Origin of the sequence: Plantibacter lichenum (genome assembly GCF_050587525.1) — a bacterium.
Classification (GTDB): Bacteria; Actinomycetota; Actinomycetes; order Actinomycetales; family Microbacteriaceae; genus Plantibacter.
The window spans coordinates 286,657-400,169 of the sequence record NZ_JBOBFT010000002.1 but is presented as its reverse complement, the minus strand read 5'-3'; the positions used below and the strand labels follow the sequence as shown (position 1 = coordinate 400,169).

Below are 113,513 nucleotides of genomic sequence, written 5' to 3'. Positions count from 1 at the left end.
CTCCGCGCCATCGTCACCGGTCTACCGCCTGCGCGGTGGATTCACGAAGGCGACGCTGACCAACGTCGACACCGCGCAGCGCATCGGTTTCGTTCGCCCCGTACCGGCGGGTTCGTTCGTCGAGATCGACACCAGAACCCGCCAGGCGCGGATCGACGGCCAGTCGGACGTCTCCCGCTACCTCACGATCCGTGAGTGGTGGGATGTCGCCCCGTACTCGACGACGCGCGTCCAACTCGATCTGGATGACTCGGACGAGACGGCCGGACTCGACGCCATGGTGCGGTCTGCGTGGTTCGCATGACCAGCTACTACGTCTTCGAAACCCTCACCGGGAAGATCCTCACCGAATTCGAGCCGGAGCAGGCGTCCTGGTCGATGCGCGCGAACGAGGCCGAGACGGTCAGCGTCACCCTCGACCTCAGCGACCCCGCGAACCGGGCGCTCGACTGGCGCAACCTCGCGACGCCGTGGAAGCACTGCATCGCGATCGAGGAGCACGGTCGATTCCTGGGCGGCCCGATCCTGCCGCACGACTGGGATGAGGACGACCATCGTCTGAAGCTCAGCGTGCGGGGGATCCGGGTGCTGCTCGGACGGCGGACGGTCCTCCCCGCTCGCGCGCTCACCGCATCGCTCGTCACTCCGGCGGGCATCCCGGACACCTCGCTCGACACGACGATCAGCGGCGTCGACCTCGGCACCGTCGGAAAACGGCTCATCCAGCAGGCGATGTCGTGGCCGGGCTTCGAACTCCCGATCGTCTTCCATGAGGACCGTCCCGGTTCGATCACTCGCAGCTACGCGGCCGTCGACCTCTCGAAGGTGGATGCCGCGCTTGCTGACCTCTCCGATGAGGAGAACGGCCCGGACATCCGGTTGCAGCTGCGGCGGGGCGACAAACGCGACCTCGAGTGGGTCTACGAGTCGGGCACTGCCGCGGAACCCCGCCTGCAGAGCCCATCCGTCCACACCTGGGAGCTGCAGGCCGATGAAGCCGCCGGGTCCGGGGTGAGCGTCACGACCGACCCGACCGAGATGGCCTCCATCTCCTGGGCGACTGCGGGACGGTCATCGGACCGGGTGCTCGTCTCCCGGTACTTCGACCGCCGACTCGTGGACGCCGGGTTCCCGCTCATGGAAGCGGTCGACTCGTCGAACTCCTCGGTCTCCGAACAGACGGTCCTCGACGGGCTCGCCGCGGAACGAGCACGGACGAGCCTCAAACCGTCCGAGTTCTGGTCCTTCCGGGTCCGTCTCGACGCGTCCCCGTTCCTCATCGAATACAACGTCGGCGACCTCGTCCGTGTGGTCGTCCGCAACAGCGACTACGTGCCGGTGGGCGAGTTCACCCGGCGGATCGCCGGACTGTCCGGCGATGAGCAGGGCGACTGGATCAAGGTCACCTGCGGAGAGGTTTACGATGGCTGACCCGAAAGCACCAGGCGAAGGATACGACGTCCTCATCCACCGGCTGAGCGAGGTCTCCCGGCGCCTCGACCTGCTCGAAGTGGCCTCCGGGTCGCAACGCGCCAGGCAGGCGGACTTCATCGACGGGCTGCGTGTGACGAAGTACGCGGAGAACACCTCCGTGTTCGGGTTCTCCGGCACAGGTTGGACGAACGCCGCCAGGCCGTCGGTCACCTTGAGCAGCGTGTCCGGGCGGCTGAAGGTGTCGGTTGGAGGCGCTGCCTCGGGTGGGACGGCCGACATCACGTTCTCGATCGATGGCGTGGTGACACGGGACTCCCGGCGACAGGATTCGATGCTCGCCCTCGCCACCTGCATCCGCGTGAGCGGTGGAGCGAGCATGTACGGCAGCGGGGCGAAGTCCTGGGTCGTCGCAGTCCCCGCCAATACACCGCTCACCGTGACGGTCGAAGCGTTCGGTTTCGATCAGTACGTGAACGTCGCCGGGCTCAGCATCCTCGCGGAGGTCATTCCCTGATCCGGCGCCGCCGACTCGGCCGACGCTGACCCGCGCGGCCCGAACGGCGCCGCACGCACGCACAACCACCCCATCATTCCGATGCCCGTCTCGACTCCCGAGGCGGGCATCACCCTTTTCCGAGGAGCACCTCATGGCATTGACCAATTCCTTCCCCACCGGCCTCCCGACCGGCTTGTCCGTCGCCGACACCCGTCGGATCGTTGCGGGTCTCATCGTTCGCGATACGACCGGGGCGCCGCGGCTCGGGATCATCCCTCGCCATCTCATCCCGCTCGTGACGGCGACGTCGTCGATGTCATACGCTGTCGGCGCGTTCGAGGCGGTGACCAGCCGGACCGGCGTCGGCGTCGAGCTCGTCGTGAACGACGGCACGACCAACGTGCCGACGACCGCAGCACCCGCGGCGAACTCCCGCATCGACGTGGTCTGGGTGCGATCGCGATTCAACACCTCTGGTGATGCCGCAGATCTTCCGGAGTTTGGTGTCACGAAGGGAACGGCGGGCAGCTCACCGGTCAAGCCGGTGCTTCCCCTCGGCGCGCTCGAACTGGCGACGGCGACGGTTCCGTCTGCTGCGACCGCAACGAACTCACCCGGCGTGGTCATCACGCAGTCCTACCTCTACACGGCTGCGGCCGGCGCGGCGATCAGCTTCAGAACGGCCGCGGAGATGACTGCGTTCTCGGCCATCGCTGGACAACAGGCGTTCGTGGTCGCGAATTCGACGAGCTACGAGTACACCGGTTCAGGTTGGATGGTCGTCGCCGATCTCGTGACCACAGAAGCGCTGCACAAGTACTACGTGGAAGCCAGGGCCGACATCACGCCGAATGCCACCGCGCAACTGGCCAAGTCCACCACGTATGTCAGTCCGTTCAAACGACGTGTGCTGATCGTGGTCAATTACCAGTGGTACGCGAGCCAGAACTCTGCCGGTTTCGACGACATCCGGCTTGGACCGACCACCAACGGGATCGTGGTCGGTGATCGCGTGCGTCTGCACAACGAAGGCACCCCCGGCGGGCACCCGAACACCATGACCGCGACGGCCGTGCTCGAAGCCGGGACGAACGTCATCTCCGTGTGGAGCAGCGCCGAGTCGACCATGCGATCGCTCATGTACGTGCGCATCAACGTCTACGCGCTCTGACGCGGAGCCGACCCATCCGGCGTCACCAACATCTATTTCGAAGGAGTACTCCATGGCACTGACCAACACTTTTCCCACCGGTCTTCCGACCGGCCTGTCCATCGCAGACACCCGTCGGATCATCGCGGGTCTCATCGTTCGCGACACGACCGGGGCACCGCGGCTCGGCGTCATCCCCCGTCATTTCATCCCCATCGTGACGTCGACGTCGTCGATGGCCTACGCGGTCGGGGCGTTCGAGGCGGTGGTCAGTCGCACCGGTGTCGGTGTTGAACTGGTCGTAAACGACGGCACGACCAACGTGCCGACGACGGCGGCGCCCGCAGCGAATTCGCGCATCGACGTGGTGTGGGTGCGTGCCCGGTTCTCCGCTTCGGGTGACACCGCGGACGCACCGGAGTTCGGCGTCACCCAGGGGACCGCGAGCAGTTCGCCGGTCAAGCCGACGCTTCCGCTCGGCGCCCTGGAGTTGGCCACGGCGACGGTGCCATCCGCCGCGACGTCGACGAATTCGCCCGGTGTCGTCATCAACCAGACGCACCTGTACACGGCCGCGGCAGGCGGAACGGTCGCAGTCCGCACGCCGGCCGAGCTCCTCGCCTTCGCCGCCCAGGACGGTCAGAGCGCGTACGTGGTCTCCGGTGGATACGGTGCGGCGCGGACCGGAGGGCAGTGGCTGCCGGACGGGCCGATCGCTACCACGTTCACGTCGGCAATCACGCTCGCGTCCGGGGCTGTGGTCACGCACAGTCTCACCCCGGCGCTGTCCGCGAGCGCGTCATCGTCGTGGGCGAGCAGCATCGTCACTCCAACCGCGAGCGGCTTCGCGTTTCCCAAGGGCGGTCTGATCCAGTACGGGCTCACAATCCGCTCTGAAATCAGCGGCGTCCCGACCGCCCTCGGATCGCGAGTGTGCGTCGACGTCAAGTCCACGATGCTCGACGGGACTGCTTCGATGCACCGTCTTTCCTGGAACGCCGGCGGGCAGGAGGACATCCTGACCGGCACCACTCCAGCCTTGGCGGCAGCGCCGGGAGCGAGCATCCAGCTGGTTCTCTTCCATAACACGGGGCGCACCCTCACGTTCGTGATGCGGCACTTCATCACTCGATTCGGGCCGGCCAACTGACCTCCAACGCAGCGTCGAACGAAGGAGACGCACCATGACCGCGTATCTGTCCGCACCATCGCCGGGGAACATCACGGCCCCGTGGGGCGCCCCGCCCGCAACGCCGACCTCGCCGGCGCGCCACCTGGGCACGGACCGAGGCTGGGGCAACGGGGAAACGATCGTCGCGATGCGGGACGGGACCGTCTCCCGGACCGCAGCCGACGGCTCGTACGGCAACCGCACGGTCATCGATCACGGTGTCGTCGCGGGTCGCCGATGGGAGACCTGGTACTGCCACCAGTCCAGGTTCCTTGTCACGCCAGGACAAGTCGTCCGGCGAGGACAGCCCATCGGCATCCAGGGAGCCACCGGCAACGTCACAGCGAAACACCTCCACTCGGAGCTGCGCATCGACGGCGTCTCCCACGACGAAGTCCCCTGGCAGCACACCACCGAACCCGGCACCACACGAAGGAGAACCATGTTCCTCATCTGGGACACCAACGGCACGGGGTACCTCGTGACCCCGAACGGGCGGCTCGCCCTGCCCACCATGCAGGTCTACAACCTGTTCAAGCGGCTCATCGAGAGCGAACAGTCCGCGCCGAAACCCGAGACGTTCAACCCGCAGGAGGTCCAGATCATCGACGACCACCTGAAGACGCTCGCGCGGCAGGCACGCTGATGCACGACCGGCTGGACGCCTGGATCCTCGAAGGCGCGCGCCCGGTTCACCGGCGACGGTCGCGGGGAATTCAGGCGTCCGGCCGGTCGGGCGCGATCCTGCGATCGTTGCGTGCGAACATCGGTTCCGCGGTCGCGACCGTGCATGCATCGCTCATGGCCATCCGCGAGCCCCGACGGCTCAAAGCGATCTATTGGGCCTACTACGTCGCGGCGGCCGGGCTCGGCGCGGTCACCCTCTCGGCGCCGCCGCCGACCGTCGAGGGCGCCCTCGGCCCCGTCTTCACCACGGCGATGTCCGTCCTCCTGATCCTCGGCGGCGTCGTGGGGGCGAGCACCGTCCTCGGCGGCTGGTGGAGGGTGGAGCGGCTCGGCATCTGGTGCGCGCTCGGAGCGACCGGGATCTACGCGGGCGTCGTCACAGCGCTCGATCCCGGGGTGCTCGGAACCGCTCCGGATCTGTCGCGCACCGCGCATCTCGGCTTCGTCCTGATCGCCTCCGGGCTGTTCGTCGTCCGCCTCTCGCTCATCCGGGGTCACGACTTCGAACCGCACGAGGCCCGCGACGCGCGCGAGGCCCACGAATCCCGCGCTGCTCACCACCGCGACCAGAAGGGACCGGAATGACATGGATCGACGTCCTCCTGCACCCGGTCGTCATCGCTGCGCTCATCACCGCCGTCCTGAGCGGTGGCGTCCTCCCGAGACTCCTCACCGCACTGTGGCGCGGGCTCACCGGGAGAGCCGCCGACCAGCGGAGTGAGGTGGAACGGCTGCGGCGGAGGAACACGGAACTCGAGGACGACCTCGACCGCGAAGCCGCCCTGCGCCGCCGCACACAGGAAGTCCTCTCCCGAACCAGACGTGCCGCGTTCGAACGCGGCATCCACTCCGGGGACCTGCCGAAGGTCCCCGCCAGACTCCGAGAACAGGAGCACCATGACCACCGATGACCGCGTCCTCGCCTACGTGAGGACCTACGTCCCCTACGCGATCGGGTCGATCGTCGCGTGGCTCGCCGCCCACACGCTCCTCGACTTCACCGGGCCTGCGCAGCTCGCCGCTACCGCCTTCGCGATCGCGATCGGCCAGAACCTCTACTACCTCGTGATCCGCTGGGCGGAGGAACGGATGCCGTTCCTCGGCGCACTCCTCGGCTGGCCGCGTGCACCCCGATACGCGGGGGTGAGTGATCTCTGGACCTCGGTCGTGCGAACGGGGATCCCGCCGCTCGTCGCAGCCGCCGTGGTCTCGCTGACGGCGGTGGTCGCGGACCGGCTCGGGGCGGTCGTGGACCCGTCGCAGCAGACCGCGATCGTCGTGGGCGGCGTCGCGGTCGTCGAGACCGTGTACTTCGCGGCTGCTCGATGGGCGGTGCTGCGGTGGCCGGCGCTGGGCGTGCTGCTCGGCGGTGCGGTCTCGACGCCGCGCTACCCGAGGCATGCGGCATCGGTTCCTGACGCGCCGTCGGCTGCCTCTGCTCCTGCTCCCGCATCGGATCCGGTCCCTGAGCCTGTCGAAGGACTGCGCTGACCGACTCCTTACCCGTTCACAACTCAGGAGCGTCCCGGCGTGTCGCCGCCGATACCCGTCGCAGAGGCATCGACACGCCGCAGCGCTCCTGAGTTGTGAACACGCACGACGAACATCGCCCCGTCGGACTCGTCTCGAGTCCGACGGGGCGATGTTCGTCGTGCCAGTACACTTGCACCGTGCTGCTCTCGGATCGTGACATCAAAGCTGAACTCGACGCCGGCCGCATCGGCCTCGCCCCGTACTCGCCGGAGATGATCCAGCCCTCCTCGATCGACGTGCGCCTCGATCGCTTCTTCCGACTGTTCGACAACCACAAGTACCCCTACATCGACCCGGCGGAAGACCAGCCGGAGCTCACGCGCCTCATCGAGACGGCGCCGGACGAGTCGTTCATCCTGCACCCGGGCGAGTTCGTCCTCGGCTCGACGTACGAGCAGGTGTCCCTGCCGGACGACGTCGCCGCCCGCCTCGAAGGCAAGAGCTCGCTCGGCCGCCTCGGCCTCCTGACGCACTCGACCGCCGGGTTCATCGACCCCGGATTCACCGGACACGTCACGCTGGAACTCAGCAACGTCGCCACACTCCCCATCAAACTGTGGCCCGGGATGAAGATCGGTCAGATGTGCTTCTTCCGTCTCTCCTCGCCCGCGGAGAAACCGTACGGATCGAGCGAGTACAGTTCCAGATATCAGGGCCAGCGTGGACCCACCGCCTCCCGTTCGTTCCAGAACTTCCACCGGACCGATGTCGGCGAGCTCGACGCAGGACAGTTCGGCAACTAGGTCCCGCGGGCGCTCTCCGGCGGAGCCCACCTGAAAGGACCCGTCATGACTGAGCAGACCGGACCCGAAGCGACCGGACCCGACACGACCGTCGGCGTCGACTCCGCAACCGCAGCCCTCGGCGCCTCCGCCGCGCAGGCCGGGCCCGACTTCGCCCGCGCGATCGTCACGGACGCGCCGACCGCCGACTACCCGCAGCGGATGATGCGCTTCGGCCGGCTCGTCGGATCGTGGGACGTGCGCTCCAAACGCCTCGACGAGACGACGGGCGAGTGGAGCGAGTCCGAGTTCCGCTGGATCGTCTCGTACATCCTCGAGGGCATGGCGGTCCAGGACGTCGCGGTGGTGCCGAACGATGCGCATCCGTCTGGCTTCGAGACCATCAGCACGACACTCCGCGTCTACGACCGTTTGATGGGCGCGTGGCGGGTGAGTTACGTCGAGCCGAAGCGCGGGGAGTTCTGCCAGCTCGTCGCGACGCCGCACAAGAGCGATGGGATCCGCCAGGACGGCACCCGCAACGACGACAAGCTCATCCGATGGAACTTCAGCAAGATCACGGCCGACAGTTACGTCTGGGAGAGCTGGGTGTCCGATGACGAGGGCGCCACGTGGTGGCTCCAGGAGCACAACGAGGGTCGCCGAGTAGCCTGACCTCTTCTGCCGAGGGGTCGCAAAGTGTGGGTGCAACGGCCTGAGACCCGCAGTTTGCGACCCTTCGGCAGAAGAGGCAGAAGAGGCGGGAAGGGGCGGGGAGGCATACTGGGGGGATGAGCGCAGCGACCGTCCGGTTCACGACCGTCATCGAACTCCAGGGCAACAACACCGGCATCCCCGTCCCCGACGAGGTCGTCGAAGGACTCGGAGCGGGCAAGCGGGTGCCGCTCATCGTCACCGTCGGCGGCACGACCTACCGCAGCAGCGTCGCGCCCTACCGCGGGAAGTACATGATCTCGCTCAGCGCGGCCAATCGTGCGGCGGCAGGCGTCGAGGGCGGCGATGAGGTCGAGGTCCAGATCACGGTGGACGATGCGCCCCGCGAATTCGCACTGCCCGACGACCTCGCGACGATCCTCGCGGGCGACACGAAGGCGGCCGCCGCGTATCAGGGGCTCTCGTTCAGCAGACAGCGAGCACTCGTGGAGCCGATCGATCAGGCCAAGACGCCGGAGACGCGACAGCGGCGCATCGAGAAGGCCCTCGAAGCGCTTCGAGGCGCGTAGGGTCTGGGGTCGAGGTCGACGGTTGACGCCCTTCGACAGGCTCAGGGACCGGGGTGAGGGCTCCGGGGAGCGGGTCGGGGCTCAGCGACCGGGGCCCTTCGACAGGCTCAGGGACCGGGGCGGGAGGACGCAGGGACCTGGAGTTAGAGGAGGCGGTCGCGGAGGAGCGGCAGCTGCAGCGTGAGCCACGGGCTGAACGCGAACGGCGTTCGCTCGATCGCCTCGAGCAGTGCGCCCGGATCGACCCACGCCCACTCCGCGACCTCGTCCGGATTCGCCATGGGGTCGTCATCGGTGCGCGCGATGGACACGGGGCAGATCTCGTACTCGACGATGCCCGATGCGTCGACCGCGCGGTATCGGAAGTCGGGCAGCGCGGTCTCGACCTCGGTCACGGTGATCCCGAGTTCGGCGGCGGCGCGTCGGTGGATCGCATCCTTGGACGGCTCACCGGGGCCGGGGTGTCCGCAGAACGAGTTGGTCCACACGCCGGGCCACGCGCGCTTTCCGAGCGAACGGCGGGTGACGAGCAGTCGCCCGTCCGGCCCGAGCACGTGGCAGGAGAACGCGAGGTGCAGGGGAGTCGATGTCGTGTGCACGGTGGCCTTCGCGGCCGTGCCGATCGGTGCTCCGTCCTCGGCGAGGAGGACCACGAGTTCTTCCATGACCGGCATAGCCCCATTCTGACCGACACCTGATCGAAAACGAAATAGCAAGCCAGCTGACTCATCAGCATGTGTGGGCTAGCCTCGTTTTATGGACACCCATCAACTCGTCGATGTGCCCTATCGTCAGCAGCGCCAGGTCGAAGAGGCGCTGCAGCGTTTCCTCGAGCTGGCCAAGTCTCAGGCCTCCGGTTTCGGGACGGGCTACCTGCGGTTGTGGGAGACGATCGAGCGCAACATGGCCGGCGGCAAGCAGTTCCGGCCGCGGATGGTCATGACGGCGTACGAGGGGCTCGGCGGCGAGGACGTCGTCGCCGCCGCCCACGTCGCGGCCGCCTACGAAATGCTCCACACGGCGCTGATCGTCCACGACGACGTCATCGACCGCGACTTCGTCCGCCGCGGCGGTCCGAATGTGTCCGGGAGTTACCGCGATCTCGCCCGCACCGCCGGCATCCCGCTCCCGCTCGCGGAGCACCGGGGCATGTCGGTCGCGGTCATCGCCGGCGACCTCGCGCTCTCCGCCGCGTATCGCCTGATCGATCGCGCGGGCAGTGGCGATGCGGTCCGCACGCGACTCCGCGAGATCCTCGACGACGCCGTGTCCGCATCTGCGGCGGGGGAGCTCGCCGATGTCGACTTCACGGTCAGCGGGAAGCAGCCGAGCGTCGAGGAGATCATCGACATGGAGCGGCTGAAGACGGCTTTCTACTCCTTCGAAGCGCCGTTGCAGTCCGGCGCCGTGCTGGCCGGTGCGCCCGACGCAACGGTCGACGCGCTCGCGGAGTTCGGCAAGCACATCGGCATCGCGTACCAGATCGTCGACGACGTCCTCGGGGTGTTCGGCGATGAGGGAGCGACCGGCAAGAGCACGATCGGCGACCTCCGCGAGGGCAAGCTGACCGTGATGATCGCCTACGCGTCGGACCGTCCGGAGTGGCAGGAGATCGAGAACCTGTTCGGCGATCCCGCGTTGGACGAGTCGGGGGCGGTGCGGCTGCGCGACGCGCTCGTGGCGTGCGGCGCCAAGCAGTACGCCCAGCTCCTCGCTGACGAGCACGCGAACCGTGCGTGGGAGCAGCTGGCGAGCGATGCGGTGCCCGCGGCCCTGCGCGACGAGTTGCGACCCATCGTCGCCGCCGTGCTCGAGCGTGCTCGATGAGCGCTGAATCGACAGGGCGCGCGCTTTACGACCGCGTCGCCCAGGAGACGGCGAGCATCGTGATCCGCCGTTACTCGACGTCCTTCGGCATGGCCGCGCGTCTCCTCGGCAGCGGTGTCCGCCAGGACGTCGAGAACGTGTACGCGCTCGTTCGCGTGGCCGACGAGGTCGTGGACGGTGTGGCCGCTGATGCCGGGCTCGATCCCGAACGGGTCCTGGAAACGCTCGACGCGCTGGAGGTCGAGACGGAAGCCGCGATGGCGTCGGGCTACAGCAGCAACCTCGTGGTCCACGCATTCGCGCTGTCCGCCCGGTCCGCCGGTATCGACGTCGATCTCACCCGCCCGTTCTTCGCCTCGATGCGCGCCGATCTGACGCGGACGGAGCACACGCCGGAGAGTTTCCGCGAGTACGTCTACGGTTCTGCGGAGGTCGTCGGGCTCATGTGCCTGCGCATATTCCTGCGCGGGCATGCATTCACCGCCGCGGAGCGCGAAGCGTTCCTCGTCGGTGCGCGAAGCCTCGGCGCCGCCTTCCAGAAGGTCAACTTCCTCCGCGACCTGTCCGCTGATCACGACGTCCTCGGCCGCAGCTACTTCCCGGGCGTCTCGGTCGACGAGTTGACCGATGCTGAGAAGGACGGCCTGCTCGACGACATCGATGCCGACCTCGCACGGTCCGCCGCGGTCCTGCCGAAGCTCCCAGCATCGAGCCGCCGCGCGGTCGCCCTCGCTCAGGGACTCTTCACCGAGCTCGCCGCCCGCGTCCGCGCGACTCCGGCCAGCGAACTCGTCTCCACCCGCGTCCGTGTTCCGGACCCGGTCAAACTGCGGATCGGTGCGGCCGCTCTGGCCGGTCGACTGCCCAAAGTGTCAGGGGATGCACGATGAGCGCTCCACGAACGGTCGTGATCGGCGGCGGGATCAGCGGTCTCGCGACGGCGGCCCTGCTCGCGCGCGACGGACAACAGGTCACGCTGCTCGAACGACGGGACGTCCTCGGTGGGCGCGCCGGCGTCTGGGAGTCGGACGGGTTCACGTTCGATACCGGGCCCAGCTGGTACCTCATGCCGGAGGTGTTCGACCACTTCTACAAATTGCTCGGCACCTCGGCCGCGGAACAGCTCGATCTGGGGCGGCTCGATCCCGCGTACCGCGTGTATTCGGAGGGCACTGCGGAGCCGCTAGACCTCGCGGCGAACCGGGCGGACAACCTCGCGCTCTTCGAGTCGGTCGAGCCGGGTGCCGGCGAGCGGATGGATGCGTATCTCACGTCCGCGCGCGAGACCTACGACATCGCGATCCGCACCTTCCTCTACACGACGTTCGAGTCGTATCGCACGCTCGTCACGCCGGAGGTGCTCGCCAGGACGCCGAAACTCGTCAATCTCCTGCGCGAGGACCTCGACAGCTTCGCGGCCCGGACCGTCACCGACCTCCGCTTGCGACAGATCCTCGGCTACCCCGCCGTCTTCCTCGGGTCCTCGCCGTATGACGCGCCGAGCATGTACCACCTCATGAGCTACCTCGATCTCGAGGACGGCGTGCTGTACCCGCAGGGCGGCTTCGCCCGCATCATCGCGACGATCGCCGAACTGGCCGTCGCGGAGGGCGTTGAGATCATCACGAGCGCCGAGGTCACGGGGATCACGACCGTTCCGAGTGGCCGTCGCGCCCGCGTCGCCGGTGTGAACTACATCGGGCCAGACGGCAAGCGCCGGCTGCTGCAGGCCGATCGCGTCGTCTCGGCCGCCGACCTCCACCACACGGAGACGAAGCTCCTCCCGCCCGAGCTGCAGACGTACCCGGAGGCGTACTGGGAGCAGCGCACGGCCGGCCCAGGCGCCGTACTCGTGATGCTCGGAGTGCGCGGCGAACTGCCAGAACTGCTCCACCACAGCCTCTTCTTCACCGCTGACTGGCACGACAACTTCGGCCGCATCTTCGGTGAGCACCCCACCGTCCCCGATCCGGCGTCGATCTACGTCTGCAAGCCCAGCGCGAGTGACGCGGGTGTCGCGCCGGACGGACACGAGAACCTGTTCATCCTCGTTCCCGTTCCGGCGGATCCGTCGATCGGCAGCGGGGGAGACGAGCGGGTGGCGGCGATCGGCGATGCGGCTATCGCGCAGATCGCCGAGTGGGCCGGTGTGCCGGACCTCGCGGATCGCATCGTCGTGCGCCGCGATGTCGGTCCCGGCGACTTCGCGACCGACCTCAACGTCTGGAAGGGCACGGCGCTCGGTCCCGCACACATCCTCTCGCAGAGCGCGATGTTCCGTGCCCGCAACGTGAGCAAGAAGGTCGATGGCCTGTACTACACGGGCGGCTCCACGACGCCGGGGATCGGCTTGCCCATGTGCCTCATCAGCGCGGAGCTCGTCGTCAAGCGCATGCGCGGCGACATCAGCACCGGACCGATGTCGGAACCGCTCGAACCGGCCGATGTCGCGGAGCAGACGGCACGAGCAGCGAAGGCGTCGGGTGCCGTGCGGTCTGGGCGCTCCGGTTTCCTCGGTCGTTCCGTGACCCCGTCACGGTCATCCCGGTCCGCCGGAGGGGCCGACCGCTGATGGGCGTGCTCTACCTGCTCGCACTGCTCGTCTCGCTCACCGGGATGGTCGTGCTCGATCGCCGGTTCCGCCTGTTCTTCTGGGCGGACGCGCGGCGGGCGGCGATCATCCTGCCCGTCGGCATCGTCTTCTTCCTCGTCTGGGACCTGTTCGGCATCGGCCTCGGCATCTTCTTCCGCGGGGAGACCGCGTTCATGACGGGGCTCCAGGTGGCGCACGAGCTGCCGGTCGAGGAGGTGTTCTTCCTGGCGCTGCTCAGCTATGTCACGATGAACGTGTTCGGGGCGGCACGGAGGATCCTGGGCGCACGCGATGCTGCGGGATCAGCGACGGGATCAACGACCGGATCAGGGGAGGGCGCGGCATGACGTACTGGGCGCTCAATGCGTGGTTCCTCGCCGGCGTGGCGATCGTCGGTGTGCTCGCGCTCGTCCGGCTGCGTCGGTCGTCGCGGGTCGGGCGCTCACGTCGTCGCGATGGAAGCAGTGAGGTCCGGGGAGTCAGCGGGTGGCTGTTGGCCGTCGGCGTGACGGCCGTCGTTCTGCTCATCATGACCGCAGTGTTCGACAACGTGATGATCGCGGTCGGGCTCGTCGGCTACGACCCCGCGCTCATCTCCGGCGCGAAGATCGGCGTGGCTCCCCTCGAAGACTTCGCCTACGCCATCGCCGCCGTCGTCCTCCTGCCGTCCCTCTGGGTCCTGCTCCCGCCGTCTCGGCCGGTCGTCGACGATGGCCGGCGTGCTGCGAAGACGGGCGGTGCAGCATCGTGAGTCGCCTCGGCCAGCTCGTCCTCTCCTCCCGTCCGCTGTCGTGGGTGAACACGGCGTTCCCGTTCGCCGCGGCCTACCTGCTGACCACCCGCGAACTCGATGTCACCTTCTGGATCGGGACGCTCTACTTCCTCATCCCGTACAACCTCGCGATGTACGGCATCAACGATGTCTTCGACTACGAATCCGACCTCCGCAACCCGCGGAAGGGCGGCGTCGAGGGTGCTGTGCTCGATCGAGGGATGCATCGGCTCACCTTGTGGGCGGCCGTCGCGACGAACATTCCATTCCTGGCATATCTCGTCATCGTGGGGTCGCCGCTGTCCTGGCTCGTCCTCGCCATCAGTGTCTTCGCGGTGATCGCCTACAGTGCTCCGGGGCTGCGCTTCAAGGAGCGTCCGTTCATCGACTCGCTCACGTCGAGCACGCACTTCGTCAGTCCCGCGGTCTACGGGCTCGTGCTCGCCGGAGCCGTGTTCACGCCGGCGCTCTGGGCGCTGCTCGTCGGCTACTTCCTGTGGGGTGTCGCGAGCCACGCGTTCGGAGCGGTGCAGGACATCATCGCGGACCGCGAGGGCGGCATCGGCTCCGTCGCGACCGTGATCGGCGCCCGTGCGACCGTTCGGTTCGCGTTCGTCGCGTACCTCGCGGGCGGGGCGCTCATGCTGGTGACCCCGTGGCCGGGTCCGCTCGCCGCGATCCTCGCGCTGCCCTACGCCGCGAGCGTCCTCCCGTTCTGGAACCTGGCCGATGAGGACGCCGAGCGCGCCAACGCCGGTTGGAAGCGGTTCCTGTGGCTCAACTTCCTGACGGGCTTCCTCGTCACGATGCTCCTCATCCTCACCTGGGCCATCACGCCCTGACCCCGGGCCTGACCCGACCCGCGCTCGCGGCACAGCAGCGCGCTCGAACACCCCGGGCAGCGGGACGCGACGCCCGGCGCGGGCGTTCGTGAGCCCAGAACCGGACGCTCGTGGTCGAAGGCGTTCAGGGGCGTCCTCGTATCATGGGCTGTCAGGGATGAGGAGGGGACCATGGCGAAACCGCCGACCGTGTACGACGTCGCGACGAGCGCCGGGGTCTCCATCGCCACGGTCTCTCGCGTGTTCACCACCCCTGAAACCGTGAAGGAAGCGACGCGATCGCGTGTGCTCGCGGCCGTCCACGAGCTCGGCTACGTGCCGAGCGGGAGTGCGCGCGGGCTCGCCGCTCGACGCACAGGCGTGCTCGGCCTGTTCTTCCCGGGCCTCGACGCGCTCGGCGAACTGCGCGGACACACGGACTTCCTCGCGCACGACGTCGCCGCGCTCTCACGGTCGGGCGAGCGGACGGATGAGCGAGCACACCAACCCGAGAGCGCGACCGGATCAGACACGTCCCCGCCCCGAACCACGATCATCCGCGACATCCCGGCCCGCGCGGACACCCGCGCGCTCAACCTGTACCTCGACGAGGTGCTGCGGGGGAGCGAGCTCGAGGCGTGGCGCAGCGGGCGGGTCCTCCTGGTGGGCGTCGGCCGCGGAGAGACCTCCGGCCAGACGGTCCTCGACATGGCCGGCCGGGTCGACGGCTTGATCGTCCTCGCCGGGAGCGCGACCGATGAGGAGCTCACCCAGCTCGCGCGGCGCATCCCCATCGTCGTGATGGCGGGGCCTCGACGGGGCGACGATTTCGATCACGTGTCGGTCAGTAACTCGGAGGGCATGGAGGCGATCACCGCGCACCTCGTCGACGACCTCGGCGTGACCGACATCGTGTACCTGGCGGGCAGCGCGACGTCACCGGACGATCACGAACGCTGGACGGGCTTCCTTCAGGCGCTGAAGAGCCGCGGCCTGACTCCGCCGGACAAGCCATGGCTGCGCGGCGACTTCACACGCGAGGGCGGCCGGGCGGCTGGCCGCGTGCTCTTCTCGAGCGATGAATTGCCGCGCGCGATCATCTGCGCGAACGATCAGATGGCGCTTGGCGTCATCGATTCCGCGCGCATCGCGGGTGTGGACGTGCCGGGCGATCTCATCGTCACCGGCTTCGACGGCATCGATGCGGGTGATCTGTCAACGCCGCGCCTCACGACGGTGAGCCAGCCCATGGAATCGCTCGGGCGCGCCGCGGTGCAGGTACTCGTGCACCGGCTTGAAGACCCGGAGCGCCCGTCGATGTCGGTGCGACTGCCGGTCGAGGTCCTGCTCCGGGAGAGCTCAGAGCTCGTCTGACGGAGTGCTCCGGAACTGCGCGTCGAGCGCCGACGAGCCTGCGCGTCGAGCGCGGTGCTGTGCGGCGAGGGCGGTGCGGCTCAGACCCGCGCTCGCGGCGCAGACCCGCGCGTACGCGAGCGCATCGCGCTGACCAAGGGAAGGCGGGGCGCGGAAGGTCTCGAACGGGTACAGGCGTTGCGCACCGGGTTGCGTGAACGAAATGTATGCGCTTACACTCGGTGAGACAAGCAAGGACGGTGGCGATGACGCACACGAAGCATTCCCGACGGAGACGACTCGCGGCTCTCGCGACGATCGTGGCCTCCGCACTTCTCGTTTCGGGATGCAGCATTCAGATCAAGAGCGAGCAGGATCCCACGATCCCCGCCGACACGATGCTGCTGGCAGCCGACAAGGGCACCCCGATGCTCGAGCGGAACTTCAACCCATACCTCGTGAACAAGCGCGCGGCATCGAGCTACATGTACGAGCCGCTCACGGTCATCAACGTGCTCGACGGCACGCAGACGATGTGGCTCGCGGAAGACGTCACGCTCCCCGACCCGCAGACGATCGACTACACGATCCGCGACGGCGTGAAGTGGTCGGACGGCAAGGCGTTCACACCCGCCGACGTCATGTTCACCTTCGACCTCATCAAGCAGTTCCCGACGCTCGACGTCAAGGGCGCCTGGTCGCACATCGACTCGATCGAGACCCAGGGCCAGCACGTCATCTTCCACCTGAAGACGGCTGACGCGCCGGCGGCCGACATCATCTCCCAGACGCTCATGGTTCCCGAGCACATCTGGAAGGACGTCAAGAGCCCAGACACCTGGCGCGACCCGAACCCCGTCGGCACGGGCCCGTACACCCTCGGCAACTTCTCCTCGCAGCAGTACACGATGGACAAGAACGAGGACTACTGGCAGGCGGACAAGGTCGAGGTCAAGCACCTCGTCCTCCCGGCGGCCACGAGCGAACTCGACATCGTGACCAAGGGCTTCGACTGGGCGTACGCGTTCATGAGCAACGTCGACGGCACCTGGGTCGCCGCCAACGACTACAACAAGTACTGGTTCCCGCCGGGCGGCGTCATCAGCCTCGTCCCCAACTTCGACGTCGCACCGTTCGACAACGTCGACGTGCGCCGCGGCATCGCCCTCGCGCTCGACCGCGACAAGATCGCCGACGCAGCGACCGAGGGCTACCTCGGCGCGGCGGGCCAGACCGGTCTGATGCTCCCCAACCAGGAAGCGCAGCTCGACCCGTCGATCCCGAACCAGGGCCTCATCGCCAAGGACGCGGAGGGCGCGCTCGAAGCGTTCGCCAAGGCCGGGTACACGCAGCAGGGCGGCAAGCTCGTGGACGCGGAAGGCAAGCAGTTCACCTTCTCCATCACGACCGCGAACGGGTACGCTGACTGGCTCCGAGCCGTGCAGGAAGTCCGCAAGGAACTCGGGGCCATCGGCATCGACGTCACCATCAAGCAGCCGCAGCCCCCGGGATACCAGCAGGCCATCCAGAACGGCGACTTCCAGGTCGCGATGGGCGGCATGGGCGGTGGCATCATCTTCCAGGCCTACGACAACGGGTTCAACAGCTCGTACGCGAAGCCCGTCGGTGAGCAGACGTCCAGCAACTTCGGCCGCTTCAAGAGCGCCGACATGGACGCCCTCCTCCAGGAGTACAAGGCGACCACCGATGACGCGTCACGGCAGCAGATCAGCTACCAGATGCAGAACATCGTCTACGACGACCTGCCCGTGATCGGTCTGTACTACGGCGGTCTCTGGGGCCTGTACAACGACAAGAAGTTCACGGGATGGCCGGATGCCGACCACCCGTACGCTCCGCCGCAGACGTACGACCAGACCCCGCTCCTCGTGTTCACGCACCTGAAGCTCCGCGACCAGAAGGACGGTGAGTAGACCAGTGGCCTACGCACTCCGCAAACTCGGGCTGTTCGTCCTCACCCTGTGGGCGGCCGTCACGCTGAACTTCCTCCTGCCACGGCTCATGCCGGGGTCCCCGACCGATGCCGCGATCGCGAAGCTCGCGCAGAACGGCCCGGTCACGGAGGCGACCCGCGCAGCGATCGAAGCCCAGCTCGGCGTCCCGGACGGCAACATCTGGGAGCAGTACGTCACGTACCTGCACCAGGTGGTCACGTTCAACTTCGGCGTCTCGTACACCTTCTATCCGCAGTCGGTGTCGGAACTCATCTGGCAGGCGTTCCCGTACACGATCATCCTGCTCGGCATCGTGACGATCGTCGCCTTCATCCTCGGCACCCTGATCGGCGTGCTCGCGGCTTGGAAGCGGAACACCTGGCTCGATGCGCTCCCCACCCTCACGGGAACGTTCGCGAGCACCTTCCCGTACTTCTGGACGGCGCTCCTCCTGCTCTTCTTCGCAGGCTACGTGGCCCACTGGTTCCCGACCTCCGGTGCCTTCGGACCGACGGCGAGCCCCGCGTTCACGTGGGACTTCATCACCGATGTCGCGTACCACGCGGTGCTGCCGGCCCTCACGATCCTCGTCACCTCGCTCGGCGGCTGGATCCTCGGCATGCGCAACGCGATGATCAACACGCTCGGTGACGACTACGTGACCTTCGCTGAGGCGAACGGCCTGCGCGGCCGCACGGTCGCCATGAAGTACGCGGCCCGCAACGCGATCCTCCCGAACCTCACCGGGTTCGGTCTGGCCCTCGGCGGCGTGGTCGGCGGCTCGATCCTGGTGGAGCAGGTGTTCGGGTATCCGGGCATCGGGTTCCTCCTGTTCAACGCCGTCATCGGCCAGGACTACCCGCTCATGCAGGCGCTCTTCCTCCTCATCACCGTGAGCGTGCTGATCGCCAACTTCCTCGTCGACATTCTGTACGGCGTACTCGACCCAAGGACACGACGATGACCACGACCCAGCATGTGAAAGCAGTCCGGTCGGACGCGGCCAAGCCGCCCCGCAAGCTCGCCTTCGTCGGCAGGGCGGCGGCGACGCTGTGGGCCAACTGGAAGTCCAGACTCGGCATCATCATCCTCGCGTTCTTCGTGCTCGTCGCGATCTTCGCGCCCCTCCTGGCTCCGTACGGCGCCTCGCAGGACGGCTTCCCCCGCAACTCGGATTCGACCCCTGAACACTGGTTCGGGACGACCGCGGCGGGCGAGGACGTGTTGAGTCAGCTCATCTACGGTGCGCGGATCAGTGTGGGCGTCGGCTTCGTCGCCGGCATCCTGTCCACGATCGTCGCCGTCGTGATCGGCCTCAGCTGGGGCTACATCCGCGGCTTCGGCTCCGAAGTGATCAACTTCATCGTGAACCTGTTCCTCGTGGTTCCGGGTCTGCCGCTCATGATCGTCATCGCTGCGTACCTGCAGAACGGCGGTCTGCTCATGATCATCGCGGTGATCGTGATCACCGGTTGGGCCTGGGGCGCTCGTGTGCTCCGCAGCCAGACGCAGTCGCTGCGGTCCCGCGACTTCGTGACGGCTGCGCGGTTCTCGGGTGACCGCCCGTGGCGCATCGTCTTCAACGAGATCCTGCCGAACATGACCTCGCTCATCGCGGGTGGCTTCTTCGGCGCCGCGACGAGCGCGATCCTGGCTGAGGCCGGCCTCGAGTTCCTCGGTCTCGGCGACTCCTCGATCGTCAGCTGGGGCACCATCCTCTACTGGGCGCAGAACTCCAACGCCCTGCTCACCGGTCAGTGGATCCTCCTGTTCGCCCCCGGTCTCTGCATCGCCCTGCTCGCGATGAGCCTCACGCTCATCAACTTCGGTGTCGACGCCATCAGCAATCCGCGCCTCCGCGAAGGGAAGTCACGATGAACGCGAATGTCCAGGCGGACGCCGCAGCTCCGACGAAGTCCGGCGGCGAAGCGCTGCTCCAGGTCCGCGACCTCTCCGTCGTCTACGAGTCGGTCGGCGCGGAGCCGGTCCAGGCCGTCGACCACGTCTCCTTCGAGGTGAAGGCGGGTGAATTCATCGGTCTCGTGGGCGAGTCGGGTTCCGGCAAGTCGACGCTCGGCTTCGCGCTGACCCGGCTGCAGAAGCCGCCGGCGCGCACGAACGGCGGCCAGATCTTCTTCAACGGCGCCGACATCCGCGACCTCGACGTCGAAGAGCTCCGCCGTCAGCGGCAGGGCGGCTTCGCGATGGTGCTGCAGTCCGGCATGAACGCGCTCAACCCGGTGCGGACCATCCGCAATCACTTCGTCGACATCTTCCGTGCTCACAAGCACGTGGAGAAGGCGCGGTGGGATGCGCGGATGACGGACCTCGTGGAGAAGGTCGGCCTCGACGCTTCCGTCCTGGCACGCTTCCCCGGCGAATTGTCGGGCGGCATGCGCCAGCGCGTGTCGATCGCGCTCGCGCTCTCGCTCGAACCGCAGCTCATGGTGTTCGACGAGCCGACGACCGCGCTCGACGTGCTCGTGCAGCACGCGATCATGGACACGATCACGTCTCTGCAGGCGGCCGAGGGCTTCACGGCCATCCTGATCAGCCACGACCTCGGAGTCGTCCTCGAAGCGACCGACCGCGTCCTCGTGATGCACGAGGGCCGCATCGTCGAGGACGCGCCGAGCCGGAACATCCTCGACAAGCCGCAGGATCCGTACACGAAGATGCTGCTCAGCCACTACGCGGACCCGCGTGCGGAGGTCGTGCAGCTGCCCGGGTTCCCGGTGCGGGGGAACCGCGCTTCGACGGGTTCAGCGGTCGGTAGCGGCTCAGCGACCGGTGGCGACGCCGTCACGGGTTCCGAGTCCGGCAGCGCCGTCGCAGCGCACAAGGGAGCGTCTGCACGCGAGGGCCGCTCGGCCCTGTCCTCGATCGTCGTCGACGGCGTCTCGAAGATATACCCGCCGCCGCGCCGCGGTGAGCAGCCCGTCCGCGCCGTGAACGACGTCTCGTTCACGCTCGAACCGGGCCAGTCCCTCGCGCTCGTGGGCGCATCGGGCAGTGGCAAATCGACGATCGCGAAGCTCATCACGGGCATCGAGAAGCCCACGAGCGGCAGCATCCGCTTCGGCGACCTCGACGTCCCCTCGCTCGGCAGTCGCGGCATCCGGGAGCTCCACAAGAACGTGCAGATGGTGTTCCAGGACCCGTATGCGGCCCTCAACCCGCTGCACACGGTCGAGTACACGCTCACGCGGCCCATCGTGAACTTCACGGGACTCCGCGGCGACGCGGCGAGGGCTCGCATGCTCGAACTCCTCGACACCGTCGGACTGACTCCGGTGGAGCAGTTCGCGGCCAAACTGCCGCACCAGCTCTCCGGTGGACAGCGCCAGCGCGTGGTCATCGCCCGGGCGCTCGCGAGCGACCCGCAGGTGCTCATCGCGGACGAACCCGTGTCGATGCTCGACGTCTCGCTGCGGGCCGGCGTGCTCGCGCTGCTCGAGGACCTGCGCGAACTGTGGGGCGTCTCAATGCTCTACATCACGCACGACCTCCTGTCCGCCCGCCTCGTGACCGACAACATCATGGTCCTGAACGCCGGAAGCGTCGTCGAACGCGGCGAGACCGCCCAGGTGCTCCAGCACCCGCAGGACCCGTACACGATCCAGCTCCTGGACGCCGTGCCGAACCCCGCACGCCTGAAGGGAAGCGCGGCATGACGTCGCCGGTGACCTCGAACCCCGAGCCGGCTCCGGTCCCTGAGCCTGTCGAAGGGCGGTTCCCGAGCATCGAGCGATTCGGGGCCGTCGAGGTCCCGGCCGGCATCGACGTCGTGGGGATCCCCGCGACGATCGGCACGCTGTCTGCGTTCCACGCGGCCCCGGCCGTGGGCGTCCCCGTGCGAGGCATCGTCCTCATCGTTCCTGGTTTCACCGGCTCGAAAGAGGACTTCACGACGTTCCTCCCGCTGCTCAGCGCGGCGGGCTGGGACGTGTGGGCGTACAGTCAGCGCGGACAGGGCGACTCGGCGGGCCCGGACGGCATCGAGCACTACCGTCTCGAGGACTTCGCAGCCGATGCGATCGAGGTCGCCGGACTCGTCGGCGAGGGCTCGGCCGTACACCTCCTCGGCCACAGCTTCGGGGGCGTCGTCGCGCGGGCCGCGGCCATCGCGTCGCCCGGTTCGTTCCGGTCCCTGACGATGTTCTGCTCCGGGCCGAGCGGCTGGGAAGGCCGACTCCAGGACACGAGCGACACCCTCGCCGAGAGCGGTTCGCTCGGCCTCTGGTACCGCGACAACCCGCACACCATGGGCGTCCCGGACAGCGAGCTGACCCCGGACGAGGCGTTCGTCCGGCTGCGACACGCGCGCACGTCGAGCGACAACCTCCGCTCGGCGGTCGCGATCCTCCGCGACGACCAGGACACGACGGAACAGTTGCACGCGACCGGACTGCCCGTCCACGTCGCACACGGTGAACACGATGACGCGTGGCCGATCCCGTGGCAGCACTACATGGCGTTGCGGCTCGAGGCCAGGTACTCGGTCATCCCGGGCGCCGCGCACTCCCCGCAGCTCGAGGCCCCGGAGGCCGCGGCCCACGCGCTCGACGCGTTCTGGGCGTCGGCGCCGAGCTCCTCAGTTCGACCAGCTCAGTGACCGGCGCCCGGTCCCTGAGCTCGATCCCTGGTCCCTGAGCCCTCCCGTCCCTGAACCCTCCCGTCCCTGAACCCTCCCGGTCCCTGAACCCTCCCGGTCCCTGAACCCTCCCGGTCCCTGAACCCTCCCGGTCCCTGAACCCTCCCGGTCCCTGAACCCTCCCGGTCCCTGAGCCTGTCGAAGGGCCATCAACCTCCACCACCTCCGGTCCCTGAGCCTGTCGAAGGGTCCAGACCGCACAACGAACAGGAGCAACATCGTGCTGACCTTCCCGAACGGATTCCTCTGGGGTGCGGCCACCGCCGCCCACCAGATCGAGGGCAACAACATCAACAGCAACTGGTGGGTGCACGAACACGAGGCGGGCACGACGATCGTCGAACCGTCCGGTGACGGCATGGACAGCTACCACCGCTACCGCGAGGACATGCAGCTCCTCGCCGACGCCGGTCTGAACACGTACCGGTTCAGCATCGAGTGGTCCCGCATCGAGCCGGAGCGCGGCTTCGTCTCGCGTGCCGAGATCGACCACTACCGTCGCATGGTCGACACCGCTCACGAGCTGGGGCTCAACCCGGTCGTGACGCTCATGCACTTCACCGTGCCGCGCTGGTTCGAGCGCGACGGCTTCTGGCGTGCGAAGGACGCGGCCGACCTGTTCGCTCGCTACACCGAGCTCGCGCTGCCCGTCGTGTCCGAGAGCGTCGACTACGTCTGCACGATCAACGAGCCCAACATCGCGGCGATGCTCGCGGGCGGCGAGGACGCATCGAACCTCGTCGCGTTCGGCCTCCCGAACCCCGACCTCGAGGTCGCAGACGCGCTGCTCGAATCGCACAAGCGCTCGCGCGAGGTCCTGTCCCAGGTGTCCGGCCTGAAGACCGGTTGGACGATCGCCACCCAGGCGTTCCACTCCACGGGCGAGCCTGGCGCGGACGAGAAGCTCCACGAGTACGGCTACCCGCGCGACGACTGGTACCTCGAACAGTCCGCCGGCGACGACTTCGTGGGCGTCCAGGCATACACGCGGACGTACATCGGCCCGAACGGTCCGTTGCCCGTCGCCGATGACGTCGAGACGACGCTCACCGGTTGGGAGTTCTTCCCCGAGGCGCTGGAGATGGGCGTCCGCAGTGCGTGGGAGCTCTCCGGCGGCGTGCCCGTCATGGTGACCGAGAACGGCATCGCGACCGCTGACGACGACCGCCGCATCGCCTACACGGACGGCGCGCTGCGCGGCCTGCACGCGGCGATCCAGGACGGCGTCCAGGTGGACGGCTACCTGCACTGGAGCGCGCTCGACAACTACGAGTGGGCGAGCGGTTACCGACCCACCTTCGGCCTCATCGCCGTCGACCGTGAGACGTTCGTGCGCACGCCGAAACCGAGCCTTGCGTGGCTCGGTCGCGTCGCGCAGGCCAACGGCCTCTAGGCCCGCCGGCTCCGCCAGCTTCACCCCTGCACCACCCCAGCATCACCACTCCTGTTCACAACTCAGGAGACGCCCGGCGTGTCGGGCCGAATCCTCATCGATCCGGCCCGACACGCCGCAGCGCTCCTGAGTTGTGAACAGCACACCGCTGTATCCCCAGGCCACCAGATCCCCAGATCCCCAGAATTTCTGCGTCGCGGGACGACGGTAGGCTGACGTCGAATGCTCACGCAGTGTTGTGCCTAACCACGACCATCCGCAGCCGTAACCCGTTACGCCGTCCGGGGATGGCGATTCTGTGCGCCCTCCGGCGGAACCCCCGATCGAGATCCTCATCCTCGATCCGAGTTCCGGCCGTCGACCCGCACACGATCCCTTCTTTGGAGTACACGAATGACCCGTTTCCTGCTCACCGGCGCCACAGGCAACCTCGGCGCCGCCGCACTGCACGACCTCCTCGAACGCGTTCCGGCGTCCGACATCGCCGTCCTCATCCGGCGGCCTGACGATGCACCTCGATTCGATGCGCTCTCCGTGGAACCTCGTCTCGGCGACTATGACGATCCCGCGTCCCTCGCCGAGGCGTTCGCGGGTGTGGAGCGCCTGCTGTTCGTCTCGAGTCCGATCCTCGATCCCGTCCGGCGGGCGGCACAGCACCGCTCGGTCGTCGCCGCCGCGGTCGACGCAGACGTCCGGCACGTCGTCTACACGAGCGCAATGGGCGCCGCCCACGATCCGGGGCACAGCGCCGCCGAATCCGCGTTGAGGGCGTGGGGCGGGAGCTGCACGATCCTGCGCAACGGCCTCTACTCGGACGCATTCGTCAGACAGGCGCTGCTCGATGCGGAGGCCTTCGGCGCCGTCAGATCCGCGAGCGACGGCGCGCGTCTCGTCACCACCGCAGTCGCCGATCTCGCGGAGGCTGCGGTTCTCGCGCTCCTCGCTCCTCCGTCGCAGTCGCTGTTGGAACTGCGCGGGCCGGCGTGGACGTACGACGACCTCGCGACATCGCTCTCCGATGCGCTCGGCAGGCCGATTCCGCACGAACTCGTCGACGAGGCGATGACGGGGCCGTTCTCGGTCCTGTTCCCGCTCGTCAGGCGCGGGGTGTTCGCGGCGGAGACGGATGATCTGGCGCGCCTGCTCGGACGTCACCCGCTGTCGATCGCCGATGTGGTCGCGCAACAGCTCGCTGGAGGTGAGCGATGAGAGGCGTCGACAGGGCGTGTGCAGGAGCACGGGAATCGATGTGTACAGTTGTACACATGAACGACTACTTCGCAGGCGACGACCGCACCAACCGCGAGCGCATGCTCGCCGGCGACCTCTACATCGCCGACGACCCCGACAGCGCGGCGCAAGCGCTCCGGGGCATGCGCCTCACGAACGCCTACGCGACCGCGTACCTGCAGGACCCCGCATCGGCTCGCCCGATCCTCGCCGACCTCGTTGGGTCGCTCGGCGAGAACGTCGATGTGCGCCCGCCGCTCGCCGTCGATTACGGCACCTACATCACCATCGGCGACGGCACCTTCATCAACTCCAACCTGACCGCCCTCGACGTCGCACCGATCACGATCGGCCGCGACTGCCAGATCGGTCCCAACGTCCAGCTCCTCACGCCGACGCACCCCGTCGACCCGCAGCCGCGACGCGACAAGCTCGAAGCGGCCGAGCCGATCGTGATCGAGGACAACGTGTGGCTCGGCGGCGGAGCGATCATCCTGCCGGGTGTGACGATCGGCGAGAACTCGGTCATCGGCGCCGGGGCCGTCGTGACGAAGGATGTTCCCCGCAACTCGGTGGCCGTGGGCAACCCCGCCCGCGTCATCCGCTCGATCTAGGCGAGGTGACGATGGCGGCGAGGCGCTTCGACCCGGATCGACGGGACCGGATCATCGATGCGGCGATCGCGCTGATCGCGGAACAGGGCGTCGCGGGCACCACGCATCGGAAGGTCGCGGCGAAGGCCGACGTGCCGCTCGGCTCGATGACGTACCACTTCGATGACCTCGGCGAGCTGCTCCACGAGGCGTTCATGCGCTTCTCGACGACGGTGAGCGACCGATTCGAAGCGCGTCTCCGGCAGGCCGGCGATGTCGCTTCGGCGCGCATCGCCGTCGTCGAGATCATCGAATCGGATGTCCTCGCCGCACCGGACGATCTCGTGCTCACGATGGAGCTCTACACGCTCGCTGCACGCGATCCGGAATATCGAGCGCTCACCGACGCTTGGATGCAACGGAGCCGTCGCGCCCTCGAGCTGCACTTCGATCCCGTGACGGCCCGTGAGCTGGACGCGTTGATCGAGGGAATCTCGATCCACGTCGCGCTCGATCGCACACCCATGACCCGTGAGCTCATCGTCGACGCCGTCGACCGAGTGACCGCTCCGCGTTCCGAAAGGCACCATCCGTGACCCACTCCGCATCGTCCACCCCGGTCCCTGAGCCTGTCGAAGGGCATGCGGTTCCGGTCCCTGAGCCTGTCGAAGGGCACGCGGTTCCGGTCCCTGAGCCTGTCGAAGGGCACGCCCTCTTCTCTCCGATCACGGTCGGCGCGGTCGAGCTTCCGAACCGCCTCGTGATGGCGCCGCTCACGCGTCTGCGCTCCGGTCGGGACGGCGTTCCCACGGCACTCGTCGCGGAGCACTACGCGCAGCGCGCGAGTGTCGGCCTCATCGTCTCCGAGGGCACGTATCCGACTCACGAGTCGCGCACCTACACGGGCCAGCCGGGCATCGTGACGGACGCGCAGATCGAGGGCTGGCGCGGTGTCGCCGATGCGGTGCACGCCGCCGGCGGTCGTATCGTGCTGCAGATCATGCACGGGGGTCGGGTGGGGCACCCGGCGATCACGGGCACCGATCGACTCGTCGCGCCGAGCGCCATCGCAATCGACGGGCAGACCCACACGCCTGAGGGCAAGCTGCCGTATCCGGTCCCGCACGAGCTGACGACCGATGAGCTCGCCATCGTGCGCGAGGAGATCGTGACCGCTGCGCGCAACGCCATCGCGGCCGGCCTCGACGGGGTCGAATTGCACGGGGCCAACGGCTACCTGCTCCACGAGTTCCTGGCGCCCTCGTCCAATCAGCGGACGGACGCGTACGGCGGCTCTGCCGTCAACCGTGCTCGCTTCCCGATCGAGGTCGCGACCGCGGTCGTCGAGGCGATCGGCGCGGGCCGCGTGGGTCTGCGCTTGTCTCCGACGCACGGCATCCTGGACGTCATCGAGGACGACCCGGCCGAGACGGAGGCGACCTATGACGCGCTCCTCGACGGCATCGCTCCCCTCGGCATCGCGTACGTCAGCGTCCTGCACGCGCAGCCGGACGGCGAACTCGTCCAGCGGATCCGCGCCCGCTTCGACGGCACGTTCATCGTGAACACCGGTTTCAGCCGTGCGTCCACGCGTGCGGAGGCGCTCGGGTACGTCGCCGACGGGCATGCCGATGCGGTCGCCGTCGGGCGTCCGATCATCGCGAACCCGGATCTCCTCGAACGGTGGCTCGCCGACCAGCAGGAGAACGAGCCGGACCCGTCGACCTTCTACGCGGACAGCGCCGCCGGGTACACGGACTACCCGCGCTGGGACGAGCTCACGCGCGCCTGAGCCTGGTTCCAGCCGGGCTGAGTGCGACCTCGTCGTGCTCCAGGCGACCCCAGGCGCCTTGCGTCCTCTCTCCGCTGCCACATCCGAAGGTCTCGCCAGATCCGAAGGCAAACTGTGAAGGTTGCCTTCGGATCTGGCGTACAGTGGAGGGATGGATGCAGGACGGGCGGATGCGCTGAGCGGAACCGAAGCGGAGGGCGAAGCCGATGCCGAACTCGGGATGGCTGCTGAGGAGGCGCGGGTCGCGGCGATCGCTGGCGAGCTGCGCGCGCTCATCGGAAGACTCCGGCGACGGATGCGGGAGGACGTCCCTGCGGGCGGGCTGACGGCATCGCAACTCGCCGCGATGTCGCGACTCGAGACGGGCGGCCCGGCGACCGTCTCCGCACTCGCCCGTGCGGAGGGCGTGCGGTCGCAGAGCATGGGCGCCAACATCGCGGCGCTCGAAGCGGCCGGGTACGTCAGTGGATCGCCGCACCCGAGTGACGGCCGGCAGACGCTCCTCTCGCTCACGCCGGCCGCGCACGAATCCATCCGATCCATGCGCGCAGCACGCGAGGACTGGCTGTCCCGCAGCATCCACGCCCACCTCACGACGGCCGAGCACGTGCAGCTCGAAGCCGCCGTCGACCTCCTGAAACGGCTCGTCGACGAGCCGGGCGACTCCGCCGCACGCACCGCCGACCAGCGACCGTGACGCGCGGTCCGGTCGATCGCGGGGCCGACGACGGGGCCGGCGACGGGGCCGGTGACGGTGACGGAACCGCCGACGTGATCGCCCAGGCGATGGTTCCGGCGGCCTCAACCAACCCGTTCGGCTGGCGGTTCGTCTCGCCGCTCCTCCTCGGGTCGGCTCTGAACCCGATCAACTCGTCGATGATCGCCACCGCGCTCGTCGGCATCGGCACGGACCTCGGCGTGGACGCGGGCAAGACCGCCGCGCTCATCTCGGTCCTGTACCTGTCGAGCGCGGTCGCGCAGCCGACCCTCGGCAAGGTCTCGACGCTCCTCGGTCCGCGACGCACCTTCCTCGGTGGCCTGGTCGTCCTCCTCGTCGCAGGTCTGATCGGCGCGTTCGCCCCCACGTTCGGCGTCCTGCTCGTCTCGCGGGCGCTCATCGGCATCGGCACCTCCGCGTGCTATCCGACGGCGATGGCCCTCATCCGGCAGCGCGCCGATGCGAACGGTGGCGGTGTGCCGACGTCGGTGCTCGGCAACCTCACCATCGCGGCGCAGATCACGGCGACGTTCGGATTCCCGCTCGGCGGTGTCCTCGTCGGTGCGTTCGGCTGGCGGTCGATCTTCGTCGTGAACATTCCGCTCGCCGTCCTCACGTTCGTCCTCACGCTCACGGGTGTACCGAAGGACGCGGACCGGCCGAGGGAAGGGCGCGGACAGCTCATCACCGCCCTCGATCTGCCGGGCATCGCGCTGTTCGCGGGGATGATCACGGCGCTGCTCCTCTTCCTCTCGGAGATCCGCACGCCGATCTGGTGGCTCCTGGGCGTCTGCGTCGTCCTCGCCGCGGCGCTGCTCGTGTGGGAACGTCGTGCGGCGAGCCCGCTCATCGACGTCCGGATGCTCGCGAAGAACCTGCCGCTCCAGCGCACCTACCTGCGCGCGGGGCTCGTCAGTCTCGGCAACTACTCGGCGCTCCTCGGGATGAGCCAGTGGCTCGAACAAGGGCGCGGCCTGAGCGCGTGGACGGTGGGGCTCATCCTGATCCCGTTGTCCGGAGCCGCCGCGATCATCAGCCGGATCGTCTCCCGGCGGGGATGGGTGCGATGGGCTCTGCTCGTCGGCGGGATCATGCAGGGTGTCGCTGGTCTCGTGATGCTCACGATCGGCAGCACCACGAGCATCGTGCTGTTGATCGGGATGACGCTGCTGCTCGGGTGTTACGCGTTCGGTTCGGTCGGGAACCAGGCGACGCTCTATCTGCAGAGTCCGCCGGAGACGATCGCCGTCGCGTCCGGCCTGTTCCGCACGTCCACGTATGTGGGTGCGATCTTCTCGTCGAGCATCCTCGCCGTCGCATTCGGGACGCACGCGAGCGATGGCGGCATCCACAACCTCGGGTGGGCGCTCGTTGGCATCGGTGTGCTCATCGCGGCCCTCGTCGTCTTCGACCGCAAGATCCCGCGCACCGCCAACCCCTGACCCTCCCCTCCTCGATCGCGGAACCGCCGAGGTGAGGCTTCCGGTCGTCCTGTGGCGTCCACAGTGACCGGAAGCCTCACCTCGGCAGGTGGTCAACGGGCGTCACGGGGAGTGCGGTGTCCGCGGGGGCCGTGCTCGCGACGGCCGCGGGGGCCACGCTCGGACGCGGTGCTCTCGTCCCAGCCGAAGCCGCGGGCGATGGATTCGAGACTCGCCATCGTGGTGGCGAAGTCCTCGGGGGAGACGGCATCCGTTACGGTGGAGCGGATCGCGGTCACCTTCGTGAGGAGCGCGGCGTGTGCCTCGCGACCCGCATCGGTGAGGGCGATGCCGTCCTCGGTCGTGACCCAGCCGCGATCGACGAACTCGTCGACGATGTCCTGGGTCGAGCGGCGACGACGGCTTTCGGGGCCGCAGTGGCCAGGGCGGTCGCGGTCGGGGTGTTCGCTGCCCTCGGGGCGTCCGGCGCGGTCGGGGTGTCCGGGGCGCCCGCCGAGGTCGGGGTGTCCGGCTCGCTCGGCGAACGGGTGCTGACCGCGTGCTCCGAACGGGTGCTCCGGGCGCTGGCCTCGCGGTCCGAAGGATCGCTCGGGGCGTTCTGTGCGGTCTTCGGGCGACGCGAACGGGTGCTCGCCTCGCTCGGGGCGCTCGCCGAAGCCCTGTTCGGGGCGCTCGCCGAAGCGGTGCTCGGGACGACCGCCGAAGCCTCGACCGCCGAAACGGCCGCGTCCTTCGTGTCCCTTGCGTCCGTGGGGTCCGCGGCGGGGCGGCATCGCAGCATCGATCTCGTCGATGGTGCTCGCGCCGTCGGCGATGACGGACAGCGTGCGCCAGGAACGGCGGCCGATGCCCTGTTCTGCGAAGGCGTCGCGCATCGCTGAGCGCATGGAGACGTCGATCGTGCGCAGCCAGTAGCCGAGCGGACGCTGAGCGGACGGGCTGGTGGGGGACTGGTTCTGAGTGTCTGTTGGGGAGTTCATGGTGTCTTCTTTCATTTGCATGTCTTGTTACATGTAAATGTATAATGACATGTATGTCCGACGATCGTCAAGACCCGCCCAGCGAACACTCAGCAGACGCGACCGCAGACGCCTCGGCACCAGCGGCTGAGAGCGCCGATGGGACCGCCGATGCCGTCGGCCTGATCGAGCAGGCGCTCGTGCGGATCCGACGCGACCAGTCGAGACGACGACTGCATCGGCGAGGCGGCCCAGGTTTCGCGGGAGGTCCGGGCTTCCCGGGCGGGCCCGACTTCCGCGGGGGATTCCCCGGCGGATTCGATGGGCGGCGCGGCGGCCCGTGGGGAGACCCGCATCACGGCCGCGACCACCAACCGGAGCACGGCCGAGCCGAAGGCGACGCGGACGGGCATGACCGTGACCACGACCGCACTCGCGACCGCACGCGCGGCAACGGCCGCGACGACGAGCGCGGCACCGGCCGTCGCACCCCGCACGATCGCTCGCTCGGCCAGGCCGCTCGATTCCGCATGCTCGAAGCCATCGACGGTGCTGGCGAGGGTGCCGGCGGCGGTGCGAGCGCGGGCATGGGCATCAGTGCGCTCGCGGCGGCGATCGGCGTGGACCAGCCGCGTGCCAGCAGACTCGTCGCGGAGGCGACGGAACGCGGGCACGTTCGTCGTGCGGTCGACCCGCAGGATGGCAGGCGCAGCGTCGTCCAGCTGACCGATGCCGGCAGGGCGATCCTGCACGAGGCGCACCGGGGCCGTCGCGATGCCGTGACCACCGCTCTCAGCGGATTCACGGCGGCGGAGACGGAGCAGTTCGCGACACTCCTCAGCCGTTTCGTGGACGCCTGGCCGCGCGACGACGAGTGAGCTGCGGAGGGATCTTCCGTGCATTCCCGGGCGCCTGACATCGGCAGGCATCGCTCAGACGATCCTCTCCGCGTCGTCTCCGAAGTGCCATCGCTTCGCCGCCACCGCGAGCACGACATCGGGACCGGGAATTCTGGTCCGTTCCCCACCCGTGCGCTGCTAGCGTCGTCTCGGGGCGCGCATTCGTCCGACGCCCGATTCCTGCTGGAGGGTGTTCCGATGACTCGTCTCGTCACGTCGTTCGCGACCGTCGCCGTGCTTGCCGTCGCGTTGAGCGGTTGCTCGTTCGGTGCGAACAGCCAGGATCAGGCGTGCAAGGACTTCGAGACGGCGTGGAGCGCGATGAAGTCGTCGATCGATACGAACCTGCCGAAGGTGACCGAGGACTCCGCCGCCTGGGGCAAGCTCAGCGATGCGCGTGACGCGTTCGTCTCCGCGGCACACGAGGTCGGCAACGGCCAGATCGATCCGCTCTCCTCGACGACGGCCGAGCGCGTCGGGACCCTCGTCGACGCCGCCCGCCTCTACAAGCAGAAGCCGAGCGATGGCACGCAGGCCGCCCTCGACACCGCGCAGGAGAACCTCTCGGACACCGTCGCGAAGATCGACGCCATCTGCAAGTAGGCGCGGCTGGCCCTCCGGTCGACCGTCATAACTCCTTCAATTCCGACATCGGCAGGCAAGCCTTCCCCGGAATTCCGGGCTTGGCGCCGGCCGCCAACGTCGAATCGAAGGAGTTGTGCTCGGCGAGCTGACGTTTCGCCGCACCCATCGAGCAGCGTACTCAGGACGCCAGCGCCTCCGCGGAGACCTCGGGCGTGGCGTTGTGGTTGAAGCCACCGCCCTCGGACTCGTCGAGTGGACGCGACGGCGGCCGGTCGGTGAGCTTCCCGATGGCGCGGCGCAGGTCCGCGAGCAGCAGGTCCGCCATGTCGAGGCTGAAACCGTGCCGCACGATGATGCGCTGCACCGCGACCTCCTCCTGGGCCGGAGGCAGCGTGTACGCGGGCACGAGCCAGCCGAGCGTCCGCAACGCCTCGGCCAGGTCGAAGAGGTTGAACGGGCCGTCCGGGTCCTTCAACCGCCAGGTGACCGCTGGGATCCCGAGCTGCGGATCGCCCTCGAAGACCATCGTGAACAGATCGATCGATGCGATGTCGCGAGCCAGGTATCCCGCGACCGCGTACAGCGTCGACTGCACCTTCCGGTAGCCCTCCCGCCCGAGCCGCAGGAAGTTGTAATAGGAACTGACGACCTGCCCTCCCGGCCTCGAGAAGTTGAGGTTGAAGGTCGGCATCTGCCCACCCAGGTAGTTGACGTCGAAGATGAGCTCCGTCGGCAGATCGGCCGCATCCCGCCAGATCACCCATCCGCTGCCCAGGGGAGCGAGGCCCGTCTTGTGCCCGGAGCTGTTGATCGACTTCACCCGTGGCAGACGGAAGTCCCACACGAGGTCCGGTGCGCAGAACGGGGCGACGAACCCGCCGCTCGCCGCATCGACGTGGATCGGGATGTCGAGGCCCGTCCGCTCCTGGAGGTCGTCGAGGGCCGCACTGATCGCGACGACGTCCTCGAACTTGCCTGTGAACGTCTGCCCGAACGTGACGACGACCGCGATCGTGTGCTCATCGCATCGGGCGATCACCTCCTCCGGCGTGAGGAGGTTGCCCGTGTTCATGGGCGCCTGGCGCATCTCCACGTCGAAGTAGCGTGCGAACTTCTCCCAGCACACCTGCACGGGACCCGTCACGATGTTGGGGGTCGCGGTGGACGCGCCCGCCGCGGTCCGGCGTGCCTTCCAGCGCCACTTCGCGGCCAGCCCGCCGAGCATCGCCGCCTCGCTCGATCCGGTCGTGGACGTCCCGAGCGTCGTCGTCGGCTCCGGGGCGTGGAAGAGGTCGGCGAGCATGCGCACGCATCGGGCTTCCAGCTCGGCCGTCTGCGGGTACTCGTCCTTGTCGACGATGTTCTTGTCGATCGACTCGTCCATCAGCTTCCGCACCTCCGGTTCCACCCAGGTGGTGCAGAAGGTGGCGAGATTCATGCGGGAGACGCCGTCGAGCAGCAACTCGTCGTGGACCAGCTGGTAGACCTCGCGCGGCGCCCGCTCCAGCTCTGGGAACACCGATGTGGGTGCGCGCGATGCGAGGAGCGGCGTGACGAAGAGATCGTCGCGCGGGTCGTCGGTCGGCGGGTCGTCCGCCGGACGGTCGAGTGGATCGTGGCTTCGTCGGCTCGCATCGGTCGTCATGGACCCTCCTCCATCGGCGGTACGGCGTCCGCGATCCGAGGCACTCGAGCATGCGCGGGCCGTTGCCCGAATGCTAGCGCGACTCGTCGAACGCGCGCGACTGGTGCGGTCGGCCTCCTGGCCGACTGCTCCGGCACCCCCAACCTCCGTTTTCGTGCAAGAAGTGCCATCCACAACGTCCGTATTGCACGAAAACGGAGGTCTTGGCGGGGCGGGAGCGTTACTCGGGTCGCAGACGCAGCTCGTGCATGCCGCCGTCGACAGCGATCGACGTGCCCGTCGTGGAACCGGACCGCGGGCTCGCGAGGTACGCGACCGCATCGGCGACCTCCGAGGCTGCGACGAGGCGGCCGTGCGGCTGACGGGCGTTGAGCGCGGCGCGTTCCGACGCTGGATCGTCGGCCGAGGACAACAGCCGACCGACCCACGGCGTGTCCGCGGTGCCCGGGTTCACGGCGTTGACGCGGATGCCCTCGCGGAGGTGGTCGGCGGCCATCGCGCGGGTGAGGGAGAGCACGGCGCCCTTCGTCGCGCTGTACAGGGCGCGCTGGGGCAGGCCAGCCGTCGCGGCGATCGACGAGGTGTTGACGATGGCGGCCGACGGCGACTTCCGCAGGTGGGGGAGCGCCGCACGGGACACGCGCGCCATTCCCACGACGTTGATGTCGAACACGCGCAGCCACTCGTCGTCGGGATTGTCCTCGACGGTGCCTTGCGCGCCGATGCCCGCGTTGTTCACCACGATGTCGATGCGGCCGAACCGTTCGACGACGGCGTCGATCGCGGCACGCACGGAGGCGGCGTCGGCGACGTTCCCGGCCACGGCGAAGAGGCCCTCGGCCGCATCAGCCGGGTTGAGGTCGATGACGGCGACCTGCGCGCCGCCTTCCGTGAGGCGGGTGGCGATCGCGGCGCCGATGCCGGATGCGCCGCCCGTGACGACGGCCACGAGACCGTCGAATTCAGGGTTGGAGGTCATGGTTGCGGTTCCTTTCGGGGGTGTCCGGTGAATGCTGTGACGTGCATAACTCCTTCGAATTCGACGGGCGCCGAGTCCGCATCCCCGGAATTCCGGGGGTGAGCCGGCGCCGAGCCGTCGGATCGAAGGAGTTGTGCGCGCGCGGCCCGGGCTCAGACGGGCGGCAGGAAGGACTGGCGCTGGTGGCCGAGGCCTTCGATCTCGATCTCGCAGACGTCACCGGCGGCGAGGTAGGGGAAACGGCCCGACAGTGCGACGCCCTCTGGGGTGCCCGTCAGGACGAGGTCGCCGGGTTCGAGGGTCAGGTACTGGCTGAGCTGCCAGATGATCGTGTCGACGCTGAAGATGAGGTCGGCGGTCGACGAGTCCTGGCGCGGTTCGCCGTTGACCCAGCTGCGGAGGCGGAGGTTCGTCGCATCGACCTCGTCGGGGGTCACGAGCCACGGCCCCGTCGGGTTGAAGCCGGGGGCGCTCTTGCCCTTCGACCACTGGCCTCCGGACACCTCCAGCTGGAACGCGCGCTCCGAGAGGTCGTTCGCCGTCACGAACCCTGCGATGTGCCTGGCGCTGTCCGCTGGGCCGTCCAAGTAGGAGGCGCGCTGGCCGATGACCACGCCGAGCTCGACCTCCCAGTCGGTCTTCGTGCTGGTGCGGGGGATGTGGACGTCGTCGTTCGGGCCCACGACCGTGTTGGGCGTCTTCAGGAACATGATGGGCACCTCGGGCGGCGCGGATCCGGACTCCGCGGCGTGGGCCGCGTAGTTCATGCCGATGCAGATGACCGCGCTCGGGCGGGCGATGGGCGCGCCGATGCGGAGGTCGTCCGCTCCTGCGATGGCTGACAGACGACCGGCGGCGATGGCATCGGTCACGATCTGGACGGGTGAGGCTTCCAGGAAGGCGCCGTCGATGTCGCGGGTGACCGGCGTGAGGTCCAGCCAGGAGCCGTCGACGAGCGCTGCGGGGGTCTCGTCGCCGACGGGGCCGAGGCGGGCGAACTTCATGCGGGTCTCCTTCTGTGGAACATGGTTGATCGGACATCTGAAGTCTCCGGGCGTTACGCGCGGCTCTGAGTGGACTCATCGCGCATCGCCGTCGGTTGACAGTCTATACATCGGATGTTTACGCTCGGAAGAGCCCGAACAAGGAGAACCGTCAGTGAGCACGATCCTCGCGCTGGAGACCAGCGACATCCGATTCCCCACCTCGACGTCGCTCGACGGCTCCGACGCCATGAACCTCGACCCCGATTACTCCGCCGCGTACGTGCGCATCCTCACCGACGCCGCCGACGGCCTCGAAGGCCACGGCTTCGTGTTCACGATCGGGCGCGGCAATGACGTCCAGGTCGCCGCCATCCAGGCGCTCGCCCACCACCTCGTCGGCCGCGAGACGGAAGCGGTCCTCGAACACATGGGCGCGACCTCGCGCGCGTTCCTCTGGGACTCGCAGCTCCGCTGGCTCGGCCCGGAGAAGGGCGTGATGCACATGGCGATCGGCGCCGTCGTCAACGCGCTCTGGGACCTGAAGGCGAAGCGCGCGGGACTCCCCGTCTGGCAGTTGCTCTCCCGGATGACGCCGGCCGAGATCGTCGAGCTCGTCGATTTCCGCTACCTCGAGGACGCATTGACCCCCGCGCAGGCGCTCGAGATCCTCGAAGCGGCCGTCCCCGGACGCGCGGCACGTGAGGCCGAACTCCTCGCCGACGGCTACCCCGGCTACACCACCACGCCCGGCTGGCTCGGATACAGCGACGAGAAGCTCGTCCGACTCTCCCGCGAGGCGGTGGCGGACGGGTTCGGGATGATCAAGCTGAAAGTCGGTGGTGACCTACAGGACGACATCCGTCGGCTCGCGCTCGCCCGCGAGACCGTCGGCCCGGACATCCGCATCGGCACGGACGCGAATCAGCGGTGGGGGGTCGATGAAGCGATCGAGTGGATGTCGCATCTCGCGCGATTCGACGTCGCCTGGATCGAGGAGCCGACGAGTCCCGACGACGTCCTGGCGCACGCCGCGATCGCTCGTGGAGTAGCGCCGATCCCGGTCGCGACCGGTGAGCACATGGCCAACCGGGTCATGTTCAAGCAGTTCCTGCAGGCCGATGCGCTGCAGGTGTTGCAGATCGATGCATCGCGGGTCGCAGGCATCAACGAAAATGTCGCGATCCTGCTGCTCGCCGCCAAATTCGGGGTGCCCGTCTGCCCGCACGCGGGCGGCGTCGGTCTGTGCGAGGCCGTCCAGCACCTGTCGATGTTCGATGTCGTCGCGGTCTCCGGGTCGCACGAGGGACGCGTGATCGAGTACGTCGACCACCTGCACGAGCACTTCGCGACGCCCGTCGTCATCCGGAACGGCAACTACGTCGCACCGACCGCGCCCGGCAACGGCATGGAGATGCTCGCCGCCAGCCGTGCGGCCTTCGCGTACGCCATCCCCGCCTAGTGGTTTTCGCAATTCAGGAACATCGGCACAATTCAGGATGATCGAGCTCGGCGCGCCGGTCGATCATCCTGAATTCTGCAAATCATCCTGAATTGTGCAACACCCCGGGGGCGCGGTACCGGGTGGCGCGGTGCTGTGGCGGCGGGCGCCGAGCGATGATGCTCAGCGCGTGACTGCAGCCTCACGCAGCCATTGCTCGATACCGGCGATGTGCACGGTCGCGAGCGCCTCCGCGAGTGCAGCATCGCCGCGTTCGAGCGCATCGAGGATCGCCCGGTGCTCGTCGAGCGTCCGCTGCACCGAGTGCTCCTGCGTCAGCCCGCGCCAGATGCGTGCACGGACCGTGTGGCTCGACAGGCTTTCGAGCAGGCTCGACAGGTAGCCGTTTCCGGCTGACGCGGCGATGGCGCGGTGGAACTCCAGGTCGTGCTCGACGAGTGCGTCGACGCTCGTCTCCACATCGACCGACTCGGCGATCCTCCGGAGCACGGCCAGTTGGACCGGAGTCGCCTCACGTGCGGCCAGACCGGCTGCGGCCGGCTCGAGGATGCGGCGGACCGCGAAGAGTTCCAGGATCGAATCGTCGCCGTGCAGGTCGATGACGAACGACATCGCCTCCAGTAGCAATCGCGGTTCCAGGCTCGTGACGTACGTGCCGTCGCCGCGCCGCACATCGAGCACCCTGATCACTTCGAGGGCCTTGACGGCTTCGCGCATGGAGCTGCGCGAGAGGCCGAGCCGCTCGCTCAGTTCCTTCTCGGGCGGGAGTCGGTCTCCGGGACCGAGCTCACCGCTCACGATCATGTCCTTGATCTTGAGGATCGCTTCGTCCGTGACTGCCATTTCTCGATCGTAGCGGCGTCCGGTCCTCCGTTTTCAGGAATGGCCGGGTGTCGGCTGCAGAGCGCGCTCGGCGGTGAGCTCGTCCTGCAAACGGAAGACGGCGGGGTTCGTCAGACCTTCACGCCGATGTTGCCCTGCTTCGCCTGCACGGGCAGGAGCAACGCGAGACCGATCGCGATCACGAGGACGATCCCGAGGATGCCCCAGTACTGACCGCCGCCGAGTGTCACGAAGAGCGCGAACGCGGTCGGTGCGAGGAAGGAGACGGCGCGACCCGTGGTCGCGTACAGGCCGAAGACCTCGCCCTCGCGACCAGGCGGGATGATGCGGGCGAGGAACGATCGACTCGCCGACTGGGCGGGTCCGACGAAGATGCACAGCGCGAGGCCGAACGTCCAGAACACGATCTGTCCGCCGTCGTGGAAGGCGAACACGGCGATGCCGCAGATCACGAGGCCGATGAGCGATCCGAGGATGACGGGTTTCGCGCCCAGCTTGTCGTCGAGGAGGCCGACGGTGATCGTGGCGATGCCGGCGACGACGTTCGCGGCGATCGCGAAGATGATGACCTCGCCGGGCGAGAAGCCGAACGTTCCGGCCGCGAGCACGCCGCCGAACGTGAAGACGCCGGCGAGGCCGTCGCGGAACACGGCGCTCGCGATGAGGAAGTAGAGCGTCTGCCGGCTGTCGCGCCACAGCTCCGCGATGCTCTTCCCGAGCACCACGTACGACTGGAAGAAGCCGACGCGCGGCTGGGCGACGGCCGCGGGCGCGTGGTACTCGGGCACCGCGAACAGCACGGGGAGCGCGAAGATCCCGAACCAGACGGCGGCGATGAGCATCGACACGCGGACGCTCATTCCGTCGTCGCCCGTCACGCCGAAGAGGCCGACATCGGGGCGGATGAAGCCGAAGTAGACGATGAGCAGCAGTGCGATGCCGCCGATGTACCCCATGCCCCAGCCGAGGCCGGAGACCTTGCCGATGGAGGACGGTGTCGAGACCTGCGCGAGCATCGCGTTGTAGTTGACGCCCGCGAACTCGAAGACGATGTTGCCCACTGCGAGGAGCACGAGGCCGAGCCACAGGTAGCTGGGGTCCGGGCTGACGAAGAAGAGGAGGGCTGTGATGGCGACGACGACGTACGTGTTGAAGCCGAGCCAGAACTTGCGGCGGCCGGAGGCATCAGACCGCTGTCCCGTGATCGGGGCGAGGATCGCGATGAGGAGACCCGCCGCGGCGAGGGCCCAGCCGAGGGAGGCGGAGACGGCCGCTTCGCCGCCGAATGCGTCACCTGTCAGATAGACGGTGAAGACGAAGGTCGTGACGACGGCGTTGAACGATGCGGAGCCCCAGTCCCATAGGCCCCAGGCGAAGATCCGTCCCTTGCGGCCGCTCTGCGCCTTCACGGCGGCGACCTGCGCGGTGTCGAGGTCGACGGTCGCGGCGGCGGCATCGGCGTTCGTGAGCGGGGCCGGCGGGAAGTTTCGGGGACGCGATCCCAGTCGGGGCTGTTCGTCGTCCGTGCCGGGGGTGTCGTTCATACCCCGAAGGCTACTGCCCGCAGGTAACGCGCCGGTAGCCGCAGCGTATCCCGTTCTCCCGTCCCCTCCTTGCTGCCGAGGGGTCGCAACATGCGGGTGTCGGTGGCGTGTACCCGCACGTTGGGGCCCCTCGGCAGAACGGGGTGGGGGAGGGGCCGGAGGGGCCGTCGGGATGGGACCTGGGTGCCACGTGGGCGGATGGGAGATGGTCCCTGGGGGAGACGACGGGAGGGACGTGCGTTCCTAGGCTCGGGAGCGTGAAGAAAATCAACACTTGTCCCGTAACTCTCGACGTCCGAACCGAACACGGGAACGCCGCATGAACGGTCGATCACGCGGCGCCCTGAGCTTCGCCGCAGCCGTCGGGATCACCACCGTCCTCTGTGCCGTGCCCGCCGCATCGGCGTTCGGGGCGACGATGCACGCAGAGCCCGGGACGACTGCTGCGTCCGCCGCATCTCCCGCATCGACCGCCTCCGACTCGACCCACCCGAACGTCGTCGGCCTCGGCATCACGGAGGCCGCACAGCTCCTCACCGCACGGAAGACCACGTCCGAGGCCCTCGTGACCGCCTACCTGCAGCGCATCGCCGCCTACGATCGCCCGGCGAACGGCGAGGGCGGACTCGACTCCATCATCACGGTCGACGACGAAGCGCTCGCCGAGGCGAAACGGCTCGACGCGGAACGGGCGGCCGGCGCGATCCGCGGCCCGCTGCACGGCGTCCCGATCGTCGTGAAGGACAACATCGCCACGGCGGGCATGCCGACGACCGCCGGGAACGGTGCGATGCGCGACTACCGTCCAGAGGCCGATGCGACGTCGATCCAACGCCTCCGAGACGCGGGTGCGATCATCATCGCGAAGACCAATCTTGCGGAGTTCGCGCTCACGGGCGACAGCAGCATCAGCGTGTTCGGCGAGGTCAAGAACCCGTTCGGGGCGACGCTCGGATCGAGTGGATCGAGCGGCGGAAGCGCCGCCGCGACGGCGGTCGACTTCGCGGCGGGAGGGATCGGTACGGACACGGCCGGCTCCATCATCGGCCCGTCGGCCAACGGCGCACTGGTGGGCGTGCGTCCCACCTTCGGCCTCACAAGCCTCGACGGCGTCGTCCCGGGCAACACCGCGCTCGACACGCTCGGCCCCATGACGAAGTCCGTCCGCGATGCGGCCGTGCTGCTCGACGTCCTCGCCGGCTCCGACGAGGACGATCCGCGCACCGCGCCGACGAAGGACGTCGACACCGGGACGTACGTGAGCGGGCTCAGCGCGACGTCGCTCCAGGGCGCCCGCATCGGCGTCCCCGCGGACTGGGATGCGTACCTCGCGGGGCCCGGCGCGATCTTCGCCTACCTCGACGTGGAGGGGAAAGCGACGTACGACCGCGCGATCACCGAACTGCAGGCGCGCGGTGCGGTCATCGTGCCAGTGGCGTACGACGCGACGACGCTGACCACGCCCGGCGTTCCAAGCGACTTCGGCTACCAGGTGCAGCAGTTCCTGAAGACGACGAAGGCCTCGGTGCCCCCTGCTGCCGCGGCCATCGCCGAGCCGAAGGACGTCTTCGACCTGCACGACGTCCTCGCGAGCCCGGACACGACCCTCGCCGAGGTCTTCGCCGAGATCCAACCGTCCGACACCCCGGATCCGGAGGTCGTCGCCGCGCTCGAGACCGTTCCACAGGCGCGGCAGGAGTTCGCCGACTTCTTCACCGCGAATGGCATCGATGCGTTCGTACTGCCGTCGACCGCGAGTGCTGCGCCGCTCAGCCTCGACGGATCGACCGAACTGACGTCCCGCGCGGGCGCCCCGGGGGTGACGGTCCCGTCTGGGATCGACGCCGCGGGTCGGCCGCTCGGCATCAAGTTCATCGGGCAGCGATACGACGACGGCCGGATGCTCTCCTTCGCGTACGACTACGAGCAGGCGACGCACCATCGCGTGGCGCCGTCCGGGTTCCCCGAGCTGACGGCAACGGGCGAAGTGCCGACCGGTCCCGTCAGCCCCGCGAAGCCGACGCTCCCGGAGACGGGTGTCGACATCGTGCCGATCGCCGTGCTCGCGGCCGCCGGTCTCGTCACGGCCGGTGCTGCTGCGGTCGTCGTGATGCGCTTCCGTCGGGCCCGTCGCCCCTGACCTGACCCGCTCACAGCTCGCGAGGTGTCGCAGATGGCTCGTCCGACCCCCTCGGGACGAGCCGTTTGTGACACCTCGCGGGCTGCGGAGGCTGGCGTGGGACGGGCCTCGTCAGGAGGCGAAGGCCGGGAAATCGGTGATGAAGTTCGACGAGCTCGTGAAGTAGAGGTTGCCGTCGCGCCAAGCGAATCCACCGTTGACGTAGCTGTCGTCGTTCCCGAGGTCCGGCTGTTTCGTGAAGCCGTCCACGGGATCGTTCGTGATCGTGAAGCCTTCGGTGACGAGTGCCGCCTGCTTCTCGGCCCACGCCGCCTCCGTCATCGGCATCTGCGCCGAGATCGCCATGATGTCGCCCTGATTGCCCCACTTGCAGACGAGGCCGCCACCGTCCTGCATGAAGCCGAGGTCGACGTTCCAGGTCGTGAACGGCTTGGCGACGAGGTGATCCTCGGCGAGTTTGGCGTAGGCGGCACCGGTCAGGATCGTGTCGCAGGTGGCGTCGAAGGCGGCGTCGGTCGCGGTCGGTGACGGCGTCGGGGCTGTGGTCGCCGTTGGCGTCGTCGTCGGTGTGACGGTGGCGCTGCTCGACGGGGCCGGCGTTCCGGTGCCGCATCCCGTGAGAGAGATGGCGCCCAGCAGGCATGCGGACATGATCAAGATTCGTGTGCGATTCCCCATGCACACACGGTACAGCCCGCGTGGGGTCGCAAACGGCTCGTCCGACCCCTCTGGACCGGCCATTCGTGACACCTCGCGGGCTGAGGGGCTGAGAAGAGGGTGAGAGTTGAGTCGAGGTGGCTCAACTTTCTTGACATCGGAAACGGCTTCTGTAAAATTGAGTGTGCGAGGCTCAAGTCTTGCAAGAACACTCGACACACGCAGTTCGTGCCGAGTTCGTCGAACGGGCCGGAAGGCCATCCCTCCCATCGGGTGAGTGCACCACGAACAACCCCTCACCGGGAGAACGGTCCACCGGGCCGATCGACGAACTCAGGACCCACACGAACACCGAACCAAGGAGATCCAACACATGGCACGTGCAGTAGGCATCGACCTCGGAACCACCAACTCGGTGGTCGCCGTTCTCGAAGGTGGAGAGCCCACCGTCATCGCGAACGCCGAAGGCTTCCGCACCACCCCCTCCGTCGTCGCATTCACGAAGGATGGCGAGGTGCTCGTCGGCGAGACCGCGAAGCGCCAGGCCGTCACCAACGTCGACCGCACCATCGCGAGCGTCAAGCGCCACATGGGCACCGACTGGACGTTCGACGTCGAAGGCAAGAAGTACACGCCGCAGGAGCTGTCCGCTCGCATCCTCGGCAAGCTCAAGCGCGACGCAGAACAGTACCTGGGCGACACCGTGACCGACGCCGTCATCACGGTCCCCGCGTACTTCAACGACGCCGAGCGTCAGGCCACGAAGGAAGCCGGCGAGATCGCCGGACTCAACGTCCTGCGCATCATCAACGAGCCCACCGCTGCAGCCCTCGCTTATGGCCTGGACCGCGGCAAGGAGGACGAGCTCATCCTCGTCTTCGACCTCGGTGGCGGAACGTTCGACGTCTCGCTCCTCGAAGTGGGCAAGGACGACGACTTCTCCACCATCCAGGTGCGCTCCACCTCCGGTGACAACCGCCTCGGTGGAGACGACTGGGACCAGCGCGTCGTCGACTACCTGATCAAGCGCTTCAAGGATGCCACCGGTGTGGACGTCTCGGGCGACAAGATCGCGAAGCAGCGCCTCAAGGAAGCCGCAGAGCAGGCCAAGAAGGAGCTCAGCTCCTCGATGTCCACGTCGATCCAGCTGCCGTACCTCTCCCTCACTGAGAACGGCCCGGCGAACCTCGACGAGACGCTCACGCGTGCGAAGTTCGAAGAGCTCACCAACGACCTCCTCGAGCGCACTCGCAAGCCGTTCAACGACGTCATCGCCGAAGCAGGCGTGAAGGTCTCCGACATTGCACACGTCGTGCTCGTCGGTGGATCGACCCGTATGCCGGCCGTCGCCGAACTCGTCAAGAAGCTCACCGGCGGACAGGAGCCCAACAAGGGCGTCAACCCTGACGAGGTCGTCGCCGTCGGCGCCGCACTCCAGGCCGGTGTGCTGAAGGGCGAGCGCAAGGACGTCCTCCTCATCGACGTCACCCCGCTGTCGCTCGGCATCGAGACGAAGGGCGGCATCATGACGAAGCTCATCGAGCGCAACACCGCCATCCCGACGAAGCGCAGCGAGACCTTCACCACCGCGGACGACAACCAGCCGTCCGTCGCGATCCAGGTCTTCCAGGGTGAGCGCGACTTCACGCGCGACAACAAGAACCTCGGCACCTTCGAGCTGACCGGCATCGCTCCGGCTCCGCGCGGCGTGCCGCAGGTCGAGGTCACCTTCGACATCGACGCCAACGGCATCGTGCACGTGTCCGCCAAGGACAAGGGCACCGGCAAGGAGCAGTCGATGACGATCACCGGCGGTTCCTCGCTCGGCAAGGAAGACATCGAGCGCATGGTCCGCGAAGCCGAAGAGCACGCGGCCGACGACAAGCTGCGTCGTGAGCAGGCAGAGGTCCGGAACAACGCCGAACAGCTCGCCTACTCCATCGACAAGCTCATCAAGGAGAACGACGACAAGCTCCCCGAGGACGTCAAGACCGAGGTCCAGGGCGATGTCGACGCACTCAAGAGCGCACTCGCCGGAGACGACGAGGACGCGGTGAAGACCACGTTCGACAAGCTCAACGAGTCGCAGGCGAAGCTCGGTGAAGCCATCTACGCGCAGGCGCAGGCGGCGGAGTCGGCAGCAGCCGGAGCCGAGACCCCCGAAGCCGACACGACCTCTGACGAGGACGTCGTCGACGCCGAGGTCGTCGAGGACGAGGAAGACAAGGACAAGAAGTAGCCATGACCGACGAGAACCAGAACCACGAGGGCATCGACCCGGAGAACGGTGAGGTTCGTCAGCCAGGCGCCGACGGGACGGATGCTGCGGCATCCGCCCCGTCGGGTTCCGCGGACAGTGCTCCCGGAGCCGACCAGGACGACGAGCTCACCGTCGAAGACATCCTGAACGCTGCTCCGGAGCACCCGGTGGAAGGCGAACTGACGGAGGCCGAACTGCTGGCCGCCGAACGACTCGCCGACCTCCAGCGGGTGACCGCCGAGTACGCGAACTACCGCAAGCGCACCGAAGCGGGCCGCGAGGTGGAGCGCGAGCGCACCACCGGCGAGGTCGCGAAGGTCCTGCTGCCGGTGCTCGACGACCTGGACCGTGCCGAGAAGCACGGCGACCTCGACGGCGACGCACCGTTCAGCCAGATCGCGCAGAAGCTGCGGACGTCCGTGGAACGCCTCGGACTGAAGCCATTCGGCACGATCGGTGAGACGTTCGACCCGAACATCCACGAGGCCATCTTCCAGCAGCCGACGCCGGACGCCGAAGGCGAAACGGTCCTCGACGTCGTCGAGACCGGTTACACCCTCGGCTCCACGCTCCTGCGTGCCGCCAAGGTGGTCGTTGCGGTCCCGGCGAGCTAGCCATGGCGAGTCAGGACTGGTTCGACAAGGACTTCTACAAGGTCCTCGGCGTCAAGAAGGATGTGACGCAGGCCGAGTTGAAGAAGGCGTACCGCAAGCTCGCGAGACAGTACCACCCGGACTCCAACGCGGGTGATGCCGCCTCCGAGGCGCGGTTCAAGGAGATCAGCGAGGCCAACTCGGTGCTCTCCGACCCGGAACAGCGCAAGGAGTACGACGCTGTCCGCGCCATGGGTGGTGGAGCTCGCTTCACCGCCCCCGGCCAGGCCGGCGGCAACGGCGGGTTCGAGGACGTCTTCGGCAACATGTTCGGCGGCGGCGGTGGCCGCGGTCAGAGCTACACCTACCAGCAGTCCTCCGGCGGACAACCCAATTTCGAGGATCTCCTCGGCGGCGGGCTGTTCGGTCAGGGAGGCTTCGGGCAGACGAGTGGCGGGTACCGCGGCTACGGCGGACCGACCCCCGGTCGGGACATCGCAGCGCACACGACGGTCGACTTCCTGACCGCCACGAAGGGCGAGACCATCTCCCTCCAGACCTCAGAGGGTCGCACCATCAAGGTGAAGATCCCCGCGGGCGTCTCGGACGGGCAGAAGATCCGCCTCCGCGGCAAAGGGCAGCCGAGTCAGGACGGCGGTCCGGCCGGCGATATCGTGGTCACCGTGAGTGTCCGCAAGCATCCCGTGTTCGAGCGCGACGGCCTGAACCTGCGGGTGACGGTGCCGGTCACGTTCGTCGAAGCAACCCTCGGCGCGACGATCGAGGTCCCCACCCTCGGTGGCGACCCCGTGAAGCTGCGTGTGGCCCCCGGAACGCCGAGCGGCCGTGTGCTGCGCGTCAAAGGCCGGGGCGTCGCGACCACGAAGGGCACCGGCGATCTGCTCGCCGTCGTCCAGGTCGTGGTTCCGGCCCACCTCGGGTCGGACGCCAAGGAAGCACTCGAACGCTTCCACGAGTTGGAACCGAAAGAGAACCCGCGCGACGAACTGCTCGCACGGGCACGAGGCTAGCGAGAAGGGATGCAGGGCATGGACGAGCGTTCGCCGATCTTCGCCATCGCGATGGCGGCAGAGCTCGCCGGCATGCACCCGCAGACCCTCCGCCAGTACGACCGCATCGGTCTCGTCTCGCCCACCCGTACGGCGGGGAAGTCGAGACGGTACTCGATGCACGACATCGCGCAATTGCGTGAAGTCGCGAGGCTCAGCGCTGAAGGCGTGAGCCTCGAGGGCATTTCCCGCATCCTGTCCCTGGAGAACGAGGTCGCCTCGCTCCAGGGACGGGTGCGCGAGCTCGAACACGCCCTCGCCGATGTCCTCCTGAAGTCGCCCGGCGGGCGCGTGTTCGCCGCCGGCATGGAAGGTAGCGTCGTTCCGTTGAAGAGTGGGACGCGTGCCCGGCGCCGCACCGAGATCGTCGTGTGGCGGCCCAAGGGGCCAGGGGCCTGACACTGGGTGCCGGGGTCGTGGGGACTCGTTCGGTCATTCCGTCGGTCGCGCCGTCCGCGGCGGGCATCGCGATCCGCTGACCGACTGACGCGCGCCGCGCGCCGAGCACCGCGCGCCGCATCGCATCGTCTCCGGTCCCCCGGTGCCGCGTCTCGCACTGATCCTGTGATGGCGGAGGGCCGACGCGTAGGATGCTGGCATGAGTCAGCCCCCGGAAACGCAACCACCCGCTCCGGAGTCACGACCGGACGACGCCCAGCAGACGACCGCTGAGTTCGCGCAGCACCCGGCACCGGAGCAGGGTGCGCCGCAGGCGCCATCGCAACCAACAACTCCGCAGCCCGGCTACCAGCCGTCCGGCTACCAGCCTGCGCCTGCACCTCCGCAGTACCAGCCGCCGCAGGCGTTCCAGCCCGCGCAACCGTTCGAGGCGTCGCCGCAGTACCAGGCCGCCCCGAACCATGAGCAGGCGGCCGCGTATCAGCAGGGTGCGCCATATCAGGGGACGCCGTATCAGGGTGCTCCGGGGCAGGCTCAGGCCGGTCCGTACGTCGGTCCGGGGCAGTATCAGCAGGCCCCCGACTACCAGCAGGCTCCTGCGTATCAGCAGCCGGCAGGTGCCGCCCAGGCGGCCGCGTATCAGCAGGGCGCCGCGTATCAGCAGGCGAATCCGTACCAGCAGACGCCCGCCTACCAGCAGGCGCCGCAGTACCAGCATCAGGCACCGCAGTCGCCGGCCTACCAGCAGCCGGTGCCGCAGCAGTTCGCGCAGCATCCCGCATACCTCGCGCCCGTCAAGCAGCCTCGCGCCCCGCTGACCCCGCGTCAGCGCTCGCGTGCGCGACTGGCCGGCGGGATCGGGAACGGGCTCATCACGCTCGGCGGCAGTCTCGTCGTCCTGCCGGTCACCTTCGTCGTTGTGGTCCTGGCCCTCGGCGCCTTCGTCGGTGGGCTCGCCGCCGCATCGGGTGCCGGGGACCAGGTGAAATCCGTGTTCGCGACGATCTACCGCACGGTGATCGAGCCCTACATCCTGCTGTACGTGCTCATCATGCTCATCGGACTCGTGGTGCTGGTGCTCGGCTTCGTCCTGAGCGTCTCGATCCTGCGACGCGGTGGGATCCGACGACCCGTCGCCGTGACCTTCGCCGGATGGGGCATCGCCGTTGCCGGCGGGGTCCTGTTGTCGTTCGTCACGAGCCCGTTCGCGAACCTGTTCTCCTTCGGTGCGCGGCCGCAGTCCGACGTCGACCAGGCGATCGGGCCCGTCATCGCGGGCGTCTCCGTGTCGCTCGTGGTCTCGCTCGCGCTCGGGGTCGTCATCGGTGTGTTCAGTTGGTGGTGGATGGCGCACGCGATGCGTGATCCTGAGGCCCCTGGTGGTGGAGGTGGTGCCGGTGGTGCTGCTGGCGGTGGCGCTGCTGGTACTGGTGGCCTTGCCGGTGGTGCTGCTGGTACTGGTGGCCTTGCCGGTGGTGCTTTCGGTGGTGGAGCTGCCGGTACTGGTGGCCTTCCCGGCGCTGGTGGCACCCGCGACGCAGCCTCCGGTGCGGTGGCGGCGCCCGGCACCCAGCCCTTCACCGCTCAGGCTCCGCCGCCTCCGCCCTCAAGCTGACTCGGTGTCCGACCCGGCGGTTGCAGAATTCAGGAACATCGGCACAATTCAGGATGATTCCGGGCGGCGCGCCGATCGATCGTCCTGAATTCTGCAACCATTCCTGAATTCTGCAAGCCCTGCTCCGTGCTGCGCTGCCCTGCTCGGACCCGAGGTTGAGCACAATTCCGGAAAAGGTGTGACAGGAGTGACGAAATCGGCCGAAATCGGGCGTTCGAGTCACATCAGCCCCACGTTTTCCGGAATCGTGCAAGGTGAAGGTGGGGCGACGGACTCGGCCTCCTCGCATCGGCGCTCGCTAGGCTGACTGCGTGAGCGCGAACCCCGTCACACCGAAACGCCAGGCCGATGCCGCCGCCCCCGAAGCGGCACGTCGCCGCCGCGGCGCGCGATTCGCCGGGGCGTTCGCCTATCCGCTCATGTACTTCGGTGTGGTGGCCGGGCTCCTCCCACTGCTGTCCCTCATCGTCATCACCGCGCCGATCGTCTTCGGGGTGCTGTTCGGCGCGGGGGAGACCGAGTTCGTCGCCGGGTTCTCACGAGCGTTCGCGTTCGTCCTGTTGTTCCTCGCGACGCCGTTCGCGGTCTGGATCTGGGCGTATGTCGGGGTGGGGGTCGTCGCGTTCGTCGGCGGGATCCTGCTCAGCGTGCGCATCCTGCGTCGGCACGGTGTGGGTCGGCCCGGCGCGGTCACCAACTGGGGGTTCTGGGCGACGCTGCCCATCCAATTCCTGTTCGGCTTCATGGGGGTCGTCATCGTCTTCGCGTCGATCAGCGCGGGCGTTGCAGCCGATGCCGACGGGGTGGCGACGATCCGCGCTTTCGGCCAGGGGATGATGATCGCCACGGTCGCCAATCTGCTCATCTCCGCCGGTCTCGGGGCGTTGCTGTTCCCGGCCGTACTGCGCGCCGTCCCTGCGACGAAGCGCTCGCGTCGTCCCCGGGCGTGAGGGTGCTGCGACGCTTCCGCGCTGACACTCCGTCGGCCGTCTCCGCCCGGTCCGGTGAGGCGATCGCCCCGGTCGCAGAATTCAGGAGCATCGGCACGATTCAGGATGATGTGGGGCGGCGCGCCGACAGGTCGTCCTGAATGCTGCAGATCGTCCTGAATTCTGCAACCACCAGGCGGAGGGATGGGACGGGTGTCGGCGCCGTGGGGCTGGCGTGCAGCCGCCGCCACTAGCCTGAGAGGATGCCTGCATTCTCTTTCGACGCGCTGCGGCGCTTCCCCGACGTGGAAGCGCCGAACCTGTTCGCCGTCGACGCGAGCGACCGACTCATCCTCGACGAAGCCGCGGAGGCGATCGCCGCCGCACCCGCCGGCACGGTCGTTGTCCTCGGCGACCACTACGGCGCCCTCACACTCGGTGCGGCCGCCCACCACGGAGCCACGGACATCCGTGTGCACCAGGACGGCCTGACCGGTGAACTGGCGCTCGCCGCCAACGCCGACGCGACCGAGCTCACCGCCTCCTACCGTTCCCTCCCGTTCGGCGAGGAATTGCTAACCGGCTCGACGGTCGTCGTGATGCAGCTCCCGCGCGGCCTCGACGAACTCGAGGAGATCGCCGACGGCATCGCCCGCTGGGCGGACCCGCAGGTCCGCGTCTTCGCCGGCGGTCGCATCAAACACCTGACCACGACGATGAACGACGTCCTCGCAACCCGTTTCTCGACCATCCAGCCGAGCCTCGCCCGCCAGAAGTCGCGCGTCATCCGCGCCTCCGGTCCGCTCGCGGTCGGCGCGCCCACGTTCCCGCGCATCGGGAAACACGGCGATGTCGGCCTGATCGTCGCGGCTCACGGCGGCGCGTTCGCGGGCAGCCGCATCGACATCGGCACGCGTGCGCTCCTCGAAGCGCTGCCGAAACTCGCTCCGGACGCGGAGCAGGTCATCGACCTCGGCTGCGGCACCGGTGTGCTCGGCGTCGCACTCGCGAAGGCGCGTCCCGGCGTCCACGTGATCGCGACCGACCAGTCGGCTGCGGCCGTCGACTCGACGCGTGCGACGATCGCCGCGAACGACACCCCGGAACTCGGACTGTCGGAGCGGATGACGGTGGTGCGCGACAACGGTCTCGAATCGCAGCCGGACGAATCGGCTGATCTGATCCTGCTGAACCCGCCGTTCCACATCGGCTCGACGGTGCACACGGGATTGGCCTTGGCGATGTTCGCCGACGCGAAGCGCGTCCTGCGACGCGGCGGCACCCTCGCCGTCGTGTGGAACTCGCACCTCGGATACCGCGCCGCGCTCGAACGACTCGTCGGTCACACCGCGCAGGTGTCGCGCAACGACAAGTTCACGGTCACGACCTCGCGGCGTCGCTGAGCCTCCTCCTCCCTCCGAGTGTCATTCACACAATTCAGGACGATTTTCACAATTCAGGATGATTGACCCGCGTGTCGGGCGAGATCATCCTGAATTGTGCAGATGTTCCTGAATTGTGCACATGGCACTCGGGGAGAGAGGGCAGGGCAACCAGGAGTGGAGCGCCGGGCGGAACACCAGACGCGGGTCCGTATGCTGTGACGATGCGCGACGCCGACGACCACATCCACGAGCTGACGAGCGTCGAACGATGGATCGACGACCGCGCCAACCGGATGCTGCACGACGCGCCCGTCGGCGGCATCCGCGCCAAACTCGTCGAGTTCCTGGTGTTCGGCGCGAAGCAGGCGTGGGCGTGCGTGTTCGGCGCCGCGATGCTCATCGTCATCGTCGCCGCGCGCCTCTGGTACCCGGAGGACGTGTGGCTCGCCCGCAACGACGCCCTCGTCATCGCGGCCATCGTCATCCAGATCGTGATGATCGCCACCAAACTCGAAACCGGTCGCGAGCTGTGGGTGATCGTGCTCTTCCACATCGTCGGCACCGGCATGGAGGTCTTCAAGACAGGTGTCGGGTCGTGGGAGTACGACGGTGGCGGGATCTTCCACATCGGCGCAGTTCCCCTCTACACGGGGTTCATGTACGCGGCCGTCGGTTCATACATGGTGCGCGTCTACCGGCTCTTCGACCTGCGATTCGACCGCTATCCGAAACGATGGATCACGGCGCTGATCGCCATCGGCATCTACGTCAATTTCTTCTCACAGCACTTCATCTTCGACTTCCGCTGGTTCCTGCTCGCGGCCGTCCTGATCGTCTACGCACGCACGATCATGCACTTCCGCGTCTTCCGCGGGACGCATCGGATGCCGATCCTCGTCGCCTTCCTCCTCGTCGCGTTCTTCATCTGGATCGCGGAGAACGTCGGTTCGGGAACCGGTGCGTGGCTCTACCCGAACCAGGTCGACGGTTGGCAGCTGGTCCCGATCACGAAACTCGTCTCGTGGTTCCTGCTCATGATGATCTCGGTCGTCCTGGTCACCTGGGTGTACCCGCCGCGCCCGCTCGAACGGAAGCCCGCCCCCGCGCCCGCTCCTGCCTGAGCGGAGGGGCGGTCGCGAAGGGCGGGCCGGGGAGGCGGTGGCGCCTACTGGTCGCGGTAGCGCTTGGCCGCGGCGACGGCTTCGGTGAGCTCGGGTGCAGTCAAGCGCGCGACGTACCCGGGTGTGTCGCGCTGGATGCGCCATCCCTCGCACAGGGCGCCGATGTCGACCGCGTCGAACCCGATCGCATCGATGAACGCGGCGACCGTCGCCTTGGCGTCGGCGTCGTCTCCCGCGACGATCAGCGCACGCCGGCCGGGGGCGCCTGCAGGCTTCGCGTCCTCCGCGATGTGCGGCGCGGCGATGTGGTTGAACGCCTTCACGACACGGCTCGTGGGCAGTTCGGTCTGGAGGAGCTCGGCGGTCGTCGTCGACTCGTCCTCGAGTGCTTCGATGCGGCCGTCGCGCTGCGGGTAGTAGTTGTTCGTGTCGATGACGAGCTTCCCGGCGAGTGCATCCACGGGCAGCTGGTCGATGTTCTTCAGCGGGATCGTGACGACGACGAGATCGCCGGCCTCCGCGGCCTCGGCGGGCGTCGCGGCGCGAGCATGCTCGCCCAGCTCCGCGACGAGGTCCGCGAGCGTCTCCGGCCCCCGCGAGTTGCTGAGCACCACGTCGTAGCCGATGCCGATCGCCGCCCGAGCGAGCTGGCTGCCGATGTTGCCTGATCCGATGAGTCCGAGAGTAGTCATGTCCGAGGAAACGTCGGGACGGCGGAATTGTTCCCGTGATCGGCCGACGCGCATCGTTCTCGCGGTCTGTTCACATCGCTAGCCGCCCTGAACAACCGGGAGGTTCGTGTTCACAACTCAGGAGCGATGCCGCGTGTCGGACCCTGGCATACGCGTTCCGGACCGGACGCGCCGAGGGGCTCCTGAGTTGTGAACGGGGAAGTCGAGTGGGTCGCGAAGCTGTGTCGTCCACCTGAGTTCGGCAGACGACAGCTGACGCGGAGGACGGATCGTGGGAAGCTTGAGTGATGGCAGAGACACTCGACCACCCGGTCGCCGATCAGCAGGCGCTGCTCCAGCAGCCCTGGATCACGATCGTGTGGAACGACCCCGTGAACCTCATGTCCTACGTGTCGCTCGTGTTCCGCAGCTATTTCGGTTACGACCATGCGGAAGCGGATCGGCTCATGCTCGCCGTGCACAACGAGGGCCGAGCCGTCGTCGCCACGGGCAACCGCGAAGAGATGGAACGGCACGTGGAAGCGATGCACGGCTACGGCCTCTGGGCGACGATCGCGAAGGCCGACGCATGAGCGTGTTCGTGCGCGAATCCGACGGCACCGTCGCGATGGTGCTCGACATCGAGGAGGGCGGGCTCATCGCGCAGCTCGCCGACCAGCTGACCGCGGTCCTGACCGATGCGACGGCGATGGGTGCGACGGACGCGCGCACCGTGGACCCGGCCATCGCACGGCTCCTGCCGGACGGCTACCAGGACGACGACGAGGCCGCCGCGGAGTTCCGGCGGTTCACGAGCGAAGGACTCCTCAGCGGGAAGGTCGCGACGGCGCTCGCCGTGCGCGCCGCGCTGCCCGGATTCGGTGAGGTCGCCGGAGCCGACGGCGTGGACGACGACACCGACGGCGACCTGGACGCCGCATTCGAAGCGATCGTCGGAACCGGGACGGGCGGGGCCGATGGCGCCGGAGCCGACGGATCACGGCCCGCGCAGTTCGACGGGGCCGTGTTCGCGCCCGACGCCGACGAGGAGATCATCGTCCGTCTCGACGACGAGACAGCCTGGACCTGGCTGCGCTTCCTCACGGACGTCCGCCTGACACTCGCCGCACGCCTCGGCATCGAGGACGACGACGAAGACGAGGGGCCGTTCGACGAAGCGGACGACGACGAGGACGAGGAAGCATCCGAGGACACCCCGCTCATGATGGCGGTCTACGGGTGGCTCGGGTATCTGCAGGAGTCGATCGTCATGGCGATCGACGAGCCTGCGTGAGGGACGCACTCGGGGACTCCGCACTTCGACAGGCTCAGTGACCGGGTGGTGGCTCAGCGACCGGGTGGCGGCTCGGCGACCGGGTGGTGGCTCAGTGACCGGGTGATGGCTCGGCGACCTGGTGGCGGTTCGGCGACCGGGTGATGGCTCAGTGACCGCGGACGCCGGTCCCTGAACCTGTCGAAGGGCACGGACTCGACCACTGCACCCGTTCCGCATCGGATGTCCGTCACGTGCAGCATTTCCTCGCCCAACGGCGGATAGCCTTGGTGACCATGCACATCCTCATCTTCAGCGACCAGCATCCGGAGTCGTCGGGTGGGGCGCAGGTCTCGATCCGACTGCAGATGCGGTCGCTCGAGGAGCTCGGCCACACCGTCACCGTGTGCTCGCCGAAGATGCACCAGGCGCACGACGACGACCCACGCTACCTGGACACCCCGTCGATCCCCGTCACGCTCGACCGTGAGTATTCGATGACGGTACCCGGCCGGTTCACGGATCGTTGGCTGGACAAGCGCATCGCCGCACTGCCGCCCGTCGACCTCGTGCACGTGCAGGCGGACTTCTGGCAGGCGCTCATCGCGTACCGCTTCGCCGACCGGCACGGCATCCCGGCCGTCCACACGATGCACAACCGGATGGACGTGGGGATCGAGCAGTCGATGCCGGCGCCCGGGCTCGTCGTCGGCGCGCTCGGCTGGTGGCAGCATCGCGTCCTCACACCGCGGCGGTCGACGCTGCCGGACGGGGTGTGGTCGTACTTGCAGGAGTTCGCGAAGCGCGCCGGGGCGGTCATCGCACCGTCCAGCCACTTCGCCCGCGTCCTCCGCGACGAAGGCGTGGTGACGGAGCCCGACGTCGTGTGGACGGGGGTGGACGACGTCATCGTGGACGAGATCCTCGCCGAACGAGGCCCGGCGCCGAAGCGTGCGCCGAAACGCCCCGTGTTCGTCTGGCTCGGCCGGTTCAGCCACGAGAAGCGGCTCATGGAGTTCCTCGAAGCGGTCCGGCTGTCCGGGGCCGATGCGATCTTCCGCCTGTACGGCGCAGGGCTCCTCCTCGGGAAGGCGCAGGCGTTCGTCGCCCAGCACGACCTCACCGAGCGGGTGGTGTTCGCCGGCCGGGTGCCGTACCGCGACTCGCTCGCGGCGATCGCCGGTGCGGACGCGCTCGTGCAGACGTCCATCGGTTTCGAGACGCAGGGGATGACGGTGTTCGAAGCCGCCGCGCTCGGCACGCCGTCGATCGTGAGCGACCCGGACATCGCCGCGGAACTGCCCGACGGCGTGTACTGGCAGCCGGCGGACGGGTCGGTCGAGGCGCTCGCCGAAACGATCCGCACAGTGACGCGCGACATCGCCGCAGGGAGGTCGAAGTCGTTCCCGCCGACGACGAGCCGGGAGTTCCGACAGAGCCACCAGACGGCCCGCACGATGGCGATCTATGCGCGCGTGCTGGGTCGCGACGTGGAGGAGTAGGCCTTCGACGGGCTCAGGGGCCCGAGTGGTCCGGTCACTGAGCTTGTCGAAGTGTGGCGGGTGGGGCCCTTCGACAGGCTCAGGGACCGGGCACGAAGGCTCAGGGACCGGGCGTGACGGCTCAGGGACCGGGCGTGACGGCTCAGGGACCAGGGGGCCGAAGCGCTAGAGGTTGTCCTCGGACTTGCCGGTGCGCCAGTAGCCCATGAACGCGACGGACTTCCGGTTGACGCCGCACGTGGAGACGAGGTGACGGCGGAGTGTTTTGATGGCCGACGCCTCTCCGGCGAGCCACGCGTACAGCGGCGCCGACGCGAGGACCGGCCCGCCGTGCTCGTCCACGGGCACCTCCCAGAGGAGTTCGCGGTCCACATCGATGTCGGCCAGCTCCGAGGAGGGGTCCGAGCCGTCCTTGGGTCCCGCGAGCGCTTCCGCCCCGCCCTCCGCGAGGATCCGTGCGGCGATGCGGTCGACCTCCGGGATCATGAGCGTGCCGACCGGCTGCTCTCCGCGCGCGAGCACGATGAGTTCGATCCCGGCGGGCTTCGTGCTGAGGATCACGACGTCGTCCTCGTGCGGCACTTCCACCACGGCGATGCCGAGCGCATCGGCCGGCAGCTTCTCGAGGATGCCGGCGATCGCGGGCAGCGCGGTCTCGTCACCGACGAGGAGGACCTGCCCCACCTCGGCCGGAGCGTGCCAGTCGATCCCGCCGGCTGCGTCCGGGCGGGAGGCGTTCGGGACGTTCATCACGAGTTCGTCGCCGATCGATGCGTCGATCGCCCACGTCGACGCGGGGCCGAGTCGGCCGTGGAGGGCGATGTCGATGTCGAACTCGCGATCCTCCCGTCGCACCTCACGGATCGTGTAGGTCCGCATCGTGTTGCGCCGTTCATCGCTCAGCGCTCGCCAGGCCGTGTACCAGTCGTCGGCGAGGGGGAGGTCGTCGAATCCGCCGACCGCCGTCGGGAAGATGAGCTTTACCCGTTGGTCGTAGCGGTTGTCGGCGATGCGTTCGACCTCCGGTCCGGTGAAGGTGAACCGGCGGTACGTCGGGCTGAGCTGCTCGATGCGGCGGACGATCGTCGACACCAGAATGAACGGCGCGTCGGGGGATTGGGCGGAGAGGCGAGACATCGAGGTAAGCCTACCCTCACTTCTGGGGCCCGCCCAGGGTTGCCCGACAGTTGACGGTTGCGCAGCATCTGCTGTCCGTTGGGCACCATCCAATTCGGCGATCACCGGCACCGGGTGGCGGAAGACCGCGGCTCGGTGCCGGACCGGAGCAGGACCGGAACCAGGACCGGAGTCGAGACCCGAGCCGAGACTCGAGCCGCAGCCGCAGCCGCAGCCGGGTCCGGAGCGCCGGCCCCGACCGCAGCCCGACCTACCAGCCCGAACTACCAGCCCAGGACGCCGTCCCGGTTCTGCAGCGTCCCCGTGGGGCCGTCCGTGCCGATGGAGGCGAGGCGGACGATCGCATCGGTGCCCTCCTGAACGGTCTGCGTTCCGCTGTTGCCGTTGAAGTCGGTCGCCGTGTAGCCGGGGTCGACGGCGTTGATCCGGATGTCGGGAAGTGCTTTCGAGTACTGGACGGTGAGCATCGTCACGGCCGATTTCGACGATCCGTAGACGATCGTGGCGAACTGGCCCTCGATGATGTCGGGGTTCGTCACGGAGGCGAAGGAGCCGAGGCCGCTCGTCACGTTGACGATGACGGGGTGCTCCGATGCTCGCAACAGCGGGAGGAATGCGTGGGTGACGCGGACGATCCCGAAGACGTTCGTCTCGTAGACCTCGCGCAGGTCGTCCGCGGTCACGTCCTCCGGCTCGGATTGACGACCGACGATGCCCGCGTTGTTGATGAGCACGTCGAGGCGCCCTTCACGCTCACGGATCGTTGCGGCGGCGGCTTCGACCGACGCGTCGTCGGTCACATCGATCGGGACGAACGTGGCGCCGAGGGCGTCGGCGGCGTTCTGGCCGCGCTCCGGATCGCGGGCGCCGAGGTAGACGGTGTGGCCGGCTTCGATGAGACGGCGGGCGGTTTCGTGTCCGAGGCCTTTGTTGGCCCCGGTGATGAAGGTGATGGTCATGAGTCGAGCCTGCGCCTCATCGGCGGAACTGCCAAGGTACCGCTCGACGGTGGGACCACCGATACCACCCGGATTCGCCGCAGGAAGCGCAGACTGGGTGCATGACGGAGAATCGATCAGCACTCGCGGATGCGTTGCGCGCGTGGAGGGACCGCGTCACGCCGGCGGCGGCGGGGATGCCGGCGGGCGGCGAACGTCGCGTGCCGGGGCTGCGGCGTGAGGAGTTGGCGGCGCTCGCCGGGCTGTCGGTCGACTACGTCGTGCGGCTCGAGCAGGGCCGCGCGGTGAATCCCTCACCGCAGGTCATCGCATCGATCGCCCGCGCCCTGCGTCTGACGACCGACGAGCGTGACATCCTGTACCGCCTCGCCGGCGCCGTCGAACCGCCTTCCGGCCTCGTCTCGCGCCACGTTCCGCCCGGCATCCAGCGCATGACCGACCGTCTCGTCGACACGCCGGTCGCCGTCTACACGGCGTCGTGGGACATCATCCAGTGGAACACGATGTGGGCCGCCCTCCTCGGCGACCCCTCCGCCTTGAGCCACCGCGACCGCAATCTGCTGTGGCGGCACTTCACGGGGGATCGGACGCGCGTGCTGCAGGACGCCAAGGACATCGAAGCGTTCGAACGCGAGACGGTCGCGGAGCTCCGCGTGGCGCACGGACGGTACCCGGATGACCCGGAGCTCGCCTCGCTCGTCGAGGACTTGAGTGAGCAGAGTCCGGAGTTCCGGGCGCTGTGGGATCGATTCGAGGTCGCCCCGCGCATCTCGCAGCGCAAGACGGTGAAGCATCCGCTCGTCGGGCAGATCGTGTTGGACTGCGATGTGCTGACTGCGGCCGGGAGCGATCTGCGGGTGATCGTGTACACGGCCGAGCCCGGATCGACCGATGCGGGGAAGATCGATCTGTTGCGGGTGACCGGGATGCAGGAACTCGTCGTCTGACGTTCGGGGCGCTGCTGTACGCCATCCGTCGGCTCTGGCGGCAATCGCGGCAAGCTGCTAAACTTGAGTCAGTAAGACTCAACTTTGGAGTGTGTGTGCACGGCTGAGCCGTCTCGGGGAGACCGGGCCCGTCGTTCGCCGCACTCCCCGTTCCGAGGGGGAACAACAGATGCCATCAGGCCAGATGCCCGAACAGCAAGAGGAGCAGAAGAGCGCGCTCGAGCAGTACGGCGTGAATCTGACCGACATCGCCGCGTCCGGAAAACTCGACCCGGTGATCGGTCGTGACGCCGAGATCCGACGCGTGAGCCAGGTGCTCACCCGCCGCACCAAGAACAACCCCGTCCTCATCGGCGAGCCCGGCGTCGGCAAGACGGCCGTCGTCGAAGGACTCGCCCAGCGCATCGTCGCAGGAGACGTCGCCGAGAGCCTCAAGGGCAAGCAGCTCGTCTCGCTCGACATGTCGGCCCTCGTTGCCGGCGCGATGTACCGGGGCCAGTTCGAGGAGCGGCTGAAGGCCGTCCTCAAGGAGATCAACGAGGCCGACGGCCAGATCATCACCTTCATCGACGAGCTCCACGTCCTCATGGGCGCGGGTGGCGGAGAAGGCTCCGTCGCTGCCGCGAACATGCTGAAGCCCATGCTCGCACGAGGCGAACTCCGCCTCATCGGTGCGACCACACTCAACGAGTACCGCGAATTCATCGAGAAGGACGCCGCCATGGAGCGCCGCTTCCAGCAGGTGTTCGTCGGTGAGCCGAGCGTCGAGGACACCATCGCGATCCTCCGCGGGCTCAAGGAACGCTACGAAGCACACCACAAGGTCTCGATCGCCGACAACGCGCTCGTCGCCGCGGCATCGCTCTCCAACCGCTACATCACGGCCCGTCAGCTGCCGGACAAGGCGATCGACCTCATCGACGAAGCCGCGAGCCGCCTCCGCATGGAGATCGACTCCGCGCCCGTCGAGATCGACGAACTCCGTCGCAGCGTCGACCGCCTGAAGCTCGAAGAACTCGCGCTCAAGAAGGAGAAGGACGACGCCTCGAAAGAGCGCCTCGAACGGCTCCGCGCCGACCTCAAACAGCGCCAGGCCGACCTCAAGGTCCTCCAAGAGCGCTGGGAACGCGAGCGTGCGAGCCTCAACCGCGTCGGCGACCTGAAGAAGCAGATCGACGCAGCCCGCAGCCGGGCCGAGCGCGCCCAGCGTGAAGGAAAGCTGGAGCAGGCCTCCAAGCTCCTCTACGCCGACATCCCACAGCTCGAACGCGAACTCGCCGCTGCCGAATCCGCTGAGGAAGAGGTCGACGGCGAACCCCGCATGGTCAACGACCAGGTGACCGCCGACGACATCGCCAACGTCATTGCCGCGTGGACCGGGATCCCCGTGGGGCGTCTGCTCCAGGGCGAGACCGAGAAGCTGCTGCACCTTGAGAGCGAACTCGGCCGCCGCATCATCGGCCAGAAACGTGCCGTGACCGCCGTGTCCGATGCCGTTCGTCGCACCCGCGCCGGCATCTCCGACCCCGACCGCCCGACCGGATCGTTCATGTTCCTCGGACCGACGGGCGTCGGCAAGACGGAACTCGCGAAAGCCCTCGCCGAGTTCCTGTTCGACGACGAGAAGGCGATGGTCCGCATCGACATGTCCGAGTACGGGGAGAAGCACTCCGTCTCGAGGCTCGTCGGCGCCCCTCCCGGCTACGTCGGCTACGAGCAGGGCGGGCAGCTCACCGAGGCCGTGCGTCGTCGTCCGTACTCGGTCGTGCTCCTCGACGAGGTCGAGAAAGCGCACCCCGAGGTGTTCGACATCCTCCTGCAGGTGCTCGACGACGGCCGACTGACCGACGGACAGGGACGCACGGTCGACTTCCGCAACGTCATCCTCGTGCTCACCTCGAACCTCGGTTCGCAGTACCTCGTCGACCCGACGCTCAGCCCGGAGCAGAAGGAGGAGGCGGTGCAGCAACTCGTGCGGCAGGCGTTCAAGCCGGAGTTCATCAACCGGCTCGACGACATCGTCGTGTTCTCCGCCCTCACCGAGGACGAGTTGGGACAGATCGTCGAACTCGACATCGACCGCCTCCAGGGTCGTCTGGGCGACCGCCGCCTGACGCTCGCCGTCACCCCCGATGCGCGCGCTTGGCTCGCGGAACGCGGTTACGACCCCATCTACGGTGCTCGGCCGCTCCGTCGGCTCATGCAGCGGGAGATCGATGATCGCCTCGCCCGGGCGATCCTCGACGGCACCATCCGCGACGGCGACACCGTCAACGTGGAGCTCGCGCCCTCCGGTGACGGTCTCGTGGTCGTCGCCGCGTAGCGCCGCCCCTGTCTCGCCGCTCCTCCCCTCCGCCCGCTTCGAGCCGCTGAGGTGAGGCTTCCGGTTGTTTCCGAAGCCCCGAAACAACCGGAAGCCTCACCTCGGCAGTCTCCACAGGGATTCGTGGCGCCCGGAGGTTCCGTCCGTCGGCCGCTGAGGCTAGGTTGGGACGCAGCCGACGGAGGTGACCACGATGCGCTTCATGCTCTTCATCTGCCACGACGACGCCTTCATCCGCCCCGCCCAGATCCAACACGAGATCCAGAGCTGGATCGATGAGATGGACGCGCGGGGCATCCGCCTCTTCGGCACCGAACTCGAACCGGACCGTTCCGCCCTCACCATCACGACCGTCGATGAAGAGCTCGTCGCGATGCGCGGCTCCTTCACGGACACACGAACGCAGATCATCGGGTACGAGGTCGTCGAAGCGGTCGACGAGGCCGAGGCGATCGAGATCGCCGCGCAGCATCCGATGTCCACGTGGGGCACGATCGAGATCCGGGCGTTCGTCGGTGAGTGAGGCGTTGGACTTGCGGCCGGCCTCAACGTCAAGCGCACCGTCGCACCGCCCAGTGAGAGGAACCCCCAGATGAGCGAGACCACGACCTCCGCGGACGGCACCCGCATCGCCTACGACCGGCACGGCGACGGCACCGGACCGGCCGTCATCTTCGTGGGCGGAGCGATGCAGTTCCGCGGCTTCGATCCGCAGACCGTCGCGATGGCGGGACTCCTCGCATCGCACGGCTTCACCGTCATCAACTACGACCGTCGCGGGCGTGGCGAGACCGAGGGCGCGACGTCCTTCACGCTCGCCGACGAACTCGACGACATCGCCGCCCTCATCCAGGCCGCGGGCGGCGAAGCGGCGTTGTTCGGCAGTTCGTCCGGCGGCGCCATCAGCCTCGCGGCCGCCGCAGCAGGCCTCCCGATCACGAAGCTCGCGCTCTGGGAAGTCCCGCTGCCGGAAGAGAACGGCACGAGCGGCGCAGAGGACCTCGACGGGCTGCGGGAACGCATCGCGGGCGACGACGATGACGCGGTCATCGAGTACTTCATGAAGGACATGCCCTCCGAATGGCTCGACGGCGCACGCCACAGCCCCGGTTGGCCGGTCATGGTGTCGATGGGGCCGAGCCTCGCGATCGATTCCGAGGCGCTCGCCGCATCGCAGGCCGGACCGCGTGCGGAGTTGTGGGGCGGGATCACGCAGCCGACCATCGCGATCGTCGGTTCCGAGACCGTGCCGATCATGCCACCCGCGGCCGACGCGATCGTCGAGGCGTTGCCGAACGCGACGCGGGTCACCGTGCAGGGCGCGAACCACAGCTGGGAGCAGGCCGCGATGGTGCAGGCGCTCGCCCGGTTCCTCGCCGACTGAGTGTGCGTGGGCGTCTCCTCGGCTCGTGCACGGAAGCCGGTCAGCGCGTGGATGGGTGAGGCGACACCGACGGCCGGGAGCCGCGGCAGTAGCATCGAGCCGTGAGCGCACCCATCGACGTACCCCTCCGCAGCAGAGCGGTCCTGCGATTCGTCGTGATGGCGGTGATCGGTGCGGCGGTCGGCATCGGTGTCGGCATCGGCACCTCGTCGCTCCCTGCGAGCTGGGCCGATGGGATCCTCGCGGGCTGGGCGGCGGCATCGCTCGCCTACATCGTCACGGTGTGGGTGCGCGTCTGGCGGATGGATGCGGAGCAGACGCGCGATCACGCGACGCAGGAGGATCCAGGGCGGGCCGTCACGGAAGTCCTGATCCTCTTCGCGAGCATCGGCAGTCTCATCGCGGTGGGGGTCGTCATCGTCCAGGCGAGCGTCGCGAAGGGCTTCGACCAGTTCCTCTTCGCCGGGTTCGCGGTCCTCAGCGTCGCCCTGTCGTGGACGCTCATCCACACGCTCTACACCCTGCGGTACGCGCGGATGTACTTCGCGGGCCCGGTCGGCGGCATCGACTTCAACCAGGACGAGCCGCCGCAGTACACCGACTTCGCCTATCTGGCGTTCGACCTCGGGATGACGTACCAGGTGTCGGACACGACGCTGCGGTCGACTGGATTCCGCCGCGAGGTCCTCAAACACACGCTCCTGTCGTACGTCTTCGGGGCGGTCATCCTCGCGTCGGTCATCAACCTCGTCGCCGGTCTGTCCGTCTGACCGGTCGCCCGGACGCACCCACGAAACAGCCCGCGAGGGGTCACATACGGCTGGTTCGGACCGGATCCGATGAGCCATATGCGACGCCTCGCGGGCTGAGAGGCGGTGCTGGTTGGCGACTACTCCTGGACGAGGACGATGTCGGACAGCGGGAAGCGCGTGCGGGGAGCGACTTCGCGCTCACGCAGGACCTCGTTGAGGCTCTCCGGGTCGCCGAGCTCGCCGAGTGCGGTCACCGTGATCGGCTGCAGGGCGGCGGGCAGCTGGAAGGCGTCGCGGATGCCGTCGGGCAGGAAGCCGGCCATCTGGTGGGCGAACAGGCCGTCGTGGTGCGCCTGGACGCTGAGGTGGGCGACTGCCTGGCCGGCGTCGTAGGAAGCCCATGGACGCGGGTTGCCCTCTTCGTCAGCGGTCTCGACGATCGTCACGATGAGCGCGCCGGCGGCACCGGCCCACGCCTGGTTGAAGCCGACGAGGTTGGCGACGATCGTGTCGAAGGTCTCGGTGCCCTTCGTGCCGACGATGAAGCGCCACGGCTGGGTGTTGTTCGCGCTCGGCGACCAGCGGGCGGCCTCGAGTGCCGAAGCGAGCTTACGGGCGTCGAGCGGGGCGTCGGAGAAGGCGCGGGGGCTCCAGCGGTCGGCGAGGACGTCGAGGATCGGCGAGTCGGTTTCAGCGGTGCGGGTTGCGGTGGGCATTGCTCTCCAAATTTCGAGGGGTGGTGTTCTGGTCGTCGCCGTTGACGTTCCATGCAACCGCATATGTTTGATCGCTATTCCCAGGATGTCGATCTGTTTCGTCGTCGCCTTCCCGTCACCCTTCACAACTCCTTCGATTCGGACCTGTTCTCCGGAACATCCGCGGAATTCCGCGGGAGGGTGTTCGGGTGATGTCCGGATTGAAGGAGTTGTGCTCGCCGGGGTGGCCCTTCGACGGGCTCAGGGACCCGTGGCGGGCTCAGGGACCGGGCAGCCGGCCTCAGCCGCGCGCAGCGACAGCAGCCGCGCTCGCGGCACGGCTCGACGCGACGATCGATGCGATGCGATGCGGCGCGGCCTCGTCCTGCAGTGACGTCGTGTCGCCGAGGACACGGCCGTCCACGATGTCGCCGAGCAGCCGTCGCATGATCTTCCCGGAGCGGGTCTTCGGCAGATCGGGGACGACGAAGACGTCGCGGGGCTTCGCGATCGGTCCGATCTCGTTCGCGACGTGGGCCCGGAGCGCCTCACGGAGTTCCACGGTGCGTTCCAGCCAGTACGCGTCGTCGTCGGTCTCCGGTCCGTTGGACCTGGACGCCGGGATCACGAACGCGGCGATCGCCTGCCCGGTGATCGGATCGTCCACACCCACCACACCGGCCTCGCCGACGTGCGGGTGGGTGACGAGCGAGGACTCGACCTCGATCGTCGACAGCCGGTGACCGGACACGTTGATGACGTCGTCGACCCGGCCGAGGACCCAGATATCGCCGTCCTCGTCCCACTTCGCGCCATCGCCGGAGAAGAAGTAGCCCTGCCGCCAATACTTGGCCCAGTACGAGTCGCGGTAGCGTTCCGGGTTACCCCACACCGTGCGGGCGAGGGACGGGCCGAAGCGGCTGACGACGAGGTACCCGCCCGAGCCGTACGGAACGGTCTCGCCGTCCTCATCGACCACGATCGCTTCGAGCCCCGGCAGTGCGCGGCTGCCCGATCCCGGCTTGATGGTCGTGGCGCCAGGCAACGGTGCGATGACGGCCGATCCCGTCTCCGATTGCCACCAGGTGTCGATCACTGGGGTCTCGCCGCGACCCAGGTGGTCGCGGAACCACATCCACGCCTCGGGATTGATCGCCTCACCGACGGTGCCGAGGAGGCGGATGCTGGACAGGTCGTACTCGGCGGGCGGGCCGTCGGGGAACCACGTCATGAGCGTGCGGATGAGGGTCGGGGCCGTGTAGTAGACGGTGACGCCGTAGCGTTCGATGATCTCGAAGTGGCGCGCCTGGTGCGGCGTGTTCGGCGTGCCCTCGTAGATGACCTGTGTGAGGCCGTTGGAGAGCGGGCCGTAGATCTCGTAGGTGTGCGCGGTGACCCAGGCGAGGTCGGCGGTGCACCAGTGGACGTCGTCGTCCTTCGCGTCGAAGATCGCCCAGTGCGTCCACGACGCCTGCGTCAGGTAGCCGCCGGCCGTGTGCACGAGGCCCTTGGGCTTCCCGGTGGTGCCGCTCGTGTAGATGATGAAGAGCGGTGTCTCCGCGTCGAAGGATTCGGCTTCATGGACGTCTTCGGCGATGCCGACCGTGTCGTGCCACCACACGTCGCGGCCCTCGGTCCACGGCACGTTCGGCGTCTCATCGCCCGTGCGTGCGACGACGAGGACGTGTTCGATCGACGGGACGCCCGCGACTGCGGCATCGGCATTCTGCTTGACCGGGACGGCGGTGCCGCGGCGGTACTGGCCGTCCGTCGTGATGAGGAGCTTCGCTTCGGTGTCCTCGACGCGGAAACGCAGCGCTTCGGCCGAGAAGCCGCCGAAGACGAGCGAGTGGATGGCGCCGATGCGGGCCACGGCGAGCGTCGCGATCACCGTTTCCGGGATGACGGGCAGGTAGATGACGACCCGGTCGCCCTTGCCGATGCCGAGGGCGGTGAGCGCGTTTGCGGCTTTCGCGACCTCCCGCTGCAGTTCGGCGTACGTGATCGATCGTCGGTCGCCAGGCTCTCCCTCGAAGTGGAGCGCGACCTTGTCGCCCCGGCCGGCGTCGACGTGGCGGTCCACGCAGTTCACGGCGACGTTGAGGGTGCCGCCCGCGAACCAGGTCGCTGCGGGGATGGTGAGTTCGGGTTCTGGCGTGGGTTCGCCGCTCGTGTTCCGGGCTGCCGTGCTCACCGCGTCGGGTGTGTGATCGGCGGCCGTGCTGCCGTCGACCGGTCGTGCGGGTTCCCACGTGTGGGCCGTGTGCCAGGGAGTCGTCCAGTCGAGCCGGTGTGCCTGCTCTTCCCAGAAGGCGACCGGATCGGCGGCTGCGCGCGCCCATTCATCCGGGCCGACGTTCGCTGTGGCCGCGATGTCCGCGGGTGCCGGGTAGCTGCGGGTCTCGTCGAGCAGGTTCGCGATCGTTGCCGTCGCGTTCGTGCGGTTCGCGGTGCCGGGCGCGCCGGACGTCGGTCCATCAGTGGGGGGCATGGTCCAACGCTACGGCCCCTGCTGACGCCTCGCCACTCACCGGTCATGCAGCGTCATCCGCCCGTGCAATGCCCGCCCCCACTCGCCGAGGTGAGGCTTCCGGTTGTTCCGGGGGCCGAAAAACGACCGGAAGCCTCACCTCGGCGTCAGGACGGTCAGGGGACGGACACAGTTCGTCATGCCGGAATAGGGTTGGGCGAGGGACGTTGCTGTTGACGTCACCGGCGCGAGATGCAGAGCGCGAACGCCACCACGCAACGAAAGGAACACCATGGCCACGGTCGTCCAGTACTCGGAGTTCGGTTCACCTGACGTCCTGCAGGTGGTGGAGGTCCCCACGCCTACAGCTCCTGCAGAAGGACTCGTCGTCGAGGTCCGCGCAGCAGGCGTGAACCCGATCGACTGGAAGCTCCGGAAGGGCATCCGCCCGAGCGATGCGATCACCGAACCGCGACGACTGGGCAGCGATGCCGCTGGCGTCGTCACCGAGGTCGGATCCGATGTCGACGGCTGGGCCGTCGGCGACGAGGTCGTCATCCGCAACGGGTCCGGAACGTATGCGAGCCACGTCGTCGTGACCCCGCAGCAGATCACCCGGAAGCCCTCGTCCCTGGACTTCCTGCAGGCGGCAGCCATCGGCGTCCCCGTCGGCACCGCCTATCAGGCGCTCCGCTCACTCGGTGTCCAGGCCGGTGAAACGCTCCTCATCCACGGAGGGTCCGGAGCTGTCGGCCAGGCGGCGATCCAGTTCGCCAGCGACTGGGACGTCAACGTGGTCGCCACGGGCGGCGAAAGCAGCCAGGAACGACTCGCCGAGCTCGGCGCCGTCCCCGTGGTCTATGGGCCAGGACTTGCCGATCGCATCCGCGCCGTCGCACCGCAGGGCATCGATCGCGTCCTCGACGCCGCCGGAACGGACGAAGCGCTCGAAGCGTCCTTCGAACTCGTTGAGGACCGCAGCCGCATCGGCACGATCGTCGTCGGCGCACGCGCTGCAGAGCTCGGCATCCGAGCATGGTCCGGCGGCAACCCGATCCCGCTGACCGAGGAGGAGCAGCAGCTCCGAGCCGATTCGATCGACGTCGTCGCCGAACTCGCAGCGCAAGGCAGGTTCGAGTTCCAGCTCGGCACCGTCTACCCGCTCGCGCAGGCAGCCGAGGCGCACCGCGAGAGCGAGAGCGGGCACCCGCAGGGCAAGATCGTCCTCGTCCCGTAGGCGCGCTGCCGGCCGGCGCGTTCCGATGCGTGTTCGCCGATGCGCCCACATGCCGAACATCCTGAACACGAAGGCTCCGGGGCCGGGGCGCCGGGAGCAGGAGGCTCAGCGAGGGTCGGCGGCGACACCTCTGCGCTTCGGATGTCCGTCGACGTCTAGCGCTGCAGCTCCGTGCGGATCGCGTCGACGAACGCGTCGATGTCGGCCTCAGTCGTGTCGAACGAGCACATCCAGCGGACCTCGCCGGTGGCGGCATCCCAATCGTAGAAGCGGAAGTGCTCCCGCACCCGATCCGCGACCCCCGCGGGCAGGATGCCGAAGACCGCGTTGGCCTGGGTCGGCTGGCTGAACCCGAGACCGGGCGCTTCACCCGAGGCGACGAGCGCGTCGAGCGAGGAGCGCAGGCGCGCCGCCATCGCATTCGCGTGGGACGCCGAACGGAGCCAGAGGCCGCCGCCGTCCGCATCCGGCTCGAGGAGCGCGATGAGCTGCGCGGAACCGAACCGCATCTTCGACGCAAGCTGCATGTTGAGCTTGCGGAGGTAGGTGAGGCCGACCGATGCTTCCGGGTCGAGCACCACGACGGCCTCGCCGAACAGGAGGCCGTTCTTCGTGCCGCCGAAGGAGAGGACGTCGACACCGACGTCGGTCGTGAACGCACGGAACGGCAGACCGAGGGCGGCAGCCGCATTGGAGAGTCGCGCGCCGTCGAGGTGCAACTTCATGCCGTGCCCGTGGGCGTGATCGGCGATCGCACGGATCTCGTCTGGCGTGTACACGGTGCCGAGTTCCGTCGACTGCGTGATCGACACCACGAGCGGCTGCGCCCGGTGCTCGTCGCCCCAACCCCACGCCTCCTTGTCGATGAGCTCCGGCGTGAGCTTGCCGTCCGGGCTCTCGACGGTCAGCAGTTTGATACCGCCGACGCGCTCCGGGGCACCGCCCTCGTCGACGTTGATGTGCGCGGTCGATGCGGCGATCACGGCGCCCCAGCGCGGCAGCATCGACTGCAGGCCGACGACGTTCGCACCCGTCCCGTTGAACACGGGGAACACCTGAGCGCCTTCGCCGAAGTGGGAGGCGAACACCTCGTGCAGGTGCTCGGTGTAGACGTCGCCACCGTACGCGACCTGGTGGCCGTCGTTGGCTGCGGCGATCGCCTGAAGGATCTCGGGGTGCACCCCGGCGTAGTTGTCGGAGGCGAAACCGCGGATGCTGGGGTCGTGGAGGGGTTCGATCACCCTCCCATCCTCTCCCATCCGGGCTGCAGCTTCCTTGCGTTCGCGCGCGGCATCGTGCGTGGATGGCCGACCGACGCTCGGCCGGCCCGCTCCTCCCGGCCCGTCGCCCGCCCCGCGCTGCCGGCCCGTCGCAGGAGCGTGTGTTCACAACTCAGGAGCGTCCCGGCGTGTCGGGCCGAGACGCCTCGGATTCGCGCCGACACGCCGAACGTCTCCTGAGTTGTGAACGGAGGCGTCTGCGGGTCAGTCGGATTCGTCGGCATCCAATCGGTCATCGGCATCGGCGGGGATCTCGATGTGGAGCGGCCCGTCCGCGTAGATGTCGTGATCCGGGTCTCCGGCGAGGGGCGCCGGCGCCGGGAGCTCGTGCTCCGCGTCGAGGAACTGCTTCGCCTCGAAGGCCCCCGGGTTGAAGACCTCGTCGATGCCGCCCATGCCGCTCATGCAGTTCCTCCTGATGGATTCGAATCGATGCCAACGCTACGACGGAGCCGGACCGGAGCCGCAGGGGTTGCCAGCGGGCTCCGATCCGAGCTAGTCGATGCGTGTGCCGCGTCCGGCAGTCCACCGGATCACGTCCGGCAGTCCACCGGATCACGACCGGCACAGCACCGGATCACGACCGGCAGTCCACCGGACCGCGACCGGCCGAGCACCGGGTCGCGTCCGGTACACAGCACCGGGTCGGCTGCGTATACCTCAGCCGCGCAGCGCCTCGCCGAGCTTCACGCGGCCGCCCATCCGCAGCAGCGAGTTCTCGTAGATGCGCGAGGCGAACACGATGACGAGGGCCGTCGTGACGAGGAGGATCGCGAGTGACAGCAATGGCTCCCACCACTGCGCCGTGCCGAGGAACATCCGCACGGGCATCCCGACGGGCGCGGAGAACGGCACGTACGACATGATCGTCATCGCGACAGGGTTGTCGTTCAGGAAGATGACCGCGAAGTACGGGATCATCACGAGCATCGTCACCGGTGTCGTCGTGGAGCCGATGTCCTCCTGGCGGGAGACCATCGACGCGGTCGCGGCGAAGAGCGACGCGAGCAGGACGAATCCGATGATGAAGAAGAACACGAACCAGACGACGGGCGCGCCGAGTCCAGCGAGCAGCGCACTCTGGCCCGTGACCGTCAAGCCGATCACCGCGAGGGCCGCGATCACCGCCGTCTGCGCGAACGCGAGGATGCTGTTCCCCACCACCTTGCCGGCGAGGAGCGCACGGACCGGGATCGTCGACATCAGGATCTCGACCACACGCGTCGACTTCTCCTCGACGACGCTCTGTGCGATCGTCGATCCGAAGGTCGTCGCGGAGACGAAGAACACGAGCCCGAACGCGATCGACACGAAGTAGCCGATGAGCGAGTCCTGGCCCTTCTCCGGGTTCAGGAGGGTGACCTGCGGCGTGGCGCTGAAACGCAGGATGATCGAGTTGGAGACCTCTGTGTCGCCGATCACCTGGATGCCGGTGACGTTGGAATCGTCCGACGGCGCGATCGCGGCATCGACGGTCCCCTTGGCCACGAGCTTCTCCGCCTCGGCGACCGTGCCGACCTCGGTGATGTCGAGCCCCGCGCGATCCGTGATCGAGCTGGAAGCGGATCCGACGACGGCGACCTTCGTGTCGGTCGTCGACTTGGCAGCGAACCCGCCGACCACGATGCTCGCGAGCACGATCAATAGCAGGATGCCTGTGGAGATGAGGAACGTCTTGCTGCGGAGTCGCATGCGCACCTCGCGGTCGGCCACGAGCCAGACGCTCTGCAGGAAGCTGGGCGGCGCGGGGCGAGTGCGGTCGGTGCGGTCGGTGCGGCCGGGGCCGGTGGTGCGGCCGGGGCCGTTGGCGCCGGGCTGGGTCGTGGTTGGCGTGCTCACTGGATGACCTCCTTGAAGATCTGGGCGAGGGTGGGGCGCTGCGGGGAGAAGCTCGCGACGTCGCCGCGGGTGAGAGCCTCGCGGAGGACGGTCTGCGCGACCGCTTCGGACTCGGCGTCGAAGAGGGCGTAGCCGCCGTCGAAATCGACCACCTCGACCCCGGCGATGCCGCGCAACCAGCCGGCATCGGCCGATCCGAGGAGTTCGTAGCGGTTGCCGCTGTGCTCGGCACGGAGCTGTTCACGCGGACCGGTCGCCCGGATCTGCCCACCGGCGATGATGACGAGGTCGTCGCAGAGGCGCTCGACGATGTCGAGCTGGTGGCTGGAGAAGAGGACGGGGCAGCCGCGGGCGGCGCGCTCGTTGAGCACGCCGACGACGACGTCGACCGCCATCGGGTCGAGGCCGGAGAACGGTTCGTCGAGGACGAGGACCTCCGGGTCGTGGACGAGTGCCGCAGCGATCTGCGCGCGCTGCTGATTGCCGAGCGACAGGCTCTCGAGGGTGTCGCCGCCGCGCTCGCCGAGGCCGAGCCGTTCGAGGAGCTCCTCCGCATTGCGCTTCGCGGCCGGGGCGGTGAAACCGTGCAGGCGGGCGAGGTAGACGATCTGCTCCTCGACCTTCATCTTCGGGTACAACCCGCGTTCCTCCGGCATGTAGCCGAATCGTCGGCGGTCCTCGGGCGTGAGCGGCGCGCCATCGAGCGTGACCGTCCCGGCGGCCGGCGAGAGGACGCCGAGGATGATGCGCATGGTCGTGGTCTTGCCGGCGCCGTTGCCGCCGACGAATCCCGTCATCCGGCCCGGAGCGACCGTGAAGTTGACGTCGTCGAGCACCTTGCGGCTCCCGTACGACTTGTCGATGTGGCTCAGTTCGAGCATCGTTCGCCTCCTGTGGCGTTGGTGCGTCCTGTGTCGGTGGTGCTGCAGTGGTGCTGGTGCTGATGCTGGCGGTGGTGCTGGTGCTGGTGCTGGTGCTGGCGGTGGTGCTGCCCGAGCTGGTGCTTTTGCTGCTGGTGCTGGTGGTGCCGGTGGTGCCGGTGGTGCTGCTGCTGCTGCTGCCAGTGGTGGTGCCGGTGCGACGTGACGCGTCCAACGCTACTGTCGCGGCCTCGTCCCCGACATCCGTCGTGTGGCGGGTCTTCGTCGGGTCGCGCTCGCTCGATCATCGGCCATTCGGCCAGTCTTCCGCGCCGTGCGCGTGCGCATCTCCGTCGTCCGGGGGAGGCGCTCCGCCGATCGGTGATGTTCACAACTCAGGCGAGGGGTGTTCACAACTCAGGACGGCTGCGGCGTGTCGTGGTGGGAACGCGTATGCCGCGGCCCGACACGCCGGAACGCTCCTGAGTTGTGAACCAACAAGGCAGGGGCGGGCGGATGGGAGACAGGCCGGCACGACGATGAACGGCCCGCCTGAGCAGATGCTCGGGCGGGCCGTTCGGATGCGGTTCGAAGCGACGTGCGGTTCGAGGCGACGTGCCGGTTCGAGGACGCAGTGATGCGGTGCCGCAGGATGACGCCTGGTGATGACACCGGATCAGGCGCTCACGCCGGCCGGTACGTCGGACGCTGACACCGGGCGCTGACGCCGGGTGCCTACGTCGGACGCTGACGCCGGGCGCCTGCGCCGGCCGCTTACGCCGGGCGCGTGTCCGGGGAGACCGTCTTGGCCGGGTCGGTCTCGGCGACGGAGCCCACGGCATCGTTGATCCGCTTGATGACGCCCTCGTCGAGTTTCACACCGGAGGCGGCGACGTTCGAGGTGACCTGCTCGGGACGCGACGCCCCGACGATCGCACCGGCCACGTTGTCGTTGTGGAGGACCCAGGCGAGGGCGAGCTGCGCCATCGTGAGATTCAGCTCGTCGGCGATCGGCGCCAGGTCCTGCACGGCGGTGAGGACTTCGTCGCGCATGAAGCCCTTGATCGTGTTCTCGCCGCCCTTCTTGTCCGTCGCGCGGCTGCCCGCGGGCAGTTCCGCTCCCGGCTTGTACTTGCCGCTGAGGACACCCTGGGCCACGGGCGACCAGACGATCTGCGAGATGCCGAGCTCGCGCGACGCGGGAACGACCTCGTCCTCGATGACGCGCCACAGCATCGAGTACTGCGGCTGGTTCGAGATGAGCTGGAAGCCCAGGTCCTTGGCGAGCGCGTGGCCAGCGCGGAGCTGTTCCGCATTCCACTCGCTCACGCCGATGTAGAGTGCCTTGCCTGAGCGGACGACGTCGGCGAACGCCTGCATCGTCTCTTCGAGCGGCGTCTCCACGTCGTACCGGTGCGCCTGGTAGAGGTCGACGTAGTCGGTGCCGAGGCGCTCGAGCGAGCCGTTGATCGACTCCATGATGTGCTTGCGCGAGAGGCCGGTGTCGTTGTGGCCCTTCGGGCCGGTGGGCCAGTAGACCTTCGTGACGATCTCGATGCCGGCGCGACGCTCGCTCTTCAGCGCGTCGCCGAGCACCTGCTCTGCTGCCGTGTTCGCGTAGGCGTCCGCGGTGTCGAATGTGGTGATGCCGGCTTCGAGCGCCGCGCGGACGCTCGCCGTGGCGACGTCGTTCTCCACCTGCGATGCGTGGGTGAGCCAGTTGCCGAAGATGATCTCAGAGATCTTGAATCCGCTGTTGCCGAGGTATCGAAATTCCATGGGGCCAACGCTACTCTCGTGCGTCGCGCCCGCCGCCCCTCCGACGCACCGTCTGTCGGTCCCTCCCCGCAATCGGCCCGTCCCGACCACGCCGTCCTGCTTTCACAATTCAGGAACTTCTGCACAATTCAGGAGGATCTGGCTGGGACACGCCGTCAACGGTCCTGAATTCTGCAACGGGGTGTTCGGAATTCCGGAACTCTTGGGCGGGAAAGCGCTTGGTTGCACTGGAAAGCGCTTCCGTCGTCACTCCAGTCACAGCTTTTCCGGAATTGTGAAAGGACCAGGGACCAGGGACCAAGGACCAGGGACCGGGGACCAGGGACCAGGGACCAGGGGCTACGGGCGCGGCGCCGCGATGTTCTGCTCGTAGGCGAAGATGACGGCCTGGATCCGATCTCGCAACGAGAGCTTCTGCAGCACCTTCGACACGTGCGACTTCACCGTCGCCTCACCGACATACAGCTTCGCCGCGATCTCCGCATTCGACATGCCCAGTGCGACGTGTTGCAGGACTTCACGCTCGCGCTCGGTGAGCGAGTCGAGCGCAGCGGATGCGGCGGGGCCCGCGGACGAAGGGAGATGCGAGCCGGTGTACGACAGGCCTGTGGATGTGGACGACGGGATGCCAGAACGGGCCGACACGGGAGTGCCGGATCCGGTGGGGGAGAGGGCGGCGGACCCGGCTGACGCAGGGTGGCCGGGGGTGGAAGGCGGGATCCCGGAACCGGGCGATGCGGGAAGGCCTGATGCGGGAAGGCCGGATGCGGGAAGGCCTGATGAGGTGGACGGAACGGCGGAGCCGGCGGATGCGGGATGACCCGAGGCGGACGAGGGGTCGGCCGAGGTGAAGGGGGCGGCGGAATGTCGGGCGGCGCCCGCCCTACGACCGCGACTCGCGAAGCCCTCGATGACCCGACGGGTGACGGCCGGCGAGAGCAACGCATCACCTTCGGCGACGACGCGAACCGCGGCGATGAGGTCCTCCGGCGACGAGTTCTTGAGCAGGAACCCGCTCGCACCGGCGGCCAGCGCGTCGTACAGGTATTCGTCGCGATCGAAGGTCGTGAGGATGAGCACGGCTGCGGTGAGCGTTGGATCGGCGACGATCCGCCTGGTCGCTTCGAGACCGTCCATGCCGGGCATCTGCACGTCCATGCACACGACGTCGGGCGCGAGCGCAGCCGTCTGGGCGATTGCCTCGGCGCCCGTGGACGCCTCTCCGATGATCTCGATGTCGGGTTGCACGCCGAGGATGATCCGGAATCCCGCGCGGAGGAGTTCCTGGTCGTCGACGAGGAGGACGCGGATCGGCTGGTCGCTCACGGGGTCGTCTCCTGGGTCATCGATTGCGCAGGTGCGGCGGCGTTCTCCGGTGTCGGTATCGGTGTGCCGCCTCGTGCGGAGTGCGCCGCTTCGGCGCCGGCTTCGGCACTCGCTCCGTCGCCTCCCTCAGAGCCAGCTTCGGTACTCACTCCGGCACGATCTTCGGTGCCCGCACCGCGATCACCTCCGAACCCTGCACCGCCGTCGAAGGGGATGTAGGCCCGCACGAGGAAGCCGCCGCGGGTGCGAGGGCGGGCGATGAGTGCGCCGCCCGACGCCTCGACGCGTTCGCGCATCCCGATGAGCCCCAGGCCGCCCGCGCGGGCGATCGACGGGACGTTGCCTGCGTTCGCGACCTCGAGCTCGACACCTCCGTCGAGGTACCGCAGCCGAACTTCCGCGGTGGCGGCCGGCCCGCCGTACTTGCGCGCGTTCGTGAGCGCCTCTTGCGTGATCCGGTACAGGTTGAGGCTGATCACGGCGGGAATCGCAGCAGGGGTGCCGATGACTTCGTACCGGGTGGGGAGTCCGCTCGCCGTCGATCCATCGGTCAGATCCGCGAGGTGTCGAACACCCAACGTCGATGCGCCGGAGTCTTCACCGGTGTCGTCCGTGTGGGCGCGGAGCGTGCCGAGCATCTTGTGCAGTTCGTCGATCGCGGAGCGCGCGCCCGTCTCCACGCTCGTGAGCGCTGACCGGGCGGCCGCGGGATCCACGTCCAGAACGGTCCGCGCGGCCCCGGCCTGCACCCCCATGACCGACACGTGGTGAGCGACGACGTCGTGGAGTTCGCGAGCGATGCGGAGCCGCTCGAGCGCAACAGCCTGCCGCGCCGTCCGCTCCCGTTCCGCACTCAGTTCGCGCGTGCGCAGTTCGAGCGCTGCCCGTTCCCGCGCGGCGGCGTAGGAGCGCTCGCCGAAGTAGTACGCCGCACCGAAGTAGAGCAGGTTCAAGAGGATCTGCACGAGCATGAATGCCACGTACGGCGAGAACGCTCCAGCGCGCGACAGGCCCGGGAGGGAGTCCGGATTCGTCGTCTCGACGAACATCGAGGAGAGCAGCCAGACGAACATGCCGATGATGATGACGGAGCGGACGATGAAGGCGAGCTGACGATTCGCGACCCACGCTCCCACCGAGTAGATCGCGAGGAAGAGCGCGATGTTGCCGAAGAGCCCCTCCGTGACGGGCAGCGATCCGCCCACGATGAACGCTGTGGAGATGATGAGGGCCGAGACGTTCGGAGCGCGTCGTCGCCAGGCGAGCGGGGTGATGATGACGAGCGCCCAGATGACGCCCATCCACATCGGGGCTGCATGACGGAAGATCCCGGTGACCGAGTAGAGGCCCAGGCTGACGAGCATCCCGACGAGGAGGGCAGCGGCGAGGATCGCGTCGCGCCGGAAGTCGTCACGGGTCGGGCGGGGGCGGTGCCAGTCCGGCGCGAAGGGGTCCGCTCCCGGTGTGGCCGATGCGGCCTGCCCGGCCGATGCGGCCTGCCCGGCCGATGCGGCCTGCTCGGCACGTGCGGATGGCCCGGCCGATGCGGATGGCGCAGCCGTCACACCATCGGGATCGGTGCTCGTGGTCATGCGCACCACCGTATCGCGAGGGTTCGGACGAGGCATCCGCCGTGTGGGGGAGACGTGGATCGAGGATGTCGCAGACACCTGGCCGGGCGCGTGCGCGCTTCGCAACCATCCCTGTCAGCGACATCGCAACGCACTTCCAGCCACCGTTCAGACGCACGCGGATCCTGGAAATTCAAGTCCTTCCCAACCCTGTTCGGGTGACGTATCGTCGAAGCTGAGTCCGAAGGTGAACCTCATGACAGACAACCCGGTGTGTGAGACCTGCGGCACGGACGAGTTCCTCGTGTTCAGTGGATTCGTTCCCGGCCGTATGGTCCATCATGGTGCGCGTCCCGGCACGAAACCGCATTGGGTGCCGTCGACCGTCAACTACCTGTGCGGCAAGTGCGGCCGGTTCGACAGCGACCACGTCCCAGACGACTGGCGTCCTCCGGCGGACCCGCCCCGCAATCCCAATCCGATCGTCCCGACCAACGCCGCCTAGCGTTCCGCCGAGCGTTCTGCCGAGGGGTCGCGATCTGCGGGTGCGATGAGACGACACCCACAGATCGCGACCCCTCGGCAGACGGGGTGAGACGAGGCCTGACGGGCTCGGGGCTAGGCGGTGATGCCCGTTGTGGAGGCGATCGTCTCGGCCATCTTCTTATTGAGCGCCTCGTAGAACATCGAGAGCGGGAACTCGTCGTCGAGGACGGCGTCGGTCAGTCCCCGCGGCGGGCCCATGAGGAGTTCGTCGGAGAGGCCGCGGGCCCACTGCGATGCCGGATGCGGCGTGACCGTGGAGGCGACGAGCTCGTACGCGGCGAGCCAGTGCGCGACCTTGGGCCGGTCGATGGAGCGCCAGTACAGCTCGTCGATCGCGTCGCCGAGTTGCACGACCACGTCGGGCACCTCGTCCCAGTCGATCGTGAGCTGTGTGTCGGTCCAGTGCAGGACGTCGTGCTGGTGCAGCCACGCGAACAGGAGCTGCCCGCCGAGACCGTCGTAGTTGCGCACGCGCGTGCCGGTGATCGCGAACCGGAAGATGCGGTCGAAGATGACCGCGTACTGGACGAGCTTCGCGTGATCGAGGATCGCCTGCTGCGACTGGGTCAGATCCTCGCCGCCCTCCTCCGCGCGCTGGGTAGCGAGGGCCGTGAGTTCCCGCTCCTGCCGCACCGATTCACGGAACGCGGTGAGGTCGCATCGCAGCTCCTCCAGCGAGTACAGGAAGAACGGCATCCGCTGCTTGATCATGAACGGGTCGAACGGGAGATCGCCGCGCATGTGGGTGCGGTCGTGGATGAGGTCCCACATGACGAAGGTCTCCTCAGTCAGCCGCTGGTCGTCGAGGAGCGCGGCGGCGTCTTCCGGGAGCTCGAGTTTCGTGATGTCGGCGGCCGCCCGCACCACGGTCCGGTACCTCGCGGCCTCGCGGTCCTGGAAGATCGCGCCCCAGGTGAATTTCGGGATGGCGCGCATCGCCACGGTCTCCGGGAACAGGACGGCGGAGTTGGTGTCGTAGCCGGGGGTGAAGTCGATGAAGCGGATCGGTACGAAGAGCGCGTTGGAGTAGTCGCCGGCCTCGAGGGCGGCGATGAACTCGGGCCAGATGACCTCGACGAGCACGGCTTCGACGAACCGGTTCGAGGAGCCGTTCTGCGTGACCATCGGGAACACGACGAGGTGGCGCAGTCCGTCGACCCGGTTGTGCTCCGGGTGGAACGCCACGAGCGAGTCGTGGAAGTCCGGCACGCCGAAGTCCTCTGACGCCCACCGGTCGAAGTCGACGACGAGTGCGTCGAGGTAGGCCGCATCGTGCGGGAAGAGCGGCGCGAGGGCTCGGATCGATGCGGTGATCGTGGCGACGGCATCGCGCGCGGCCGGGTGGTCGCCCGCTTCGGGAACGGACCCGTCCTTCGTCTGGACGCCCTGCAGCTCGATGGCCGCGTGCTTGAGGTCCAACCACGCGGGGTGCGTGCCGACGGTGGCGACGGCGGACGCGTCTTCGACGACCTCCGGCTCTCCGACGATGCTCTGGGTGCTGCTGGTGTTGGTGGCGACGTACGACATGGTGAACCTCCTTCCGAACTGCGGATCGTTGGGTGATCGGGTGATGCGTGCCGACTTCGATTCCACGTGAGGACCGAAAACGGTGCACTTCGAGCGTACGGTCGCACCCCGCGGTGATTCATTGCATCGCGAGCGGCTTTGCTGCAACATTCGGCCGTTCGCGATACGGAACTGTGAGTCTCCTGCAGGCGTATGCTCGCCGTATGACTCCTCTGCTGCTGTGCATCTGGATCGCCGGTGGAGCTTCGGCACTCGTGTGGATCCTGTCCCTCGTCACCAACGAGCACTCGTGGGTCGACCGCCTGTGGTCGATCCTGCCGATCATCTACGTGTGGGTCTTCGCCGCATCGACCGGTCTGAGCGATCCGCGACTCGTCGTGATGGCTATCCTCGCGACGCTCTGGGGTGTGCGTCTCACCTACAACTTCGCGCGCAAGGGCGGCTACGCGCGCGGCGGCGAGGATTATCGCTGGGCCGTCCTGCGGGGTCGCATGAAGCCGTGGCAGTTCCAGGTCTTCAACCTGCTGTTCATCACGCTCTACCAGAACGCGATCATCCTGCTCATCGCCCTCCCCGCGTTCACCGCGTGGGAGCACCAGACGCCGATCGGGCCGCTCGACATCGTCCTGTTCGTGCTGTTCCTGGGTGCGCTCGTGGGGGAGACGGTCGCCGACCAGCAGCAGTGGACGTTCCACGCGTGGAAGCGCGCGGCCCTTCGACAGGCTCAGGAACCGGGTGGGGATGGTCAGGCGCCGCAGCCTCGATTCCTGCAGTCGGGCCTGTTCGCGTGGTCCCGCCACCCGAACTTCTTCTTCGAGCAGGCGCAGTGGTGGATCTTCTTCTTCATCGGCGCTTCCGCCGCGGGCAGCGTGGTGCAGTGGACCGTCCTCGGCGCCTTCCTCCTGACGCTCCTGTTCATCGGCTCCACGGTCTTCACAGAGTCGATCACGCGCTCGCGCTACCCGGAGTACGCCGAGTACCAGCGGCGCGTGTCGCCGCTCGTGCCGTGGCCGTCGCGTCGTCCCGAGCAGTCGGCGAGTCCGTCGCCCGCGTCCTGATCCGGCCGTGATCCATCCCACCGCTGCAGGGCTGTAGAGCACAACTCCTTCGATTCGCGCATCGCTCGAGGCTGAGCCCCCGACATTCCGGGGTTCTTCGTGGAGCGCTGTTCGAATCGAAGGAGTTGTGCTCGATGACCGCTTGGAGCGCGAGGTCAGAATCGGGCGGGACGGCAGGCTCCGGCAGAGGTCGGCAGGGGTCGGGCGCGGCGGATCAGTCGGTGGAGGTCGGCAGGGGTCGGGCGCGGCGGATCAGTCGGCAAAGGCCGGGGCAGGGGTCGGGCGGATCAGGCGCGGTCGGCCGGGAAGGGCGCGGGATAGGGTTCCGCGAAGTCGGCGGAGCGGCCGACCGCGGCCCACTTCTCGTCCTCGGCGAGGGTCCGTCTGCCGTGCTCGACGGCCATCTCGGTCGCGTTGACACCGAGGGGCAGGTGGAACGGGATGTCTGATCGCTTGGCGACCTGGACGAGGATGTCGGCGCCGCGCTGGGGATCACCGGCGGGGCCCGCGGGATTCTGGCGCATCCGCGTGTTCATCGCGCCGACCGTCTGCTCGTAGCCGTCCGGGACCTCATGTACGGTCATCGATGCGCCGGCCCAGTCGGTCGCGAACCCGCTCGGCTCGACGACGAGGACCTTCACGCCGAACGGCGCGGTCTCGATCTGCAGGACGCGACTGAAGCCGTCGATCGCGAACTTCGCCGCCTGGTATGAGGCGATGCCCGGCGAGCCGCCGACGCGACCGCCGATCGAGGAGAACTGCATGACGAGCCCGCCGCCCTGTGCGCGGAGGATCGGAACCGCCGCCTTCGACACGTTGTACACGCCCCAGAAGTTCGTCTCGAACTGTGTGCGGAACGCATCGTCTTCGGTGGATTCGATGGGGGAGACGTCCGCGTAGCCGGCGTTGTTGGCGATGACGTCGAGCCGGCCGAACCGCTCGACGCCCGCGGCGAGGGCGTTGCGGGCGGCGGCGGGATCGGTGACGTCGAGGGGGACGGTGATGACGCGGTCGCCGTACCGGTCGACGAGCTCCACGAGCTGCTCCGGGCGGCGCGCGGAGGCGACGACCTGATCGCCGCCCTCGAGGGCGGCGATGGCGAGTGCGCGGCCGAACCCACGCGAGGACCCTGTGATGAACCATGTCTGCTGCATGACTTTAGTGAAACACCGTTTCGTTATTTATGCAACACCGTTGTGTTAGCTCGGGTAGGATGGGGGCATGGAACGGGTGGGGGTCGATCGATCGCGGGCCGAGAAGGCGGTGGTGCAGCGCGCTCGCAGTGCGGAGGCCAAGCAACAGCGCGAGGCCGACATCCTGGATGCCGCGCGTGCGCTCGGCGACGTCCGCGGCATCCGCAGTGTGACGCTCACCGATATCGCCGAGGCGGTCGGCATGCACAAGTCCGCCCTCCTCCGATACTTCGAGACGCGTGAACAGATCTTCCTGCGACTCACGGCCGCCGGCTGGCGCGAGTGGGGAGCCGCGCTGCGTGAGCGGCTCGAGGGTCTCGGTTCCGCGTCGGACGAGCGCGCTTCGAACGGGCCGTCTTCGCTGTCGTTCGAGGTCGCCGCTGCGTTCGCGGAAACGCTCGCCGAACGGCCGCTCTTCTGCGACCTGCTCGCGCAAGCGCCCCTCAACCTCGAACGCAACGTGTCGCTGGACTCCGTCCTCGCGTTCAAACTCGTCACGCTCGATGAGGTGCAGGGGATCGATGCCGCGCTGCGCCGCATCCTCCCCTCGCTGACAGAGGAGGACGCCGTCGACCTCGTCGCCGCGGCCACCTCGATGTCCGGCGCCTTCTGGCAGATGGCGACGCCCGGACCCGCCATCGAAGCGCTCTACCGCGAGGATCCGCGCCTCGTGCACGCCGTGGTGGAGGTCGCGCCGCGCGTGACGCGGGTGCTCTCCGCGACGATCGACGGCGTCCTGGCGGCGCGAGCCCGACACGCTCGCTGAGCGCCGGTCACTGAGCCGCGATCAGTTCGGCGGCGACCAGGGGCAGTCGCGGCTGGGCCAACGCGAGGTGGATACCGCAGGCGACCGATGGCGTGATCGCGGGCAACCGGGCGGTTGTGAAGAGCGAGACGCCGTTCAACCCGCAGGCCCGTCCGGCTTCAACGAGGCGCCGATCGACGTGCCGGGGCGCAGCGGCGACTGTCGTGTGGACGGGGAGGGACGCACCGATCGCGATGAGGGTGATCTTCGACTCCTCGCCGATCTTCAGCCAGAGGAGCAGCAACGGCACCCGGGCGAGGGAGGGGGCGGCGCGGATCGCGGCGAACGTCGGGCGAGGAGGATGTCGCCGAGCCGGGTCGCCGCAACGGCGTCACATGCTTGCGACGATGTGCGGGACGTGCTGTCGGTGCCGCCGAGCGGGGCGGGATGGTCCTACCAGCGGGCGACCTGCTCGACGGCGGCGCCGAGGATCGCCACAGCCTCCTCGCCGTTCACCCGGGCGAGGAGCAGGGCGCTCACGGACAGCGAGGTCAGGAGTCGAGCCTCGGCCTCGACCTCGTCGGATTCTGCGTCAGGACGGGCGCGGAGGAGCGCGTCGGCGACGGCGGTCGTGAGTTCGAGCCGATACCCGTCGACGACGTGCCGGAGGGCTTCGTCATGCGATGCGAGACCGGCGCTGTTGAGGAGGAGGCAGCCGCGGCGGGGCGAGTCGGCGGGAAGCGATGCGATGACCTGCGCGATGCCCCCGAAGTACGCCGTGAGGCCGCGGTGGCCGTCCGGTTCCGCTCCGAGCACGCGGAGTCGGGGGCGGATGACGGTGTCGAGGTAGTCCTGCACGGCGGCGTCGAACAGCCCGCGCTTGTTGTCGAACGCGTGGTACAGGCTCGATCGGCCGAGACCGGTCGCCGCTTCGAGGTCGGCGAGCGAGGTCGCTTCGTAGCCGCGATCCCAGAAGACGTCCCGTGCCGATTGCACGGCCTGGACGGTGTCGAACTCCTGTGTGCGTCCCATCGAATCCTCCGAATTCCACGATTCCATTTTGTGAACTGATCGTTTCACAATTATAGTGTACCTATCGGTTCACAAAGTGGACCGGCGCCTCACCAGCCGCACGCACACAAGGGAATCCACCGCAATGATGGTCGTCAGTCTCATCCTGATCGGGATCGCCAGCCTGATCCACCTCTACATCTTCGTGCTCGAATCCGTGCGCTGGATGTCGCCTGCCACCTGGAAGACCTTCGGCATCGCCTCCGAGACCGAAGCCGCCATCACCCGGCCGCTCGCGCTCAACCAGGGCTTCTACAACCTGTTCCTCGCCATCGCGTCGATCATCGGCATCGTCCTGCTCATCGCCGGACAGACAGCCATCGGCGCGACCCTCGTCTTCACCGGTGCCGGTTCGATGGTGCTCGCAGGCCTCGTCCTCGTCATCTCGAACCGCTCGATGTGGCGCTCGGCGCTCATCCAGCTCGCCGCACCAGCGCTCGGCCTGATCTTCCTCGGCGTCGCGCTCGCCGCGTAAGCCGCCTCCGCCCGGCGCAGCATCGCCGTCGCATCCGTTCCACACCATCCGCACGACCGTCCCGAAAGGACCACCATGACCGTCCCCAGCCTCAGCACCCAGATCCAGCTCGCCGCACGCCCCGTCGGCTGGCCGACCGATGCGGACTTCCGCACCGTGCAGATCGAACTGCCGGAGCTGGCCCCCGGGGAGGTTCGCGTGCAGAACGTGTTCCTCTCCGTGGACCCGTACATGCGCGGCCGGATGAACGACGTCAAGTCGTACACGCCGCCGTACGCGCTGGGGGAGACGATGACGGGCGGCGCGGTCGGTCGTGTCGTCGCGAGTGCGTCCGACGCGGTCTCGGTCGGTGACGTGGTCGTCCACCAGTACGGCTGGCGCGACCTCGTGCAGGCCGACGCCGCCGGGTTCCGCGTCGTTCCCGAGCTCCCGGGCGTGCCGCTGTCCGCCTACCTCGGCGTCCTCGGAATGACGGCGCTCACGGCGTACGTCGGCCTGCAGGAGATCGCAGGGCTCCGCGAGGGCGACACGGTGTTCGTCTCCGGTGCGGCCGGCGCCGTCGGCACGATGGTGGGTCAGATCGCCCGCCTGAAGGGCGCGAAGCGTGTCATCGGTTCCGCCGGATCAGCCGAGAAGGTCGCCCTCCTCACCTCCAAGTACGGCTACGACGCCGCCTTCAACTACAAGGACGGCCCCGTCGCCGAGCAGCTCGCGAAGGCGGCGCCCGACGGCATCGACGTCTACTTCGACAACGTCGGCGGCGAGCACCTCGAAGCCGCGATCGGTGCGTTCAACGACTTCGGCCGCGCGGCGCTGTGCGGGGCGATCTCCGAGTACAACGAGGCCGAGAAGGCATCCGGTCCGAAGAACCTGTCCAACATTGTGACCCGCAGCCTGCGGCTCGAAGGATTCACGATCGGCAACCACACGCACCACTTCCCGGCGTTCTCCGCCGAGATGGCCGCGTGGCTGGGCGCGGGCGAAGTCGTCTACGACGAGACCGTCTTCGAGGGCATCGACCACACGATCGACGCGTTCCTCGCCCTCATGCGCGGCGCGAACACCGGCAAGATGGTCGTCCGCGTCGGCGAGTAGTCGTCCTTCCGGTACGTTCCGTCGCTGAGCTCGGGGATCCGCTCCCCGGGCTCAGCGACGTCTGTCGCCCCGGCCTCTGGCGCTCTGCTCCTGTCCCCTCACCGTGCCGCTCCCGTTCCCTCACCGTGCCGCTCCCGGTCCCTGGTGCTCTGCTCCCGTCCCCTCACCGTGCCGCTCCCGGTCCCTGAGCCTGTCGAAGGGCATTGAGCACAACTCCTTCAATCTGTCGGTCGCCAGCCCGAGATCCCCGGAATTCCGCGAGGTATCGGGCCTGCGATGTCGAAATTGAAGGAGTTATGCGTGATGGGAGTTTCGACGGGCTCAGCGACCGGGGAGACGGGCTCGACGATCTGGTGGGCGTCAGCCGGCGGGGACGAGGGACGGTGCGCCAGCAGCGATGCGCGCCATCGCGAGCCGTTCGGCCGCCTCGAGCGTCGTGACGCCGTCCTCGATCGCACTGCGGAAGATGCGCTGGACGGTGTGGCCGATGTCGTCGACGCGCGTCGCGATCGCTGCCGCATCCGCTCCGGGCTCCGATGCCATTGCGAGGTAGATGACCCCGCCGGCGTTGACCACGAAGTCGGGTGCCCACAGGATGCCGCGAGCCGCCAACGCCTCGGCGCCGTCGCGCGACGCGAGCTGGTTGTTGGCCGCGCCGACGACGGCACGGCACTGCAGCCGATCGATGACGTCGGCGCTGAGCGCACCGCCGACGCCGCACGGGACGAAGAGGTCGGTCTCGATGAGGTGCTCGTCTCCCGGTTCGATCCAGCTCGCACCGATCTCCTCGGCGAACGCCCGCTTGGCCGGGTTCACGTCGGTCACGATGAGTCGGGCGCCGTTCGCCGCGAGCTGGCGCGCGAGGCGTCCGCCCACCTGGCCGAGGCCGGAGATCGTGGCGCGGCGACCCTGCACGAGCGGGGTGCCGAAGACGGTTTCGAGCGTCGAGGTGATCGACGAGTACACGCCGGCAGCGGTCGCGTCACTCGGTTCGCCCACACCGCCGCGATCGGCCGGGAGCCCGCACACGTGCTTGGTGCGCTCGGAGACGACGGCCATGTCCTCGGCGGTCGTGCCGACGTCCTCGGCGGTCTGGTACGCGCCGCCCAGCTGTTCGACGGCGTCGCCGAGGTCGAGCATCGCCGCGTGCCTGCGCTCGGCGTCGAGCACTGTTCCCGCGGGGACGAAGACGACGGACTTGCCGCCTCCACGGGCGAGACCGGCCGCAGCGTTCTTCATCGTCATGCCGGCGGCGAGGCGGAGGGAGTCCTCGACGGCCTCGGTCCAGCTGCCGTAATTCCAGACGCGGGCGCCGCCGAGAGCGGGGCCGAGGGTCGTGGAGTGGACCGCGACGCTGATCGTCAGATCGGATCGCTCACCCCTGGTGATGAACACGCGTTCGTGGGGGAGGCTGGGGCTGTGCATCGCGTCGACGGACGCGGAGGGGTCGAATGACGGCATCGTCGGGATCTCCTTGTGGGTGATTGGTGCGTGCTCCGGGTGGGAGCGGCATGGTGTGAGGGTGAACGGATGCTTCGCGGGTCACGCGGGCGGGTCCACAGTGATTCCACCAACTCCTGACGTCCGGCGCAAGTGCCGCTTGCGTTCCGGTGGACCTGCGATGCCGTCGCGATCCGGGTGATCGACCGTCCGTGTCCGTGTCCGTGTACGTCGCAGCGTCTGCAAACGTTTGCCACACGGCCGTAGGGTTGACGCATGGCTGGAGTGGTGACGGGGTTCGCGATCATCGGAGCCGTCATCCTCGTCGGCTACATCGCCGGCCGTCTCGAGATCGGCGGGCCCACCACCGGCCACGTGCTCAATCGCATCGCCTTCTTCGTCACGAACCCGGCACTCCTCTTCACTGTTCTCGCAAGGGCGGACCTCCACGAGGTCTTCAGCGACGTCATCTGGGTCGCCCTCCTCAGCGCCGTCGCGACGGCCGCCGTGTACGTGCTGCTCAACCTCGTGTGGTTCCGGCAGCAGCTGCCCGTGGCGACGATCGGCGCGATGTCGTCCGGCTACGTCAACGCGAACAACATCGGCATCCCCGTGGCCGTGTACGTCCTCGGCGGCGCGACATACGTGGCGCCTGTCATCCTCCTGCAACTGCTGCTCTTCGCACCCGTCGTCCTCACGATTCTCGACACGCACAAGCGCGGATCGGTGTCGTTCATGGGGATCGTGACGCAGCCCTTCCGGAATCCGATGATCATCGCCTCCCTCGCCGGGGTGCTCCTCAACCTGTTCGGTGTGCGGTTGCCGGAACCCGTCATGGCGCCGTTCGAACTCATCGGCGGTGCCGCGGTGCCGCTGATCCTCATGGCATTCGGGATGTCGCTGCACGGGATGCGGCCGTTGCAGGCGGGGAACGGGCGCCGCGAGATCCTCATGGCGACGCTGCTCAAGTGCGTGGGGATGCCGATCGCCGCGTACTTGATCGCGCACTTCGGGTTCGGGCTCGTGGGTGCGCCGCTGTTCGCGTCCGTGGTCCTCGCGTCGCTGCCGACGGCGCAGAACGTCTACAACTTCGCCAGCCGGTACGAGCAGGGGGTGCCGCTCGCCCGCGATGTCGTGCTGCTCACGACGGTGCTGTCCGTGCCGGTGCTCATCGGCGTCGCTGCGCTGCTCGCCTGAGGTCTGCCCGCTCCGGCTCTCCGGTCACTGAGCCTGTCTCCGGCCCTCCGGTCACTGAGCCTGTCGAAGTGCTCTGCCTGCGCTGCGGAGCCTCGCCCCACCCGGTCACTGAGCCTGTCGAAGTGTGGACTGACCGAGCACAACTCCTTCGATCTGGCGTCCGCAAAGTCGGTGTCCCCCGGAATCTCAGGGGTCGAGGGGCGGCAGGTCGTCGGATCGAAGGAGTTGTGCTCGATGTTCCTGTGGCAGGCTCGGGGACCGGATTGGGCGCGGAGGCCGAGCGGGGACCCTTCGACAGGCTCAGGGACCGGCGCTCAGGTACAGGGACCTGAGCCCGGGGACCGGGTACGGCGCTCGGGACCGGGTGCGGCGCTCAGCCGAAGATCATCGGGGTGTCGTCGCCCTCTTCGGAGAGCTCGAAGTCGAGGTCGACGACGACGGGCACGTGATCGCTCGGGCTGTCGCCCTTCCGCTCGTTGCGATCGATCGATGCCTCGACGACGTGATCGGCGAACGTCTGCGAACCGAAGATGAAGTCGATGCGCATGCCCTCGTTGCGCGGGAACCGCAGCTGCTTGTAGTCCCAGAAGGTGTACCCCTCGGGGACGTACGGCCGCACGGTGTCCTGCAGGCCGGCATCCATGAACGCGGCGAGAGCTGCGCGCTCCGGAGCGGAGATGTGTGTGGAGCCTGGCCCGAAGCTGGGGTCGCCGACATCGGAATCCAACGGAGCGACGTTCCAGTCGCCCATGAGCGCGAGCGGGAGGCCCGGGTTCTCGGCGAGCCAGGCGCGGGTGTCCGCTTCGAGCGCTGCGAGCCAGCGGAGCTTGTAGTCGTAGTGCGGGTCGCCGACCGCGCGACCGTTGGGGACGTAGAGGCTCCAGAGGCGCACGCCGTCGACCGTCGCGCCGATGGCACGCGCTTCGAGGGGGAGGCCGTCCGGGTCGATGCCGGAGCCGTCGAGCGTGGGCGGCAAGGGCTTCCCGAAGCCGGGCATGTCGGGGAAGCCGATCGTCACGTCCTCCATGGGGAGGCGGCTCGCGATGCCGACGCCGTTCCACTGGCTGAGGCCGTGCATCTCGACCTGGTAGCCCGCCTTCGTGAAAGCCTCAAGGGGGAACTGGTCGTCGCGGCACTTGAGTTCCTGCATGGCGAGGACGTCGACGTCCTCGCGCACGAGCCAGTCGACCACGCGGCCCACTCTGGTTCGGATCGAGTTGACGTTCCACGTGGCGATGCGCATGCCCCCACGTTACCGGGAGCCTCCGACCGACGCTGCGCTGCTCGCGCCGTCGTCGCCCTGCTGCTCGCTTCGTCGTAGCCGTGTCGTCACTTCGCGCCTGCCGGTCGCCTCCCGCGGGCCACCGAGCATAACTCCTTCGATTCGGACGCTTGCCGATCCGCGCCCCCGGAATTCCGGGGATCTGCCGCGAACGAGGTCGAAATCGAAGGAGTTATGCTTCCATGCCAGTTCAGGCGAGGAAACCGCGGAGGAGGGCCTCTGAACCGGCGACGTGCTCCGCCATCGCCGATGCCGCCTCCTCGGGGTGCCCGCGGAGGATCGCCTTCACGATGGCCTCGTGCTGCTCATCGGAGTGGGCGATGTTGACGGCGAGGAGCGGGATGCCGTCGAGGAGTTCGTTGATGCGCATGCGGGCGTCGGCGACGAGCGGCAGGAGGCTCGGTGCGCCCACGAGTTCCGCGATGAGCAGGTGCAGACGCGAGTCGTGCCGGCGGTAGTCGTCCGGTTCGGAGGATCGGCAGTCCTCGAGCGCCTGCCAGAGCCGTTCCCGATCGGCGCCGGACAGTTTGCAGAGCGCAGCTTCGCGAGCAGCGCCGATCTCGAGGATGCTGCGCAGCACGAGCGTGTCCTCGATCTCCGCGCGAGGGACGCCGCCGCGCGGTGCGAGATCGCCGTCCGCGTCCATGACCGGTGTGCTCGTCGGCAGCTCCTCCATCACGAACGTGCCCCCGTACCGACCTCGCCGGGAGACGACGTACCCGGCCTCGGTGAGTGCGGCGATCGCATCGCGGACCGTGTCGCGGCTGACGTTGAGCATGGCCGCGAGTTCACGCTCGGCGGGCAGGCGTCCGCCCGGACCGATGAGGCCGAGCCGGATCGACTGCAGGAGTCGCTGCACGGTCTCCTCGAACGCGTTCGCGGCGCGGCCGGGGCGCAGCAGGAGCTCGGCGCTCAGGATGCCCTGCGCCACCTCGTCCCCCTGCGTTTCGCTCATCTCACCATTCTCTCGCGATGCCCGACAGCTGGCCGACGATGTGACATCGTGCGGCCAGCCGATCGGTCGGTCGGTTCAGGATGCGCCGAGCCCGCTCACCGTGCGCCGCGGTGCCGGCCCACGCGGCAACCGCGTCACTCCGGCGTGACGTAGGCGGAACTGATCCCGCCGTCGACGAGGAAGGTCGACCCGGTGATGAAGGACGAATCGTCGCTCGCCAGGAACGCGACGGCGGCCGCGAGCTCCTCCGGCTCCGCGAACCGACCGACGGGGATGTGGATCAGTCGCCGCTGCGCCCGCTCCGGATCCTTCGCGAAGAGCTCCTGCAGAAGCGGCGTGTTGACCGGGCCGGGGCACAGCGCGTTGACACGGATGCCCTGCCGCGCGAACTGCACGCCCAGCTCCCGGCTCATCGCGAGCACCCCGCCCTTCGACGCCGTGTAGGAGATCTGCGACGTCGCCGAACCGAGCACCGCGACGAACGACGCCGTGTTGATGATCGACCCGCGACCCTGCTTCACCATGTGCCGGAGCGCCGCTCGCGAGCACAGGTACACGGACTTGAGGTTGACGTCCTGCACCTTCTCCCACGCCGGGAGTTCCGTCGTCTCGATGGAGTCGTCGTCGGGCGGGGAGATGCCCGCGTTGTTGAATGCGACGTCGACCGAACCGTAGGTCGCGGCCGCCGTGTCGAAGAGGTGGTTCACCTGGTCCTGGTCGGTCACGTTCACCTGCACGAAGAGCCCGCCGACGAGCTCAGCGGCTGCCGCGCCGGTCGTGGGATCGAGATCGCCGATGACGACCGTCGCGCCCTCCGCCGCGAACCGTTTCGCGGTGGCGAGGCCGATGCCGCTCGCGCCGCCCGTGACGACGGCGACCTTCCCAGCCAGACGCTGGGTGAGGTCGATGGGGGTGATGGTCATGAGGTGTCCTCTCTGTCGCCCTTCGACAAGCTCAGGGACCGGGTGGTTCTGGGGTGCGGGTGGTGCGGGCGGTGCGGGTGGTGCTGTGGTGCCCTTCGACAAGCTCAGGGACCGGGGTGGAGTTCAGGGACCGGGGATGGGGTTCAGGGGCCGGGGATGGACCTCAGGGACCGGGTGGAGTTCAGGGACCGGGCCGGCTCAAGGACAGGGCGGCTCAGTCGACGGCGATGAACACGTTCTTCGTCTCTGTGAAGGCGAACGGCGCATCGGGTCCGAGCTCTCGGCCGAGCCCGGACTGCTTGAACCCGCCGAACGGCGTCGAGTACCGCACGGAGGAGTGCGAGTTGACGGACAGGTTGCCGGATTCCACGCCGCGAGCGACCCGGATGGCCCGACTCACGTCGCGCGTCCAGATCGAACCCGAGAGCCCGTACTCCGTGTCGTTCGCGAGCTGCAGCGCATCGGCTTCGTCATCGAACGGCAGGACGGTCACGACCGGTCCGAAGATCTCCTCGCGGACCGATCGGTCGTCGCGGCCGGGGGTGAGGACGGTCGGCGTGAACCAGTACCCGGGGCCGTCCGGCGCGCTGCCGGTGAAGGCGACGGGCGCGTCGTCTGGGACGAACGACCGGACCGAGTCACGGTGCGCGGCCGAGACGAGCGGGCCCATCTCCGTGCTCTCGAGCGTCGGATCGCCGACGACGACGCCCTTGACCGCCGGTTCGAGCAGTTCCATGAACCGGTCGTACGCGGATCGCTCGACGAGGATCCGGCTCCGTGCGCAGCAGTCCTGGCCCGCGTTCTCGAACACGCCGTATGGAGCCGACGCCGCCGCTCGTTCGAGATCGGCATCGGCGAACACGATGTTGGCGCTCTTCCCGCCGAGTTCGAGCGTGACCCGTTTCACCTGCTCCGACGCCCCGGCCATGATGCGTTTGCCGACCGCCGTCGAGCCCGTGAAGACGACCTTGCGGACCGCCGGGTTCGTGATGAAGCGTTCGCCGACGACCGACCCACGCCCGGGCAGCACCTGGAACAGTCCCTCGGGCAGACCTGATTCGAGGGCGAGTTCGCCGAGGCGGATGCTCGTGAGGGGTGTCCATTCCGCCGGCTTCAGGACGACGGCGTTGCCGGCTGCGAGGGCCGGCGCGAAGCCCCACGCGGCGATCGTCATCGGGAAGTTCCACGGCGTGATGATCCCCACGACGCCGAGCGGTTCGTGGAAGGTGACGTCGAGGCCGCCCGCCACGGGGATCTGCTGACCGAAGAGGCGTTCGGGTGAAGCCGAGTAGTACTCGAGCACGTCGCGGACGTGCCCCGCCTCCCACCTGGCCTGTGTGATCGGGTGGCCGGAGTTCGTCACCTCGAGCGATGCGAGGTGCTCGCGGTCGCCGTCGACGGCCGCGGCGAACCGACGGAGCGCGTTGGCTCGGTCGGCGGGTGCGACGGCCGCCCACGCTCGCTGGGCGACGGCTGCAGCGGCGATCGCCTCGTCCGTCTCATCCACCCCGAGGTGCTCGACGGTCGTGACGACGGACTCGTCGGCCGGATTCAGGATCGTATAGCTCATGCGGTGGTCCTCGCCTCGGTCGTGGCTGGTGGTGACGGTGGTGCTGGTGGTGAAGGTGGTGACACTGGCGCTGAGGCGCTGGAACCGGACGTCTCGGCGACCGCACGGTCGCGGTGCCGACGCGCGGCATCGACGAGTCCGGCGAAGAGACGACGGTCCGCGGTGTCCTCCTCCGGGTGCCACTGCACGCCGATCCCGAACGGGACGCCCTGCAGCTCGACGGCTTGGATGACGCCCTCCTCGGTGCGCGCGGTGACGGTCAGTCCGTCGGCCACGCGATCGAGCGCCTGGTGGTGATAGACGTGCACGGGGAGGCGGTCGGTGTCGACGGGGTCGCTCGCCGCACGAGTGCCGGGCGCCAGCGGGGTGCCGGGGCGCTCGCCGCCTTCCGACGGGGTGCCGAGCACAGCGGCGAGGTGCGAGTCGGGGGAGACCACGACCTCCTTGGGACCGAAGATCGCCTCGCCGGGCTGGTAGGAATCGTCGCCCACGACATCGGGCAGATGCTGGATGAGCGAGCCGCCGAGCGTGACGTTCAGCAGTTGGACGCCGCGGCAGATGCCGAGGAACGGGAGCTCGGCATCGATCGCAGCGGTGAGGAGCGCGTCCTCCCAGGCATCGCGATCGGTGCGGGGCCGTCCGGTCTTCGGATGCGCCACTTGCCCGTACAGGCCGGGGTCCACATCCGCCCCGCCCGAGACGATGAGCCCGTCGAGGCGCGACAGGACGGCATCGGCCACCGCTCGCGTGACGGGCTGCGGCGGGAGGAGGACGACGATGCCGCCCGCGTCCGTCACCGCGTCGAGGTACACCTTGGGGAGGAAGGACGCCGGAACATCCCACACCCCGGTCTGCGCCTGTTCGAGGTAGGTCGTGACGCCGATGACGGGAGCGCTCGATCCTGGAGCGGAAGCGCTCGCCGGAGCAGAGGTGGGGCCGTTCGGCTCAGAGGCGCTCAAAACCACGCACCCGCTCCCAGTCCGTGACGGCCGCGTCGTAGGCCGAGATCTCCACGGCGGCGTAGTTGAGGTAGTGGTCCACGACCTCGTCGCCGAAGGCCTCGCGGGCGATCGTCGACTGCGAGAACAGCTCCGCCGCCTCACGCAGCGTCGTGGGGACGCGCGGCGCCCCGCCCGTATAGGCGTTGCCGACGAAGGCGTCCTCGAGTTCGAGCTCGTTCTCGATGCCGTGGAGGCCGGCCGCGATGAGCGCAGAGACGGCGAGGTACTGGTTCACATCGCCGCCCGGCACACGGTTCTCGACGCGCATCCCGGCTCCATGACCGACGACGCGCAGCGCGCAGGTGCGGTTGTCGAGGCCCCAGGCGACCGCGGTCGGCGCGAAGCTGCCGTCGACGTAGCGCTTGTACGAGTTGATGTTGGGCGCGAAGAACAGCGTCAGTTCCCGCATCGCAGCGATCTGCCCCGCGAGGAAGTGCCGGAAGAGCTTCGACATGCCGTCCGGGCCGTCTGGATCACCGAACAGTGGTGTGCCGTCAGCACCGCGGAGGCTGATGTGGATGTGGCAGCTGTTGCCCTCGCGCTCGTTGAACTTGGCCATGAACGTGAGGCTCTTGCCGTGGGCGTCCGCGATCTCCTTGGCGCCGTTCTTGTAGATGGAGTGGTTGTCGCACGTCGCGAGCGCGTGGGCGTAGCGGAAGGCGATCTCCTGCTGGCCGAAGTTGCACTCGCCCTTGACGCCCTCCGAGTACATGCCGGCGCCGTCCATCGAGTTGCGGATGTCGCGCAGCAGGGGCTCCATGCGGGTGGAGGCGAGGAGGGCGTAGTCGATGTTGTAGTCGCTCGCGGGGCGGAGGTCGCGGTAGCCCTTGCCCCATGCCTCCCGGAAGCTGTCGTCGAACACGATGAATTCGAGCTCGGTCCCGACGAAGGGGACGAGGCCGCGTTCCGCGAGTCGTTCGAGCTGGGCGATGAGGATCTGCCTGGGCGATGCGACGACGGGCGCGTCGTCCAGCCACTTCAGGTCGGCCGTCACGAGGGCGGTTCCCGGCAGCCAGGGGATGCGGCGCAGCGTGTCGAAGTCGGGGATCATCGCCATGTCGCCGTAGCCGCGCTCCCAGCTGGACATCGCGTAGCCGTCGACCGTGTTCATCTCCACGTCGACCGCGAGCAGGTAGTTGCAGCACTCCGCGCCGTGGGCCGCGGCGTCCTCGAGGAAGAGCCGGGCCGAGACCCGCTTGCCGATGAGCCGGCCCTGCATGTCGGTGAAGGCCACGATCACGGTGTCGATCTCGCGCCCCTCCACCGCGGCGGTGAGCTCCTCGAGCGTGAGGTTGCCCGAGCGGGGGCGGCTGGGGCGCGGGTTCGCTGTGCTGTCGGTCATGGGCTGCTCCTCGGTCCCGCTGCGCCGATCCGGGCCGATGGCCGGACGGGAACGTGCGGTGCTGTGGTGGGGCATCGTTGCCGCCACGGATCGAATGGTGCCTTTCGCGACCATTACATCACACGTGGCGACCCTCGCGCGGGTGTGATTTCCGCCATCGCTCACGGAAGTCTCGAACTCACAGCTGATATCCACTCGATCAAAGGTATGTACACGCAACCTTTGCAGGCTCTATAGTCGTGCCAGCAACTGCACGGCCCCCGAATCGCACCAGCACGTCGGGCACACCCGACCAGAGCGCAAAGGACCCAGGATGGCCAAGGACACCTTGAACGTGTCGGGCGTGACCTACACGACCGCCGACGCCGGCTACTTCGAGAAGCGGAAACTCAAACGCTCGGCAGGCATCTGGGGTCTGTGGGGCCTCGCCGTGGCAGCCGTCATCTCGGGCGACTTCTCCGGCTGGAACTTCGGCATCGAGTTCGCCGGCTTCGGCGGCATGGCCATCGCCTTCGTCATCCTCGTCGCCATGTACTACGGCATGATCTTCTCCATCGGGGAGATGGCGTCCGCGATGCCGCACACGGGCGGCGCGTACTCCTTCTCGCGCGCGGCGATGGGGCCGTGGGGCGGGTTCGTCACAGGCCTCGCCGAGACGATCGAGTACGTCGCCACGACGGCCGTCATCGTCTACTTCTCGGCGTCCTACGCCGGCGCGATCACCACGGAACTGCTCGGCTTCACGATGCCGGCCTGGGCGTGGTGGCTCATCCTCTACGCGGCGTTCATCGCCCTCAACTCGGCCGGCGCGAACATCTCCTTCACATTCGCGATCGTCGTCTCGATCATCTCCATCGGCATCCTGCTCGTCTTCTCGGCCATGGCGATCTTCTCGGGCCAGTTCGCGTGGGCGAACCTGTTCGACATCGTCCCCGACGCCGGCCAGACCGCCTTCCTCCCGCACGGCGTCCTCCCGATCCTGTTCGCCCTGCCGTTCGCGATGTGGTTCTTCCTCGGGATCGAGGAACTCCCGCTCGCCGCCGAGGAGGCGCACGACCCGGTTCGCGACATCCCGAAGGCCGGCTTCTGGGCCCGCGGCACGCTCATCGTGACCGGCCTCCTCGTCCTCTTCCTCAACACGGGCATCATCGGCGCGAAGGCGACCGGCGTCGCGGGAGAACCGCTCCTCGACGGCTTCCGGGCGATGGTCGGCGACGGCGCCGCAGCCGTGCTCGCCCTCTTCGCGCTCATCGGACTGCTCGCCTCGCTGCAGGGCATCATGTTCGCCTACGGACGCAACATGTACTCGCTGTCCCGCGCCGGCTACTACCCGAAGTTCCTGTCCCTCACGGGCAAGCGGCAGACGCCGTGGGTCGCGCTCCTCGCTGGCGCCCTCATCGGGTTCGTCGCCCTCATCATCGTCGACGCGGCCGGTGGCTCAGGGGGCGTCGCGGGCGCGATCGTCCTCAACATCGCCGTGTGGGGCGCCGTCCTCGCCTACCTCATGCAGATGATCTCGTTCATGATCCTGCGCAAGAAGTTCCCCAACGCGAAGCGGCCGTACCGCAGCCCGTGGGGTGTGCCCGGCGCGGTCATCGCAGCCGTCATCGCCGCGCTCATCTTCGTCGGCTTCCTGCTGAACCCGACGTTCCTGCCCGCGATCATCGCGATCGTCGTCGTGTACGCCGTGATGCTGATCATCTTCGCCGTCGATGGCCGGAAGCGGCTCATCCTCTCGCCGGAGGAGGAGTACGCGGTGTCCGGCGGCCTGCACGGCGACCCGCAGGCCGAGGGGTACGGCGGCGCGGTCGAGGGCGACTTGCTCGCGGCCGACGGCGTTGACGGTGCGGGCATCGGCGCTGCCGCTGCCGGTGGCGGTGCTACGGACGACGTCGACGGCATCGTCGCAGAGGCCGAACTCGTCACCTCTGCCGACGTCGACGACCCGGAGCCCGACGCCGTCCGCTGACCCCGTTCGCCGCTCCTGCCTGTTCCACAACTCAGGACGGCCTGTTCACAACTCAGGACGAGCCCGGCGTGTCGCCATCGACACGCCGGGCTCGCTGCGCGCCACGCCGCAACGCTCCTGAGTTGTGAACACGCGCTCCTGAGGTGTGAACCGGCCGATGCGATGGGCTGTGCGCCGGGCGGTGAGCTGGCCGATGGGGTGGATCGTGATGCCGAAAGGACCCCGGATGGGTGAATGGGCGTGTTAGGGGTAGCCCCGGTAGACTGGCCGTGTGACGGATGCACGAGCTCAGCTCATCGACTACATCTCGGCCGAGGCCGTATTCCACGGTGACTTCACCCTGACCAGCGGGAAGAAGGCGACGTACTACGTCGACCTCCGCAAGGTCAGTCTGGACCACCGCGTGGCACCGCTGATCGGTCAGGTGATGATCGACCTCATCGCCGACGTCCCCGACGTGTTCGCCGTCGGCGGTCTCACGATGGGCGCAGACCCCATCGCATCGGCCGTCCTGCACCAGGGCGCCGCGCGTGGACTCACGTACGACGCGTTCGTCGTGCGCAAGGAGCCCAAGGACCACGGCCGCGGTCGTCAGGTCGAGGGCCCCGACCTCGAGGGCAAACGCGTCATCGTCCTCGAAGACACCTCCACCACGGGCGGTTCGCCGCTCGCCGCCATCGAAGCGCTCAAGAAGGTCGGTGCCGTCATCGCCGGCGTCGCGGTGGTCGTCGACCGCAATACGGGCGCACGCGAGATCATCGAAGCAGCCGGTTACCCGTACTTCGCGGCCATCGGCCTGGAAGATCTGGGACTCGCCTGATGTCCACCGACGGTTCCGATCGCAACGGAGCACCAGAACCGGAAGAGGCGGCAGACGGCACGGACTGGCTGCTCTCGCAACTCGGTGATGGTGAAATCGATGACACCGGAGCTGTCCCCATCGTCGGCACGGATGAGCACGCGGATGGCACGCATGCGGATGTCTCCCCGACCTCCGAAACCGTGCCGGACGAGTCTGTGCGGGACGAGTCTGTGCCGGACGAGCATGGGATCCCGCCCGTCGAGCCGCCGTTCACGCGACTGACGAGCCCGAGCGATGCAGCGCCCGCGCCCGCGGAGTCAGCTGTGGAACCGCCGGTGGACGATGCCGCGACGCGCGTGATCCCCGTCGTCGATCCACCGCAGCCTGGTGCATTCAGCGGCGCTGTGCCTGAACCTGTCGCCCCGGTCGAGCCCGGCGTCTCCGGTGCGCCTGCTGCCGCTGCACCAGCCACTCCTGCCGAATCTGCGGGTGCTCCTGCCGCCGGTGGGGCGTCCGGCTGGCTCGCCGCTGCTTCGGCGAGTTCCGCGGATTCCTCCGACGGCCCGACCGAGCCGAGCGCTTTCTCCTCCGAAGCAGACCTCCTGTCCTGGTGGCAGCGGCAGATTCCCGTCCCGAAGTCGGCCCAGGACCTCGCGGCGAACGGTGGCGACGCGGACGGCGCCGCTCCTGCCGACGAGGCGCCACGAGTCGCGCACGACACCGGCGCCGACGATGCACCGACGGTCGCGACACCCGTCGTCCAGCCCTCGCCGACCCCGTCCGCCCTGCCTCCCGCTGCTTCCCCGGCGGCGCCCATCGCGCAGGCCCCCGCCCCCGGCGCAGCCGACGCACCCACGGTGGCGACGCCTGTCGTGCCGACGATTCAGAGTGCTGCACCGGCTGCGGCACCCCCGACCGAGACGGCGAGCGGGAACCCTGTGGCCGAGCCGTCCGCGACCGAGACGGCTTCGACCGAGCAGCCCGTGACCGAGCAGCCCGCGACGCCCCCGGTGCACCCCAACGCGCTCGACCTGCCGACGGCCGCGTCGCCGTCTCCGACTGCATCGGCGCCAGCATCGCCGCCGTCCGAACTCTCGACCGCTCCGCGCACGCCGTCCGGTCTGCCGCTCAACGAACTCACGGTCGACACCGACGCCGTCCTCCTCGCCGCGCCGCACGCCGCGTTCCGGCCCGCGCCGACGAACCCCGTCGTCGTTCCGCCGCCCGCGGACGGCCCCTGGAGCCTGAGCGATGACGAGGAGCGCGCGAGTGGCGCGGCTCCCACCGCACCGGAGGACGTCGCGACGGCGGCGCTGCCGATCGCTGGTGCGCTCGCCTCGAACGATCCCGCAGCTTGGGCGAGCCTCGAAGCCGACGAGCGGGCGCGTGCGGACGAATCGGCACAGGCCGATGCGTCGTCCGCGGGCTCCGCCGCACCGTCGGAATCGGCAGCTCCGGCCGCGCCTCCAGCCACGCCCCCGACCGCGGATGCGACTGCCGACGCCGCGAGCGCGCCCGCTGGCATCGCATCGGATGCGGACACCTCCGCCGCTGAGGACGCCGCCGCTGACGACTCCGAGGAGGCCGACGACCTGCCCACCGGCTCGTGGAGTCTCACGCAGGACTTCGGCGACGAAGCCCTCATCGACACCGGCGCCGTCATCACGCCGCCCGGCGGCATGACGTTCGCAGGCATCCCCGATGCTGGCCCGATCGACCTTCCTGCGGACCTGCGCCCATCGGTCGTGGAAACGACGCCGGAAGCCGTCGAGTCCGCGGACGTTCCTGAATCGACCGCGGCGTCTGAGGCGACTGCCGCGTCTGAAGCTCCTGTCGCCCCTTTCTCCTCTGACGCTCCGGCGGTCGCTGAAACCGTCGAACCGGCGGATGCGTCCGCCAACGACATCGACGAGCTCACCCACGGATCACCGGAAACCGTCGCGCCCGCGCCCGCCGCTGCATCGGATCCGCTCGCCTGGCTGACGTCGCCTCTCGGCGATGCGACCATCGGCGCGACCGACACCACGGTCGACGAGCCGGAGACCGACCAGGCCGTCGAGATCGTTCCGGTCGCCGTGACGCTGCCGCCGGAGACCGTCGAGCCGCTCGCCGACGCCGTGCCCTCGGAGGCGCCTGCGTTCACCGAGGAACCGGTCTACGTGCCGCAGCCCGCGTACAGTGCGACGCCCGCCGTCGCGCCGGAGACGGATGCCGCTCCAGAACGGCACGACGACAGCGCGGACGCGGCTTCGGAATCGAGCTTCGCCGCCCCAGAGACTCCTGTGCACGGTGTGCGTGAGCCCGCGACGGAGACCGACATCGCCCACGCCGCTGCATCGGAACCGACCGATCCGCCCACGGACGCGCTCGCGTGGCTCATCGCCCCGCTCGCAGAGGACGACGAGGACGCGGATACCGACGAGGACGCGAGCGACGCCGCCGATGCTGCGTCTGTCGCGCCGGTCGCCGCAGCCCCCGTGGCCCCGGCGACCCCGACCGAGCCAGCGCCGGCGAACCCCTTCCCCGAGAGCCCCGCTGAGGCAGAGCACCCGCTCACGGTCTTCCCGCCGAACGTCGGCGTGCCCGGCATCACGGTGGACAGCGTTCCGGATGCCGTTCCGAGCGACGACGAATCCGCCCGGCACGCATCGGCTCCGTCGGATGCTCTGAACGAAGACGAGTTCCCCTTCGCGCCGATCATCGATCCGTCCAACGGCTTCGATGCCGCGCCGACCGTGATCCCGGGTCTGCCGCCGATCGTCCCGCCGTACGTGGATGCTGTCTCCGCAGAGCAGGCCGCTGATCCGGCTGCACTCGGAGCCGACGCGGACTCCAGGGCCGACTCCAGGGCCGAGGCCGGAGTCGAGGCCGACTCTGAACGGCTCGATGCGGACGCACCCGATGCTCACGAGGACGCCGTCGACGGCGAAGCGGTGACCGACGAGACGCGTCCCTTCGACAGCCTCGCAGGCCTCACCCTGCCGACCCCCGCCCAGCCGATGCCCGCCGTCGAGATCGATGACGAGCCGGTTGCCCCGTCGCTCGGTCGCGCGTGGTCCGCTGCGCCCGCCGACGACGCGACGGCGCAGGACTTCCCCGAGCTGCCGGACCCCCGCTTCACGACCCCCGCCGAGGAGCTGCCGGCTGCGTTCGTGCCGCCCGCACCCGGTCCGGACCGTTCGATCACCGACTTGATCGCGACGATCGAGGGCGACACCGCCACACCGACGCCGAGCCCGTTCGGGTCCGAGCCGTTCGTCTGGGACCTCGCGCCCAACGACGCCCTCGACCCGCTCGTGCACGCTGCGCCGACGACCGCCCCGATCCCGCTGCCGGACGTGCAGTGGGAGGCCGCCGTCGTGCCGCCCGTCAGCGCGACTTCGCCGTCGGAGCTCGCCCAGGACGAGACCTCCGAGGGCGATGGCCTGCAGGCCGAGGCGCTGCAAGCCGAAGCGCTGAGTGCCGACACGCTCGCGACTTCGGCCCCGATCGCCGGTGCAGTGGTGGCTGGAGCGCACAGCGCGGATGTCGATGCCGCTGAGCCGTTCGCACCTGGCGCGGATCCTGCCTCCTTCTCGTCCGAGGCAGTTGCCGACGTTGACGCCAACGCCGCAGGCGAGGCCGATGCTGAAGGCGACGTGGATGTCGAAGGCGACGTCGCCGACGCCGACACCATCACCACCTCGTCCGACCAGGAGCCCATCGTCTCCGATGAGACGGTCGACCTGTTCCCGACGCTCACGCTCACTCCGCTCGACGCTCAGCGTCTGGTGGAGGACGAAGCACGCGCCGGCGAAGGAGACGGTACCGCCGACAGCGATGCCGTCGACACTTCTGACTCTGGTGCTGCAGACGCACCATCGACCGGATTCGCCATCGACCCGGAAGAGCTCGACGACGACTTCGACGAGGAGATCGTCCAGTTCGATGCCGTGCCGCTCCCCGCGAGTGCTGCCGCGACGGTCGTCGGCCAGGGCGTCGAAGGCGTGTCGCGCGATGCGGTCGACGACGATGCTGCTGACGTTGCTGACGTTGCTGAGGCTGCTGAGGCTGCTGAGGCCGCTGACGCTGCTGACGCTGAGGACGCGGGGTTCTTCGCCTCGGCGTCCGCCGTCGCCGCTGATGCACCCGGTGCGGCCCGTGCCGGCGTGGAAACCGACGCCGTCGCCGCGGATGTCGATGTGCCCGTCGAACCGGAGCCCGTGAGCGAGGAACTCCGACTCGAGTCGCTCTTCGGCCTGGACCCGGACACCGAGGCCGTGCCTGTGATCGACGCCGCGGACGGGCCGACTCCAGACCCGACGTCAGCGTCTTCCGCCTCCGCGACCGGCAGCGGATTCGACGCGACTGCCGTTGATGCCGAAAGCGCATCCTTCGATGGTGCAGCCGGCCTCGGCGACGAAGCCCTGTCTGCGGAGGTCACATCGGCCGAGCTCCCACCTGCCCCGGCCACGCCGTTCGACGCTCCGTCCGCGACACCGACGACCGATGCCACGGCCACGGCCTTCACCGGCGTCGAGTCCGAATGGCTCGCCGCCGGCGCTGCCGCCGCTGGACAGGTTCCGGCGGTCTTCGCGTCCGGCCCGGACGGCATCGTTGCACCGCCCGTCGACGCCGAGTCCGACAACGCTGCCGTGTCCGACCAGACCCTCGCAGGTGACGAGCCGACGCACGGTGCGCCTGCTGGGGGCGCTTCCGACGAGGGCGCTTCTCCCGACGGCGCCGGAACCTCGACGACGTCCGAGTTCGGCGGCGTTCCGACGCCCGGCCACGCTGCGGGCCCGATCCTCCTCGGCGCCGACGCCACGGCAGCCGTCTTCGGTGCCGCCCCCGTCGACGGCTCGGAGGCCGCAGACGCGCTGCGAGCCGACGCGCAGTTCGCCGGCGCTCCTGCCTCCGCCGTCGGTGCGCCTCCGATCCTGCCGACGCCGGCGGCCTCCGTGTCAGGTCGCGAAGCAGGTGATGGTTCGCCGTTCCCCGAGTACGTCGACGACGCATCGACCGGCCCAGGCGTGCCCCGCTGGCTGTTGTGGACCGTGGTGGGTCTCGCGGTCGCAGTGCTGATGCTCGGCGCGTTCTACCTGGGCACACTCGTCGGCGGCGCGGGTGCAGCGACATCGTCCGCCCCGAGCCCCGCACCGTCGGCTGCTGCCGCCATCAACACCGGCACCGGCACCGGCACCGGTCCCGGTACCGCCACCGCCATCGGCACCGCCACCGGCATCAGTACCGGCATCGGCACCGCCACCGGCATCAGTACCGGCATCGGCACCGTCTCAGCGGACACCCTCTAGCTGGAGTTCCTTCTCCGGACGACCTCCGCCCACCTGCCGACGCCTGCTCCTGCTGTTCACAACTCAGGAGCGTCCCGGTGTGTCGCGGGGTGGGAGCGGCATGTCGAGGCCGACACGCCGTGCCCGTCCTGAGTTGTGAACACACACACGCGCCCATGGGTCGGGACGGGGCGCGGATGCCACCGGACGGACGATACCGGGACCCGGGCGCACCGGCACTGGTCGATCCTGACGTCAGGACGGGAGCCGGCCACAGGGCCGGCGCCCGCAGCGCTTACGGAGCGGAGTCGTACAGTTCCGTCTCGGCGGGCTCCGGGCGGACGAGGTCGATGACGCCGTCGAGGATCTCGTTCGGGCGGAACGGGTAGCGCGCGATCTCGGCTTCATCGCTGATGCCCGTGAGGACGAGGACGGTGTGGAGGCCGGCCTCGATGCCCGCGACGATGTCGGTGTCCATGCGGTCGCCGATCATGCCCGTGTTCTCCGAGTGCGCACCGATCTTGTTCAGCGCGGAACGGAACATCATCGGGTTCGGCTTGCCGACGACGTACGGCTCCTTGCCGGTCGCCTTCGTGATGAGGGCGGCGATGGCTCCCGTCGCCGGCATCGGTCCGTCGGCGCTCGGGCCGGTCGCGTCGGGGTTCGTGACGATGAAGCGTGCACCCGCAGCGATGAGACGGATCGCCTTCGTGATCGCCTCGAACGAGTAGTTGCGGGTCTCGCCGACGACGACGTAGTCCGGGTTCGTCTCGGTCATGATGAAGCCGGCTTCGTGGAGCGCGGTCGTGATGCCCGCTTCACCGATGACGAACGCCGATCCGCCCGGCTCCTGCTCGGCGAGGAAGGCGGCGGTCGCGAGGGCGGACGTCCAGATGCGCTCCTCTGGGACGTCGAGGCCGGAGGCGCGGAGGCGTGCGCTGAGGTCGCGCGGGGTGAAGATCGAGTTGTTCGTGAGGACGAGGAACGGGGTCCCCTGGTCCTGCCACTGCTGGAGCAGGGCTGCTGCGCCCGGGAGCGCGTGGTTCTCGTGGACGAGCACGCCGTCCATGTCCGTGAGCCAGCATTCGACTTCATCGCGTCGCGACATGGTGTCCTCCGTCGTTTCCGTGGGGCGCGGCACGCGGCCGCAGCAGGGAGCCGGCGGCAGCGCCGGCGTCAGCACCCCCAGTCTGGCACGCATCGCTGAGTTCACAATTCCGGAACTCCTGAGCGTCCGCGCTGTTCGCAATTCCGGAACTCCTGCGACGCCTGGGTGTTCACAACTCAGGAGACGTCCGGCGTGTCGCGCGGGACGCGCCGATGCCGCGCCCGACACGCCGAGACGCTCCTGAGTTGTGAACGGAGGAGGGCGGCGGAGACGGGCGGGCAGGGGCGGAGACGGGCGGGCAGGAAGGAGCGATGGCGGCCGGACGGTAGATTTGACCGGTGCCAGAGAACCCCGAGCAGTCAGACGTCGCCGCGCAGCCGTCGGCCGCGGACAACCCGACGCACGAGCGCTCGACGGCAGGTGTCGGGCCGTGGCAGGGCGAGTTGCCGGACGAACCGCACTACGACCGGGCCCTCCTCGCTGCGGGGGACACGCGCAACGTCATCGACCGCTACCGCTACTGGACGATGGAAGCGATCGTCGCCGACCTGGACGAGCACCGGCATCCGTTCCACGTCGCGATCGAGAACTGGCAGCACGACATGAACATCGGGTCGATCGTGCGCACGGCCAACGCGTTCGCCGCCGACACCGTCCACATCGTCGGTCGTCGCCGCTGGAACAAGCGCGGCGCGATGGTCACCGACCGCTACCAGCACGTCCTCCACCACCCCGACATCGAGGCGCTCGTCGTCTGGGCGCGAGCCGAGGGGATGCCGATCATCGCGATCGACAACGTGCCCGGCTCCGTCATCATCGAGACCTTCGCGTTCCCCGAGCGATGCCTGTTGCTGTTCGGACAGGAGGGTCCCGGGCTGTCCGAGGAGGCGATCGCGGCCGCGGATGCGGTGGTCGAGATCAGCCAGTTCGGGTCGACGAGGTCGATCAACGCGTCGGCTGCCGCGGCCGTCGCCATGCACTCCTGGGTCATGCAGCACGTGCGGTTCGAGGCGTAGCGAGATCGCGGGAAGCCACTGCCGCCGAATAATTCGGGGCCGCAGCTTCATCTCAGTTTTGACTCAGTTTTTCCGCAGGCTTCGGATTCGCCTGTTCTGAAGCCTCTGACCGGGCCATAATCGGAATCGGAGTCACACTCCACCGCTGAACCCGTTCTTCCAAGGCAACCCGATGCTGCGGAAGCCACCGTCTGGAACCCGAATCCCGGCCGGTGCGATCGGCGGAACACCCGAAGAACGAAGTCGCAGATGACCCGATTCCCTGATCGGCGCGCCAGCTTGCCCGAACGTGCGGTGCGCCCGACCCTGTCCACCACCTTCACCCGCCTCGCGATCCCGGCCGCGTTCGCCGTGGTCGCCCTCGTCGGCCTGACCTCTCCCGCTCAAGCGCTGCCCATGACCGCGGGCCCCGCGGAAGACGCCGTGTCCACGCTGGCCGCCGCTGCCCAGGCGTTCCCCGCAGCGTTCGTCGAAACCCGTACGGCCGTCGCCCCCGATGGCGCCAACGGGACCAACACCGCGGACACGAACGACGGCGGATCCAGCGCTGCCGGAGCATCCGGTCCGTCCGAGCTCCTCGGCCCGGCCGGTGTCCTCCTCGTCTCGCTCCTCGTCTGGGGTGCAGGCGCCGCATACGCGACGAGACGACGGATGCTCGCCGAACAGCGCGAGGCCGAACTCGTCGGAGCCGCGAACTGACCCTCGCCGTCACATCGCACGGGAACACAGCAGCACAGCACCGTTCCACCAGAGCAACACAACACAGCAACTTCCGCACCCCTCCCGATCCGTCGGCTGAGCATCAGCCGGCCCGAAACCGCAGCGCGGCCGTCGGATCGGCGGGTGTGGTCAACGTGATCGCACGGCCCGAAAACCGATGCGGCGCGGATCGAACACGGACCGCCGGGTGGCCCTACCGCCCGGCGGTCTGTTGCATGCCCGCGGTGGGCTGGTCGGCTTGTGCGGCCACAGTGCTCGGGTCGGGTGCCGCGGCCTTGGTCGAGGTTTGCGCTGGCGACGACCCAACCGCAACGGACGCACTCGCCCGGTCTGGACCCGTCGCCATGACGAGCTCCCGAGGAACTTCCGGTGAATTGTCGGAAGTCGCGTCATGATCCGCTCGCCGGGGACTCACCCAAGGGTGTCCAGCGATGCCGCAAGGCATCACCCGAGCTGGACGAGTACCGACCCGAATGCGAGTACCCGATGACGACGATCCACCCTGCCCACCCGACCCCGACCCCGTCGGCACCGGCCGCCCCGAACGGCCAGACCGACACCCGAACGACCCGAACGACCCGAATCACCGAAACCAGCCGAATCGACCCCGCCGCGGCAACCGCCGCAACCGCCGCAACGGCCGCCCCCGGCCGCCGCTCCCTCCGTCGCCTTGCCGCCGCAGCCATCGTCGGCACGGTCGCGGCCGCTGCAGCCCTCGTCGGTGTCGCCGCGCCCGCCCAGGCCGCGGAGATCCCCGATGCGATCACCAACGTCACGGTCACGTCCACGGCCGAGGACGGCACCTACGCCAAACAGCAGACGATCACGGTCGCAGCGGACTGGCACGTGCCGGACGGAACGCCCGCCGGCAGCACGTTCTCGTTGCAGCTCCCGGACGAGTTCGTCGGCCTCGGCGCCGAGTTCCCCCTCCTCACCAAAGCGGGCGACACGGTCGCCACGTGCGTCATGACGACGGCCGTGAACCGGCTCGACTGCACTCTGACCGACTACGTGACGACGCACCCGCAGGACATCGGCGGATCGCTCGAGCTCTATGCGAAGCTCAGCAGTTCGCTCGACGCCGGCACGAACCACGTCATCCGGATGACGGTGAACGGCGAGGTCGTCGAGATCCCGATCACCGTCCAGCCGGGCGGCGACCCCGGTCCCGCACGCCCCTTCGAGGGCCAGGGCTTCGGCAAATGGGGGACGCTGAGCGATGACGGCACGTACATCGGTTGGTGGATGAGCCTTCCCGCCCCGGCCGGAGGCCTCGACGCCGACTACCCGAAGACGGTCGTGACCGACACGCTCGGCGCCGGCCACACCTTCGACCCCGACTCCCTCGAGTTCCTCGATGCGAGCTCACTCAACGCGGCCGGCACGGACCCGGAGTGGGTGCGTGCGACCGAGGGCGTCGACTACACGATCACGTCCACCGACAGCGGTTTCACCCTCACCTTCGATGGGAAGCAGGGGCACTACTACGCGATCTGGTACGCGACGAAGCCAGATGCCGGTTCCGCCGGTCCGTGGGCGAACAGTGCGACGATCGCGGGGAACGGCGTCGACGTCCCTCCCGTCGAGTGGACGGTCACCGCGCACGGCGGTGGCGGCACCGGAAGCGGTGTCCTGCCGCCGGTCGAACCGACGACCCCGCCGGTCGAGCCCACGGTTCCGCCGACGCAGCCCGCAGTGCCGCCCGTGACGATGACGCCGGCGCCGGTTCCCACGGCTCCGCCCGCGTCCGCCGCCGCTCCCGCAGCAGCGCAGAAGGCGCTCGCGAGCACGGGACCGTGGCTCGCGGGTCCCGGGATGATCGGCGCGTCCGTGCTGCTCGCGTTCGGCATCGGTTCGATGCTCGTCGCCAACCACCGCTCCGCAACGCGTCGGAAGCAGTCGCGCGGCTGATCGACCCGTCGTCCGGTCGGCGCGTCGAGCGCTGACCGGCAGCCGATCGTCCGCTCCCGAACGGCGGGCGATCGGACTCCACGGCCCGGTCAGGTCGATCACCTCGGCCCCAGGCCACCCGGCTCGCGCCGGTCGGCGCCCCACCCGAAGGGGCACCGCCCGGCGTGAGCCGTTCGTGTTCCTTCGAGGTCGATCTGGTGGCCGGCGCGATGCGCTCGCGCGAGCGCGGGTGGTATCGGACCCGCGCTCGCGGCGCAGGGGCGCGGGCGCGCGAGCGCATCGCGCTGCCCACCACTCCGACACGGGAAGCACGAGGTCACCCGCGCACCCGCAAGCCCGGACGCCGCACACTCGGAATGCCACCCGCGCACCCGCGCACCCGCGCAGACGGAACGGCACCCGGCCGTTTGATCGACCGGGTGCCGTTCGTCGCACTCGACACCCCTTGGGCGGAGCGGCCCGGCGAGAGCAGGCCGCGAGACCGGCGCCCTACCCGATGAGGCTCGGGCGCAGGTCCCGCAGGGTGCGCGCGTGCGTCATCCGGATCACTCCGATGGCGGCGAGGCTGAGCGCGATCGCCAACCAGGCCAGCAGCACACCGGCGTCCTGCAGCGCAGCATCCATCCGTCCTCCGTACATGAGCTGCCTCATCCCGTCGACCGCGTACGACATCGGCAGGATGTGGTGCAGCCAGGCGAGCGGGGCGGGCAGCGTCTGCCAGGGGAACGTGCCGCCGGCGGTCACGAGCTGCATGACCATGAGCACGAGCCCGAGGAACTGTCCCACGCTGCCCAACCAGACGTTGAGCGTGAGGATGATCGCCGCGAAGGTGAGCGAGGCGAGCGTCATCATCCCGTACGTCGCGACCGGGTTGTGGATCTCGAAGTGCAGGACGCCGGCGAGGATGCCGAACAGCGCGATCATCTGGATGGCGCCGAGGATGCCGGGGGTGAGCCAACCGGCGAGCGTGACCTTGATGGGGCTGTGGAGTGCCGTGATGGCGCGCCGCGAGACGGGCTTCACGATGAGGAACAGCGCGTAGATGCCGATCCACGCCGCGAGGCTCACGAAGAACGGTGCGAGGCCGGCGCCGTACGTTCCCGCGTTCGTGACGGAGTTCGAGGAGAGTTTGACCGGATCGGCGATCGTCTTCGCCTGGAGGTCGCGCGAGTCGGCGGTCGTCGCGGGGATCGCGTCGACACCGGCCTGGAGACCGTCGCGGAGCGTGGTGACGCCCTCCTGGAGCGTGCCGATGCCGTTCTGCAGGGTCACGAGACCCGTGTGCAGGGCCGCGGCGCCTTCTGCCGCCTGCTGCGTGCCGGACGCGAGGGCCGGCATCGCATCGGCGAGCTGCCGTGCACCGCCGGCGACCTGCTGGGCGCCGCCGTTGAGGGTGTCGATCTGAGAGACCGTGGACTGGACGGTCGAGTTGACCGTGCGCGCGTCATCGGCGGCGGAGTCGAGCCGTGACAGGACCGCCGCGATCTCCTCGGGCGTGAGACCCAGATCGGTCAGCTTGTCCTGGATCTGCTGGCGGGCGACGGGCAGCTGGTCGACGACCTGCTGGGCGACCGATCCGATCTGGTCCGCCTTGCCCGCGAGCTGCTGAGTGCCGCCGGCGACCTGCTCCGCGCCCGACGCGAGCTCGTCGGTCTTGGAGGGCAGACTCGCGGTTCCGGAAGCGATCTGCGCCGTCCCGTCCGCGAGCGTCTGGGCGCCGGTGACGGCCGTCCCCGCGCCATCGTGGAGCTGGTTCGCACCGTCGAGGATCTGTGTGGCGCCGGTGGTCGCATCCTGCAGTTTCATGCGGATCGTGTCGAGCGCGTCGAGGAACTGGCCGGCGGCCTTCTCGTTGACGGTCTTGACGATCGTCGCCTTGATCTGCTTGACCGCCTGCTCACCGATCGTCGACGCGAGGTAGCTGTTGGCATCGTTCGTGGTCAGGATGACGTCCGCTTGCCGCGGATCGTTCCCGGCAGCGGAACTGAGCGCTTTCGAGAAGTCGGCCGGGATCGTGACGCTGAAGTCGAAGGTGCCGTCGTTCACGCCCTTCGCGGCGTCCTTCGCGGACACCTGGTGCCATGCGAACGAACCGTCCTCGATGAGCTGATCGGCGATCGTGTCACCGAAGTTCTCGTACCCCGTGTCACTGCTCGTGGACCCCTCGTCGTCGACCACGAGCGCCACGGGCACCTGGTCGAGCTTCGCGTACGGGTCCTGGTTCGCCCACAGGTACAGGCCGCCGTAGAGCAGCGGCACGGCCATGAGGGCGATGAGGGCGAGCCGCGACATCGGCGTCGCCCAGAGACGGGCGAGTTCGGCGCGGATCATGGCGAAGATCTTCACGATCGGTCCTTCTGGAGCAGCGTGGTGCTACCGGTGGGCAGCATCGTTTCGGGGGAGGAGATGGTGCGGAGCACAGGGCTGGCGACGTCGGCGGCGCCGAGGTCCGCGGCCGGTGCGATCACGACCAGTCCTTCTGGAAGAGGGGGACGAGCTCGTCGGTGGCGTTCTCGGAGACGGGGTCGGCTGCCGTCGCGTTGATGGCGGTGGCCGATGCATCGCCCGCGATCACGAGGACCGCGAAGTCGCGCGCGGCGAGCTTCCGGGCGATCGTCCACCATTCCAGCGGGTTGCCGCCGTGGCGGTCGGGCGAGACGATGACGAGGCCCGTGACGTCCTTGCGGAGCACCGCGAGCTCGGTGAGGAGACGGACGCGGTCCGTGGGCGGCGTGGTCGAGATCGCGTTGCGGGCGATGCTCGACAGGCCGAGCTCGTCGAGCATGCGGTTGACGGCGAAGAGGTGGCTGGCGCGGCCCGCGAACATGAGCTCCTCGGCGACGACCCCTGCGACCGTCACATCGCTCGCCGGCTCGGAGACGTCCGGCGCGTCGATGAGGGCGACGTGGCGACGCATCGCACGGTTGTCGGCGGCGCCGTCGATGCGGACGGTGCCGGTGTCCGGCTTCATCCGACCCGAGGCGATGAGCCCGAGCACGGTGGGCCGCTGCTCCGTCTCAGCCCGCGCGAAGGTCGCTTCGCCCGTGCGGAAGGAGAGCGTGGTGGCATCGAGGATGATGCCGCCCTTGCCCTTCGAGACGTCGGTGAGTTCAACGCGCATCGGTGCGTTCCTGTCCTTCGGTGGTGCCGATGTTGGTGGGACCAGTGTGCCCGGTGCCGGTGGTCCGTGTCGTGGGTGCGTGCGGGTGTGCTTGCCGCGTCTTCGTGATCCGGTCGGTCGCTTCGGCCAGTTCGTCTGCGTCCCGCCAGGAGAGGCCGGCGACGCTGAGCGTCGTGAGCATCACGAGCCGTCGGCCCGCGTCGGTGCTGAGCTCGGCCCCGGTGGCTTCCTCCAGGACGGCGACGGCAGCGCTCTCGATGAGGCGCGCGAGGGTGTCCGGGGCGATGTCCGTCCGGATGCTGCCACGTGCGATCCCCGCCTCGACCGTGTCGCGGAGGAGCGTGCGGACCGGTTCGAGTGCTGCAGCCGTGACCGCGCGGAGGGGTCCGCGGACGGCGAGCGGGGCCATGACGCGCACGTGGTCGACCTCGGTCCAGAGGACGTCTCCGATGAGGGCGATCGTGGTGAGCGGGTCCTCGTGACGGACGGCGCCGATGGCCGCTGCGACGCGCTCGGCGCCTGCGATGACGACGGCGTTGACGAGCTCGTCCCGGTTGGCGAAGTGGCCGTAGACGGAGCGGCGGGTGAGACCGGCGGCGGCGGCGATGGCTTCGAGGCTGGCATCGGGATCGCTTCGGAGCGTCGCGGCTGCGGCTTCGAGGAGCGCCGCGCGGTTGAGGGCGGCGTCGCGGCGGGGGGCGCGGGCGGTCGGTGTCGCTGGTGCGGGTGTCGCTCGTGCTGCCGGCGTCGCTGCTGAGTCGCCTGCCGGCATCGCTGCGGCGAGCGTTCCTGAGGCGTGCGACTGGATCGTGGACATGTCATCGATCGTACTATCTTGCACACGGCTGTGCAAGATAGCGACGGTCTCCTGCAGCGAACTCTCGGGGAGTGCGCAGGTGGAGCCGTGCGCCCCGGAAAACCGCGGATTCCCGCCGTCGTCGGTCGGACGTCGCGCGGCCCCTCACCCGACAACGGAGGTATGGTGGAACGGTGACCGGTGAAGATCTGCTTGGCGTTCCCCCGACCCTCCTGCCCGACGACAGTGCGGTGGATCGGGAACTCTACGCGGCCGTCGGATCCATCGAGGCGCTCGCCGAGATCGTCGCAGAGCACCCCGCATCGCCGCTCGCCTGGGCCCTCCTCGCGGACGCCGTGCACGACCCGCAGTCGCCCGTCCCCGGATATGCCGCCGCTCGCGTCGGCTACCACCGCGGCCTCGACGCCCTGCGCGCCGCCGGCTGGCGCGGACGCGGCCCCATCCCGTGGTCCCACGAGCCCAACCGTGGCGTGCTGCGCTCGCTGTACGCCCTGCGCCGCTCGGCCAAGGCCATCGGCGAAGCCGGTGAGGTCGAACGCCTCACGACCTTCCTGAACGAGGCCGACCCGGCCGCCGCACGCGAGATCGAAGCGTCGATCGCCGCCGCGGCCCCGCCGACCTCGGCGATCGTCATCCTCGGCACGGACTGAGCCGCGCTCCGCTCCGTCTCCTGTTCTGCCGCTGTTCCGTCGCCGTTCTGTCGCTGTTCCGCAGTGCGGGCTTCGCCCCGTTCTCGCCCGTCCTCCACAGGTGACCGCCCGCGTCGACGTATCCACACCCGACGCCTCGAATACGGTCCCAGGGCCGCCTCCGATACGATGGAGGGGTGCGTGCATGAGGCGCCTGTCCGGTAGTGGACGGGCGTCCGTCCTGTCGGCGTGACGTCTCCCGAGAGACGACACCGGGCGCACCAAATCAGAAGGGGTGGCATCCGGATGCCAGCAATCGTCATCGTCGGCGCCCAGTGGGGCGACGAAGGCAAGGGGAAGGCGACCGACCTCCTCGGAGATCGCATCGACTACGTCGTGAAGTTCAACGGCGGCAACAACGCCGGGCACACGGTGGTCATCGGCAACGAGAAGTACGCGCTCCACCTCCTGCCGTCCGGCATCCTCACCGACGGCGTGATCCCCGTCATCTCCAACGGTGTCGTCATCGACATCGAGGTGCTGTTCCACGAGCTCGAAGCGCTGCAGGCCCGCGGCCTCGACGTCTCACGACTGCTCGTCAGCGCGAACGCCCACGTCATCACGCAGTACCACCGCACGATCGACAAGGTCACCGAGCGCTTCCTCGGCAAGCGCCAGATCGGCACGACCGGTCGCGGCATCGGGCCCGCGTACGCGGACAAGATCAACCGCGTCGGCATCCGCATCCAGGACCTGTTCGACGAGAACATCCTGCGTCAGAAGGTCGAAGGCGCGCTCGACCAGAAGAACCACCTGCTGGTCAAGGTCTTCAACCGTCGTGCCATCACGGTCGACGAGATCGTCAACGATCTCCTGTCCTACGCCGAGCGACTCCGGCCCATGGTCGCTGACACCGCGCTCATCCTCAACACGGCGCTCGACGAGGGCAAGGTCGTGCTCTTCGAGGGCGGCCAGGCCACCATGCTCGACGTCGACCACGGCACGTACCCGTTCGTCACGTCCTCCAACGCGACCTCGGGCGGTGCCGCCACCGGTTCCGGTGTCGCTCCCAACCGCCTCGAGCGGGTCATCGGCATCGTCAAGGCGTACACCACGCGCGTCGGCGCCGGCCCGTTCCCCACCGAGCTCTTCGACGAGTCCGGCGACTACCTGCGCTCGAAGGGCTTCGAGTTCGGCACCACCACGGGGCGTCCGCGTCGCGTGGGCTGGTACGACGCCCCGATCGCCCGCTACGCGGCCCGCATCAACGGCGTGACCGACTTCGTCCTCACCAAGCTCGACATCCTCGACGACCTCGAGACCATCCCGGTCTGTGTCGCGTACGAGATCGATGGCGTCCGGGTCGAGGAAGTGCCGGTGTCGCAGAGCGACTTCCACCACGCCGTCCCGATCTACGAGGAGTTCCCCGGCTGGCAGGAGGACATCACCGGTGTCCGTCGCTTCGAGGACCTGCCGAAGAACGCCCAGGACTACGTGCTCGCACTCGAGCGCATCAGCGGTTCGCGGATCTCCGCGATCGGTGTCGGTCCCGGCCGTGACGCGATCGTGGTCCGCCACGACCTGATCGGCTGACCCGCCGCGTCACAGCGTCTGCGCACTCCAGCATCGCCTTCACAATTCAGGAACATCTGCACAATTCAGGATGATTCGACCGGACACGCCGCCGACTCGTCCTGAATTGTGCAGATCATCCTGAATTGTGCACGGGAAGCTCCGGCTCTGGACCGGTTCCACTCAGCAGATGAGGGTTCTGTGGGAGCGTCAGACGACGCTGAAACCCTCGGGCAGTGGGGCGCGGCCGGTGAGTGCGAGGAGGACATGCTCGCCGTCGCCTCGGAGTGCCGCGATGCCGGCCGCCAGCGACGCGGCTTCCTCCACGAGGAGCGGTGGGATGTTCGCCTCCTGGCCGGTGGCTCGTGCGATGTCGAGCGTGTGCACGACGAGCTCGAACACGCGCGTGCGCAGATACTCGTGCAGGGGGATGCCCATGCCGCCGAGGGAGACGAGACGGTCGGGACGTTGCCGGCCGATGGCATCGATCGCGGCGTCGCGGAGCGCGGTCACCCGCACGACCGGGTCGTCGCCGAGGAGACGTCCCGCTTCGACGCCGCGCAGGGCGATCGCTTCCGGGTTCGTGTAGGTGAGGTAGATCTGCCCGTAGTAGTCGGCGGCGCTGTCGATCGAGACCGTCTCGGGTGCGTCGAGTTCGAGGTATTCGATCACCGTGATGATTGCGCGCGAGGTGTGCCCGACGAGTGATCGGACGTCCCAGACGCCGAGCCCCGGCTGTTCCCACTGCCGCAGATGGATGCCTTCGACGGTGCGGATGAACGCGTCGCAGGCCTGTTCGTACCGTGCCAGGTCGGTCATGCTCCATCGTGACATGGTGTGCACAATTCCGGAACTCTCACGCGGAAATAGCGCCAGATGGACAGATCGGCACCGTTCGTGTCCGTTCCGGCCGATTCTGCGCCAGGAGTTCCGGAATTGTGCACATCCCGGGCGGGGAGGGCGTGCAGAATTCAGGAGAGGATGCAGCATTCAGGACAGGATGACGGCGTGGCGGGCCGAATCGTCCTGAATTGTGCGGATCATCCTGAATTGTGAAAACGACGGGGCACGGTCGGGCAGAATGTGGGAGTGACTGACTCGAACCCGTACCTGCTGCTCGGCTCCTACACCTCGGACATGGACGGCACCGGCGCCGGCATCAGTCTGCTCCGCCAGGACGACGCGGGTACCCTCCGCTTCGTGCACGCCACCGAAGCGCAATCGCCGTCGTTCCTCACCCTGCACCCGACGCTCCCGATCCTCTACGCTGCGAGCGAGTCGACGGGCTCGGCGCTCGCATTCAAACGGTCGGGCGAGTTCGGCCTCGTCCCGCTCGGCGGCGCGATCGAAGCGGGAGACTCCGTCTGCCACGTCACCGCGCTCCCAGATGCCTCCGGCCTCATCGCCAGCTGTTACGGCGACGGCCGCGTCGTCGACATCCCGCTCGCCGCCAACGGCTCCTTCGGCGGGGAGCCGCTCCTCGGGGAGGCCTCGGTCGACCC

At 68.5% G+C, this 113,513-nt stretch carries 103 protein-coding genes and 2 pseudogenes (2 of these 105 only partly in view); 68 read left to right on the top strand and 37 right to left on the bottom strand.

What is annotated here, in order from left to right:
- The 12 genes from ACQ3HB_RS05210 to ACQ3HB_RS05155 form a co-directional block, all read left to right on the top strand.
- On the top strand, nt 1-304 hold the 3' portion of the coding sequence (locus tag ACQ3HB_RS05210; RefSeq protein WP_430918383.1) for a hypothetical protein. It extends 530 nt beyond the left edge of the window; 304 of the gene's 834 nt are visible here — the last part of the coding sequence; the start codon falls outside the window, past its left edge; it ends in the stop codon at nt 302-304.
- On the top strand, nt 292-1,431 hold the full coding sequence (locus ACQ3HB_RS05205; RefSeq protein WP_430918382.1) for a hypothetical protein: 1,140 nt from the start codon (nt 292-294) through the stop codon (nt 1,429-1,431). Before ACQ3HB_RS05210 ends, ACQ3HB_RS05205 begins: the two co-directional genes overlap by 13 nt.
- On the top strand, nt 1,424-1,948 hold the full coding sequence (locus ACQ3HB_RS05200; protein WP_430918380.1) for a hypothetical protein: 525 nt from the start codon (nt 1,424-1,426) through the stop codon (nt 1,946-1,948). Before ACQ3HB_RS05205 ends, ACQ3HB_RS05200 begins: the two co-directional genes overlap by 8 nt.
- 133 nt (nt 1,949-2,081) lie before the next feature.
- Entirely contained in the window at nt 2,082-3,101 is a 1,020-nt protein-coding gene (locus tag ACQ3HB_RS05195; RefSeq protein ID WP_430918378.1) for a hypothetical protein, read from the top strand.
- Between the two features lie 52 nt (nt 3,102-3,153).
- Entirely contained in the window at nt 3,154-4,230 is a 1,077-nt protein-coding gene (locus ACQ3HB_RS05190; protein WP_430918376.1) for a hypothetical protein, read from the top strand.
- Between the two features lie 34 nt (nt 4,231-4,264).
- Nucleotides 4,265-4,897, top strand: a complete 633-nt coding sequence (locus ACQ3HB_RS05185; RefSeq protein ID WP_430918375.1) for a M23 family metallopeptidase — start codon at nt 4,265-4,267, stop codon at nt 4,895-4,897.
- Nucleotides 4,897-5,523 carry a hypothetical protein gene (locus ACQ3HB_RS05180; protein ID WP_430918373.1) on the top strand — a complete coding sequence of 209 codons (627 nt, stop codon included), beginning with the start codon at nt 4,897-4,899 and terminating at the stop codon, nt 5,521-5,523. Before ACQ3HB_RS05185 ends, ACQ3HB_RS05180 begins: the two co-directional genes overlap by 1 nt.
- Nucleotides 5,520-5,849: a hypothetical protein gene (locus ACQ3HB_RS05175; RefSeq protein ID WP_430918371.1), complete on the top strand. Its 330-nt coding sequence runs from the start codon at nt 5,520-5,522 to the stop codon at nt 5,847-5,849. Before ACQ3HB_RS05180 ends, ACQ3HB_RS05175 begins: the two co-directional genes overlap by 4 nt.
- Nucleotides 5,836-6,429, top strand: coding sequence for a hypothetical protein (locus tag ACQ3HB_RS05170; protein ID WP_430918369.1), 594 nt, complete (start codon nt 5,836-5,838; stop codon nt 6,427-6,429). Before ACQ3HB_RS05175 ends, ACQ3HB_RS05170 begins: the two co-directional genes overlap by 14 nt.
- A gap of 179 nt (nt 6,430-6,608) precedes the next feature.
- Nucleotides 6,609-7,214, top strand: a complete 606-nt coding sequence (dcd, locus tag ACQ3HB_RS05165) for a dCTP deaminase (protein WP_430918367.1) — start codon at nt 6,609-6,611, stop codon at nt 7,212-7,214.
- Between the two features lie 45 nt (nt 7,215-7,259).
- Complete coding sequence (locus ACQ3HB_RS05160) at nt 7,260-7,868, top strand: hypothetical protein (RefSeq protein ID WP_430918365.1); 609 nt, start codon at nt 7,260-7,262, stop codon at nt 7,866-7,868.
- A 116-nt stretch (nt 7,869-7,984) separates the two neighbouring features.
- Nucleotides 7,985-8,437 (top strand): YdeI/OmpD-associated family protein, encoded by a 453-nt coding sequence (locus ACQ3HB_RS05155; RefSeq protein WP_430918363.1) that lies wholly within the window; start codon nt 7,985-7,987, stop codon nt 8,435-8,437.
- Nucleotides 8,438-8,580: 143 nt separating this feature from the next.
- On the opposite strand, the gene idi is transcribed toward ACQ3HB_RS05155, so the two are convergent.
- On the bottom strand, nt 8,581-9,111 hold the full coding sequence (idi, locus tag ACQ3HB_RS05150) for an isopentenyl-diphosphate Delta-isomerase (protein WP_430918361.1): 531 nt from the start codon (nt 9,109-9,111) through the stop codon (nt 8,581-8,583).
- 82 nt (nt 9,112-9,193) lie between these two features.
- Between idi and ACQ3HB_RS05145 the strand changes: the two genes are divergently transcribed.
- From ACQ3HB_RS05145 to ACQ3HB_RS05055, 19 genes are all read left to right on the top strand, one after another.
- The gene (locus ACQ3HB_RS05145) at nt 9,194-10,264 is read left to right on the top strand and encodes a polyprenyl synthetase family protein (protein ID WP_430918360.1); all 1,071 of its coding nucleotides are present in this window, start codon (nt 9,194-9,196) and stop codon (nt 10,262-10,264) included.
- A complete protein-coding gene (locus tag ACQ3HB_RS05140) occupies nt 10,261-11,154 on the top strand; it encodes a phytoene/squalene synthase family protein (protein WP_430918358.1) in 894 nt (297 codons plus the stop codon). Before ACQ3HB_RS05145 ends, ACQ3HB_RS05140 begins: the two co-directional genes overlap by 4 nt.
- Nucleotides 11,151-12,836 (top strand): phytoene desaturase family protein, encoded by a 1,686-nt coding sequence (gene crtI / locus ACQ3HB_RS05135; protein ID WP_430918356.1) that lies wholly within the window; start codon nt 11,151-11,153, stop codon nt 12,834-12,836. The genes ACQ3HB_RS05140 and crtI overlap by 4 nt, the downstream gene beginning before the upstream one ends.
- The gene (locus tag ACQ3HB_RS05130) at nt 12,836-13,204 is read left to right on the top strand and encodes a lycopene cyclase domain-containing protein (protein ID WP_430918354.1); all 369 of its coding nucleotides are present in this window, start codon (nt 12,836-12,838) and stop codon (nt 13,202-13,204) included. The genes crtI and ACQ3HB_RS05130 overlap by 1 nt, the downstream gene beginning before the upstream one ends.
- A complete protein-coding gene (locus ACQ3HB_RS05125; RefSeq protein ID WP_430918352.1) occupies nt 13,201-13,608 on the top strand; it encodes a lycopene cyclase domain-containing protein in 408 nt (135 codons plus the stop codon). Before ACQ3HB_RS05130 ends, ACQ3HB_RS05125 begins: the two co-directional genes overlap by 4 nt.
- Nucleotides 13,605-14,471 carry a prenyltransferase gene (locus tag ACQ3HB_RS05120; protein ID WP_430918350.1) on the top strand — a complete coding sequence of 289 codons (867 nt, stop codon included), beginning with the start codon at nt 13,605-13,607 and terminating at the stop codon, nt 14,469-14,471. The genes ACQ3HB_RS05125 and ACQ3HB_RS05120 overlap by 4 nt, the downstream gene beginning before the upstream one ends.
- 171 nt (nt 14,472-14,642) lie before the next feature.
- The gene (locus tag ACQ3HB_RS05115) at nt 14,643-15,824 is read left to right on the top strand and encodes a LacI family DNA-binding transcriptional regulator (protein WP_430918348.1); all 1,182 of its coding nucleotides are present in this window, start codon (nt 14,643-14,645) and stop codon (nt 15,822-15,824) included.
- A 245-nt stretch (nt 15,825-16,069) separates the two neighbouring features.
- Nucleotides 16,070-17,737: an ABC transporter substrate-binding protein gene (locus ACQ3HB_RS05110; protein ID WP_430918346.1), complete on the top strand. Its 1,668-nt coding sequence runs from the start codon at nt 16,070-16,072 to the stop codon at nt 17,735-17,737.
- 4 nt (nt 17,738-17,741) lie between these two features.
- Nucleotides 17,742-18,722: an ABC transporter permease gene (locus ACQ3HB_RS05105; RefSeq protein WP_430918426.1), complete on the top strand. Its 981-nt coding sequence runs from the start codon at nt 17,742-17,744 to the stop codon at nt 18,720-18,722.
- The gene (locus ACQ3HB_RS05100; protein WP_430918344.1) at nt 18,719-19,636 is read left to right on the top strand and encodes an ABC transporter permease; all 918 of its coding nucleotides are present in this window, start codon (nt 18,719-18,721) and stop codon (nt 19,634-19,636) included. The genes ACQ3HB_RS05105 and ACQ3HB_RS05100 overlap by 4 nt, the downstream gene beginning before the upstream one ends.
- The gene (locus ACQ3HB_RS05095) at nt 19,633-21,432 is read left to right on the top strand and encodes an ABC transporter ATP-binding protein (RefSeq protein WP_430918342.1); all 1,800 of its coding nucleotides are present in this window, start codon (nt 19,633-19,635) and stop codon (nt 21,430-21,432) included. The genes ACQ3HB_RS05100 and ACQ3HB_RS05095 overlap by 4 nt, the downstream gene beginning before the upstream one ends.
- A complete protein-coding gene (locus ACQ3HB_RS05090; RefSeq protein ID WP_430918340.1) occupies nt 21,429-22,373 on the top strand; it encodes an alpha/beta fold hydrolase in 945 nt (314 codons plus the stop codon). The genes ACQ3HB_RS05095 and ACQ3HB_RS05090 overlap by 4 nt, the downstream gene beginning before the upstream one ends.
- A 259-nt stretch (nt 22,374-22,632) precedes the next feature.
- Nucleotides 22,633-23,805, top strand: a complete 1,173-nt coding sequence (locus ACQ3HB_RS05085) for a glycoside hydrolase family 1 protein (RefSeq protein ID WP_430918338.1) — start codon at nt 22,633-22,635, stop codon at nt 23,803-23,805.
- 393 nt (nt 23,806-24,198) lie between these two features.
- On the top strand, nt 24,199-25,014 hold the full coding sequence (locus ACQ3HB_RS05080) for an NAD(P)H-binding protein (RefSeq protein WP_430918336.1): 816 nt from the start codon (nt 24,199-24,201) through the stop codon (nt 25,012-25,014).
- Nucleotides 25,015-25,070: 56 nt separating this feature from the next.
- Nucleotides 25,071-25,649: a sugar O-acetyltransferase gene (locus ACQ3HB_RS05075; protein ID WP_430918335.1), complete on the top strand. Its 579-nt coding sequence runs from the start codon at nt 25,071-25,073 to the stop codon at nt 25,647-25,649.
- An 11-nt stretch (nt 25,650-25,660) separates the two neighbouring features.
- Nucleotides 25,661-26,224: a TetR/AcrR family transcriptional regulator gene (locus ACQ3HB_RS05070; protein WP_430918333.1), complete on the top strand. Its 564-nt coding sequence runs from the start codon at nt 25,661-25,663 to the stop codon at nt 26,222-26,224.
- A gap of 128 nt (nt 26,225-26,352) precedes the next feature.
- Entirely contained in the window at nt 26,353-27,420 is a 1,068-nt protein-coding gene (locus ACQ3HB_RS05065; protein ID WP_430918425.1) for an alkene reductase, read from the top strand.
- A gap of 151 nt (nt 27,421-27,571) precedes the next feature.
- On the top strand, nt 27,572-28,117 hold the full coding sequence (locus ACQ3HB_RS05060; protein WP_430918331.1) for a MarR family winged helix-turn-helix transcriptional regulator: 546 nt from the start codon (nt 27,572-27,574) through the stop codon (nt 28,115-28,117).
- Nucleotides 28,114-29,580: an MFS transporter gene (locus ACQ3HB_RS05055; protein WP_430918329.1), complete on the top strand. Its 1,467-nt coding sequence runs from the start codon at nt 28,114-28,116 to the stop codon at nt 29,578-29,580. The genes ACQ3HB_RS05060 and ACQ3HB_RS05055 overlap by 4 nt, the downstream gene beginning before the upstream one ends.
- 92 nt (nt 29,581-29,672) lie before the next feature.
- Here ACQ3HB_RS05055 and ACQ3HB_RS05050 read toward each other — a convergent pair whose 3' ends face one another.
- Nucleotides 29,673-30,560, bottom strand: coding sequence for a hypothetical protein (locus ACQ3HB_RS05050; RefSeq protein ID WP_430918327.1), 888 nt, complete (start codon nt 30,558-30,560; stop codon nt 29,673-29,675).
- Nucleotides 30,561-30,613: 53 nt separating this feature from the next.
- Here ACQ3HB_RS05050 and ACQ3HB_RS05045 point away from each other — a divergent pair, with 53 nt between their 5' ends.
- Both ACQ3HB_RS05045 and ACQ3HB_RS05040 read left to right on the top strand, forming a co-directional pair.
- Nucleotides 30,614-31,417, top strand: coding sequence for a MarR family winged helix-turn-helix transcriptional regulator (locus tag ACQ3HB_RS05045; RefSeq protein WP_430918326.1), 804 nt, complete (start codon nt 30,614-30,616; stop codon nt 31,415-31,417).
- Between the two features lie 219 nt (nt 31,418-31,636).
- Complete coding sequence (locus tag ACQ3HB_RS05040) at nt 31,637-32,041, top strand: hypothetical protein (protein WP_430918324.1); 405 nt, start codon at nt 31,637-31,639, stop codon at nt 32,039-32,041.
- A gap of 160 nt (nt 32,042-32,201) precedes the next feature.
- On the opposite strand, the gene gad is transcribed toward ACQ3HB_RS05040, so the two are convergent.
- From gad to ACQ3HB_RS05025, 3 genes are all read right to left on the bottom strand, one after another.
- A complete protein-coding gene (gene gad, locus ACQ3HB_RS05035) occupies nt 32,202-33,668 on the bottom strand; it encodes a glutamate decarboxylase (protein ID WP_430918322.1) in 1,467 nt (488 codons plus the stop codon).
- A 220-nt stretch (nt 33,669-33,888) separates the two neighbouring features.
- Nucleotides 33,889-34,647: an SDR family NAD(P)-dependent oxidoreductase gene (locus ACQ3HB_RS05030; RefSeq protein WP_430918321.1), complete on the bottom strand. Its 759-nt coding sequence runs from the start codon at nt 34,645-34,647 to the stop codon at nt 33,889-33,891.
- A 152-nt stretch (nt 34,648-34,799) separates the two neighbouring features.
- Nucleotides 34,800-35,651: a fumarylacetoacetate hydrolase family protein gene (locus ACQ3HB_RS05025; protein WP_430918319.1), complete on the bottom strand. Its 852-nt coding sequence runs from the start codon at nt 35,649-35,651 to the stop codon at nt 34,800-34,802.
- Nucleotides 35,652-35,805: 154 nt separating this feature from the next.
- On the opposite strand from ACQ3HB_RS05025, the gene ACQ3HB_RS05020 reads away from it, so the two are divergent.
- Complete coding sequence (locus ACQ3HB_RS05020) at nt 35,806-37,092, top strand: enolase C-terminal domain-like protein (protein ID WP_430918318.1); 1,287 nt, start codon at nt 35,806-35,808, stop codon at nt 37,090-37,092.
- 162 nt (nt 37,093-37,254) lie between these two features.
- On the opposite strand, the gene ACQ3HB_RS05015 is transcribed toward ACQ3HB_RS05020, so the two are convergent.
- Together ACQ3HB_RS05015 and ACQ3HB_RS05010 are read right to left on the bottom strand one after the other, a co-directional pair.
- Nucleotides 37,255-37,935 (bottom strand): FadR/GntR family transcriptional regulator, encoded by a 681-nt coding sequence (locus ACQ3HB_RS05015; RefSeq protein ID WP_430918317.1) that lies wholly within the window; start codon nt 37,933-37,935, stop codon nt 37,255-37,257.
- Between the two features lie 110 nt (nt 37,936-38,045).
- Entirely contained in the window at nt 38,046-39,479 is a 1,434-nt protein-coding gene (locus ACQ3HB_RS05010; RefSeq protein ID WP_430918315.1) for an MFS transporter, read from the bottom strand.
- Nucleotides 39,480-39,798: 319 nt separating this feature from the next.
- On the opposite strand from ACQ3HB_RS05010, the gene ACQ3HB_RS05005 reads away from it, so the two are divergent.
- Nucleotides 39,799-41,619 carry an amidase gene (locus ACQ3HB_RS05005; protein ID WP_430918313.1) on the top strand — a complete coding sequence of 607 codons (1,821 nt, stop codon included), beginning with the start codon at nt 39,799-39,801 and terminating at the stop codon, nt 41,617-41,619.
- 111 nt (nt 41,620-41,730) lie between these two features.
- On the opposite strand, the gene ACQ3HB_RS05000 is transcribed toward ACQ3HB_RS05005, so the two are convergent.
- Nucleotides 41,731-42,270: a hypothetical protein gene (locus tag ACQ3HB_RS05000; protein WP_430918312.1), complete on the bottom strand. Its 540-nt coding sequence runs from the start codon at nt 42,268-42,270 to the stop codon at nt 41,731-41,733.
- A gap of 379 nt (nt 42,271-42,649) precedes the next feature.
- Between ACQ3HB_RS05000 and dnaK the strand changes: the two genes are divergently transcribed.
- From dnaK to ACQ3HB_RS04960, 8 genes are all read left to right on the top strand, one after another.
- Nucleotides 42,650-44,515 carry a molecular chaperone DnaK gene (gene dnaK / locus ACQ3HB_RS04995; protein ID WP_430918310.1) on the top strand — a complete coding sequence of 622 codons (1,866 nt, stop codon included), beginning with the start codon at nt 42,650-42,652 and terminating at the stop codon, nt 44,513-44,515.
- A gap of 2 nt (nt 44,516-44,517) precedes the next feature.
- Nucleotides 44,518-45,150: a nucleotide exchange factor GrpE gene (locus tag ACQ3HB_RS04990; protein WP_430918308.1), complete on the top strand. Its 633-nt coding sequence runs from the start codon at nt 44,518-44,520 to the stop codon at nt 45,148-45,150.
- Between the two features lie 2 nt (nt 45,151-45,152).
- The gene (locus ACQ3HB_RS04985; RefSeq protein ID WP_430918306.1) at nt 45,153-46,160 is read left to right on the top strand and encodes a DnaJ C-terminal domain-containing protein; all 1,008 of its coding nucleotides are present in this window, start codon (nt 45,153-45,155) and stop codon (nt 46,158-46,160) included.
- Nucleotides 46,161-46,178: 18 nt separating this feature from the next.
- Nucleotides 46,179-46,598, top strand: coding sequence for a heat shock protein transcriptional repressor HspR (locus ACQ3HB_RS04980; protein WP_430918304.1), 420 nt, complete (start codon nt 46,179-46,181; stop codon nt 46,596-46,598).
- A 199-nt stretch (nt 46,599-46,797) separates the two neighbouring features.
- Nucleotides 46,798-48,213 carry a hypothetical protein gene (locus ACQ3HB_RS04975; protein ID WP_430918302.1) on the top strand — a complete coding sequence of 472 codons (1,416 nt, stop codon included), beginning with the start codon at nt 46,798-46,800 and terminating at the stop codon, nt 48,211-48,213.
- A gap of 311 nt (nt 48,214-48,524) precedes the next feature.
- Complete coding sequence (locus tag ACQ3HB_RS04970; protein ID WP_430918301.1) at nt 48,525-49,163, top strand: hypothetical protein; 639 nt, start codon at nt 48,525-48,527, stop codon at nt 49,161-49,163.
- A 242-nt stretch (nt 49,164-49,405) separates the two neighbouring features.
- A complete protein-coding gene (locus tag ACQ3HB_RS04965) occupies nt 49,406-50,545 on the top strand; it encodes a class I SAM-dependent methyltransferase (RefSeq protein WP_430918299.1) in 1,140 nt (379 codons plus the stop codon).
- A 203-nt stretch (nt 50,546-50,748) separates the two neighbouring features.
- Nucleotides 50,749-51,648, top strand: coding sequence for a DUF817 domain-containing protein (locus tag ACQ3HB_RS04960; RefSeq protein WP_430918298.1), 900 nt, complete (start codon nt 50,749-50,751; stop codon nt 51,646-51,648).
- 44 nt (nt 51,649-51,692) lie between these two features.
- Here ACQ3HB_RS04960 and ACQ3HB_RS04955 read toward each other — a convergent pair.
- Nucleotides 51,693-52,397: pseudogene (locus ACQ3HB_RS04955) on the bottom strand (NADPH-dependent F420 reductase); the annotation flags it as partial.
- Between the two features lie 230 nt (nt 52,398-52,627).
- Here ACQ3HB_RS04955 and clpS point away from each other — a divergent pair.
- The 3 genes from clpS to ACQ3HB_RS04940 all read left to right on the top strand — a co-directional run bounded on the left by clpS (nt 52,628) and on the right by ACQ3HB_RS04940 (nt 55,094).
- Nucleotides 52,628-52,912 carry an ATP-dependent Clp protease adapter ClpS gene (gene clpS / locus ACQ3HB_RS04950; RefSeq protein WP_430918296.1) on the top strand — a complete coding sequence of 95 codons (285 nt, stop codon included), beginning with the start codon at nt 52,628-52,630 and terminating at the stop codon, nt 52,910-52,912.
- Nucleotides 52,909-53,613 carry a DUF2017 family protein gene (locus ACQ3HB_RS04945; RefSeq protein ID WP_430918295.1) on the top strand — a complete coding sequence of 235 codons (705 nt, stop codon included), beginning with the start codon at nt 52,909-52,911 and terminating at the stop codon, nt 53,611-53,613. Before clpS ends, ACQ3HB_RS04945 begins: the two co-directional genes overlap by 4 nt.
- 275 nt (nt 53,614-53,888) lie before the next feature.
- Nucleotides 53,889-55,094, top strand: a complete 1,206-nt coding sequence (locus tag ACQ3HB_RS04940) for a glycosyltransferase (RefSeq protein WP_430918293.1) — start codon at nt 53,889-53,891, stop codon at nt 55,092-55,094.
- A 165-nt stretch (nt 55,095-55,259) separates the two neighbouring features.
- Here the strand turns inward: ACQ3HB_RS04940 and ACQ3HB_RS04935 are convergent, their stop codons facing one another.
- Both ACQ3HB_RS04935 and ACQ3HB_RS04930 read right to left on the bottom strand, forming a co-directional pair.
- Entirely contained in the window at nt 55,260-56,231 is a 972-nt protein-coding gene (locus ACQ3HB_RS04935) for a siderophore-interacting protein (RefSeq protein ID WP_430918291.1), read from the bottom strand.
- A gap of 263 nt (nt 56,232-56,494) precedes the next feature.
- Nucleotides 56,495-57,190 (bottom strand): SDR family oxidoreductase, encoded by a 696-nt coding sequence (locus ACQ3HB_RS04930; RefSeq protein ID WP_430918289.1) that lies wholly within the window; start codon nt 57,188-57,190, stop codon nt 56,495-56,497.
- 101 nt (nt 57,191-57,291) lie between these two features.
- Between ACQ3HB_RS04930 and ACQ3HB_RS04925 the strand changes: the two genes are divergently transcribed.
- The 5 genes from ACQ3HB_RS04925 to ACQ3HB_RS04905 all read left to right on the top strand — a co-directional run bounded on the left by ACQ3HB_RS04925 (nt 57,292) and on the right by ACQ3HB_RS04905 (nt 62,614).
- On the top strand, nt 57,292-58,137 hold the full coding sequence (locus tag ACQ3HB_RS04925) for a helix-turn-helix domain-containing protein (protein WP_430918287.1): 846 nt from the start codon (nt 57,292-57,294) through the stop codon (nt 58,135-58,137).
- A gap of 184 nt (nt 58,138-58,321) precedes the next feature.
- Nucleotides 58,322-60,460: an ATP-dependent Clp protease ATP-binding subunit gene (locus tag ACQ3HB_RS04920; protein ID WP_430918286.1), complete on the top strand. Its 2,139-nt coding sequence runs from the start codon at nt 58,322-58,324 to the stop codon at nt 60,458-60,460.
- A gap of 193 nt (nt 60,461-60,653) precedes the next feature.
- Nucleotides 60,654-60,983 carry a YciI family protein gene (locus ACQ3HB_RS04915; RefSeq protein ID WP_430918284.1) on the top strand — a complete coding sequence of 110 codons (330 nt, stop codon included), beginning with the start codon at nt 60,654-60,656 and terminating at the stop codon, nt 60,981-60,983.
- Nucleotides 60,984-61,052: 69 nt separating this feature from the next.
- A complete protein-coding gene (locus tag ACQ3HB_RS04910; protein WP_430918282.1) occupies nt 61,053-61,844 on the top strand; it encodes an alpha/beta fold hydrolase in 792 nt (263 codons plus the stop codon).
- A gap of 101 nt (nt 61,845-61,945) precedes the next feature.
- On the top strand, nt 61,946-62,614 hold the full coding sequence (locus tag ACQ3HB_RS04905; RefSeq protein ID WP_430918280.1) for a DUF1345 domain-containing protein: 669 nt from the start codon (nt 61,946-61,948) through the stop codon (nt 62,612-62,614).
- A gap of 119 nt (nt 62,615-62,733) precedes the next feature.
- Here ACQ3HB_RS04905 and ACQ3HB_RS04900 read toward each other — a convergent pair whose 3' ends face one another.
- A complete protein-coding gene (locus ACQ3HB_RS04900; RefSeq protein ID WP_430918279.1) occupies nt 62,734-63,312 on the bottom strand; it encodes a nitroreductase family protein in 579 nt (192 codons plus the stop codon).
- A gap of 280 nt (nt 63,313-63,592) precedes the next feature.
- Entirely contained in the window at nt 63,593-65,782 is a 2,190-nt protein-coding gene (acs, locus tag ACQ3HB_RS04895) for an acetate--CoA ligase (RefSeq protein WP_430918277.1), read from the bottom strand.
- Between the two features lie 271 nt (nt 65,783-66,053).
- On the opposite strand from acs, the gene ACQ3HB_RS04890 reads away from it, so the two are divergent.
- A complete protein-coding gene (locus tag ACQ3HB_RS04890) occupies nt 66,054-66,998 on the top strand; it encodes a quinone oxidoreductase family protein (protein ID WP_430918276.1) in 945 nt (314 codons plus the stop codon).
- A 155-nt stretch (nt 66,999-67,153) separates the two neighbouring features.
- On the opposite strand, the gene ACQ3HB_RS04885 is transcribed toward ACQ3HB_RS04890, so the two are convergent.
- From ACQ3HB_RS04885 to ACQ3HB_RS04870, 4 genes are all read right to left on the bottom strand, one after another.
- Nucleotides 67,154-68,236, bottom strand: coding sequence for a threonine aldolase family protein (locus tag ACQ3HB_RS04885; RefSeq protein WP_430918423.1), 1,083 nt, complete (start codon nt 68,234-68,236; stop codon nt 67,154-67,156).
- Between the two features lie 246 nt (nt 68,237-68,482).
- Entirely contained in the window at nt 68,483-68,683 is a 201-nt protein-coding gene (locus ACQ3HB_RS04880; RefSeq protein ID WP_430918274.1) for a hypothetical protein, read from the bottom strand.
- Nucleotides 68,684-68,938: 255 nt separating this feature from the next.
- Entirely contained in the window at nt 68,939-70,009 is a 1,071-nt protein-coding gene (locus ACQ3HB_RS04875; RefSeq protein WP_430918422.1) for an ABC transporter permease, read from the bottom strand.
- A 104-nt stretch (nt 70,010-70,113) separates the two neighbouring features.
- On the bottom strand, nt 70,114-70,998 hold the full coding sequence (locus ACQ3HB_RS04870) for an ABC transporter ATP-binding protein (protein WP_430918272.1): 885 nt from the start codon (nt 70,996-70,998) through the stop codon (nt 70,114-70,116).
- Nucleotides 70,999-71,045: 47 nt separating this feature from the next.
- On the opposite strand from ACQ3HB_RS04870, the gene ACQ3HB_RS04865 reads away from it, so the two are divergent.
- Nucleotides 71,046-71,615, top strand: a complete 570-nt coding sequence (locus ACQ3HB_RS04865; protein ID WP_430918271.1) for a hypothetical protein — start codon at nt 71,046-71,048, stop codon at nt 71,613-71,615.
- A 136-nt stretch (nt 71,616-71,751) separates the two neighbouring features.
- Here the strand turns inward: ACQ3HB_RS04865 and ACQ3HB_RS04860 are convergent, their stop codons facing one another.
- From ACQ3HB_RS04860 to ACQ3HB_RS04850, 3 genes are all read right to left on the bottom strand, one after another.
- On the bottom strand, nt 71,752-72,756 hold the full coding sequence (locus ACQ3HB_RS04860) for an aldo/keto reductase family protein (RefSeq protein ID WP_430918269.1): 1,005 nt from the start codon (nt 72,754-72,756) through the stop codon (nt 71,752-71,754).
- Nucleotides 72,757-73,095: 339 nt separating this feature from the next.
- Nucleotides 73,096-74,082, bottom strand: coding sequence for a response regulator transcription factor (locus ACQ3HB_RS04855; RefSeq protein WP_430918267.1), 987 nt, complete (start codon nt 74,080-74,082; stop codon nt 73,096-73,098).
- The gene (locus tag ACQ3HB_RS04850; RefSeq protein ID WP_430918265.1) at nt 74,079-75,674 is read right to left on the bottom strand and encodes a sensor histidine kinase; all 1,596 of its coding nucleotides are present in this window, start codon (nt 75,672-75,674) and stop codon (nt 74,079-74,081) included. The genes ACQ3HB_RS04855 and ACQ3HB_RS04850 overlap by 4 nt, the downstream gene beginning before the upstream one ends.
- Nucleotides 75,675-75,909: 235 nt before the next feature.
- Here ACQ3HB_RS04850 and ACQ3HB_RS04845 point away from each other — a divergent pair, with 235 nt between their 5' ends.
- The gene (locus tag ACQ3HB_RS04845) at nt 75,910-76,158 is read left to right on the top strand and encodes a hypothetical protein (RefSeq protein ID WP_430918263.1); all 249 of its coding nucleotides are present in this window, start codon (nt 75,910-75,912) and stop codon (nt 76,156-76,158) included.
- A gap of 113 nt (nt 76,159-76,271) precedes the next feature.
- Here ACQ3HB_RS04845 and ACQ3HB_RS04840 read toward each other — a convergent pair whose 3' ends face one another.
- Entirely contained in the window at nt 76,272-77,726 is a 1,455-nt protein-coding gene (locus ACQ3HB_RS04840) for a DUF6421 family protein (protein WP_430918261.1), read from the bottom strand.
- 203 nt (nt 77,727-77,929) lie between these two features.
- Here ACQ3HB_RS04840 and ACQ3HB_RS04835 point away from each other — a divergent pair, with 203 nt between their 5' ends.
- Nucleotides 77,930-78,784: a DUF1295 domain-containing protein gene (locus ACQ3HB_RS04835; RefSeq protein WP_430918259.1), complete on the top strand. Its 855-nt coding sequence runs from the start codon at nt 77,930-77,932 to the stop codon at nt 78,782-78,784.
- Between the two features lie 287 nt (nt 78,785-79,071).
- Here ACQ3HB_RS04835 and ACQ3HB_RS04830 read toward each other — a convergent pair whose 3' ends face one another.
- Entirely contained in the window at nt 79,072-79,938 is an 867-nt protein-coding gene (locus tag ACQ3HB_RS04830; RefSeq protein ID WP_430918258.1) for an SDR family NAD(P)-dependent oxidoreductase, read from the bottom strand.
- A gap of 67 nt (nt 79,939-80,005) precedes the next feature.
- On the opposite strand from ACQ3HB_RS04830, the gene ACQ3HB_RS04825 reads away from it, so the two are divergent.
- The gene (locus tag ACQ3HB_RS04825; protein ID WP_430918256.1) at nt 80,006-80,743 is read left to right on the top strand and encodes a TetR/AcrR family transcriptional regulator; all 738 of its coding nucleotides are present in this window, start codon (nt 80,006-80,008) and stop codon (nt 80,741-80,743) included.
- A gap of 13 nt (nt 80,744-80,756) precedes the next feature.
- Here ACQ3HB_RS04825 and ACQ3HB_RS04820 read toward each other — a convergent pair.
- A pseudogene (locus tag ACQ3HB_RS04820) lies at nt 80,757-81,074 on the bottom strand (ABC transporter permease subunit); the annotation flags it as partial.
- 101 nt (nt 81,075-81,175) lie between these two features.
- Nucleotides 81,176-81,754: a TetR/AcrR family transcriptional regulator gene (locus ACQ3HB_RS04815; protein ID WP_430918254.1), complete on the bottom strand. Its 579-nt coding sequence runs from the start codon at nt 81,752-81,754 to the stop codon at nt 81,176-81,178.
- Between the two features lie 124 nt (nt 81,755-81,878).
- Between ACQ3HB_RS04815 and ACQ3HB_RS04810 the strand changes: the two genes are divergently transcribed.
- The gene (locus ACQ3HB_RS04810; RefSeq protein ID WP_430918251.1) at nt 81,879-82,268 is read left to right on the top strand and encodes a DUF1304 domain-containing protein; all 390 of its coding nucleotides are present in this window, start codon (nt 81,879-81,881) and stop codon (nt 82,266-82,268) included.
- Nucleotides 82,269-82,343: 75 nt separating this feature from the next.
- Nucleotides 82,344-83,363, top strand: coding sequence for an NADP-dependent oxidoreductase (locus ACQ3HB_RS04805; protein ID WP_430918250.1), 1,020 nt, complete (start codon nt 82,344-82,346; stop codon nt 83,361-83,363).
- A gap of 360 nt (nt 83,364-83,723) precedes the next feature.
- Here ACQ3HB_RS04805 and ACQ3HB_RS04800 read toward each other — a convergent pair whose 3' ends face one another.
- Nucleotides 83,724-84,824, bottom strand: a complete 1,101-nt coding sequence (locus ACQ3HB_RS04800) for a Glu/Leu/Phe/Val dehydrogenase family protein (protein ID WP_430918248.1) — start codon at nt 84,822-84,824, stop codon at nt 83,724-83,726.
- A 255-nt stretch (nt 84,825-85,079) separates the two neighbouring features.
- Between ACQ3HB_RS04800 and ACQ3HB_RS04795 the strand changes: the two genes are divergently transcribed.
- On the top strand, nt 85,080-86,000 hold the full coding sequence (locus tag ACQ3HB_RS04795; RefSeq protein WP_430918246.1) for an AEC family transporter: 921 nt from the start codon (nt 85,080-85,082) through the stop codon (nt 85,998-86,000).
- Between the two features lie 373 nt (nt 86,001-86,373).
- Here ACQ3HB_RS04795 and ACQ3HB_RS04790 read toward each other — a convergent pair whose 3' ends face one another.
- From ACQ3HB_RS04790 to ACQ3HB_RS04765, 6 genes are all read right to left on the bottom strand, one after another.
- Nucleotides 86,374-87,243 carry an exodeoxyribonuclease III gene (locus tag ACQ3HB_RS04790; protein WP_430918244.1) on the bottom strand — a complete coding sequence of 290 codons (870 nt, stop codon included), beginning with the start codon at nt 87,241-87,243 and terminating at the stop codon, nt 86,374-86,376.
- 229 nt (nt 87,244-87,472) lie between these two features.
- Nucleotides 87,473-88,237, bottom strand: coding sequence for a FadR/GntR family transcriptional regulator (locus ACQ3HB_RS04785; RefSeq protein ID WP_430918242.1), 765 nt, complete (start codon nt 88,235-88,237; stop codon nt 87,473-87,475).
- A 134-nt stretch (nt 88,238-88,371) separates the two neighbouring features.
- A complete protein-coding gene (locus tag ACQ3HB_RS04780; protein WP_430918241.1) occupies nt 88,372-89,160 on the bottom strand; it encodes a 3-oxoacyl-ACP reductase in 789 nt (262 codons plus the stop codon).
- A 214-nt stretch (nt 89,161-89,374) separates the two neighbouring features.
- Nucleotides 89,375-90,730: an aldehyde dehydrogenase family protein gene (locus ACQ3HB_RS04775; RefSeq protein WP_430918239.1), complete on the bottom strand. Its 1,356-nt coding sequence runs from the start codon at nt 90,728-90,730 to the stop codon at nt 89,375-89,377.
- The gene (locus ACQ3HB_RS04770; protein WP_430918237.1) at nt 90,727-91,695 is read right to left on the bottom strand and encodes a gamma-glutamyl-gamma-aminobutyrate hydrolase family protein; all 969 of its coding nucleotides are present in this window, start codon (nt 91,693-91,695) and stop codon (nt 90,727-90,729) included. The genes ACQ3HB_RS04775 and ACQ3HB_RS04770 overlap by 4 nt, the downstream gene beginning before the upstream one ends.
- On the bottom strand, nt 91,676-92,995 hold the full coding sequence (locus ACQ3HB_RS04765) for a glutamine synthetase family protein (protein WP_430918235.1): 1,320 nt from the start codon (nt 92,993-92,995) through the stop codon (nt 91,676-91,678). The genes ACQ3HB_RS04770 and ACQ3HB_RS04765 overlap by 20 nt, the downstream gene beginning before the upstream one ends.
- 391 nt (nt 92,996-93,386) lie before the next feature.
- Here ACQ3HB_RS04765 and ACQ3HB_RS04760 point away from each other — a divergent pair, with 391 nt between their 5' ends.
- The 3 genes from ACQ3HB_RS04760 (at nt 93,387) to ACQ3HB_RS04750 (ending at nt 101,138) form a co-directional block, all read left to right on the top strand.
- Nucleotides 93,387-95,042 carry an amino acid permease gene (locus tag ACQ3HB_RS04760; RefSeq protein WP_430918233.1) on the top strand — a complete coding sequence of 552 codons (1,656 nt, stop codon included), beginning with the start codon at nt 93,387-93,389 and terminating at the stop codon, nt 95,040-95,042.
- 271 nt (nt 95,043-95,313) lie between these two features.
- The gene (pyrE, locus tag ACQ3HB_RS04755; RefSeq protein WP_430918231.1) at nt 95,314-95,862 is read left to right on the top strand and encodes an orotate phosphoribosyltransferase; all 549 of its coding nucleotides are present in this window, start codon (nt 95,314-95,316) and stop codon (nt 95,860-95,862) included.
- The gene (locus ACQ3HB_RS04750) at nt 95,862-101,138 is read left to right on the top strand and encodes a hypothetical protein (protein WP_430918230.1); all 5,277 of its coding nucleotides are present in this window, start codon (nt 95,862-95,864) and stop codon (nt 101,136-101,138) included. Before pyrE ends, ACQ3HB_RS04750 begins: the two co-directional genes overlap by 1 nt.
- A gap of 274 nt (nt 101,139-101,412) precedes the next feature.
- Here the strand turns inward: ACQ3HB_RS04750 and ACQ3HB_RS04745 are convergent, their stop codons facing one another.
- Nucleotides 101,413-102,225: an HAD-IIA family hydrolase gene (locus ACQ3HB_RS04745; RefSeq protein WP_430918227.1), complete on the bottom strand. Its 813-nt coding sequence runs from the start codon at nt 102,223-102,225 to the stop codon at nt 101,413-101,415.
- Between the two features lie 338 nt (nt 102,226-102,563).
- Between ACQ3HB_RS04745 and ACQ3HB_RS04740 the strand changes: the two genes are divergently transcribed.
- The 3 genes from ACQ3HB_RS04740 to ACQ3HB_RS04730 all read left to right on the top strand — a co-directional run bounded on the left by ACQ3HB_RS04740 (nt 102,564) and on the right by ACQ3HB_RS04730 (nt 105,872).
- Nucleotides 102,564-103,241: a TrmH family RNA methyltransferase gene (locus ACQ3HB_RS04740; protein ID WP_430918225.1), complete on the top strand. Its 678-nt coding sequence runs from the start codon at nt 102,564-102,566 to the stop codon at nt 103,239-103,241.
- A gap of 249 nt (nt 103,242-103,490) precedes the next feature.
- Nucleotides 103,491-103,940, top strand: coding sequence for a hypothetical protein (locus tag ACQ3HB_RS04735; RefSeq protein ID WP_430918223.1), 450 nt, complete (start codon nt 103,491-103,493; stop codon nt 103,938-103,940).
- Nucleotides 103,941-104,447: 507 nt separating this feature from the next.
- On the top strand, nt 104,448-105,872 hold the full coding sequence (locus ACQ3HB_RS04730) for an Ig-like domain-containing protein (protein WP_430918221.1): 1,425 nt from the start codon (nt 104,448-104,450) through the stop codon (nt 105,870-105,872).
- 489 nt (nt 105,873-106,361) lie between these two features.
- Here the strand turns inward: ACQ3HB_RS04730 and ACQ3HB_RS04725 are convergent, their stop codons facing one another.
- Genes ACQ3HB_RS04725 through ACQ3HB_RS04710 form a run of 4 tightly spaced genes read right to left on the bottom strand, consistent with a single transcriptional unit; the run spans nt 106,362 to nt 109,810 of the window.
- Nucleotides 106,362-108,218 carry a YhgE/Pip family protein gene (locus ACQ3HB_RS04725; protein WP_430918220.1) on the bottom strand — a complete coding sequence of 619 codons (1,857 nt, stop codon included), beginning with the start codon at nt 108,216-108,218 and terminating at the stop codon, nt 106,362-106,364.
- Nucleotides 108,215-108,340 (bottom strand): hypothetical protein, encoded by a 126-nt coding sequence (locus ACQ3HB_RS04720; protein ID WP_430918219.1) that lies wholly within the window; start codon nt 108,338-108,340, stop codon nt 108,215-108,217. Before ACQ3HB_RS04720 ends, ACQ3HB_RS04725 begins: the two co-directional genes overlap by 4 nt.
- Nucleotides 108,337-108,993 carry a P-loop NTPase family protein gene (locus tag ACQ3HB_RS04715; protein WP_430918217.1) on the bottom strand — a complete coding sequence of 219 codons (657 nt, stop codon included), beginning with the start codon at nt 108,991-108,993 and terminating at the stop codon, nt 108,337-108,339. The genes ACQ3HB_RS04720 and ACQ3HB_RS04715 overlap by 4 nt, the downstream gene beginning before the upstream one ends.
- Nucleotides 108,983-109,810, bottom strand: a complete 828-nt coding sequence (locus tag ACQ3HB_RS04710) for a TetR/AcrR family transcriptional regulator (protein ID WP_430918215.1) — start codon at nt 109,808-109,810, stop codon at nt 108,983-108,985. The genes ACQ3HB_RS04715 and ACQ3HB_RS04710 overlap by 11 nt, the downstream gene beginning before the upstream one ends.
- 173 nt (nt 109,811-109,983) lie before the next feature.
- Between ACQ3HB_RS04710 and ACQ3HB_RS04705 the strand changes: the two genes are divergently transcribed.
- Nucleotides 109,984-110,460, top strand: coding sequence for a DUF3151 domain-containing protein (locus ACQ3HB_RS04705; protein ID WP_430918214.1), 477 nt, complete (start codon nt 109,984-109,986; stop codon nt 110,458-110,460).
- Between the two features lie 285 nt (nt 110,461-110,745).
- A complete protein-coding gene (locus ACQ3HB_RS04700; protein WP_430918212.1) occupies nt 110,746-112,032 on the top strand; it encodes an adenylosuccinate synthase in 1,287 nt (428 codons plus the stop codon).
- 189 nt (nt 112,033-112,221) lie between these two features.
- Here ACQ3HB_RS04700 and ACQ3HB_RS04695 read toward each other — a convergent pair whose 3' ends face one another.
- Nucleotides 112,222-112,830, bottom strand: coding sequence for a maleylpyruvate isomerase N-terminal domain-containing protein (locus ACQ3HB_RS04695; RefSeq protein ID WP_430918210.1), 609 nt, complete (start codon nt 112,828-112,830; stop codon nt 112,222-112,224).
- A 270-nt stretch (nt 112,831-113,100) separates the two neighbouring features.
- Here ACQ3HB_RS04695 and ACQ3HB_RS04690 point away from each other — a divergent pair, with 270 nt between their 5' ends.
- A protein-coding gene (locus ACQ3HB_RS04690; RefSeq protein WP_430918208.1) for a lactonase family protein crosses the window boundary here: on the top strand, nt 113,101-113,513 show its 5' end (the start). 700 nt of this gene lie beyond the right edge of the window; the window shows 413 of its 1,113 coding nt (coding positions 1-413); the start codon lies at nt 113,101-113,103; its stop codon lies beyond the right edge, outside the window.

Bases quoted from the DNA above. Each gene is read 5' to 3' on its own strand.
- ACQ3HB_RS05140 (WP_430918358.1), top strand. From the start codon at position 10,261: ATGAGCGCTGAATCGACAGGGCGCGCGCTTTACGACCGCGTCGCCCAG.
- ACQ3HB_RS04880 (WP_430918274.1), bottom strand. From the start codon at position 68,683: ATGAGCGGCATGGGCGGCATCGACGAGGTCTTCAACCCGGGGGCCTTC.
- ACQ3HB_RS04985 (WP_430918306.1), top strand. From the start codon at position 45,153: ATGGCGAGTCAGGACTGGTTCGACAAGGACTTCTACAAGGTCCTCGGC.
- ACQ3HB_RS05200 (WP_430918380.1), top strand. From the start codon at position 1,424: ATGGCTGACCCGAAAGCACCAGGCGAAGGATACGACGTCCTCATCCAC.
- ACQ3HB_RS04805 (WP_430918250.1), top strand. From the start codon at position 82,344: ATGACCGTCCCCAGCCTCAGCACCCAGATCCAGCTCGCCGCACGCCCC.
- ACQ3HB_RS04795 (WP_430918246.1), top strand. From the start codon at position 85,080: ATGGCTGGAGTGGTGACGGGGTTCGCGATCATCGGAGCCGTCATCCTC.
- ACQ3HB_RS05090 (WP_430918340.1), top strand. From the start codon at position 21,429: ATGACGTCGCCGGTGACCTCGAACCCCGAGCCGGCTCCGGTCCCTGAG.
- ACQ3HB_RS04710 (WP_430918215.1), bottom strand. From the start codon at position 109,810: ATGTCCACGATCCAGTCGCACGCCTCAGGAACGCTCGCCGCAGCGATG.
- gad (WP_430918322.1), bottom strand. From the start codon at position 33,668: ATGACGACCGATGCGAGCCGACGAAGCCACGATCCACTCGACCGTCCG.
- ACQ3HB_RS05080 (WP_430918336.1), top strand. From the start codon at position 24,199: ATGACCCGTTTCCTGCTCACCGGCGCCACAGGCAACCTCGGCGCCGCC.
- ACQ3HB_RS04715 (WP_430918217.1), bottom strand. From the start codon at position 108,993: ATGCGCGTTGAACTCACCGACGTCTCGAAGGGCAAGGGCGGCATCATC.
- ACQ3HB_RS04780 (WP_430918241.1), bottom strand. From the start codon at position 89,160: ATGACCATCACCCCCATCGACCTCACCCAGCGTCTGGCTGGGAAGGTC.
- ACQ3HB_RS05145 (WP_430918360.1), top strand. From the start codon at position 9,194: ATGGACACCCATCAACTCGTCGATGTGCCCTATCGTCAGCAGCGCCAG.
- ACQ3HB_RS04810 (WP_430918251.1), top strand. From the start codon at position 81,879: ATGATGGTCGTCAGTCTCATCCTGATCGGGATCGCCAGCCTGATCCAC.
- ACQ3HB_RS05100 (WP_430918344.1), top strand. From the start codon at position 18,719: ATGACCACGACCCAGCATGTGAAAGCAGTCCGGTCGGACGCGGCCAAG.
- ACQ3HB_RS05005 (WP_430918313.1), top strand. From the start codon at position 39,799: ATGAACGGTCGATCACGCGGCGCCCTGAGCTTCGCCGCAGCCGTCGGG.
- crtI (WP_430918356.1), top strand. From the start codon at position 11,151: ATGAGCGCTCCACGAACGGTCGTGATCGGCGGCGGGATCAGCGGTCTC.
- ACQ3HB_RS05125 (WP_430918352.1), top strand. From the start codon at position 13,201: ATGACGTACTGGGCGCTCAATGCGTGGTTCCTCGCCGGCGTGGCGATC.
- ACQ3HB_RS05015 (WP_430918317.1), bottom strand. From the start codon at position 37,935: ATGGCAGTCACGGACGAAGCGATCCTCAAGATCAAGGACATGATCGTG.
- ACQ3HB_RS05130 (WP_430918354.1), top strand. From the start codon at position 12,836: ATGGGCGTGCTCTACCTGCTCGCACTGCTCGTCTCGCTCACCGGGATG.
- clpS (WP_430918296.1), top strand. From the start codon at position 52,628: ATGGCAGAGACACTCGACCACCCGGTCGCCGATCAGCAGGCGCTGCTC.
- ACQ3HB_RS05185 (WP_430918375.1), top strand. From the start codon at position 4,265: ATGACCGCGTATCTGTCCGCACCATCGCCGGGGAACATCACGGCCCCG.
- acs (WP_430918277.1), bottom strand. From the start codon at position 65,782: ATGCCCCCCACTGATGGACCGACGTCCGGCGCGCCCGGCACCGCGAAC.
- ACQ3HB_RS04700 (WP_430918212.1), top strand. From the start codon at position 110,746: ATGCCAGCAATCGTCATCGTCGGCGCCCAGTGGGGCGACGAAGGCAAG.
- ACQ3HB_RS04900 (WP_430918279.1), bottom strand. From the start codon at position 63,312: ATGCCCACCGCAACCCGCACCGCTGAAACCGACTCGCCGATCCTCGAC.
- ACQ3HB_RS05175 (WP_430918371.1), top strand. From the start codon at position 5,520: ATGACATGGATCGACGTCCTCCTGCACCCGGTCGTCATCGCTGCGCTC.
- ACQ3HB_RS05155 (WP_430918363.1), top strand. From the start codon at position 7,985: ATGAGCGCAGCGACCGTCCGGTTCACGACCGTCATCGAACTCCAGGGC.
- ACQ3HB_RS05170 (WP_430918369.1), top strand. From the start codon at position 5,836: ATGACCACCGATGACCGCGTCCTCGCCTACGTGAGGACCTACGTCCCC.
- ACQ3HB_RS05110 (WP_430918346.1), top strand. From the start codon at position 16,070: ATGACGCACACGAAGCATTCCCGACGGAGACGACTCGCGGCTCTCGCG.
- ACQ3HB_RS04735 (WP_430918223.1), top strand. From the start codon at position 103,491: ATGACCCGATTCCCTGATCGGCGCGCCAGCTTGCCCGAACGTGCGGTG.
- ACQ3HB_RS04730 (WP_430918221.1), top strand. From the start codon at position 104,448: ATGACGACGATCCACCCTGCCCACCCGACCCCGACCCCGTCGGCACCG.
- ACQ3HB_RS05000 (WP_430918312.1), bottom strand. From the start codon at position 42,270: ATGTCCGCATGCCTGCTGGGCGCCATCTCTCTCACGGGATGCGGCACC.
- ACQ3HB_RS05115 (WP_430918348.1), top strand. From the start codon at position 14,643: ATGGCGAAACCGCCGACCGTGTACGACGTCGCGACGAGCGCCGGGGTC.
- ACQ3HB_RS04965 (WP_430918299.1), top strand. From the start codon at position 49,406: ATGCCTGCATTCTCTTTCGACGCGCTGCGGCGCTTCCCCGACGTGGAA.
- ACQ3HB_RS04760 (WP_430918233.1), top strand. From the start codon at position 93,387: ATGGCCAAGGACACCTTGAACGTGTCGGGCGTGACCTACACGACCGCC.
- ACQ3HB_RS04890 (WP_430918276.1), top strand. From the start codon at position 66,054: ATGGCCACGGTCGTCCAGTACTCGGAGTTCGGTTCACCTGACGTCCTG.
- ACQ3HB_RS05190 (WP_430918376.1), top strand. From the start codon at position 3,154: ATGGCACTGACCAACACTTTTCCCACCGGTCTTCCGACCGGCCTGTCC.
- ACQ3HB_RS04940 (WP_430918293.1), top strand. From the start codon at position 53,889: ATGCACATCCTCATCTTCAGCGACCAGCATCCGGAGTCGTCGGGTGGG.
- ACQ3HB_RS05160 (WP_430918365.1), top strand. From the start codon at position 7,260: ATGACTGAGCAGACCGGACCCGAAGCGACCGGACCCGACACGACCGTC.
- ACQ3HB_RS04800 (WP_430918248.1), bottom strand. From the start codon at position 84,824: ATGCCGTCATTCGACCCCTCCGCGTCCGTCGACGCGATGCACAGCCCC.
- ACQ3HB_RS04990 (WP_430918308.1), top strand. From the start codon at position 44,518: ATGACCGACGAGAACCAGAACCACGAGGGCATCGACCCGGAGAACGGT.
- ACQ3HB_RS05195 (WP_430918378.1), top strand. From the start codon at position 2,082: ATGGCATTGACCAATTCCTTCCCCACCGGCCTCCCGACCGGCTTGTCC.
- ACQ3HB_RS04790 (WP_430918244.1), bottom strand. From the start codon at position 87,243: ATGCGCATCGCCACGTGGAACGTCAACTCGATCCGAACCAGAGTGGGC.
- ACQ3HB_RS05030 (WP_430918321.1), bottom strand. From the start codon at position 34,647: ATGACCTCCAACCCTGAATTCGACGGTCTCGTGGCCGTCGTCACGGGC.
- ACQ3HB_RS04775 (WP_430918239.1), bottom strand. From the start codon at position 90,730: ATGAGCTATACGATCCTGAATCCGGCCGACGAGTCCGTCGTCACGACC.
- idi (WP_430918361.1), bottom strand. From the start codon at position 9,111: ATGCCGGTCATGGAAGAACTCGTGGTCCTCCTCGCCGAGGACGGAGCA.
- ACQ3HB_RS04930 (WP_430918289.1), bottom strand. From the start codon at position 57,190: ATGACCATCACCTTCATCACCGGGGCCAACAAAGGCCTCGGACACGAA.
- ACQ3HB_RS04745 (WP_430918227.1), bottom strand. From the start codon at position 102,225: ATGTCGCGACGCGATGAAGTCGAATGCTGGCTCACGGACATGGACGGC.
- ACQ3HB_RS04785 (WP_430918242.1), bottom strand. From the start codon at position 88,237: ATGAGCGAAACGCAGGGGGACGAGGTGGCGCAGGGCATCCTGAGCGCC.
- dnaK (WP_430918310.1), top strand. From the start codon at position 42,650: ATGGCACGTGCAGTAGGCATCGACCTCGGAACCACCAACTCGGTGGTC.
- ACQ3HB_RS04920 (WP_430918286.1), top strand. From the start codon at position 58,322: ATGCCCGAACAGCAAGAGGAGCAGAAGAGCGCGCTCGAGCAGTACGGC.
- ACQ3HB_RS04825 (WP_430918256.1), top strand. From the start codon at position 80,006: ATGGAACGGGTGGGGGTCGATCGATCGCGGGCCGAGAAGGCGGTGGTG.
- ACQ3HB_RS05075 (WP_430918335.1), top strand. From the start codon at position 25,071: ATGAACGACTACTTCGCAGGCGACGACCGCACCAACCGCGAGCGCATG.
- ACQ3HB_RS04860 (WP_430918269.1), bottom strand. From the start codon at position 72,756: ATGGAATTTCGATACCTCGGCAACAGCGGATTCAAGATCTCTGAGATC.
- ACQ3HB_RS04935 (WP_430918291.1), bottom strand. From the start codon at position 56,231: ATGTCTCGCCTCTCCGCCCAATCCCCCGACGCGCCGTTCATTCTGGTG.
- ACQ3HB_RS05040 (WP_430918324.1), top strand. From the start codon at position 31,637: ATGACTCGTCTCGTCACGTCGTTCGCGACCGTCGCCGTGCTTGCCGTC.
- ACQ3HB_RS04830 (WP_430918258.1), bottom strand. From the start codon at position 79,938: ATGCAGCAGACATGGTTCATCACAGGGTCCTCGCGTGGGTTCGGCCGC.
- ACQ3HB_RS05070 (WP_430918333.1), top strand. From the start codon at position 25,661: ATGGCGGCGAGGCGCTTCGACCCGGATCGACGGGACCGGATCATCGAT.
- ACQ3HB_RS04960 (WP_430918298.1), top strand. From the start codon at position 50,749: ATGCGCGACGCCGACGACCACATCCACGAGCTGACGAGCGTCGAACGA.
- ACQ3HB_RS04840 (WP_430918261.1), bottom strand. From the start codon at position 77,726: ATGTCGTACGTCGCCACCAACACCAGCAGCACCCAGAGCATCGTCGGA.
- ACQ3HB_RS05025 (WP_430918319.1), bottom strand. From the start codon at position 35,651: ATGAAGTTCGCCCGCCTCGGCCCCGTCGGCGACGAGACCCCCGCAGCG.
- ACQ3HB_RS04910 (WP_430918282.1), top strand. From the start codon at position 61,053: ATGAGCGAGACCACGACCTCCGCGGACGGCACCCGCATCGCCTACGAC.
- ACQ3HB_RS04915 (WP_430918284.1), top strand. From the start codon at position 60,654: ATGCGCTTCATGCTCTTCATCTGCCACGACGACGCCTTCATCCGCCCC.
- ACQ3HB_RS04850 (WP_430918265.1), bottom strand. From the start codon at position 75,674: ATGACCACGAGCACCGATCCCGATGGTGTGACGGCTGCGCCATCCGCA.
- ACQ3HB_RS05050 (WP_430918327.1), bottom strand. From the start codon at position 30,560: ATGAACTCCCCAACAGACACTCAGAACCAGTCCCCCACCAGCCCGTCC.
- ACQ3HB_RS04750 (WP_430918230.1), top strand. From the start codon at position 95,862: ATGTCCACCGACGGTTCCGATCGCAACGGAGCACCAGAACCGGAAGAG.
- ACQ3HB_RS04845 (WP_430918263.1), top strand. From the start codon at position 75,910: ATGACAGACAACCCGGTGTGTGAGACCTGCGGCACGGACGAGTTCCTC.
- ACQ3HB_RS04835 (WP_430918259.1), top strand. From the start codon at position 77,930: ATGACTCCTCTGCTGCTGTGCATCTGGATCGCCGGTGGAGCTTCGGCA.
- ACQ3HB_RS04975 (WP_430918302.1), top strand. From the start codon at position 46,798: ATGAGTCAGCCCCCGGAAACGCAACCACCCGCTCCGGAGTCACGACCG.
- ACQ3HB_RS04945 (WP_430918295.1), top strand. From the start codon at position 52,909: ATGAGCGTGTTCGTGCGCGAATCCGACGGCACCGTCGCGATGGTGCTC.
- ACQ3HB_RS05095 (WP_430918342.1), top strand. From the start codon at position 19,633: ATGAACGCGAATGTCCAGGCGGACGCCGCAGCTCCGACGAAGTCCGGC.
- ACQ3HB_RS04925 (WP_430918287.1), top strand. From the start codon at position 57,292: ATGACGGAGAATCGATCAGCACTCGCGGATGCGTTGCGCGCGTGGAGG.
- ACQ3HB_RS04870 (WP_430918272.1), bottom strand. From the start codon at position 70,998: ATGCTCGAACTGAGCCACATCGACAAGTCGTACGGGAGCCGCAAGGTG.
- ACQ3HB_RS05060 (WP_430918331.1), top strand. From the start codon at position 27,572: ATGGATGCAGGACGGGCGGATGCGCTGAGCGGAACCGAAGCGGAGGGC.
- ACQ3HB_RS04815 (WP_430918254.1), bottom strand. From the start codon at position 81,754: ATGGGACGCACACAGGAGTTCGACACCGTCCAGGCCGTGCAATCGGCA.
- ACQ3HB_RS05180 (WP_430918373.1), top strand. From the start codon at position 4,897: ATGCACGACCGGCTGGACGCCTGGATCCTCGAAGGCGCGCGCCCGGTT.
- ACQ3HB_RS04695 (WP_430918210.1), bottom strand. From the start codon at position 112,830: ATGACCGACCTGGCACGGTACGAACAGGCCTGCGACGCGTTCATCCGC.
- ACQ3HB_RS05045 (WP_430918326.1), top strand. From the start codon at position 30,614: ATGTCCGACGATCGTCAAGACCCGCCCAGCGAACACTCAGCAGACGCG.
- ACQ3HB_RS05010 (WP_430918315.1), bottom strand. From the start codon at position 39,479: ATGAACGACACCCCCGGCACGGACGACGAACAGCCCCGACTGGGATCG.
- ACQ3HB_RS04980 (WP_430918304.1), top strand. From the start codon at position 46,179: ATGGACGAGCGTTCGCCGATCTTCGCCATCGCGATGGCGGCAGAGCTC.